Raw genomic sequence first — 113,657 nt, 5'->3', positions numbered from 1 at the left:
ATGGCCGAGAAGAAGTCGAAATTGGCGCAAGGTGGATCGCCCCGCGACGATTCGTCCCTCGATACGCTCAGCCGTACCCTGGAAGAACTAGAACTCCGTTTGACCCAGATGAGTTCCGCCAAGGCGGCGCAGCGACCTGTCGCCGACGTCGCGGCGGAGCCCGCGGCCGCTCCGCGGACCGCAACCCGCCTGAAATCCGTCGCCAAGTCCGCCGACGGCCAGCGGCCGAACCGGCCGACACTCTCCGAAGCTGTGTCGCAGATCGTCATGCGCCAGCAGATGCTCGACCGCGAAAATGGCGACGTGCGTGACGGTGCGGCGGCGGCCGCGCCGGCTCCCCGTCGCCAGACCCGCGACGCGGCACCGGGCTCCGACATCTCCCGCGACCTCGAGCGCCTGCGCACCGAACTGCGCGACGACATGGACCGCAGCCTGAAGTCGCGATTCGACGACATGCGGCACGCCTTCGACGACCTGCGCACCATGATCGCCGACCGCGCCAGCGCCGAGACGATCGACGCCGAGATCGCCCGGGTCGACGACGGGCTGTCGCGGATGGCCGATGGCGGCGCCGATCGCGAAGCCGTGCAGTCGCTGCGCAAGGAGCTGGAAGCCATGCGCTCGCTCGTCGGCGAGATGGCCCGCGAGGAGACCGTCAAGGATCTTGGCCGGCGCTGGGATGCGGTCGGCACCGAATTCAGCGACCGGGCCGAAGAGGACACCCGGGCCCGCCGCGACCTGAAGGACGAGCTGGAGCGCATCCGCGTCTCGCTCGGCTCCCTGGCCAGCGAGGATCACGTCAAGTCGGTCGAGCGCCGGCTGGACGAGTTCGAGGCTCGCCACACGGCGGTGTTTCAGGAATTTGCCGAGGGCGGCATTTCCGACATGCTCAAGACCGAGATCAACGGTCTGCGCGGCAAGCTGGAGACGCTGGCGTCCGAAAAGTCGATGCGGGCCGTCGAGGAGCGCTGGGACGCGCTGGAGGACAAGTTCGCCTCGCGCGAGATCGAAGGCAAGATCGAGGCGATGTCGGGCCGCATGGAGCAGCTCGAGGCCGCACTTGCCAAGCTGCCCGAGACGCTGGCCATCGCCCCGCTGGAGCAGCGGGTGCATGCGCTGGCCGTCGGCATCGAGGCGATCGCCAAGCAGCAGCAGGACGAATTCGAACTCGACCATTTCGCCCAGCTCGAGGAGCGTCTCGACGAGATCTCCCGCGCCATCGTCGCGGCGGCAAGCCGCGCGCCGGCGATCGACATGAGCCCGGTCGAGCGGATCGAGGCCCGGCTGCAGAGCCTCACCGCCCGCGTCGACCACCTCGCCGAAGAGGGCGATACCCAGGTGCTGTCCGGCCGCATCGGCGAATTGTCCGACCGGATCGAATCGCTCGCCGACGGAACCGCCGCCGCCGATCTCGCCGAACGGATCGAGCGCTTCTCGACGCGGCTGGAACATCTCCTCAATGCCAGCGAGGGCTCGTCCCTCGAAGCGGTCGCCATCGAGAACCGGCTGCAGACGCTGGCCGAGCAGATCGAAACCACCTCCGCCTCGCGCGTCAATGACGAGATGGTGCGCTCGCTGGGCGCCCAGATCGCCCGCCTGTCGGACCAGATCGGCGAGGGCAGCATGTCCGGCGCCATGATCGATCCCGAACTCGACGAGCGCCTCGCCGACATCGAGCGCCGGCTGGACGAGAACCGCGACGCCATCGTCGTTTCCGCCCGGGCCGCCGCCGACGAGGCGATCCGGCAGATGATGGAATCCGGCGATCTGCGCCAGGGCCAGCATGTGGCGCAGCTCTCCGAAGACCTGCGTTCGCTGGAAGCCCTGTCCCGGCAGACCGGCGAGCAGTCGCAGGAATTCTACAAGACGGTTCACGCGACGCTGATCCGGCTGGTCGAGCGGATCGACACGATCGACAACGAGATGCAGCGCAGGGATCGCGGCGAGGACGGCGCGGGCGCCGCCGGCGAGGCGCGCTTCGTCCAGCCCGAGCCGAAGGTCGCCGCTGCCGCGGAACCGCAGGCGCCGCGTGGCCTTCGCGGACTTCTCGGCCGCAAGCTCGGCGCCGGCAGGGCGGCGGTCGGCGCCGATGCCGTCACCGGACGTGCCGACGCGGCACGGCAGGCGGACGACCCGGAGGTCATGGTCGCCGAGTTGCCGGGGAACCATGACGTGTCGTCGAGCCCGGTGCCGCCGGTCGAGGCCCCGTCGCTGGACGCTGCCGACATTTTCGAATCCGACGAGGCCAACCGGCCGCTCGCCATCGGCTCCGGCACGCCGGACATCGCCGCGCTGCTGCAGCGGGTGCGGGCCCAGCAGGCTGGCCAGACCGGCGAGGCGGACGAGGGCGGCCGCGCCGACTTCATCGCCGCCGCACGGCGCGCCGCCATGGCCGCCGCCTCCGAAGCCGAGGGCCTGCGCTCCGGCGAGGCCGATGACAGCGACGAGCGTGGCGGGGGCGTCACCGATTTCATCGCGCGCCGGCGCAAGCCGATCCTGATGGCGATCGGCGCGGTGCTCCTGGCACTGATGGCGCTGCCGCTCGGCCAGGCGCTGAACGCGCCCTCCGATGGCGACGAACTGGTCGCCGACACCAGCCAGCCCGAGATTCTCGCCGAACAGGCGACCACGACACCGCTCGTCGCGGACAGCACCCCCGAGGCGGCCGCACCTGCGGCTGCCGACAGGACCGATGGTACGGCGCCTGCTAGCGCCGGGTCGGACGACACGCGCACCGCCGAAAGCGGCGCCGGTGGCAGCGATCCCCTGATGTCGCCCGCGGCGCTGTCGCCAACGCCGGGCGGACCGCGTGCGATCGACGACGAGGTTGCGACGGCGACGCCGGCCAAGGCCGCCGACACGCTGATCAGCCGTTCCCTTTCGGGCACGCCGGGCGCTGCCGGCTTCACCCCCACCAGCGGCGCCGACGTCGCCAATGCCGGGGCCGCTGCGGCCATGAGCTCGGTCGGTCCGGTTCCGCCGATCCCGGACGGTATCGGCAACGCGGCGCTGACCGATGCGGCCGAAGCCGGCGACCCCAAGGCAATCTTCGAGATCGGCCTGCGGCTGATGGAAGGACGCGACTCGGAGCCGAAGCCGGCGGTCGCGGCGGAATGGTTCGCCAGCTCCGCCGAGCGCGGCTTCGCGCCGGCCCAGTACAGCCTCGGCACGCTCTACGAGAAGGGCAACGGGGTCGAGCGCGACACGATCGCGGCGCGGGACTGGTATCTGAAGGCCGCCGAGCAGGGCAACGTGCGCGCCATGCACAATCTGGCGGTGCTTTTCGCCACCGGCGTCGACGGCAAGTCGGAGCCGAAGCTGGCGGCGCAGTGGTTCGAGAAGGCCGCCGAATACGGCATGACCGACAGCCAGTACAATCTCGGCATTCTCTATGCCCGCGGGGCCGGCGTCGACCAGGACCTGACGGAATCCTTCAAATGGTTCTCGATCGTCGCCACGGCCGGCGACGAGGATGCCGGTCGCAAGCGCGACGAGGTTGCCAAGTCGCTGACGCCGGAACGGCTGAAGTCGGCGGAGGAGAAGGTGGCGGGCTTCACGCCGAAGCCGCGCGACGAGGCGGTGAACACCGTGGACGTTCCGGCCGACTGGGCCGACAGCACCGCACCGATGCAGACCTCGTCCATCGACATGAAGCGGGCGATCCGCAACATCCAGGCCATCCTGATCAAGCTCGGCTACGAGCCGGGGGAGCCGGACGGCGTGGTCGGCCAGCAGACCACGGCCGCCATCAAGGCCTTCCAGAAGGAAGCCGGGCTGACCGCGGACGGCAGCATCGACGAGACGCTGATCCGGGCCCTGCTGGCGCGCAAGGACGGCTGAGACGCCATGCTGCGGGGCGCTTCGGCGGCATCGCGGATTTGACAGGCAAGGGGGTTCGGGCCAAGACGGTTCGGCCCCCTTTTCCTTGGCTCCATCAACCCCTTGAGCCGGACCGCACGTGAACCTCTATCTCCCGATCGCGGAACTTTCGGTCAATCTGGTCGTCCTGTTCGGGATGGGCGCCGCCGTGGGATTCCTGTCGGGCCTGTTCGGGGTCGGGGGCGGCTTTCTGATCACCCCGCTGCTGATCTTCTACAACATCCCCCCGGCCGTGGCCGTGGCCACCGGCGCCAACCAGGTGATCGCGTCGTCCTTCTCCGGGGCGCTCGCCCATTACAAGCGCGGCACGGTCGACCTGAAGCTCGGGACAGTGCTGCTGATCGGCGGCACGGCGGGCTCGGCGGCAGGCGTCGCCCTGTTCACGCTGCTCAGGCGGATCGGCCAGCTCGATCTGGTCGTGTCACTTCTCTACGTGGTGTTCCTGGGCGGCGTCGGCGGGCTGATGCTGGTCGAGAGCATCCAGTCGCTGCGGCGTTCGAGCGGCGGGTCGGGCGAAATCCGCCGCTCCGGCAAGCACAACTGGATCCACGGCCTGCCGCTGAAGATGCGCTTCCAGCGCTCCAAGCTGTTCGTCTCGGTCATTCCGGTGCTGGGCATCGGCTTCCTGATCGGCACGCTCGCCGGCATCATGGGCGTCGGCGGCGGCTTCATCATGGTGCCCGCGCTGATCTATCTCCTGCGGGTGCCGACCAACGTCGTCATCGGCACGTCACTGTTCCAGATCATCTTCACCGCGGCCGTGACCACCGTGCTGCAGGCCTCGACCAATCACACGATCGACGTGGTGCTGGCCTTCTTCCTGATGCTCGGCGGCGTGATTGGCGCGCAGTTCGGGGCCGAGGCCGGCCGCAAGCTGCGCGGCGACCAGTTGCGGGCATTGCTCGCGCTGCTCGTCCTAGCGGTCGCCCTGCGCCTTGGTTTCGAGCTGGTGTCGACGCCGACCGAGCCCTATTCCACCAGCATGCCGAGCGGAGAGATCGGATGAGGGCGGCGGTCTCCTCCCTTCTCGACCGCTGCCGCCGGTTTGCGGGCCGACGCTCGACGGGCCTCGTCGCGGCATGCGCCCTGATGGTGGCCGTGCCCGGTCCCGTGGCGGGGCAGGCGCTGGAAACCTTCGAGATCGGGCTCTCCACCGACCGGATCGGCATCACCTCCGACTTTTCCGGCACCCGGTTGGTCATCTTCGGCGCGCTCGACAATGCCGATGCCCGGATCCTGCGCCAGCAGCGCTACGACATCGTCGTCTCGCTGGTCGGCCCGCGCCAGCCGGTGGTGGTGCGCAAGAAGGAACGCACGCTCGGCCTGTGGATCAATCGCGGCTCGGAGACCTTCGACATCGCGCCGGCCTCCTACGCGCTGGCCTCGACGCGCCCGCTCAGCGACATCACCCGCGAAAGCTTCCGGGTCAGCCTCTCCATGGGCATCGACGATCTGCGGCTGAGCACCAGCGAGGGCGGCCGCTCGCACGTGTTCCCGGAGCCGGAAAGCCTGGTGATCTCGGCGCCGACCGACGATGCTCCGGCGCTGGTGCCCAACCGCGACGAATATGCGACCGCACTGCGCCGGATCCGGCGCGAGCGCGGCCTCTACAACCAGACGATCGGCAGCGTCGAATTCGTCAGTGCCACCCTGTTCCGCGCCGATCTGCAATTGCCGGCCGATCTGCCGGTGGGCAATCACACGGTCCGCGCCTTCCTGTTTCGCAACGGCGTCTTCATCCGCCAGAGCAGCGAGCCGCTGCTGGTCATCAAGACCGGTTTCGAGGCGGTGGTCGACGATTTCGCCCGCAATTACGCGTTCCTCTACGGGCTGTTCGCCGTCGCGCTGGCGATCTTCATGGGCTGGTTCGGCCGCGTCGTGTTCAAGCGCGACTGATACGCGGCCAGCGCTTTACGCTTTTCCCCTTCCTGACCTAGTTGGATCGGCATGACGGATCTCGATCGACACGGCGACGCGCCGACCCCCGACACGTCGCTGGCGGCAACGGACATTCCCCACAAGACCGCGTGGATTCTCGGTCTGGCGGGGCTGATCCCCTTCGTGGCGATGACCGCCGCGCTTGCCTATGCGGGCCGCGCCTTCATTGCCTATCCGCAGCTGGTCCTCGCGCTGTCGGGCTATTCGGCGACGATCCTCGCCTTTCTCGGCGGCATTCGCTGGGGCGCGGCGCTGTGGCGCGACGAGGGCCAGCGCCACGTTCTCGTCCTGTCCGTGCTGGCGTCGCTGGTCGGCTGGGCGCTGCTGTTCGTCCCGACGCCGTGGATGTTCGCCGGCTTCGCCGTGGCCTTCGCGCTGGTCGGGGTCTGGGACGTGCTGGCGGCGCGCCATCGGGCGCTGCCGGACTGGTTCGGCCGGCTGCGGCTGGTGCTGACCATCGTCGTGGTGCTCTGCCAGCTCGTCGCCTTCGCCTCGACCTTCTGAGCCCTATCCGGGGCTGAGCGAGCGAAAGCCGATCGGGTAGATGCGGGTCAGGCCGATCACATAGGCCTTGGCCGTCGCCAGATCGAACAGGCCGTGAAAGGCCCGGTCGAGGACGTTGAGGCCGCCGGTCGTCACACCGAAGGACGGCATGATCATGCGCGATCCGTCGCTGGCAAAGCATGTGCCGCGGGTCGAGCGCGCGCCATTGGCGACGCGGGCGACCGGATGCAGGTGGCCGGCGACCTCGCCGGCGCGATAGGCGGCGCTCGGCTCGTGCCGGAAGGTCCAGGGCCCGACCGCGATCTCCTCGCGGGTCTCGCCGCCGACGAAGGCCGGCGGTTCGGGGTCGTGATTGCCGGAAATCCAGATCCAGTCGCGGCCTGTCATCAGCCGGCGCAGCGTCTCGCGGGAGGCCTCCGGCATCAGCGCCGCGCCGGTCCGGTCGTGGAAGGAATCGCCGAGGCTGATGACCCGCTGCGGGGCGTAGCGCGTCAGGGCCGCCTCCAGCAGCGTCAGGGTCGCGGCGGTGTCGTAGGGCGGCAGCATCATGCCGCGCCGGGCAAAGGCGGCGCCCTTTTCCAGATGCAGGTCGGAGACGATCAGCAGGCGTTCGTCCGGGGCATAGAGGACGCCGGACGGATCGCACACGATCCGCGCGCCGGCGAGGGACATCTCCACGCCGTCGCACTCCGTCTGCCGCAGCCGCCGCGCCAGCGCATTCATCCGCAAGGTCCCGTTTTGCCGTTTGATTCGCGTTTCGTTCTATCGAGCCGAGCATTCCGGCAAAGGCAAGGCGGATTTTGTCGCGGGTTGATTTGCCCGCCGCAATCGGCGATGTTTGCGCCGCAACATGGACCTGCCCTGGCAGGTGGCTATGCCGGGCGCCTATCCCTCGGCCAATCACATTTCGTGCAGATCACGCATGGCCGGCACCGCCGAAGCCACCGCAGCCGCACGACGTGCAGATGTTCCTGGAGCCGATGTTCTCGACTCGCACCCTTTCCGCCGACTGGCTTGGCAATATCCGCGGCGACCTGTTGTCCGGTCTCGTCGTGGCGCTCGCCCTGATCCCCGAGGCCATTGCCTTCTCGATCATCGCCGGCGTCGACCCGAAGGTCGGCCTCTACGCCTCCTTCTCGATTGCCGTCCTCACCTCGATCTTCGGCGGCCGACCGGGCATGATCTCGGCGGCGACGGCGGCCACGGCCGTCCTGATGATCACGCTGGTCGCCGATCACGGCCTGCAATATCTCTTTGCCGCGACCATTCTCGCCGGACTGCTGCAGCTGCTGGCGGGCGTCCTGAAGCTCGGCAACGCCATGCGTTTCGTCTCGCGCTCGGTGATGACCGGCTTCGTCAACGCCCTGGCGATCCTGATCTTCATGGCGCAGATCCCCGAACTCGTCGGGGTGCCGTCGATCACCTACGCCATGGTCGCGCTGGGTCTGGCCATCATCTACCTGCTGCCGCGCATCACCACGGCGGTGCCGTCGCCGCTGGTGACGATCGTCGTCCTGACCGCCCTGTCGCTGACCTTCGGCCTCGACCTGCGGGTCGTCGGCGACATGGGTGACCTGCCGTCCTCGCTGCCGACCTTCTTCATCCCGGACGTGCCGTTCACGCTCGAGACGCTGCAGATCATCCTGCCCTATTCGGCGGGCATCGCGGTGGTCGGCCTGCTGGAGTCGCTGATGACGGCCCAGGTGGTGGACGATCTGACCGACACCGGTTCGAACAAGAACCAGGAATGCTACGGCCAGGGCATCGCCAACACCGTCACCGGCTTCTTCGGAGGCATGGCAGGCTGCGCGATGATCGGCCAGTCGGTGATCAACGTGAAGTCGGGCGGCCGTGGCCGGCTGTCCTGCTTCTTCGCCGGCGTGACGCTTCTGTTCCTGATCGTCGTTCTCGGCGACTGGGTGGCGGTGATCCCGATGGCGGCGCTGGTCGCCATCATGATCATGGTGTCGATCGGTACCTTCTCCTGGGAATCCATCGTCAATCTGAAGACCCATCCCCGGCGCTCGTCGATCGTCATGCTGGCGACCGTCATCACGGTCGTGTGGACGCACAATCTCGCCATCGGCGTCATTGTCGGCGTGATGCTCTCGGGCATCTTCTTCGCCTCCAAGGTGGCGCAGATCTTCTCGGTCACCTCGACCCTTTCGGGCGATGGACGCGAGCGGACCTACCGCGTGATCGGCCAGGTGTTCTTCGCCTCGGCGGAGGATTTCGCCGCCGCCTTCGACTTCAAGGAAGCCCTGGACAAGGTGATCATCGATGTTTCGCGGGCCCATATCTGGGACCTGTCGGGGGTCGGCGCGCTCGACCGCGCGGTGATCAAGTTCCGCCGCGAGGGCACCGAGGTCGAGGTGCTGGGCATGAACCAGGCCAGCACGACCCTGGTCGACCGGCTCGGCGTCGCCGACAAGCCGGGCGCGCTGGACACGGCCCCGGGCCACTAATACCGATGGAAGCGGGCGAACCCGGCCGGTTCCCGTCACTGTGACGGGGGCCGCCCTGCGGGTCGCGTCGGAAGGACAGGCGAGAACACTCGCCGCGCAAGGGAGGACCCAGATGACCAAGATCCTGGCACTCGTCGACGGTTCGCAATATTCGCAGAGCGTCTGCGACAACGCTGCCTGGGTGGCGGAACGGCTGTCGGCCGAGGTCGATCTCCTGCACGTCATCGGGCGGCGCGACACGGCGTCGGCGCCGGCGGACTATTCCGGCAGCCTCGATCTCGGCGAGCGCGAGCAGCTTCTGAAGGAACTGGCCGAGTTCGACGAGCAGAAGGGCAGGCTGGCCCGCAAGCGCGGCCGGCTGGTGCTTTCGGAAGGCGCCGCGCGGCTGCGCGACCGCGGTGTCGAAACCGTCTCGGAACGGCTCCTGTCGGGCGATCTGGTGGATACGGTCCGCGAGCAGGAGAGCGGCGCGGAGCTGCTGGTCATCGGCAAGCGTGGCGAGGCGGCCGATTTCGCCAAGCTGCATCTCGGCTCCAACCTGGAACGCGTCCTGCGCGGCGCGACGCGCCCGGTGCTGGTCAGCGCCCGGGCGTTCCGGCCGGTCAAGCGCTTCCTCGTCGCCTTCGACGGCGGTCCGAGCGTTGCCAAGGCACTGGACCATCTGGTCGCCAGCCCGCTTCTGAAGGGCGCGGCCTGCGAACTCCTGATGGTCTCCGACAAGACCAGCGATCCGCGGCTCGACCGGGCCGTGGAGACGCTGAACGCCGCCGGCTACGACGCCACCGGCATCTTGGAAAAGGGCGAGCCCGACGCCGTCATCGCCGCTCATGTCGAGCGCGACGAGATCGATCTGATCGTCATGGGCGCCTACGGCCATTCGCGTATCCGCAGCTATCTCATCGGCTCGACCACCAGCGAGATCGTCCGCTCGTGCCTGCGCCCGGTGCTGATGTTCCGCTAGGCGGAGCTGGCTGCCCGCCGCAATAACGATGCCTCGCCAAACCCGGGGCGAGCGCCTAGGGTTTGAAGAGGCTGGCCGAGCCCGCGCCGGAGGCGCCGGGTCCGGCGTCCGGCTGCATGGCAGTGCGGCTTGCAACAGCTGAAGACCGTTGTCGCCGTGGCCGGGCGGAACGGGGTGGGCATGGCTCGGGAAAAGGGGCGCGCATGCGCATTCGACTGGGCTGCGAACTGAACTACCAGTTCCCGATGCCGACGCCGATGATCATTAATCTCAACGTCCATTATTCGCGCGCCGGGTCGCTCGAACGGCCGGACCATCTGGTCACGACGCCCTCGGTGAACATCGAGAACTACCGCGACAGTTTCGGCAATTGGTGCAACCGTCTGGTCGCGCCCGCCGGCGCGTTCACGCTGGGCACGGACGGGATCATCCACGACGACGGCCTGTCCGATCCGGTCGGCCTCGATGCCGTGCAGCACGCCGTCGAGGATTTGCCGGCCGATACGCTGCTGTTTCTCCTCGGCAGCCGCTACTGCGAGACCGATCTCCTGTCGGAGGAAGCGTGGCGGCTGTTCGGCAACACGCCGCTCGGCTGGCCGCGGGTGCAGGCGATCTGCGACTTCGTCCACAATCATGTGCGCTTCGGCTACGAATATTCCCGCCCCACGCGCACGGCGGCCGAAACCTATTCGGAGCGGGTGGGGGTGTGCCGCGACTACACCCATCTCGCCGTCTCCATGTGCCGGGCGATGAACATCCCGACCCGCTACTGCACCGGCTACATCAGCGACATCGGGCTGGCACCGCCCCATGGCGAGATGGATTTCGCCGCCTGGATGGAGGTCTATCTCGGCGGCCGCTGGTGGACCTTCGATCCGCGCAACAACGCGCCGCGCTGGGGACGCGTCCTGATCGCGCAGGGCCGCGACGCCTCCGACGTGCCGCTGACCCATACTTTCGGGCCGAACACGCTGACCGGCTTCAAGGTCTGGACCGACGAGATCCGGACCTAGCCGAAATCGCCAGCGCCGCGGCTCAATTGAGGGCGGCGCGGACCAGTTCCTCTTCCGCCGCCTCGGCCAGAAGGTCGTCGCGCGCCTCGCCCATGACGCTCTCGCGGCCGATCTGCAGCATGATCGGCACGGCCAGCGGCGAGACCCGGTCGAGGTCCTTGTGGACGATGTGGTGCTTGATCCGGCCGAGGAGGTCCGACACCCGCGAAACGTCCAGAAGGCCCGTGGCGGCATCGGCCCAGGTGGCGCGCATCAGGATGTGATCCGGCTCGTGGGCGCGCAGCACGTCATAGACCAGGTCGGCCGAGACGGTGACCTGGCGGCCGGTCTTTTCCTGGCCCGGATGACGCTTCTCGATCAGGCCCGAGATCACCGCGCATTGCCGGAAGGTCCGCTTGAGCAGCCAGGAATCGGCCATCCAGGCTTCCAGATCGTCGCCCAGCATGTCCTCGTCGAACAGTGCATCGAGGGACAGGCGGCCGTCGGCGATCATCGCGCCCATGTCGCCGCGGCCCCAGATCGAGATGGCATAGTCGGTGGCGACGAAGCCGAGCGGCTTGGCCCGGGCCCGCTCCAGCCGGCGGGTCAGCAGCATGCCGAGGGTCTGGTGCGCCAGCCGCCCCTCGAAGGGATAGGCGACGAGAAAGAAGCGCTTGCCGTTCGGAAAGGTCTCGATCAGCAGCTCGTCGGGCCCGGGTATCAGCGACTTGCGCTGCTGGATGGCCAGCCAGTCCGATACCTGCTCGGGCAGTTCGCCCCAACGCGCAGGGTCGGCCAGCATGGCCCGGACCTGCGCCGCCAGAAAGATTGTCAGCGGGAACTTGCCGCCGGCATAGGTCGGGATCTTGGAATCCTCCGACACCGCCTTGGTGACGAGGCACTGGTTCTCGTGGATCGTCTCAAAGCGCAGCACCTGCCCGGAGAAGGAGAAGGTGTCGCCCGGCGCCAGCGCCTCGACGAAGCCTTCCTCGATCTTGCCGAGGATCGGTCCGCCGCGGGCAATGGCGCTCTTGGTGCGACGCCGGATCAGCCGCACCTGCAGCGACGGCGCGTCGAGGATCGTGCCGGCATTCATGCGGTATTGCTGGGCGATCCGTGGATGGCTGACCCGCCAGGTTCCGTCCTCGGTGAGGACGATCTTGGCGTAGCGCTCATAGACCCGTAGCGCGTAGCCGCCGGTGGCGACGAAGTCGACCACCCGGTCGAAGGTCTCGCGATCGAGGCTCGCATAGGGCGCGGCGGTGGTGACCTCGGCATAGAGGTCGTCGGCGCGGAACGGCTCGGCCACCGCCATGCCGAGGACATGCTGGGCGAGGACGTCGAGCGCCCCGTCGCGCATGGCGGGGGTGTCCTGGGCGCCGAGATAGTTGGCGTCGAGCGCGGCCTGGCACTCGAGCACCTCGAAGCGGTTGGCCGGCACGAGGATCGCCTTGGACGGCTCGTCCATGCGGTGGTTGGAGCGGCCGATCCGCTGGGCGAGGCGCGAGGCGCCCTTCGGCGCGCCGACATGGACGACGAGGTCGACATCGCCCCAGTCGATGCCGAGATCGAGCGTCGAGGTGGCTACGACGGCGCGCAGCTGGTTGGCGGCCATGGCGGCCTCGACCTTGCGGCGCTGCCCGACATCCAGCGAGCCGTGATGCAGCGCGATCGGCAGCGTCTCGTCGTTGATCCGCCACAGCTCTTGGAACAGCATTTCGGCCTGGAAGCGGGTGTTGACGAAGAGCAGCGTCGTCTTGTGGGCCTTTATCGCCTCGTAGATCTCCCGCATGGCGTAGCGCGACGTGTGCCCCTGCCAGGGCACACGCTCGGAGGACTTCAGGATGGTGATCTCCGGCTTGGCGCCACCAGCGACGGTGATCAGCTCCGACAGGCGAGGATCGGCGTCCGGGGCGATGTCCGGCAGCACGCCGTCCGCGTCCGCGATCTCCTCCACGCCGCCGCCGCCGGGCGCCTGCGAGACCAGCCAGCGGCGCAGATCGTCGGGCTCGGACACGGTCGCCGACAGGCCTATGGTCTGGATGTCCGGGCGCAGCGTGCGCAGGCGCGCGAGGCCGAGCGACAGAAGGTGCCCGCGCTTGGAGGTGACCAGCGAATGCAGCTCGTCGAAGATGACGTAGCGCAGGTCCGAAAAGAAGCCGCGCGCATCCTTGCCGGCGATCAGCAGGGCGAGTTGCTCGGGCGTCGTCAGGAGGATGTCCGGCGGCTTCAGTTTCTGGCGCTGGCGGCGGACCTGCGAGGTGTCGCCGGTGCGGGTCTCCAGGGTCACTTTCAGGCCGATCTCGGCGACGGGCTTTTCGAGGTTGCGGGCGATGTCGGTGGCCAGCGCCTTCAGCGGCGAGATGTAGAGCGTGTGGACGCCATAGGGCCGCGTGCCGGGCTTCGGTCGGCCGCGGCGGTGCAGATCGACCAGCGAGGGCAGGAAGCCGGCCAGCGTCTTGCCGGCCCCTGTCGGCGCGATCAGCAGCGATGACGCGCCGGATTCGGCGCGGGCCAAGAGGTCGAGCTGGTGCGGACGCGGGCTCCAGCCATTGCGCGCGAACCATTCCAGGAATGGCGCGGGCAGGGGGAACGGCGCGGAGCCGGGCAGGAAGGGGTCGGGTCTAACGGTCACAGCGCTTCAGATAGTGTCGCGCCCCGCCGATGTCCCGTCTCAGCGTCGGCGTGTTGAAAGCGCGAAGGCGATGCCGCCGAGAACGAGACCGGCCGCGATGACGAAGCGCAGGCCGAGGTCCTCGGAGAGGAACAGCACGCCGCCCAGGGCGGCGATGATCGGCACGGACAATTGCACGATGGCAGCCGACAGTGCCGTCTGGCCCTTCAGCGCCCGGTACCACAGGACATAGCCGAGACCGGAGGTGAGGGCGCCCGAGACGATGGCGAGGAGGACGCCGGCGCCGCCGATGCTCGCCTGGAATAGCGAGAGGGCAACGAGGGGTAGTGCCAGCGGAACGGTGCGGATGAAATTGCCGGCGGTGGCGCGGGTCGCGTCGGCCGCACCCCGGCCGCGCAGCGAATAGACGCCCCAGGCAATGCCTGAGACGATCATCAGCGCGGTGCCCAGCGGATCGGGCCGGGTGAGGCCCGGGACCAGCCACCAGACAAAGGCCCCGGCCGCCACGACGAGGCCCAGCGCTTCGCGGATACCGGGTCGCTCGCCCCGGATGAGGCCCCATCCGATCATCGAGGCCTGCACCGCGGCGAAGAGGATCAGCGCACCGACGGCGGCGCCGAGCTTCAGATAGGCAAGGGAAAAGGCGAGGGCGTAGACGAAGAGCGCCAGCGCGGATGCCCAGCTTCCCTCCAGGGTGCGCCAGCGCACCGGTGTGTGGCCCCGCGCCTTCAGGAGGATGAACGCCAGGACCAGCGCGCCGGAGAGAAGCCGCAGGCCGGTGAAGCCCGCCGCGTCGATGGCGCCGTCGGCGAGAGCGAGGCGCGCCAGCAGCGAGTTGCCGGCAAAGGCGATCATTGCCGCAACGGTCAGCCAGATGGTCGCTGTCATGAAATTGCGCCGCCTTGTCTTGTGGGCCGCGTGCGTCCGCGTACCGGTTTCGCGGACAGGCTCCGGCGTGCCGGATCGCCGTTGCTGCAATTGCTAAGCTAGGCGAAGGGGCCCGGCTGCCTAGATAGGCAGACTTCTCGACCACGAACCTTCATTCCGGGCCCGCCGATGCGCTTGCTTGCCGTTTTCCTCATCCTTCTCGCGACGCTGACCGGTGCCGCCGCGCAGGACAGTGCGCCGACCCGTTACTACGAGATCGACACGCTGAACAGCGGGCTGCCCCCGGCCGAGGCGTATATCGGTCACGAGACTCCGCAGGGGATGATGGAGAGCTTCGTCGCCGCCGCCAATGCCCGGAACTGGGAGATGGCGGCCCATATGCTGGACCTTTCCGACATCGACCCGGCGCTGCAGGCCGAGATGGGACCGGTGCTGGCGAAGCGGATGTTCGACATCGCCGAAAACGGCATGTGGCTCGACTGGGGCGATCTGTCGGACCGGCCGGACGCGATGGCGACCAACGTCGCGGCTGAGAACCCGATGGCCGGAGAGCCCCGGCGCAACATCAGGCTGGCGATCCTCGAACTGCCGGACCGGCCGGTCTCGGTGCGGATCGCGCGGGTCAAGCCTGCGGATGGCGAGCCGGTCTGGCTGTTTTCCCGGCAGACCGTCGGCAACATTCTGGCCCTCCATGAAATCTACGGTCCGACCCGGTTCGAGCAGTCGCTGCCGGGCTTCATGCGGGAACGCGCCTTCTGGACGCTGGCCTGGTGGGAGGTGGTGGCGCTGCCGCTGGTTCTCCTGATCGCCATCGGCGCCGCTTTACTGGTCCATGCCTGGATCGGCCGGGTGAAGTGGCGGCAGCCGTCGCGCATCGCCCGGCGGATCCTCGATTCCATTCAGATGCCCGTCGCGCTGATGGCCTGCGTCGGCACCTTTTCGCTGGTGAACACGCTGCTCTTCACCTTCTCCGGGGCGGTGAACCGGTTTCTGACGCCGTTGCAGTCGACCCTGTTCGTCATCGCGCTGGCCATGATCGGCGTGCGCATCGTCGATGCCGTCCTCGACCGTGTGGTGCAACGCAACGTCGAGGCGCTCGGCGATTCCGAAGCGGCCGAGCAGCGCGATCTCTACACCAACATCTCGGCGGCCCGGCGCGTCGCCATCGTGCTGGCGCTGGGCGCCGGCGTGTCGCTCGTCCTGATCCAGACCAATGCGTTCGAATCCCTCGGCTTCTCGCTGCTGGCCTCGGCCGGCGTGATCGGCTTGGTGCTCGCCTTCGCCGCCCGCTCGGTGCTGGCCAACATCATGGCGAGCCTGCAGATCGCGCTGGCCAAGACCGCCCGCATCGGCGACGCGGTGCTCTATGACGACCAGTGGTGCTACGTGGAGAAGATCAACTTCACTTACATTCAGCTGCAGACCTGGGACAACCGGCGGCTGATCGTGCCGGTCAACGAGCTGGTCTCCCACACCTTCGAGAACTGGACCAAGCAGGATTCCAGCATCACCAAGATCGTGGCGCTGCGGCTCGACCACCGGGCCGATGTCGACCGGCTGCGCGAGGCCTTCCAGGAGTTCGTCCAGAACGACGAGGACGTCATCAACCGGGAGACGGCCGACGTCTATGTGGTCGACCAGGACCGTTCCGGCATGCTGGTCTGGTTCCTCGCGGCGGCCTCCGATCCCTCCACCGGCTGGACGATGCAGTGCCGCCTGCGCGAGACGATGCTGAAGGCCGTGGTCCGGCTGGAGGCGGAGAATGGCGGGCCTGTCGCGGACCGCGCCGTCTACCTGCCGCGCGAGCGTGAGGAGCTGGTGGCCGCCGTCGACCCGCGCGACGGCGAGGGTTCGCGTCAGGCGGCGATGTAGCGGTCTGGCCGGTGATTAACGGCGAGCCACAGGTTCAGCACCAAGGCGCCGATGATCGAATAGACGATGGCGACCGGGTCGGCGACGGCGAAGGACAGGACCAGGATCACCAGATCCACGGCGAGCTGCGTCAGTCCCGCCTTCCAGCCCAGCCGGTCCTGCAGGTAGATCGCCAGGATGCCGACGCCGCCAAGGCTGGCCCGGTGACGGTAGAGGGCGAGAAGCCCGTAGCCGATCAGGACGCCGCCCAGCACCGCACCGACCAGCGGGTTCACCGCGCCGAGCGTGAAATATTCCGGCTGCAACGCCGTCAGTACGGACAGGCAGGCGACGGCGAGGAAGGTCTTGATGGTGAAGGCCCAGCCGAGGCGGGTGATCGCCAGGCCGTAGAAGGGCAGATTGATCAGGAAGAACACGATACCGACATTCCAGCCGGTGGCGTAGGAGACGATCAGCGCCAGGCCGGCCGTGCCGCCGGTGACGAAGCCGAGATGGGCCAGGATCGACAGGCCGATCGTGACCATGAGGGCGCCGGTGAGGATGCCCTGCGCATCCTCGAGCGGCGAATGGTGGGTGGCCGTTGCCGACCAGCGTCCGAAACCCGAGGTCATGGCTCAGAAGGTCGCCGCGGGGTTGCCGTTCTTCACCCAGAGACGGGCGATGTCATCGTCCGCAAGGGCAAAGGCCTTGATGTCGACCATGGGCAAGGCGAGATCCTGCAGCCCGACCAGCGAGCGCACCCAGCTCTTGTCGGTCACCACCGCGACACGGCGGAAGCGCGACAGGTCGCGGAAGCGACCGAGGGAATATTGCAGGTCGCGGGCGATCGCCGCCGGGGTGAACATGCCGACCTCGCGCACGATGACGAGGATCGACAGCGCGCCGGGCCGTTCGGCGAGCTTGGTGTCGACGACGGCGATGACGCGTTCGACGTCGTCCTTGTCGATGCGCCCGTCGATCTCGAAGGCGATGACGGCGTCGGATTCGGGAATGATGGTCAGCATCGGTCGGACTCGAATGGTGGCGGATCGCTGCTTCCAGCATAATCTGTTGCGCTGCGAAAGGAACCACGATGCACGCCCGGCGATTTGGCTTTGCCGGCGCAGCCGACCCCGCAGCATCGCCACGAGGAATTTCGCATGCGTCCCGACGAATTGCTGCGACCGACGCCGGAAGGGCTCTACTGTCCGCCAGGCGATTTCTTCATCGATCCGGTTCGCCCGGTCGAGCGGGCCCTGATCACCCATGGCCATGCCGACCATGCCCGCTCCGGCCACACCAAGGTCATGGCGACCCGCCAGACCCTGGCGATCATGGCCGTGCGTTACGGCGAGGAGTTCTGCGTCGAACGGCAGGAGGCGGCGATCGGCGAGACGGTCCGCATCCGCGATGTCGACGTGACGTTTCACCCGGCCGGTCATGTGCTGGGTTCGGCGCAGATCGCAGTGTCCCACAAGGGGCTGACCATCGTGGCGTCCGGCGACTACAAGCGGCGGGCCGATCCGACCTGCGCCGGCTTCGAGCCGGTGCCCTGCGACGTCTTCATCACCGAGGCGACCTTCGCCTTGCCGGTGTTTCGGCATCCGGACACGGCGGGGGAGGTGGACAAGCTGCTGACCTCCGTGGCGCAGTTTCCCGAGCGCGCGCATCTGGTCGGCGCCTATGCGCTGGGCAAGGCGCAGCGGGTGATCAAACATCTGCGCGATGCGGGCTATGACGCCCCGATCTACATTCACGGCGCGCTGAAGAAGCTCTGCGACTTCTACCAGAGCGAGGGCATCGATCTCGGTGAATTGCGCCCCGCCACCGTCGACGCCAAGGCGGGCACGGCGAAGGCGGCCTTTGCCGGGACGGTGGTGGTGGGGCCGCCCTCGGCCTTCGCGGACAAATGGGCCCGGCGGTTTCCCGATCCGGTCTCGTGCTTTGCGTCGGGCTGGATGCGGGTGCGCCAGCGCGCCCGGCAGCGCGGCGTGGAACTGCCGCTGATCATCTCGGACCATTGCGACTGGGACGAGTTGACCGAGACGATCGACGAAATCAGACCGCAGGAGGTCTGGGTGACCCATGGCCGCGAGGAGGCGTTGGTGCGCTGGTGCGAACTGCGCCAGACGCGGGCCCGGCCGCTGCACCTCGTCGGCTACGAGGACGAGGCCGAATAGGGCGGTCTTGCGCGGGGAGACCGGGCTGGGACCTGAAGAAAAAGGGCGCTCCGGTCAGTGCCGGGCGCCCCCATGCCGTTCAGTTCGTCCGACCGCCTCAGGCCCGCGGGCCGCGGCCGTAGATCCAGTAATGCGCGCCCTCCTCGGCGATGTAGCGGGCGTTGGGGATCTCCATCACCAGCCTGACGAGGCCCTCCTCCTCCAACTCCCTGCTGACGGCGGCGTAGTCGGACGCGTCGAGATAGCTGTTGCGGGTCGAGATCACCATCAGGCCGTCGGCCTTGAGATAACGGGCCATCCGGGTCAGGGCTCGGGGTTCGACATGGCCGAGGGTGAAGACGCCGGCGCAGACGATGATGTCGTATTGCTGCTCGAACGGGTTCTCGTGATCCTCGTTGAGGTCGATGCCGCCGGCGAGCTTGCCGTAGACGCCGGTCTTCGCCGCGATGTCGACCATCTCGTTGGACAGGTCGAAGCCATCGACGTGGCGAAAGCCGCGCTTGCGCAGTTCCTCGCCGGCAAGGCCGGTCCCGCAGCCGGCGTCGAGAACCGACACCTCGCCGGGTGCCTTGTTGAGATAGGCCTCGGCCACCAGCAAGGCAGTCGAGGCGACGACGCGCGGACAACCATAGTCCTGGTCGCCGACATCCTTGTCGTAGCGGCCGGCCCAGTCGGCGTAATAATCGTTCAGCTTGTCCGGATCGCCATCAAGGGCGTGCGAGGCATGAATCGTGCTGACGGAATCGTGCAAATGTCGTCTCCTGTCGATTGCGGTGCCATGACGCACTGCACATACCACGGGACGCAAATGGTTATAACCGCTGTGGCGCGAAACGATGTCCGTTCAGCGAGTAATATCCGGCCCGCGTCATCGATAAGCGATTGATCGCGAACCATTCATCGGCTTCCCGCAAATTTATCCGCGATCGCAATCTTCGCAGATGCATCCGGGGCTCCGCAGCGCTCTGAAAATTTGCTGATGCGATATCACCTTGTCCACGCGCCGCGATATTCGTATCTTTTCGATGACTATCGGACCGGGCGCGATAGAGGTTCCATATCATCGACTTAGCGTCCGTGTTCTCGCCCTGACCGGCGCGGGGTCATCCGCTTGTCTTCGACGAGGTCCGGTGCTGCTCGGGCTGCACTTCGTGCCAGCGCTTCCGGGGCGGCGCGTCCGTCAGGATGCCGTCATGTCCGGCAGGCCACCGGGTTGTAGATCGCGGCCGGTGCGGTCACACTCGCTCCGTCCTGCCATTGGGGTGGGGAGGACAAGACGGCATGTGGTCCTTTCGAACGGTTTTGACGTCGACGCTCGTCGCGCTGCAGGTCGTTGCCCTGCTGGCGATCCTGGCGCTGACTTATTTCGCGTCGCAGAACGTACTCCTGTCCTATGCCGAACAGCTGACGCAGCGGGTCGCGGACGACACCACCACCTTCACGCAGAACTTCCTCAATCCGGCGGACGATGCCGCGGCACTGTCGCAGCGTCTGGCCGAAAGCCCGGTGCTGGGCACGGCGGACCGCCCGGCGCTGGAGCGCTATTTCTACGAAATCCTGCGATCGCGTATCGATTTCGCCGGCATCTTCTACGGCGCCGCCGATGGCTCGTTCATCTATGTCAGCCGCGACACCACCGTGGAGGGCGCCCAGTACCGGGTGAAGCGAATCGCGACGCAGCCCACCCGGACCGTGGAGCTGGTCTATCTGACGGAGGATCTGCGGCCGGTATCTCGGCGTCGCGACGATGCCGATACCTACGATCCGCGCACGCGGCCCTGGTACGTGAAGGCGTCGATGAGTCGGGAGGTGGTCTGGACGGATCCCTACATCTTCTTCTCGTCGCAGCGGCCGGGGATCACGGTCGCAACGCCGGTGCGGGCGGACGATCGGCTGGGCATGCGCGGCGCGGTCGGCATCGACATCGAGATCCATGCGCTGTCGAAATTCCTGGACGGGCTGAGGATCGGCGAGCGCGGGTCGGCTGCAATCGTCTCGCAGTCGGGCGAAGTGATCGCCCACCGCGACTCGTCCTTCCTGCTGGCCGAGGACGTCTCCGGCGGGCAGCGCTTCGCCCGGGTCTGGGAAATCGACGATCCGGCACTGGCCCAGGCGGTCAGCACCCTGCCAGGCGGGCTCGCCAGCGTGAAACCGGGCGAGACGCGGCTGACCCGCTTCGAGGCCAACGGGGAGAACTGGCGTGGCGCGGTCAAACGGCTGGCCGGGTCGCGGACCCCCTGGGCGGTCGTCACCTACCTGCCGGAGAGCGACATTCTCGGACCGATCCACAGCGTCCGCAACATCGGAATTGCGGTGGTCGCGGGCGTGGCGGCGCTGACCGCGCTGCTTGGCGTGCTCCTGGCACGGGCCCTGACGCGGCCGCTCGGCGCCCTGGCGTCCCAGGCGGAGCGCATCTCGGAGGGTGATTTCGGGGATATTCCGCTGCCGTCCATGTGGACCAAGGAACTGGCCGGCACCCGACAGGCGATGCGCCGGGCGACGAGCTGGCTACGGGACTATCGGCGCGAAAACGAGACGCTGACCGAACAGCTGCGCGAGGCGGGCCGTGTGCTGGAGCGGCGGGTCGAGGAGCGCACCGAGGAACTGGAAGTGGCCAATCGCGGGCTCGAAAAGGCCCATGGCAATGCCGAGATGCTGACCCACGAGCTCGATCACCGGGTGAAGAACCTCTTCGCCATCACCGCCTCGCTGGTCACGCTGGCGGCCAAGCATGCCACGACGCCCATGGAGGCGGCGGACGAGGCGCGCGGGCGGATCAACGCGCTGGCCCGGGCCCATGCCGACACGCAGAGCGCCCGCGAAACGCAGCTCGCCGGGATCGTGACGAGCGTTCTGAAGCCCTATGCGGGGATCGACGAGGTGAAGCTGACCATCGAGGGCGACCCGGTGACGGTTTCCTCGTCCTCCGTCACCCCGCTTGGCCTGATCCTCTACGAACTGGCGACCAATGCGGCGAAATACGGTGCGCTGCGCGGGAGCGGCGGCGTCCTGGAGGTTCGCTGGTCGGCGGCCGGCGATGGCGCGGTGCGGATGGTGTGGGCGGAAACGCCGACCGAGCCCCCGACGGGCGACGATGTCGATCAGGCGCAGCATACCGGCTTCGGCTCGGTCATGCTCGACGCCATGGCCAGCCGCCTGAATGCAGGTATCCAGCGACAGATCAGCCCGGAAGGCCTGCGGGTGATCCTGACCATGGAGAAGCTGGAAGAGCATGCCGGGCCGCGACCCGCGAACGTCGATGCCTGAGGGCAGGACCGGTCGCGCAGGGCAGCGCGCGCCCTCTTGACGGCGGGATCGGCCGTTCAGTCCGACGCGGTCTCGGATGAACCGGAGCTCCACGCGGCCGCATCGCCGACGACATAGGTCACCAGATGGTTGGCCACATAGGCGTAGCCCTCGATCGAGGCATGGAAGCCGTCGCGCGAGAAGCCGGCGGGTTCGACGCGGGGCAGGGTGGTGGCCGAGATGGCGCCGCGCTCGGCGCAGAGCCGCGCGCCCATGCGGCGCACGATGCGGGCGCGCAGTTCCAGCACCGTGGCAAGGCCGCGTGGCAGCGCCGGGACCCTCTCGAAATCGACGGGCGGCGACCAGACGATCCGAGCGTCCGGCCATTTGGCCTTGAGGGCGTAGAGCAGCGTGCCGAACGCCTTCTTGAAGCGCAGGGCGCCGTGGAAGTTCTTGGCATCGTTGGTGCCGATCATCAGGACGATATGGGTGAAGGGCTCATCCAGATGCGGCACCACGTGATCGCGGACGTCCGCCGAGACGGCGGAATTGGAGCCGGCGGCGCGCCAGAAGACATCCCGGCCGGACAGGGCGTAGAGCCGTTCGGCAAGTTTCGGCGCAAGGCTGTCCTCGATCACGTCCACACCCACACCGGCGGCCGAGCTGTCGCCGATGACCAGCAGGCGCATCGGGGCGTCTGTCCCGGAGGACGTTCCGCAGAGACCGCTGTGGCGGCCGGCCGGCGGCACCATGCGCTCGACGCGCCGGCGCACGCCGAGGCCCTGCCAGACATAGACGGGAAACAGGAGCCAGGAGAGGAAGGCGTCGCCAATGGCCATGCGGCGGCTCCGTCGTGTTGTGAAATCGATAACGGGGTGGGGATCGGTCCGAGACGGACCCGCCGCAACGGCTTACCGCCGCGGCGAGGTTCGGATCAGGCCTTCAGCACCTCGACGCCGGGCAGGGGCTTGCCTTCCATCCATTCCAGGAAGGCGCCGCCGGCGGTCGAGACATAGGTGAAATCGTCGGCGACACCGGCCTGGTTGAGCGCCGCGACAGTATCGCCGCCGCCGGCGACGGAGACGAGGTCGCCGGCCTTCGTGCGACGGGCGGCATGGCGGGCAGCGGCCATGGTGGCGGCGTCGAAAGGCTCGATCTCGAAGGCGCCGAGCGGGCCGTTCCAGACCAGCGTCTTCGCCTTGTCGAGCCAGCCGGAGACCAGTTCGACGGTCTTCGGCCCGGCATCGAGGATCATCGCATCGGCGGGAACGGCATCGACGGCGACGGTCTCGTTGGCGGCGCCGGCCTTGAACTCGCGGGCGACGACCGCATCCACCGGCAGGACGATCTCGCAGCCGGCGGTCTTCGCCGCGTCCAGGATCGACCGGGCGGTGTCGGCCAGATCATGCTCGCAGAGCGATTTGCCGACATCGATCCCCTGCGCTGCGAGGAAGGTGTTGGCCATGCCGCCCCCGATGACCAGCGCATCGACACGCGTCACGAGATTGCTCAGGAGGTCGATCTTGGTCGAGACCTTGGCGCCGCCGACCACGGCCACCACCGGACGCTCGGGATTGCCGAGGCCCTTTTCCAGCGCTTCCAGCTCGACCTGCATGGTGCGGCCGGCATAGGATGGCAGATGGCGGGCCAGGCCCTCGGTCGAGGCATGGGCGCGATGGGCGGCGGAGAAGGCGTCGTTGACGAAGATGTCGCCGAGCGAGGCGAGCTGGCTGGCGAATTCCTCGTCGTTCTTCTCCTCGCCCGCATGGAAGCGGGTGTTCTCGAGGAGAACGACATTGCCGTCCTTCAAGGCCGCGACGATGCCGGCAGCGACGGGGCCGACGCAATCATCGGCAAAGCCGACCGGCATCCCGAGCATCTGCGACAGGACGGGTGCCAGCGGCTCCAGCGACATCTCCGGGTTCGGCTGTCCCTTGGGGCGACCGAAATGGGCGAGAAGGATGACGCGGCCACCCTTGTCGGCGATCTCGCGGATGGTCGGCAGGATTCGCTCGATGCGGGTGCGGTCGCCGACCTCGCCATCCTTGATCGGCACGTTCAGGTCGACCCGCAGCAATACGCGCTTGCCGGTGACGTCGGCATCGTCGAGCGTCTTGAACTGCGTCATGGTGGTTCTCCTCATGGAAACACGCCGAGGGGCGCCGGATCAGGCCAGAAGGACGCCGGCGATCCTGGCGGACCGTCCGCGTCCCGTCGATAAGCGGGTGCCCCGTCGAAAGCGCCCGGGCGGAGCCGCAGGCGCCGAAGGCGATGTAGCGCGGGAGGCCGAGCGAGGGCAACGGCGTTGGCGCGCTGGCGGCCGGTTTTCGCCCCTAAGCCTCAGTCCGCCTTGCGTCGGCCCAGCACCTTGTGCGCCAGTGCCAAGAGATCGCGGAGATTGAGGAAGAGCGGGATCTGGCCGCCGCGTCCGCCCTCCGGCTCCAGCGACAGCCCGGCACTGACGACGTTGCCGTCGACGCCGACCTCCCGGACGATCAGTTCCACCGGCCGCACCGTGACCCGGTCGCCATATTCGGCGCGGCCCCCGAGGCGCGCGATCATCATCTGCGAGATCGACAGATCCGCCTCGGCGTCCGACACGCGGGCACCATAGGCGACGGCAAGGCCGCTGGCCGGCGAGGCGGGATCGACGGTGAACTCGCCGAAGAACTCGGCATCGTCCGGGCTCACCCGCGCGGGGCTGGCGAAGAGCCGGTCGAGCAGCGGCGGATAGCGCTGGGAGATGAAGAGATAGACGTAGTCGCCGGCCCGCAGCCGCCCGGCATATTGATAGCGCATGGACTGGCCGTCGCGAATGACCAGCGAGGGGCGGGCCCAGCGCGGAATGCGCTCGCCGCGGGCCACCGGGCTGTCGGGGACCACCCGGTAGGAGAGGAGCTCATGATTGGCGGTGCCGGGCAGTTCGAGCTCGACCTTCTCGATCGGCCCGATCCGCGGCGGCACGACGAGGCCGAGGCGGCGGGCGACGAGGCCCAGCGTCCAGCCCTGCACGAGCAGCGAGGCGAGGACGATGATGAAGGCGGTGTTGAAGAACAGCCGCGCCTCGTCGAGGCCGCCGATCAGCGGCACGATGGCGAGCAGGATCGAGACCGCGCCCCGCAGGCCGACCCAGGAGATGAAGGCGCCTTCGCGGCGCTGGAAATCGAAGGGCAGGAGACACAGCCAGACCGCGAAGGGCCGGGCGACGAAGATCAGGAAGGCCGCCAGCGCGATGGCCGGCAGGAGGATGGCGCCGAACTCCGACGGCGTCGCCAGCAGGCCGAGGATCAGGAACATGACGATCTGCGCAAGCCAGGTCAGCCCGTCCTGGAAGCGCTTGAGGCTGGGGGCGCTGCGCAGGCCGCTATTGGCCGCATAGAGACCGGCGATATAGACGGCCAGGAAGCCCGAGCCGTCGACGGCGCCCGTGGCGGCGAAGACCAGCATGGCGAGGGCGAGGGTGAAGATCGGCAGGAGACCGCGATCGATCGCCAGCTTCGAGACCAGCGTGCGGATCAGCCAGCCACCGGCAAAGCCGAAGGCCACGCCGAGGCCCATCTGGCGCACGAAGCCGAGAAAGACGTCTGCGCCGAGTTCGTCCAGTCCCGTGCCCGACGACAGCAGCTCGACGAGCGCGATGGTCAGGAAGATCGCCATCGGATCGTTGGTGCCGGATTCGATCTCCAGCAGCGAGCGGACGCGCTCGCGGATGGTGATGCCACCGACGCGCAGCAGGAAGAACACGGCCGCCGCGTCGGTCGAGCCGACGATGGCACCGAGCAGCATGCCTTCGAGGATCGGGAGACCCAGCAGCCAAGATGCCGCGAAACCGAACAGGATCGCGGTGATGAGGACGCCGACCGTCGCCAGCATGACCGCCGGCACCGCAGCCTGGCGGAAGGATTGCAGGGACGTGCCGAAACCGGAATCGAACAGGATGATCGCCAGCGCCAGCGTGCCAACGAAATAGGCGAGGTCGGCATTGTCGAAGTCGATGCCCAGCCCGTCGACGCCGGTCAGAAGACCGATCGACAGGAACAGGAGTAGGAGGGGCGCGCCGAAGCGGAAGGCGAGGAGGCTGGAAAACGCGGCCAGCAGGATGAGGACGGTGCCGACGAGGATGACGAGGTAGAGCGATTCGAGCATCGGCGGGATCGGCAGTCCTTCTCACGAGGCTGAGCCCGCGCGCCGCCTCCGGGCTGAACGCCGCGCCGTCGGCGGCCGAAGGGCCACGAGACCCAGCATATAGCCGGCCCGCCGCCGGTATCCACTCGGACGCGCCCCGTGGCGCCGAAAATCTGCGGCAGCGTGCCGGATGGGCGCCGGGTTCGGCGAACATGGTTGCCGTCACATGAAAAAGGCCGGCCCGCCAAGATGGCGGACCGGCCTCGATGCCTTGCAGGCCTGTGCTGTGGTCTAGCGCCCGGTGATGCCCGGGAACATGATCAGCACGGCAAGCGCCAGGATCTGCAGCGCGATGAACGGCAGCAGGGCCTTGAAGATGTCGCCGAGCGAGATCTCCGGCGGCGCGACGCTCTTCAGATAGAAGGCGGCCGGGCCGAAGGGCGGCGACAGGAACGACACCTGCATGTTCATGCAGAACAGGACACCGAACCAGATCGGATCGTAGCCCAGCTCGACGATGATCGGCACGAAGATCGGCAGGGTCAGCAGCGCGATGCCGACCCAATCGAGGAACATGCCGAGCACGAACAGGATCAGCATCATGAACAGGAGCACGTAGAGCGGCTCGTCCGAGATGCCGATGATCAGCGACGACACGAAGTCGATGCCGCCCATCAGATTGAACACGCCGACGATGGCGCTGGCGCCGATGCCGATCCAGACGATCATGCCGACGGTGGCCAGCGTCTGCATGGCCGCGCCGCGCAGCAGTTCGAAGGTGAACTCGCCGCGCACGATAGTGGCCAGAAGCACGCCGCCGACGCCGATGGCCGAAGCTTCGGTGACCGAGGCGATGCCGCCATAGATCGAGCCGAGCACGAAGGTGACGACCAGAAGCGGCAGGATCAGGCCCTTGAGCAGCGAGATCTTCTGCGACAGCGGGATGATCTCCGGATCGGGATCCGGCACCGCGCCCGTGGTGAAATACGCCCGGAACAGGATGTACAGCACGTAGAAGCTGGCCAGCATCACGCCCGGCAGGAAGGACGCGGTGAACAGCGCGCCGATCGAGACGTTGGCCGCAAGGCCGTAGACGATCAGGACGATCGACGGCGGGATCATCGTCCCGAGCGCGCCGCCGGCGCAGACGACACCGATCGACAGGCTGCGGTCGTAGCCCAGGCGCAACATCTGCGGCAGAGCCAGAAGACCCAGCAGCACGATCTCGCCGCCGATGATGCCGCTCATCGCCGCCAGGATGACGGCCACGAAGATGGTCTGGATCGCCACGCCGCCGCGAATGCGGTTGGAGATCAGCTTCATGGCGTCGAACAGGTCGCGCGCAATGCCGGATCGATCGAGGATCGCCGCCATCAGCACGAACATCGGCACCGAGACGAAGATGAAGGACGAGACGAAGCTGAACACCCGGCTGGTGATCAGCGGCACCGCCATCGGACCGAACCAGCCGAGAGCGAAGATCAGCGCCACGAGAAGCGTGACGAAGGCGAGCGGCATGCCGGTCAGGAGCAACCCGAACAGCATGAGGAACATCACCAGGGTGCCGTAGCCGATGCCAAGCGCCTTGAGATTGATGCCGAGGTCGAGAATTTCGGCCATTTATGCGTCCTGCTTGGAACCGCGCCGTGCGCGACGAGCATGATTGACGGCCAGCACCACGAACTGGACGGCCAGAATGATCATGACGATGAACAGAAAGCCCTTCAGAAGGGCGGGGGTCGGCGGGTTCCAGGCGGACCCGGTGCCTTCCATGTGGAAAGCGCCGCTCGGGGTCCAGAACGAACCCTTGACCATGAGCCAGGAGGCCCAGGCGAAGAAGGCCGCCGAGATCGCGCTGATGACGTAGATGATCACGTCGAAGATGGTGCGCAGGCGGGGGCCGAGCGCGTCATAGATCAGCACGACACGGATGTGGCTGTCGCGGGCGGCGCAGAACAGGCCGCCGTAGATGAAGGCGATGGCGCACAGGAAGATGCTCAGCTCGTGCACCCAGTTGGTGGGGCTGTCGAGCGCGTAGCGCATGAAGATTTCGAACAGCAGAATGGCCGCCGCAAGGACGATGGCTGCGGCAAAGATAATGCCGACTCGCTCGACGCTGCGCCCGAGAAAGCCCGCCTCGGGCGTGGTGTCTCCGGTGCCTTCGCTGGTGGCGCTGAGGTCCGGATCGCGTCCGTCCACGGCAATGGGGTCACGAGTCATGCTCGGATCGTCCTTGGTGAGGAAAAAAAGGCGGACGGGGCGCGCTGCCCCGTCCGCCGGTCATACTCGGTCTGCTTACTGTGCGGCGAGAAGGCCTTCCTTCTCGAGATACGTCGTCAGGGTGTCGTACACCTTCTGCGCGTTCTCGGACTGGCTGGCCTGCTTCTCCCACTCGCCGATGGCGATCTTGCGGAACTTGGCACGCTCCTCGTCGGACCAGTCGTGGATCGTGGCGCCCTGCGCCTTGGCTTCCTCGACAGCCTTGCTGTTCTTGTCAGCCAGCGCGGCGTTCTGGCGCTGTGCCAGCTCGACGACCGATTCCTCGAGGGTCTTCTGGACGTCCTCGGACAGCGCATCCCACTTCTGCTTGTTCATCGAGAACTCGATGAGCGGCATGGAGTGGAAGCCCGGGAAGACCGGGTGCTTGGCGATCTCGTTGAGGCCCTGCGCCTGGTTGACGTGGAAGACGCTGTAGTCGGCCGCGTCGACGACGCCCTTGTCGAGGGCGGTGAAGACTTCCGAGGTCGGCAGGTTCACCGGCGAGGCGCCAGCGGCCGCGAAGATGTTCTGGACGAGACCGGCCGGAGCGCGCAGCTTCAGACCCTTCAGGTCATCGACGCCCTCGAGCGGGACCGACGAGACGAAGGCTTCCAGGCCCGGGGTGGTGCCGCCGAAGAAGTGCGTGCCATAGGGCTCGACCAGCTCGTTCATCAGCTCCTTGCCGCCGCCCTCGTTGAGGAACTTCAGCATCTGCTGCGGGTCCGACCATGCGCCGACCGGGTTGGCGATCAGGCCGAAGGCCGCGTCCTTGCCAGCGAAATAGGAGGTGTCGGTGATGTGGCCGTCGAGGATGCCGGCGCCGACCGCGTCGAGGGTTTCCTGGAAGTCGACGACTGCGCCGACCGGCAGGAGCTCGATGGAGACCTTGCCACCCGTCTCCTCGCTGACGCCGTCAGCCCATTCCTTGTAGAGCTGGTAGTTCGCATCGCCGGCCGGATCGCTCGACTGGAACTTCAGCGCGACTTCCTGCGCCATGGCGCCCGTGGACAGAACGGCAAATGCCGCGCCGGTCAGAAGGGCCTTAATAGTTGTATTGAGCAAGTTGCTTCTCCCTGAGCGTCTTGTGTCGTCTACGAAACCCACTTTCGCGAGCAATGACATCCGGTGCGCAACCTCCGCGCCGATCCGGAATTCCGTAGCTGGCCGCGCACCATACGGCGGTCGGCTGTGGCGTCAACGGAAAACTTGGTTTCCCACATCCGTGGTTAAGTCGCCCGCCCTGAATAGTATAAATCCGCGCCATTGCTGCTTAATTGCGCAGATGCGCGCAGAAACATGCAAGCAAGAGTAATATATCCGCCGCGAATCCGTCCCGTTCGCGCTGCTCCGGCTGCCTGTACGACACCGGACGGGCCAAGCCGGGACGTGAAGCGGGGCCGCCCGTCAGGACAGCCCCGCACACTCATCGTCGGTCGCGACCCGCCTCGCTCAGCCCGCGTTGGCGAGCGCGATGGCGGTGTCGGACATGCGGTTGGAGAAGCCCCATTCATTGTCGTACCAGGACAGGATGCGCACGAAGGTGCCGTCCATGACCTTGGTCTGGTCCATGTGGAAGACCGAGGAATGCGGGTCGTGGTTGAAGTCGCACGACACGTTCGGGGCGTCGGTGTAGCCGAGGATGTTCTTCAGCGGGCCGTCGGCGGCGGTGCGGATGGCGTTCTGCACTTCCTCGACGGTGGTCTCGCGCTTGGCGATGAAGTTGAAGTCGACGACCGAGACGTTGGGGGTCGGGACGCGGATGGCGACGCCGTCGAGGCGACCCTTGAGCTCGGGCATCACCAGCGCGACGGCCTTGGCGGCACCGGTCGAGGTCGGGATCATCGACAGGGCGGCGGCGCGGCCCCGGTAGAGATCCTTGTGCATGGTGTCGAGCGTCGGCTGGTCGCCGGTATAGGAATGGATCGTCGTCATGAAGCCCTTGTCGATGCCGATGGCGTCGTTGAGGACCTTGGCGACCGGGGCCAGGCAGTTGGTCGTGCAGGAGGCGTTGGAGACGATCGTGTCGTCGGCGGTCAGCGTGTCGTGGTTGACGCCATAGACGATGGTCTTCTCGGCGCCGGCCGTGCCGGAGAGAGGCCCGGAGATCAGCACCTTCTTCGCGCCGGCCTCCAGATGGGCCGAGGCCTTGGCCGGATCGGTGAAGATGCCGGTGCACTCGAGGGCGATGTCGACGCCGAGTTCCTTCCAGGGCAGGTTCTTCGGGTCGCGCTCGGCGGTCACGCGGATCGGACCGCGGCCGACGTCGATGGTGTTGCCGTCGACCGTGACGGTACCCGGGAAGCGGCCATGGACGCTGTCGAAGCGGATCAGATGCGCATTGGTCTCGACCGGGCCGAGATCGTTGATGCCGACGACCTCGATGTCGGTGCGGCCGGATTCGATGATGGCACGCAGCACATTGCGGCCGATGCGGCCGAAGCCATTGATTGCAACGCGAACTGTCATGATCCGTCTCCTGTGGTGGCGCGCGGCCGTACCCGCCGGGCATCTCGTTCGCCATGGCCTCTACAGAAGCGGGCGGCCGGGATCAATATTGCCGGCGGTCAGCAATTCTTATGGTCCGGATGACTTTCCGTGATGACGGAAAGCGTCAGCTTTCCTCGGGCTCCGGGGCCAGGCGCGCCCGCACGGCCGCGACCACCGCCTCGGTGGTGATGCCGAAATGCTCGTAGAGCTCGGACGCGGGGCCCGAGGCGCCGAAGCCGTCCATGCCGATGAAGATGCCGTTGCGGCCGACGAAATGATCCCAGCCCTGCCGCACGCCGGCCTCGATGGCGACCTTCAGGCCGCCATTGTCGAGGATGGCGCTGCGATATTCCGGGCTCTGCCTGTCGAACAGCTCGAAGCAGGGGACGGAGACGACGCGGGTGGGGATGCCGTCTGCTTCCAGGATGGTGCTGGCGGCCAGCGCGATCTGGACCTCCGAGCCGGTGGCATAGATCGTGACCTCGGCATCGCCCGAGGTGGAGCTGATCTCGTAGGCGCCGCGGGCGCTCTTGTTCTCGTCGTGCTGGTCGAGCCGGAGGGTCGGCAGGTTCTGGCGGCTGAGGGCGAGCACCGACGGCGCATCGCGCGATTCCAGCGCCAGCTGCCAGCATTCCAGCGTTTCCACCGCGTCAGCCGGGCGGAAGACCTGCATGTTCGGCATGGCGCGCAGCGAGGCCAAATGCTCGACCGGCTGATGGGTCGGACCGTCCTCGCCAAGACCGATGGAATCATGGGTCAGCACATAGACGACCCGCAGGCCCATCAGCGCCGACAGGCGCATGGCGCCGCGGGCATAGTCGGAGAAGACGAGGAAGGTGCCGCCATAGGGGATGATGCCGCCATGCAGGGCGAGGCCGTTCATCGCGGCGGCCATGCCGTGTTCGCGGATGCCGTAATGGACGTAGCGGCCGGCATAGTCGCCGGGCACGATCGCATCGGTCTGGCTGGTGCGGGTGTTGTTGGACCCGGTGAGGTCGGCCGAGCCGCCGATGGTCTCGACGACGACGGCGTTGAGGACCTCAAGCGCCAGCTCCGAGGCCTTGCGGGTGGCGATCTCCGGCCGCTCCTCGTTGAAGCGTCGCTTGCAGCGCTGCAGCGCCTGGGTGAAGCCGCTGGGCAGGTCGCCGCGGACCCGGCGCTCGAACTCGCCACGGGTCTCGGCGTCGATCTCGGCGAAGCGACGCTCCCATTCCTTGCGGTGGGTCGACGAGCGCAGGCCGGCGAGGCGCCAGCGATCGAGGATCGCGGCGGGAATCTCGAACGGCGCGTGCTCCCAGCCGAGCGCCTCGCGCATCTGGGCGATCTCGTCGGCGCCGAGCGGCGCGCCATGGGCCTTGGCGCTGCCGGCCTTGGTCGGCGCACCGTGGCCGATGGTGGTCTTGCAGGCGATCAGGGTCGGGCGGTCGCTGCCTTGCGCGGCGGTGATCGCCTCGGCAATGGCCTCCGGGTCGTGGCCGTCGCAGCGCAGGGTGTTCCAGTTGCAGGCGGCAAAGCGGGCCATCTGGTCGGTGGAATCCGACAGGGCGACCTCGCCATCGATGGTGATGCCGTTGTCGTCCCATAAGACGATCAGCTTCGACAGGCGCAGATGGCCAGCGAGCGCGATGGATTCCTGACTTAGGCCCTCCATCAGGCAGCCGTCGCCGGCGAGCACATAGGTGCGGTGGTCGACGATCGCATCGCCGAAGCGGGCGTTCATGATCCGCTCGGCAAGCGCCATGCCGACAGCGTTGCCGAGGCCCTGGCCAAGCGGACCGGTGGTCGTCTCGATGCCCTCGCAATGCCTGTATTCGGGATGGCCGGCGGTCTTCGAGCCGAGCTGGCGGAAGGCCTTGAGATCGTCGATGCCGACGCCGTCATAGCCGAGCAGATAGAGCAGGCTGTAAAGCAGCATCGAGCCGTGGCCGGCCGAGAAGACGAAGCGGTCGCGGTCGGCCCAGTGGGGGGCGCGGGGATCGAAGGTCAGGAATCGCGAGAACAGGACGGTGGCGATGTCGGCCGCGCCCATGGGCAGGCCGGGATGGCCGGAATTCGCCGCTTCCACGGCGTCGGCCGACAGGAAGCGGATGGCATTCGCCATGTCGCGGTGCGTGTCGGGTGACGTCATGTTCTGCTCCGGTAGCGCTTGGAAGCTGGGCGTTCCGGCGGTGCCGAGACCGGCGGCAAACATCATACGGGCATCGTGCTGTCAACAAAGGCAAAGTCGCAGATCGCGCCGCAGCCGCGCCGGCCGGGTGATGCCATTCGCCAGGCGGGACGCTGCGGAAGCGCGGGACGAAGAGATTGCACCGCCCGAAAATCGCCTGCACTTTTGGCGGCAATGGTTTAGTGCTCCACATGGACATTCGCCGGCAAGGGACGGCGGAACATGATGGAAATGCGTTTGGGGACCGGCCGGGGCCGGTCGCGAGGGAGATGGAGCCATGTCGGCCGTTGAGGGTTTCGAGGCGGCGCAACAGCGCCTTCGAACCGCGATCCAACGTCTGGACGATCTGGTCGAGCTGCGCCGTGAGCGGGAGGCCGCCGTGCGCGACGCCGAGGTCGAGATCCAGCGCATGACCGCCGACCGGGGCCGGCTGGCGAAGGAGCTTGATACGGCGCTGGCGCGCGGCGAACGGCTGGACCGCGCCAATCGGGACGTCTCGCGGCGTCTGGTCGATGCGATGGAGCGCGTGCGCTCCGTCCTCGACCGGCACAAATCGGCTTAAGCGGGAGAGCGTCGCATGCCCCAGGTGGTCGTGACCATCGACGACAAGACCTATCGCATGGCCTGCGGTGATGGCGAGGAAGCCCATCTGACCGAGCTTGCGAAGGAAGTGGACCGCAAGATTGCCGGACTGCGCGACAGTTTCGGACAGATCGGCGATCTGCGGCTGACCGTCATGGCCGCGATCATGGCGACGGACGAGCTGGCGGAAGCAAGGCGGCGGATTGCCGAGCTGGAATCAGGCATCGCCGCGAACGCGGCGCAGTCGGGCGAGAACGAGGACAGCCTGAAGGCCGAACGGGCGCGTTTCGTGGAAACGCTGAACGAAGCCGCAGCCTCGCTGGAGCGGATCGGCACCCATCTTGCCGAGAATTAAGGAAGTTCAATCAATTCAACCCGATGGCAGGATTGCTGCGGTCGGGCGCGGCGCTACATCACGGCGTCATGAGAGATGACCTGTTCCTTCGCGTATTGCCGTCTCGCTGGCCGCGGCGCGCCGCAATTCTTCTGTCGCTTGCGGTCGGGCTGGCCCTGTCGGGGTGTGCGGCCGTTCTCAACGCGGCGACCAGCGGCGACGGCTACGGCGTCGTCAGCAACATTCCCTATGGCAGCGGCGAGCGCGGCCGCTACGACCTCTACATTCCCGCGGCCGTCACCGAGACGACGCCCCTGGTCGTCTTTTTCTATGGCGGCAGCTGGGATTCGGGGGACAAGGAAACCTATCTCTTCGTCGGCCAGTCGCTGGCCAGCGCCGGCATCATCGTCGCCGTCCCCGACTACCGGCTTTATCCCGATGTCCGATTTCCCGGCTTCGTCGAGGACGCCGCCGAGGCCACGGCGCGGGCGATTGCCACGGTGCGCGGCGGGGCCTACGGCATGCCGGGCGGGGCCCACCCGGTCTTCCTGATGGGGCATTCGGCGGGAGCGGAGATTGCCGGCCTCTTGGCGACCAATGGCGACTGGCTGGCACGCGAAGGCGCGGCGATCGAGACGCTCGCCGGCTTCATCGGCCTGGCCGGACCCTACGACTTCCTGCCCCTGACCGAGGACCGCTACAAGCAGATCTTCCCGCAGGAGACCCGCTCGGCCAGCCAGCCGGTGAACTTCGTCGATGGGGACGAGCCGCCGATGCTGCTGATCGCCGGCGAGGACGACACCACCGTCGATCCGCAGAACACCCGCTCGCTGGCTGCGAAGATGCGGGCACAGGGTGGGGAAGCCACGGAGATCATCTATCCGGGCGTCGATCATATCGGGGCGATCACGTCCTTTGCCACGGCCCTGCCGCTGAACGACGAGACGATCCGCGACCGCACGCTGCTGTTCATCCGCGAGCGCAGCCATCAGGAGACCGTCCGGTGAGCGATCTTTCAGGCTACGGGAGCCGGGCGGCGCCCGGAACGACGCCGCTGGTCGGGCGATCGGTGACGGTCGAGCCGGTCACCGACGACCGTCGTTTCGGCGAACTCTTTGCCGCCTATGGCCAGCCGGGCAACGAAACCCTCTACGACTACCTGCCCTACGGGCCCTTCACGGACGCGGCGGCATTCTCGGAATGGGCAAACCGCACCTATCTGTCCGGTGAGATGCTGTTCCATGCGCTGGTGCCGGCGACGAGCGGGAGGGCCGAGGGCGTCGCCGCCCTGATGCGGATGGACCGGCCGAACGGCGTGATCGAGATCGGCCATATCTGCCTGGCGCCGTCGTTGAAGCGCACGGTTGCCGCGACAGAGGCGTTCTTCCTTTTGATGGGCCGGGTTTTCGACGACCTCGGCTACCGGCGCTTCGAGTGGAAATGCGACGATGGCAACGCGCCGTCCAAGCGCGCCGCGCTGCGGCTCGGCTTCACCCATGAGGGGCTTTTTCGCCAGCACATGATCGTCAAGGGACGCAACCGCGATACGGCGTGGTTCTCGATCCTCGACGGCGAATGGCCGGCGCTGCGGGCCGGTTTCGAGGCGTGGCTGGCACCGGAGAATCTCGACGCTGCGGGACGGCAACGGCGCAGTCTCCAAGACATGCGCCGCGCCGTCGTGGCAGATCGCTGATCAGGCCGAACGGGTCAAGAAGAACCGCAGCATTTCGCGGCTGGCATCGGGGCCGTTCGGGTCGGTGTAGGTTCCAGCCGGACTGCCGCCGGACCAGGCATGGCCCGCGCCCCTGATCGTCCAGTTTTCCAGCACTACGCGACCGTCGGCGTCGGTATGCACCGTGCGCTGCCAGGCGACATCGCCTGCGGCCCGGCCGTCCTCGTTCGTGAGGGTGAAGCGGTGTCCGGCGCTGGCCTGCGCGATGACACTCTCGGCATTGGCGGGATGCACGGTCTTGTCGCCATCGCCATGGAAGACGATGGTGGGGACCACCTGCCCGGAGACCGGAACCGTCGCGACATTCGCGCCCTGCATGGCGGCGAAGGCCGAGGCCATGTCGCGCGCCGCACCGCGTGGCAGCCCCGAATGGACGCCGACGGCCGCGTAGAGCTCGGGATAGACCGCGCCCATGATCGCCGCGGCAGCGCCGCCGGCGGAGAGGCCGGCCACGTAGACCCGGTCCGGATCCACCGCATGCTCGGCGATGATCTCCCGGGTGATGCCGGCGATGAGCGAGGGTTCGCCCTGTTCGCGCATCTGGTCGGCGGCGGAGAACCAGTTCCAGCATTTCTTGACGTTCGCCGCCTTGGACTGGGCCGGATAGGCGACGAGGAAGCCCTGTTCTTCCGCCAGTTCGTTCATGCGGGTCCCGGCGGCGAAATCGTCTGGCGACTGGGTGCAGCCATGCAGCATCACGACCAGCGGCACCGGGCCCGTGGGAAGGCTGGTAGGAACATAGAGCTTGTAGTCGCGCCTGCCGGCGACGGCGCTGTAGCGGCGCGTGCGGAAGCGCGGATCGTCCTGGGCAGGCTTGGCCCTGGCCCTGCGGAAACGCGACTGTGCCGGTGCGGCCGCAGGCGACGCCGCGGCGTCCGGCGCGTTGCCGAACATTGCGCCCATCATGGATCGGGCGACATCGCCGGGATCGGGAATGGTGGTGTCGCTATCGGCAGCTTGCGGCGCCCGGGCGGTGTCGGCTGCACCCATCTGGCCGTTGCGCAGCAGCGCCATCGCCTCGCGCAGGCGGCCGCTGCGGGTCAGGCGCGTGACTTCCGCCATGTCGGACGGGGAGGGAATATGCATGGGCTCGATCCTTTGCTGCCGCGCCGCGTCACCAACGAGACCTCAGGTCTCAGACATGGTTGCATGGCTTCGTGGAGGGACGAGGCGGACGATCCTTCGATCGTCACGCGCGCGCCGGTCTCCTGCGGCCAATGGATCGTGCTTCACATCACCATTCGCCAGTGCGGTAAATGGAAGGGTGGTCAGGCCGGTTCAATGGCCGGATGCTGCATTGCAGCAAAAACTGTCGCCGGGCGTTCTCTGGCGCGTGTGCGTCTGCGTGTGCCCGGCCAGTCGGGGCGAGCTAAGCAGGGAGCGAAATGGACGGAAATGCGCAAAAGGCGCGTTCTGGTCAGCCGCGCGAACGGACGATCGTCACCATGGCTTCGGATGGATATATGGATTCGTAGAGAACGCCATCGCCGGGCATGAAGCGGAGGATCGTCTGGCCATCGCTGTCGGCCAGTTCCAGCGAGCCGTCGCTGCTGGAGCGCCAGAGGGCGACATTCTGCAGATCGGGCGAGCCGGCGCAGTCGGGGCCGATGGGGGCTGGAGCGAAGTGTCGCGCCGCGCTCTCGGGCGTTGCCATCTTGCAGGTCACGCCGCTGCGCAGGTCGATCAGCCGGATCGCGGCCGGACGCGACGTGTCGCTGGCGGCAGGCGCAATGGAGGCCGTGGTCATGGGATCGAGCCGCGCATCGATGACGGTCGCGCCGGTGAAGGCGTCGGACGCAGGCGTCAGGGCACCCTGCATGTGCGCGATGACTAGTGCGGCGGCAATTCCGGCGCCAAGAGCGGTTGCGGCGAAGTTCATGGAGGGCCCTTTTCTTCGTCAGGACCCATTATGATGCGAACAACCTTAAGCGAAGGTTGATGACCACCCGCGAATTTAGGAATGTGTTCAGGTCTGGTTCGGCACCGCACCCTTCGACGGGTGCGGTGCCGCATGGCTCAGCCCTTGCGGGCGATGCCGGCCTCGACCGATTCGGAGACCGGGGTTACCGGCGCGCGGCCGGAGAACCATTCGACCAGATTGCCGACGACCAGCTTGCCCATCTCGGCGCGGGTGTGGCGCGAGGCCGAGCCGACATGCGGCAGGAGCACGGTGTTCGGCAGCGCCTTCAGCCGCTCGGGGACATGCGGCTCCTTCTCGAAGACGTCGAGGCCGGCGGCGCGGATCGTGCCGTTCTCCAGCGCCTCGATCAGCGCCGGCTCGTCCACGGTGGTGCCGCGGCCGATATTGACCAGGATACCGTCGGAGCCGAGCGCCTTAAGGACCTCGGCGTTGACTGCCTTTTCGGTGGACGCGCCGCCGGGGGCCGCCACGATCAGCGTGTCGACGGACTCCGCCAGGCTCAGGAGGTCGGCGTGATAGGGATAGGCCACGTCGTCGCGCTTCGACCGGTTGTGGTATTCGATCTTGACGTCGAAGCCTTCGAGGCGGCGGGCAATGGCAAGGCCGATGCGGCCGAGGCCCATGATGCCGGCGGTGCGCCCGCGCAGGGTCGTCTGGGTCAGCGGGTACGGGCCCTCGCTCTCCCACTTGCCCTCGCGCAGGTGACGCTCGGCGGCGCCGAGTTCGCGCGTCGTCATCAGGACGAGGGCGAGGGTGATGTCGGCCACCTCCTCGGTGAGGACCTCCGGCGTGTTGGTGACGACGACGCCCTTCTTCGTGGCATGGGCCGTATCGACGCCGTCATAGCCGACGCCGAAATTGGCGATCAGCTCGAGATTCGGAAGCGCGTCGATCATCGCGGCCGGCACCTGGCCCATCTGGGCGATGCCGCGGATCGCCTGGCGGCGCTCCTCCGACAGATCCTCCAGCTTGCGGCCGGCGAGATGCTCCACGTCGAACGTCGCCTTCAGGGTATCCAGCGTATCGGGGTTCATCTTGCCGGGGACCAGGATGGTAACGGCGGACAGGTCTGACATGTAGGCTTCCTCTTCTGCTTGTTGTCGTTCGAGTGGTGAAACCCGGACAGGCTCAGTCGGGCCAGCTGTAGTCGCTGGACTGGCGGACACGGAGCTCGGGGGTAATGAGGATGGTCTCGTCGGCGGCGGGCTGGCCGGCCAGACGGGCCAGCAGCGCTTCGGCGGCGCGGCGGCCGACCTCGCTCTGGCCATTCGACACGGTGCACAAAGGCGGGGTGGCGATCGCCGCCTCGTCGATGTCGTCATAGCCGGTGACCGCGATATCGACGCCGGGACGCAGCCCGGCCCGCGACAGGCCGTACATGAAGCCGAGGGCGACGAGGTCGGAGAAACAGGCCGCGGCCGTCGGGCGGTTCTCGATCTGAAGGAAGGTCGCGGCGGCGTCGAAGCCGGAATGACGGTTGCGCGGCCCCTCGATCCGCCATTCGGGGCGGAATTCGATACCGGCGCGCTCCAGCGCGGCCAGATATCCGGCCTCGCGATCGCGGCCGGTGGAGGTCAGCGCCGTGCCGCCGATCATGGCGATGCGCCGATGGCCGAGGGCGACCAGATGATCGACCGCCAGCCCCATGCCGTAGGAATCGTCGCCGCGAAAGCCGAGGACGCCCGAGCCCTCGACCGTGCGGGCGATCAGCGTGACCGGCAGGTCGTTCTCCTCGGGAAGGCGAATGTCGCTGGCCGGCGTGCCGATCGCCGGCGACAGGATCAGCCCGTCGGCGCCCAGCTGCAGCAGCGTGTCGACGAATGAGCGCTGCTTGGCGAGGTCGTCATGGTGATTGCACAGGATGAAGGTCTGGCGCTGGCGATCCAGCTCGTTCTCGACGGATTTCAGGATCTCGCCGAAGAACGGGTTCATGATGTCGTGGACGCAGACACCGACGATGCCCGAGCGCGAGGTGCGCAGCGAGGCGGCGCGGCGATTGTAGATGTAGCCGAGTTCGCGGGCCGCGTATTTGATCCGCTCGCGGGTGACCTCGGCCACCAGCGGACTGTCGCGCAGCGCCAGCGAGACTGTCGCCGTCGACAGGCCCAGCGAATCGGCAATCGTCGAAAGTTTGACCTTTTGCGCCACTTACGCGGGCTCCTCCCGACGCCCAGTCGATCTATGGCCCAGACTGGCCGCCACGCAAAGCCCGCAGATGTCGTTGCAGGACGGAATGGTTGCGTCAGTCATCGTCCTCGGCGGCGGAGCTGGAGCCGGCGGGCGCCGCGGCGGCATTGCCGAGATTGGCGGTGACGCGTTCGAGGAGCTTGCGCAGGGTCTTGCGCTCCTTGTTGGAAAATCCCTTCAGCGCATCGCGCTCGACCCGCTTGCGGGACTTGCCCACTGCGTCGACGAGCGCCGCCCCGCGTTCGGTCAGGTGGGCGTGATTCTGCCGTCCGTCGCTGTTGGAGAGGCGCTTTTCGACGAGGCCCTGCGCCGCCAGCCGGGTCACGGTCTTGGTGATGGTGGGCGGGCGTACGGACAGGCGTTCGGCCAGATCGCGCAGGGAATCCCGTCTTCCTCGCCGATCGCCAGCAGGACCGCATCCTGGCCGGGATAGACGTCGAGCAGCGCCAGGCGCTGGGACAGGGCCGTGCGGGCGCCGCGCGCCGCCAGGCTCAACTGCGTCGTCACGGAGCGCTTCCCGGTTTTCTTGCTGGCCATGGAACCCCGATCCGATTTCACGGGGGCAAAAATGACGAAGCCCCGCTATGTTGTCCACCTTGTTGGCCGCTGCGCGGTGGCTTGTCGACCCTTGCGGAGGAATGATGCGGCGTCGCTACGAGGAGATGACAACGACGGAGATGAGCGCCGACGGCGTCGGTCTGGCCGATGCCGTCGCCGTGGTCCCGATCGCGGCCATCGAGCAGCACGGACCGCACCTGCCGCTCGGAACAGACGCGATGCTGGCCGATGCGATGGTCGAGGCGGTCATCGCGCGTCTGCCGGCAGACCGGCCGGTGACCTTCCTGCCGACCTTGCGGATCGGCAAGTCCTGCGAACATGCGGCCTTTCCCGGCACGCTCAGCCATGAGTGGCAGACCGCGACGTCGGCGCTGATCGAGGTCGGGGCGAGCCTCGCCGCTGCGGGGTTCCGGCGGCTGGTGATCGTCAACGCCCATGGCGGCAACACGCCGGTGATGGACACGGCCGCCCTCGAACTGCGGCGCCGCCACGGGCTTCTGGTCGCGACCTGCTCCTGGCTGCGCTTCGGCTACCCCGACGGCCTGCTGCCCCCGCAAGAGATCGCCTCGGGCATCCATGGCGGTGCGGTCGAGACCGCGCTGATGCTGCATCTGCGCCCCGACATGGTCCGGCGGGAGGCGATCGCGGCCTTCGATTCGCTGCAGGACGAGCTCGGCGGCTCGGCGACCCATCTGAGGGCCCATGGCCGGATCGGCTTCGGCTGGATGGCCCAGGACCTCAACCCGGCCGGCATCGTCGGCGATGCCCGGCTGGCGACAGCCGAGATCGGCGCCGCAATCGCCGCGCATCAGGCCGACGCCTTCACCGCGTTTCTCGACGATGTCCTCGCCTTCGACTTGGCGCGGCTCGCCTGATTTCCGCCGCCGGCGGCGAGTTGCCTTCGGGCGCTGACCACCCCCGTGCATTCTCGCCGCGTGGCGCCTATATCGTGCCCGACCCAAGACGGAGAGCTTCCATGTCCGATACGCCCAGCGTGACGCCCGACCAGATTCCCGTGACCGTCCTCACCGGCTATCTCGGCTCCGGCAAGACGACGCTCCTCAACCGCATCCTCTCGGAAGACCACGGCAAACGCTATGCCGTCATCGTCAACGAATTCGGCGAGATCGGCATCGACAACGATCTGATCGTGGAATCCGACGAGGAAATCTACGAGATGAACAATGGCTGCGTGTGCTGCACGGTGCGCGGCGATCTCGTGCGGGTGGTGGAAGGGCTGACCCGGCGCAAGGGCCGCTTCGACGCGATCATCGTCGAGACCACGGGCCTCGCCGACCCGGTGCCGGTGGCGCAGACCTTCTTCATGGACGAGGACGTGCGCTCCAAGACCCAGCTCGATGCGGTGATTGCGCTGGTCGATGCCAAGCACCTGCCGCTGCGGCTGAAGGATTCGCGCGAGGCCGAGGACCAGATCGCCTTCGCCGACGTGGTGCTGCTCAACAAGACCGATCTCGTGACGCCGGACGAACTGGCTGCCGTCGAGGCGACCGTACGGGCGATCAACCCCTACGCCGTCATCCACCGCACCGAGCGGGCCGGCATCGACCTGAAGCGCGTCCTCGGGCAGGGGGCATTCGATCTGAAGCGCGTGCTCGACGCCGATCCGGAGTTCCTGACGGAAGCGGAGCACGTCCACGACGAGACCTGCGGCCCGGATTGCGGCCATGATCACGATCACGGACACCACCATCACCACGGCGACGGGCACGATCATTCCGGTCACGACCATGCGGGCCACGATCACGGCCATCATCACCATGGCAAGGTCGCCGAGCTGCACGATGTAACCGTGACCTCGGTGTCGCTGCGCGGCGCAACGCTCGATCCGAAGAAATTCTTCCCCTGGATCCAGGCGCTCACCCAGGAGCAGGGTCCGAACATTCTGCGGCTCAAGGGCATCATTGCCTTCGAGGACGATCCGGAGCGCTATGTCGTGCAGGGCGTCCACATGATCGTCGAGGGCGACCACCAGCGCCCCTGGCGCGACGACGAGAAGCGCGAGAGCCGGCTGGTGTTCATCGGTCGCAATCTCGACGCCGACGAATTGTCGGCGGAGTTCGAAGCCTGTTCCGCCCGCCAGCGGGCCGATGCCTGATGCCGTCCATTGCGTCCTATGATTTCGGCGACTTCGTCGAGACCGCGGTCTTTCTGAAGGACCAGGCGGTCTTCGCCGTCGCCGACGGTACGGTCCGGTTTCCGGCCGGCGGCGACCGGACGGTGGAAGCCCATGCCGGCGGCCTTCTGACCGCGCGGCTCGACCGCTATGCGCCGCGTCTTCTGACCGGCGGCGAGGATGGGCGGGTCCTCGCCATTGCCGCCGACGGCGCGGTCGAGGAACTTGCCTCCATCGGTCGCAAATGGGTCGACGCGGTGGCCGGCGGACCGAAGAACACGGTCGGCTTCGCCTCCGGCAAGACCGCCTATGTGCGGCTCGGCGCCGGGGAGCTGAAGGAAATCCGCCACGAGCGCACCGTCGAGGACATCGCCTTCGCCCCCAAGGGGGTGCGCGCGGCGACCGCCCATTACGACGGCGCCTCGATGTTCTTTCCCGCCACCGGTGCGGCACCGGCAACGCTGGAATGGAAGGGCGCCCATCTGGGCGTCGACTTCTCGCCGGACGGACGCTTCCTCGTCACCACCATGCAGGAGAATGCCCTGCATGGCTGGCGGATCGAGGACGGCAAGCACATGCGGATGACCGGCTATCCTTCCAAGGTGAAGGACTGGTCCTGGTCGGCCAAGGGCAAGTTCCTGGCGACGTCCGGCGCACCGGCGGCGATCCTGTGGCCGTTCTCCGGCAAGGACGGGCCGATGGGCAAGGCGCCGTTGGAACTAGGCACCCGCGGCGACACGATGGTCACGGCCGTCGCCTGTCACCCGGCCGAGGACATGATGGCGATCGGCTATGGCGACGGCATGGTGCTGGCGGTGCGTTTTGCCGACGCCAAGGAGGCGCTGCTGCGCCGCGGTGGCGCCAGCCCGGTGCGGACCCTCGCATGGGACGCAAAGGGCGAGCGGCTGGCCTTCGGCAGCGAGGGCGGCGAGGTCGGGATCATCGACATCGCCGGCTGATCCCGGACGCAGTTCACCTATCAGCAGAAGCGGCGGCGCGGCCTTGCGTCCGCCGCCCTTCGTCAGATGACGTTGGGGCTGTCGGCCTCGGCCATGTCGCTGCTGATGTCGGCAGAGATGGTGCAGACGAGACCGTCAGGCTTGTAGTCGATGGTCACCTCGCCGCCGAACTCGGCGGCCATGGCCTGCTCGATCAGGCGCGAACCGAAGCCCCGGGTCGCCGGCTTTTCGACGACAGGACCGTCCATTTCGCGCCAGACGAAGCTGAGATGCTTCTGCCCGGCCTGGTGCGCCAGCTCCCATTCGATCGCCACACGCCCGGTATCGTTGGACAGCGAGCCGTATTTGATCGCATTGGTCGCCAGCTCGTGCAGACCCAGCGCCAGGGCAAGGCTCTGGCGTGCGGTCAGCCGAAGATCGGGGCCGGACGCGACGATGCGGGTGTTGTCGTCGGCCGAATGGGTCTTCAGCGAATTGTCGACGATGGCCGCGATCGGGGCCGAGGTCCAGCTGGTCTGGGTCAGGATGTCGTGGGCATGGCCGAGGGCAATGAGCCGCGCCGAGAAGGCGGCCAGCCCGTCCTGAACGTTCGCCGCCCGGCGCAGGGTCTGGTTGGCCAGCGCATTGACCATGGCGAGGGTGTTCTTGACCCGGTGCTGCAATTCCCGGGTCAAAAGGAGCTGGCGCTCCTCGGCTTCCTTCTCGTCGGTGACGTCGCGCACGGCGCCGACGAAGCGCGTGGTCGCTCCGTTCTCGACGATGGTCTGGCCGTTCGCCTTGACGTGACGGACGACGCCGTCCTCGTGGCCGATCGTGCGGTAGAGGACGTCGAAGATCCCGTTCGAGGCCGGGTCGAGGACCCGTTCGACCGTGGCCGCAATGCGCGCGCGATCCTCGGGATGCAGCCCCTCTAGGAAGCTGGTCTCGTAGGTCACCGGCACGTCGGGCGACAGGCCGAAGATCGCCCGGCACCGATTGTCCCAGACCAGCGCGCCGGTGCGGGCGTCGAAGTCGAAGGTGCCGATCTGCGCCGCTTCCTGTGCAAGCCGCAGCCGCGTCTCGGTCTCGATCAGCGTCTGCTCGGCGCGCCGGCGCTGGCTGAAGGCCCAGGCCCGGTTGAGAACCTCCCGGATGAAGGCGATCTCTTCCTCGACCCAGCGGCGCGGCGTGCCGGAGTGCAGATAGAGCAGAACCTTGACCGTCTGGTTCTCGATGACGGCGATGTTGACCAGCGACCGCACCTGGATGGCGGCCCAGGCCGCCGCCTGTTCCGGGATCGGCGAATAGTCGGCGGTGTCCTCGATGACGACGATGCCGGAATGCAGCTCGTCGAGGAATTGCTGGCCGTAATGGGCCAGCGGATAGCGCCCGGACAGGGGCGGCGTGCGCCGGTCCGTCCACTCGCCGAGAATGCGGGCGGACATGTCCTGCGGGTCGACCGTGGCATAGCCGACCCGGCACGCGCCGAGCGTCTCGCCAAGGATCTGCAAGGCCTTGAGCGTGGCGCTGCTGGCGCCCTCGCTGCGGGCGAGTTCGTCGCTCAGCCGCAGGAGCGCGGCCTGGCGGATTTCGCGTGTGCGCTCGACGGTGCGGTCGACGATCGCTCCGGGCAGGCGGACCGCGCGGCCCTGCGCGTCGGTGAAGCAACGGCCCCGGGCGAAAATCCAGTGGCTGTCGCCGTTCAGATCGACGGTCCGGTATTCCTGCGCGAAGCTGCCGCATTCCTCGACCGCGACGGTGATCGCCGCCGCGACCCGGTCGCGGTCCTCGGGATGGATGCCGGCGATGAAGTCCTGGAGCTGCAGCCCTCTTTCGCCCTGTTCGGGGTCGAGGCCGAACAGCCGCGTGAAGCGCGCATCGGCATAGACGACGTCGCCGGGGATGTCCCAATCCCAGGTGCCGACGAGATCCGAGGCTTCCAGCGCCAGCCGCAGCCGTTCGCGGCTGGCTTCCAACTCCTCGCGTTCGGCGACTTCGCGGGTCTTGTCGCGCAGGATCTTGAGGAAGCCGGCCGGCGCGTCGTCATCGCCCAGTAGCGGCATCATTTCGCCGCTGGCGAAGAAGCGTCCTCCGTCCGAGCGCAGATGCCAGCGATTGTCCTGCGCCTTTCCGCGCTCCAGCGACAGCCGCATCTCCTTGGCGGGGATGCCGGCCTCGACGTCTTCCGGCGTGAAGATTCTGGCGATCGGCTGGCCGATCATGTCGGCCTCGGTCCAGCCGAGGACCCGCTGTGCCGCGTCGTTCCAGGTGGAGATCACGCCATCGAGGTCGGCGACGATGATGGCGTGATCGACGGCGCTCTCGACGATCAGGCGGTAGCGGGATTCGGTGCCATGCAGGGTGCGCTTGAGCGCGGCGATCTCGTCGCGGGCGCTATCGAGCTCCGGCTGGACGCCGGACTCGCGCTCATCGAGCCTGCGACGCAGCTCTTCGTTCTCGGCCAGGAGGGCGGCCACCCGGTCTTCATCTGCGAACGCCATGCCGCCCAATCTGCGCACCGGAAACCGGCGCGAGGGAAGGTGCCCCTCCGAAACGCCATCTGTTTCGCTTACGTTCTGTCGTATCGCATTTCCGCAATAGTCGGACAAGCAACTAGTGAACGCAAAGGCCTAATTTCAAACGACAATTCGCTCAGGCGACGGCTGACCGCGCGGCTTCAGGCCACGTCGGCGAGAGGCGTCCGGCCTATCGCATGCGCCGGCAGCGCCGGGCGACCCGACGGCGCGATGATGCCGGACGCACCATGCAGATGCCGCGGCGCGAGTTCGAGCGCCAGAAGGCGGCGCGGCTCGAAGGGGCCGGGCATGGCCAGCGTCGCGGTGGCGTCGGCGCAAAAGCCGAAACGCGCGTAATATTCCGGATCGCCGACCAACAGGATCGCGGCGTGGCCGAGCCTTGCGGCCTCGGCGATCGCGTGGCGCATCAGCGCCGCCCCGATGCCGGTTCCGGCCATCTGGGGATCGACCGCCAGCGGCCCGAGCAGGAGCGCCGGAACGGGACTGCCGTCGCGGGCACCGGCCTCGATGTTCCACAGGCGCACCGTGCCCATCAGCGAGCCGTCCACGGCGGTGGCGCTGAAGGCGAGACCTTCGGCCGGCAGGCGACCCTGACGGATCGTTTCCGAGGATTTGCGCGTGCGACCCGGGCCCATGGCCCGATCGAGAAGCGCCTCGCGCGCGTCGATCTCGTGGGGCTGTTCGGCGCCGATGGCGAACAGCCGGGCGGCATTCTCGAAGGCAGCGGCGTGCGGAAAAGCGGACATGAAGACCCCCACGACATGGAAGGAGGCGAACAGGAGCGGAGCCGGAGATCGGGCGACGCGGGTTGAAACCCCGGCGCCGCAGCGCCGGGTCAGCTTCGGAGTTCCAGGCTCCGTCGTCGGGTCGAGAGCATCATCGCGGCGCTCAGATCACGTAGGACCGCAACGGCTCGAAGCCGTTGAAGGCCACCGAGGCGTAGGTCGTCGTGTAGGCGCCGGTGCCCTCGATCAGCACCTCGTCCCCGACCGTCAGAGCGAGCGGCAGCGGGTAGGGGGTCTTCTCGTAGAGGACGTCGGCCGAATCGCAGGTCGGGCCGGCGATCACGCAGGGCTCCGTCGCGCCGCCATCATGCCGGGTGACGATCGGGTAGCGGATCGCCTCGTCCATGGTCTCGGCGAGACCGCCGAACTTGCCGATGTCGAGATAGACCCAGCGATTGGCGTCTGTGTCGGACTTCTTCGACACCAGCACGACCTCGGCCTTCACCACGCCGGCGTCGCCGACCATGCCGCGACCCGGCTCGATGATCGTCTCGGGCAGGCGGTTGCCGAAATGCTTGCGCAGGCTGGCGAAGATCGCGCGGCCGTATTCGGCGGCTGCCGGGACGTCCTTGAGATAGCGGGTCGGGAAGCCGCCGCCCATGTTGACCAGGGTCAGGACGATGCCCTTCTCGGCCAGCGCCTCGAAGACGAAGCGCGCGTCGGCGATCGCCGCATCCCAGGCACCGGTGTCGGTCTGCTGCGAGCCGACATGGAAGGAGACGCCTGTGGCGACGAGGCCGAGGGCGTTGGCATGGACGAGCACGTCGATCGCCATGGCCGGGACGCAGCCGAATTTGCGCGACAGCGGCCATTCGGCGCCCTCGCCATCGGTCAGGACGCGGCAGAAGACCCGTGCGCCGGGCGCCGCACGGGCGACCTTCTCGACTTCCTCGACGCAATCGACGGCGAAGAGCGACACACCGAGCTGATGGGCGCGGGCGATGTCGCGCTCCTTCTTGATGGTGTTGCCGTAGGAGATCCGGCGCGGCGTGGCGCCGGCGTTGAGCGCCATCTCGACCTCGGCGACCGACGCGCAGTCGAAGTTCGAGCCGAGACCGGCGAGCAGCTTCAGCACTTCGGGAGCCGGGTTCGCCTTGACGGCGTAGAAGATCGCGGAGTCCGGCAGCGCCTTGCGGAAGGCGTTGAAATTGTCCTCGACGATGTCGAGGTCGACGATGAGGCAGGGGCCATCGGGACGTCGGGTGGCGAGGAAGTCGAGGATGCGCTGCGTGGCCATTGGGTCTCTCCCATGGTCCCGGCCGTCACGGACCGGGCAATCGATGGTGTGCGCACGCACAGGCCCGCAATGGCCGCCGATAGGCTGCCGCAGCGGTCCCTTGCGAGACGCGACGATGACCGGCTGCAAGCGCTACGCGCCGTTGCCGGGTAAAGTCTGCCATGGATTGGAGGGCTTGGACCCGCCGCACTTCAGGCAATGATGGTGTGCCTCTTCAGTTTTCCCGGCGGTGGAGACCAGGAGAGACCAGAAAGGCCCGGACCGTCGTTGCTTCAAGGCGTCCACGATTTCGCCAGCAGCGAAACCGACTGGATCGTCAGATCCAGGTACCGTCCCGGCAACCCTCGCATTCGAGGACCGGGGGACGCCCACAGGCACGTGCGACTTGGGGCAAGGCGAGACCTATGCCCGGGATTCGTCATATGCAAGTGGAAAAAGTTCCCGGAGTTGATTTTTGGTCCGGTCCGATCAAGGAAGGGGGCCGGCCGCCGATCGGCAGCAGCGACGCCAAGCCTTCAGAAGGTGCACCATGGATACTCTGACGCGGATGCGCGCCTTCATCTCGGTCGTGGAGAACGAGGGGTTCTCGGCGGCGGCCCGCAAGACCGGGCGATCCAAGGCGCTGCTGTCGAAATATGTCCGCGAGCTGGAGGACGAACTCGGCGCGCTCCTGATCAACCGCACCACGCGGCAGATCGCGCTGACCGCCGCCGGCGAAGTCTATCTGTCGCGCGCCTCGGCGATCCTCTCGGATCTGGAAAGCCTCAACGAGGAGGCCCGCGAGGCGACGGGCGAGGCCAAGGGGACGATCCGGGTCTCTGCGGCCCGCACCTTCGGCGACGCCGAGCTCGGCCTCAGCCTCGTCGACTTCGCCAAGGATCATCCCGATATCGGGCTCGACATCCATCTGGACGACAGCTTCGTCAATCTGGTGGAGGAAGGGTTCGACGTCGCCATCCGCATGACGCGCCTGGCCGATTCCGCGATGATCGCCCGCCGCCTGGCCTCGCTCGACTTCGCCATCGTGGCGAGCCCGGAACTGCTGCAGCGTCTCGGACGGCCGAATCACCCCTCGCAGATCGCCGGCTATCCGGCGGTCATCGATTCCAATTCGCGGATGTTCTCCAACTGGGTGTTCCGCGATCCGCAGACCAAGGAAACCATCCCGGTGACGGTGTCGGGCCAGTTCACCGCGAACAGCCCGGTGACCGTGCGGGCCGCGGCGATCGCCGGGCTCGGCCTGGCGCTCAGCCCGACCTTCGTCGTCCGGCGCGATCTGGAAAGTGGCCGGCTGGTCACGGTGCTCGACGACTACATGCCGAGCGAGGCCGGCATCTATGCCGTGTTCCCGCATCGCCGGCACCTGCCGGCCCGCGTCCGCCTGTTCGTCGACTATCTCGCCAACTGGTTCAAGAAGTGCGATTCCCGGCGCCTGCAGGGCCTGAGCTGCGATGACCGCACCTGACGCCGGCCCGTCGAGAGGCCAATCCGGAGCAGGCTTCGGCACCGCGGCCTTTACCGAAGATTCAGCGATGTCGGCCTAGTCTGGCGGCATGCAAAACCGCGCCCTTCTCGCGGCCTTCGCGGCCGTCGTCCTCACCACCGCGTCGTCGCCCGCCTACAGCCTTGCAGGCGGCGCGGCACGCGAGATCAGTTTCGCGGCCGAGCACGATTCCGGCACGATCATCGTCAAGACCGGGGAGCGGAAGCTCTACCTGGTGACCGGCGGCGGCCGGGCGCTGGTCTACGACATCGCCGTCGGCAAGCCGAGCGAGCAATGGTTCGGCAAGAGCTGGGTGTCGAAGAAGCGCGAGCATCCGACCTGGACGCCGACGCCCTCGATGCGTGCGCGCAACCCGCGCCTGCCCCAGTCGATCGGGCCCGGTCCGAAAAACCCGCTGGGCGAGCGCGCGATCAATCTGGGCTGGGGTGCCTACCGCATCCATGGCACCAATTCGCCGAACTCCATCGGCAGCGCCGCCTCGTCCGGCTGCTTCCGGATGCGCAATGCCGACGTGAAGGATTTGTTCGAACGGGTGCATGTCGGCGCCCAGGTCCTCGTCCTGCGCTAACGGCTTCGGCTTCGCGAAAGCCTCCCGGTTCAAATTTCGGCCATGCTTGTCCTGTTCTGGTTGGCGGGACTTCACGAGGGATGGCGATGATCGACCGAGGTTTGGCTGCTGCGCTGGCAGTGATGGCGGTGTCACTGACGCCGACGATTGCTGCTGCCCATCCGCATGTCTTCGCCGAGGCCAATGTCGAGATCGTCGGCACGCCGGACGGACACCTTGGGGCGATCCGCAACATCTGGCGCATGGACGAGCTCTTCTCGTCGTCGGTGCTGGTCGATTTCGACAGCAACGCCAATGGCCAGCTCGAGGATGGCGAGCTCGTCGCGGTGGGCGACACCGTGAAGGAATCCATCGCGGAGTGGAATTTCTACACCTTCGTCGAGGCCGGCGGAAAGAAGGTGGCGATGTCGCCGCCGGACGAGATCCGCACCCTCTGGGAGAACGGTCAGCTGCTGATGTTCTTCGAGATGCCGGCCGCCGAGGCCGTCGATCTCTCCAAGTCGAAGCTGACCGTGTCGAATTTCGACGAGACCTTCTTCGTCGCCTTCGATTTCACCAGCGCCGACGACTTCCTGATGATCGACATGCCGAAGAGCTGCGCCAAGCAGCTGGTCGTGCCGGACCAGGATGCCGCCGCCAAGGAATGGATGGAATCGGTCGCAAGCCTCGGGCCCGACGAGAGCATTCCCGACGACGGCATCAATTACTCGCAGGCGCTGGCGACCCGGGTGGAGGTGTCGTGCGCGGCCGCCAGCTGATCGTCCTCTGCGCCGTGCTCCTCGCCGCGATGGCGGTGGAGCCGGCGCTGGCCAAATCGTCGCTCGGCATCGGCAGCGCCGAAGTGACGGCGCAGCCATCCGGCGGTTTCTTCGGCGCGATCTTCACCGAGATCGCCGTGTATCAGCGCCAGTTCTTCACCTCGCTGCGCCATGCGCTGGTGGCGCTGAAGACCGATGGCGCAGCGCTGCCGTTCCTCGTCGGGCTGTCCTTCGTCTACGGCGTTTTCCATGCCGCGGGGCCGGGCCACGGCAAGGCGGTGATCTCGGCCTACATGCTGGCCAACGAGGTGCAGCTGCGCCGCGGGATCGTCCTCTCCTTCGCCTCTTCGCTGGTGCAGGCGCTCTCGGCGATCGTCGTCGTGGGCGCCGGCTGGTTCCTGCTGCGCGGCACCGCGGTGTCGATGACCGACGCCACCAATCTCCTGGAGATCGCCTCCTACGCCCTGATCGCCGGCTTCGGCGCGTGGCTTCTGATCCGCAAGCTCGTCGGGCTGGCGCGGCGGATGCGGCCGACGGGCGGCGCGATTGCATTTGCATCGCCGGGTGGTTTCACCGCCTCGCGAAGCGGCGGGGCGGTCGGAGGCCTTGCCTTCGCGGCCCCCGAGCGGACCCGCTCGGCGCCGCTGATGCAGCCGGCCTCGTCGGGATTTGCCGCGGAGATCTGTACCGACGATGCGGAACTCTGCGGGTGCGGGCGGTCCCACATGCCCGATCCGAAGGCACTGAACGACCGGATGACGCTCGGCTCGGCCCTGTCCGCGGTGATCGCCGTGGGGCTGCGGCCCTGTTCGGGTGCCATCGTCGTTCTGACCTTCGGGCTGGTCAACGGCCTGTATCTCGGCGGCATTCTCTCGGTCTTCGCCATGGCCCTGGGCACGGCGATCACCGTCTCCGCCATCGCCTCCCTCGCCGTTTTCGCGAAGGGCACGGCGCTGCGCTTCGGCGGCGACGGAGCCCGCGGACGCTGGATCGGGGCCGGCCTGGAGATCGCCGGCGCGCTGTTCCTGATGCTGGTCGGCCTGCTCCTGCTCGGCGGTGCGCTGCAGACCGTGTGATCCCGCACGGTTCTCTGGCGAGGCATTGTGCAGCAGACCTGATGGCACGGCTTCTTTGACTTTTGCCTCGTTCTAGAGACGGGCGGAACTGTCCGCGCGCCGGGCCATCCCTTGCAGGCGCGGTCTGATCCGCAGGAACTGCCGGTAGGCGCGTTCGAGCACCCAGAGGACAGCGCCGTTACGGGCGGCAAGGCCCAAGGGCCGCAGGCGCGGGATGGCGCGCCACATGGCCGCAAAGGCGGCGGCGCCCGACAGAAGCGTGCCGTCCTCGCGGGCATGGAACCTGGCCAGCAGGTCGCCGCGGTCGATCGGGCAATCGGCGCTCGCATCGTCGACATCGATGAAGTCGATCGCCTGCGCGGTGTCGAGCCGCCGCATCATCGCGATCTCGCGGCGGCAGAGCGGGCAGCCGCCATCGTACCAGACGGTCAGCTCGCTCATCGGGGCGCGTCGGCGCGTCGCGCCGCATGGGCGCGGCAGGCATCGCCGAAGGCCTTGAAGATCGCTGTGGAGGCAGCGTCCGTCTCCGCCCAGTATTCGGGGTGCCACTGGACACCGAGGGCGAAGGCCTTCGCGCCCTCGACCGAGACGGCCTCGACGGTGCCGTCCGGGGCGCTCGCCTCGACGGCGAGGCCGTCGGCCAAGCGGTCGATCGCCTGCCGATGCAGCGAGTTCACGCGGATCTCGTCATTGCCGACGATCCCGGCGAGCAGGCCGCCCGGCGTCACCGCCACGGGATGGCGCGTGGCATAGCGCTCGCGCTGATCCTTGTTGGGCGTTGCCCGATGATCCATGCGGCCATCCAGCTCCTGGATCTCGGTCGCCAGCGTTCCGCCCAGGGCGACGTTGAGTTCCTGGTGCCCGCGGCAGACGCACAGCATCGGCACGCCGGCCGCCAAAGCCCCCCGGATCATCGCCTCGGTCAACCGGTCGCGGGCCGGGTCGAAAGGTTCGTGGGCCCGGCTCGGCGGGACGCCGTAGCGATCGGGGTGCACGTTGGAGGCCGAGCCGGTCATCAGCAGCCCGTCGACCCGTGTGAGAAGGGCGTCGACGTCGAATTCGCCGGACAGCGCCGGCACGATTACCGGGGTGGCGCCGGCAACCCGCGTCAGTGCCTTCAGATAGGTGTCGGGCGTGGCGTGCCAGTCATAGTTCTCGAAGCTGCGAACGTCGGCGGGCACGGCGACAAGGATGGGGGAGGCGGTCATGGAGGGGCCTTCGGCGACTGGGTTTCCCGGCAGATAAGGTGACGGCCGCCGAATGTCGAATGCCGTGCTGCCGCAGGCGGTGACGCTACGAAGGCCGGGCCGGAATGAGCTCTCCTGCGTGGTGCTTTCGCTGATCTCCGCAGTAAGCTAATCAGTAAATGTCGGGGGTGATCGGGAGGAATGATCGCCGTGACTTCCGATCGGCAGAATTGTTCTGCGATGTGAACAATAAGTGGAGGGTATGATATGGATCGTCGTTCTTTCATCAAGAAGGCGGGCGGTGCCGGCCTTGGCGCGGCCGCGGCCTCGACGCTCGCGGCGCCGGCCATTGCGCAGGAAAGCCCGCAGCTGACCTGGCGGTGTACCTCGTCCTTCCCCAAGTCGCTCGACACGATCTATGGCGCCGCCGAGACAATGGCCGCCTTCATCAAGGGCGCATCGGACGGCAAGTTCGACGTGCAGGTCTTCGCCTCGGGCGAGATCGTGCCGGGGCTGCAGGCCGCCGATGCCGCCGCCTCCGGCACCACCGAAATGTGCCACACGGCGTCCTATTATTACTGGGGCAAGAACCCGGTCTATGCGCTCGCTACCGCGGTGCCCTTCGGCCTCAACGCGCGCCAGACCAACGCCTGGCTCTATTACGGCGACGGCACGCGGCTGATGAACGAGTTCTTCGAGACCGAGGGGCTCTATGGCCTGCCCTGCGGCAATACCGGCGTCCAGATGGGCGGCTGGTACCGCAAGGAGATCAACACGCTCGACGATCTCAAGGGCATGAAGATGCGGATCGGCGGCATGGGCGGCAAGATCATCGAGAAGCTCGGCGTGGTGCCGCAGCAGATCGCCGCCGGGGACATCTATCCGTCGCTGGAGAAGGGTGTCATCGACGCCGCGGAATGGATCGGGCCCTATGACGACGAGAAGCTCGGCTTCGTGAAGGTCGCCCCGTTCTATTATTATCCGGGCTGGTGGGAAGGCGGCCCGGCGCTGCACACCATGATCAATCTGGAGAAGTGGAACGGCCTGCCGAAGCACTATCAGGAGATCGTGCGCGCTGCCTGCCAGGCGGCCAATTGCGACATGATGGCGTCCTACGACCACAAGAATCCGGCGGCGATCAAGAGCCTGGTGCAGCAAGGTGCGCAGCTGCGGCCGTTCAGCCAGGAGATCCTGCAGGCGGCCTATGACGCAGCCAAGGAGACCTATGCCGAGATCTCAGCCGATAATCCGAAGTTCAAGGAGATCTACGAGAACCAGCTGGCCTTCAAGAAGGACGCCTTCCTCTGGGCGCAGCTCAGCGAATACACCTTCGACACCTTCATGATGATCCAGCAGCGCAACGGCACGATGTAGCAGACGCGGTAATCATGGCCGGGCCCGGCATGTGCCGGCGCCCGGCAATGCCATGAAGGATGGCCGACATCATCTGTGCCCGGCCACGCGATGTCTGGAAATCGGGCCGGGCGGACGCCATGTCGGGGGCAGGGCGCGCGCATGATCCTGACGACATCGCGCCGCCATCTTGTGACCGGCGCAGGCGCCGCGTGCTGCAACGAGACTGCAGCCGCCGCCGGACGCCGTGATCGCCCAGACCACGGAGCGGCCCCGTGAACGCCCAGATCCCCTTCGACAACAGTTACGCCCGTCTGCCGGCCGACTTCTACGCGCAGGTTGCGCCGGCCGTCGTGGACGCGCCGCAGCTGATCAAGGTCAACCGCGCTCTGGCCGCCGAACTCGGCATCGATGCCGACATGCTGGAAACGCCCGAGGGCGTCGATTTGCTCGCCGGCAAGCGGCTGCCCGAGGGCGCCGAGCCGATCGCCATGGCCTATGCCGGACATCAGTTCGGGCATTTCGTGCCGCAGCTCGGCGACGGCCGGGCTATCCTCCTGGGCGAGGTGGTCGACACGGCCGGTCGGCGGCGCGATCTGCAGCTGAAGGGCGCGGGGCGCACGCCGTTTTCGCGCGGCGGCGACGGGCGCGCGGCGCTCGGTCCGGTGATGCGGGAATATATCGTAAGCGAGGCGATGGCGGCGCTGGGCGTTCCCACGACGCGGGCGCTCGCCGCCGTGACCACGGGCGAGAGTGTGTTTCGCGAAACGCTGCTGCCCGGCGCGGTCCTGACGCGGGTGGCGTCGAGCCACATAAGGGTCGGCACCTTCCAGTATTTCGCCGCCCGCGGCGACGATGCGGCGCTGCGGGCATTGAGCGCCCATGCGATTGCCCGCCACTACCCGGAAGCGGCGGAGGCCGGGGACCCGTATCTGGCGCTGATCGAAGCCGTGGCCGGCCGGCAGGCCGAACTGGTGGCGCGCTGGCTCAATCTCGGCTTCATCCACGGCGTGATGAACACCGACAACATGGCGATCTCCGGCGAGACCATCGATTACGGCCCCTGCGCCTTCCTCGACGCCTATCATCCCGGCACGGTCTTCAGCGCCATCGACCGGCAGGGCCGCTATGCCTATGCCAACCAGCCGAGCATCGCGCTGTGGAACCTGACGCGGCTCGCCGAGACGCTGCTGCCGCTGATCGACACGGACGAGGAGGCGGCGATCGCCAAGGCGCGCGACGCGCTGTCCGGCTTCTCGGACCGCTTCAACGCCGCCTATGTCGGCGGGCTCCAGGCGAAGCTCGGTCTCGGCGAGGCGCGCGAGGGCGATCTGGAACTGGCGCAGGACCTCTTGGAGCGCATGGCCGCGAACACGGCCGACTACACGCTGACCTTCCGCGGCCTCTGCGACGCCGCGGACAGCGAGGACGCGGATGCCGGCGTTCGGGCGCTCTTCGACGATCCGGCGGCCTATGACGAATGGGCGACGCGCTGGCGTGCGCGACTGGCTGAAGAGGCCCGGCCGGCCGGTGAGCGGGCCGCTGCCATGCGGCGGGTCAATCCGGCCTTCATCCCGCGCAATCATCGCGTCGAGGCGGCGATCGTCGCGGCCGTGGAGCGTCAGGACTACGCGCCCTTCGAGGAATTGCTGGGAGTGCTGGCCAACCCCTATGAGGACCAGCCCGAGCATGCGGCCTATGCCGAGGCGCCGCGGGCCGAGGAACGGGTCACGCAGACCTTCTGCGGCACCTGATCGGCCTTCGCCAAACCGGCTGGGCTGTGCTAGCGCGCATGCACGAACAGCCCTTTGACCGCCCGAACGATGAGTGACGCATGATCCCCTGGGAACGTCTCGATACGGCCGAGGTGCCGGGTGGCGGCCAGCTGAAGCTGTCGCGCCGCGGCACCGAATATTCGATCATGGTCGGCACGATCGAATTGATGAACAGCCGTCTCAGCGGGTCGGAGGAGGCGCTGGCGACGCTGACACAGGAGCGGATCGCGGACCGTGACGAGGCGCATGTGCTGATCGGCGGGCTCGGCATGGGGTTTACCCTGCGCGCCGCGCTCGCCGTCGCCGGGCCGAAGGTCCGCCTGACCGTCTCCGAACTCGTTCCGGCGATCGTGACCTGGGCACGGGGGCCGATGGCCGAGCTGTTCGACGGTTGCCTCGACGATCCGCGTGTGTCGATCTCGCAGGGCGATATCGGCGAACTGATCGCCGCGAAGAGCGAAGCCTTCGACGCCATTCTCCTGGATGTCGACAACGGCCCCGAAGGGCTGACGCGCCGCGAGAACGACAGGCTCTACGACACCAAGGGCCTGGCACGGACTTATGCGGCGCTGCGGCCAGGCGGCGTCCTTGCCGTGTGGTCGTCGGGGCCCGACAGCAGCTTCACCACCCGGCTGCAGCGTACCGGCTTTGCGGTCGAGGAGGTCAAGGTGCGGGCCCGGCAGAAGAAGCGCGGCGCCCGCCATGTCATCTGGTTCGCCACCCGGCCATGACGCCGGGTTTCCGGGTGGCCTTGCTGCGGCAACCGTGCTGGCAATGGGGCGTTGGCGAAGGCTAGACTTGCCCCGCCGCCGCTTCGCCTGCCGAGAGACTACACGCCCCATGCCGCCTGCCTCCCGAACGCCCGTTTCCCTGAGCAAGGCCGAAGCCCGGCGGATCTGGCTGCGTGCCCAGCGGCTGGACGTCGCCGCGCCGTTCGGCGACGGGCCGGAAGCGACCCGCGCGGCTGTCGAGCATCTCGGCTACGTCCAGATCGACACGATCAACGTCATCGAACGCTGCCACCACCATATCCTGTGGAGCCGCATTCCCGGTTATCGCCGGGCGGATCTGCACCGGGCCCAGAGCCTCGACAAGAGCGTCTTCGAATACTGGACGCACGCCCTGTCCTATGTGCCGACCCGCGACATCCGCTTCTTCCTGCCGGAGATGAAACGGCACCGGGAGGCGCCGTCGCGCTGGTTCGAGCGCGTCAGCCCTGCCGACCTGAAGAAGGTGCTGACGCTCATCCGCAAGGAAGGGCCGTTGTCGATCCGCGATATCGAGGACGACGTGCTGGTCGAGAAGGATCATGCCTGGGCCAGCCGCAAGCCCTCGAAGCGGGCGTTGCAGATGGCGTTCTACACCGGCGCGCTGACGGTCAGCGAACGCACCGGCATGCTGAAGACCTACGAGCTGATGGACCGGCATTTCGGCTGGGAGCGGCGGCCGCGCCCGGCGAGCGAGCGCCAGGTCACTGCCTATATGCTGGATCGGGCGCTGCGGGCGCAGGGGCTCGTCAGCCTCGATTCCGTCTGCCATCTTTCCGCGGCCCGAAAGCCGGCGATCCGCGAGCTGATCGCGGCGCGGGTGCGCAGCCGGCGGCTGGTCCCGGTGGCGGTCGAGGACGCCGGCAAGGTCGAGCACTGGGCCGAGCCGGAGACGCTGGCGACGATCCCCGAGGCCACCGCGCCGGTGGTCCATGTCCTGTCGCCCTTCGACCCGCTGATCATCCAGCGCCGGCGCCTTTCCCTGTTCTTCGACTACGAGCATCGCTTCGAGGCCTATGTTCCGAAGGAGAAGCGGGTTCTGGGCTATTTTGCCCTGCCGGTTCTCGTCGGCGAACGGATCGTCGCGGCCATCGACCTGAAGACCGACCGCGCCGAAGGCAGGCTGCTGACGCAGCAATGGAGCTGGGTGGGGGAGGGCGAGCCGTCTCGCCACAAGCAGCCGATCGAGGAGGCGCTGCACCGTTTCGAGGCGTTTCAGCTCCAGGGGTGAGGCGCGGGGCGGGAGCTTCGTACCGGCGGCCTTCGCGGCCGGGCACCCGAGCATCGCGATGCGCGCTTGCCTTTTGATCCTCGATGCTTACGATCCCGCGCGACGGCTGGCGGGAGGACCCGGCCAGCATGGATTCACGCCGCCGACGAGGCGGCGCCTTGCATTCGGGGAGGCATCTCATGGACAGACGCAAATTCATCGGTGGTGCGGCCAAGGGCGCGATCGGCGCCGGCGTGGCCGGCCTTGGCGCCTCGAGCCTCGCGGCTCCCGCCATCGCGCAGGAGCGCCCGCAGATCCAGTGGCGCCTGACCTCGTCCTTCCCGAAGTCGCTGGACACGCTGTACGGGACGGCCGAAGCGCTCGCCAACCATGTGCGCGAGATCAGCGACGGCCAGTTCGACATCCAGCTCTTCGCCGCCGGCGAGATCGTGCCGGGCGGCCAGGTGCTCGACGCGGTGCAGGGCGGCACGGTTGAACTCGGCCACACCGCGTCCTATTATTACGTCGGCAAGAACCCGGCCTTCGCCTTCGGCACGGCTGTGCCGTTCGGCCTGAATGCGCGCCAGCAGAACGCCTGGTTCTACGAGGGCGGCGGCAATGAACTGCTCAACGAATTCTACGCCAAGAGCGGCGTCCATGCGATGCCGGCCGGCAATACCGGCGCGCAGATGGGCGGCTGGTACCGCAAGGAAATCAACAGCGTCGAGGATCTGAAGGGTCTGAAGCTGCGGATCGCCGGTCTCGCCGGCCGCGTGGTGGAAAAGCTCGGCGTCGTGCCGCAGCAGATCGCGGCGGGCGACATCTATGCCGCGCTGGAGCGGGGCACGCTGGACGCCGTCGAGTTCGTCGGTCCGTATGACGACGAGAAGCTCGGCTTCTACCGGGTGGCGCCTTACTACTACTACCCGGCCTGGTGGGAAGGCGGCGCCGCGCTGCACCTGATGGTCAATGCCGACAAGTGGAACAGCCTGCCGGACAGCTACAAGGCGATGCTGAATGCCGCGAGCCGGGCGGTGAACTGCTCGATGATGGCCAGCTACGACTATCGCAATCCGCTGGCCCTGAAGCGGCTGGCAGAGGGTGGCGCGCAGCTGCGTCCGTTCAGCCAGGAGATCATGCAGGCGAGCTTCGCGGCCGCGCAGGAACTCCACGAGGAGATCGCCTCCGAGAACGAGGATTACCGCAAGCTTCTGGAGAGCCAGAACGCCTTCAAGCGGGACGCCTATCTGTGGAGCCAGATCTCCGAATACACCTTCGACACCTTCATGATGGTCAAGCAGCGCGAAGGCGCGCTCTGATCGAAAGGTCGCGTGCCGCCCGAGGCGGCGCCGATCGATGGTTCCGGGCAACGGCCCGCCATGGCACCCGCCGTGGCGGGCCGTTGTCCGACCGTAATGCCCGTCGGCACCCGCCGGCGGGATTGTCGTGCTGGCATGGACGGCCGCTCGTACCGGCCCGAGGCCAGACGTTCGCTCCCCAGCGCCGGACCCCCGTGTCCCCTGGCGCAGTCTAAGGTCTTGTTCGATATGGATCGTCGTAAGTTCATCAGGAATTCCACCGTCGGCGCCCTGGGCGTTGCCGGCGCCGGCTCGCTCGCAGCTCCGGCCATTGCGCAGTCGACGCCGAAGGTGCAGTGGCGCTGCACCTCGTCCTTCCCGAAATCGCTCGACACCATCTATGGCGGCGCCGAGGACATGGCGAAGTTCGTGCGCGAGGCGACCGACGGCAATTTCGACATCCAGGTCTTCGCGGCCGGCGAGATCGTGCCGGGCCTGCAGGCCGCCGACGCGGTCAGCGACGGCACCGTCCAGATGTGCCACACCGCATCCTATTACTATGTCGGCAAGGACCCGACCCACGCGCTGGGCGCCACCGTGCCGTTCACGCTGAACGCCCGCGGCCTGCACGCCTGGCTCTATTACGGCGGCGGCCTCGGTCTCCTGAACGAGTTCTTCAACACCGAGGGCCTGCAATATCTGCCGGGCGGCAACACCGGCACGCAGATGGGCGGCTGGTTCCGCAAGGAAATCAATACGGTCCAGGACCTCGACGGCCTGAAGATGCGCATTGCGGGTCTTGCCGGCCAGGCGCTGCAGAAGCTCGGCGTGGTGCCGCAGCAGATCGCCGGCGGCGACATCTACCCGTCGCTGGAGAAGGGCGTCATCGACGCCGCCGAGTGGATCGGACCCTATGACGACGAGAAGCTCGGCTTCTACAAGGTCGCGCCGTTCTACTATTATCCCGGCTGGTGGGAAGGCAGCCTGGCGCTGTGCTTCTTCTCCAACAAGGCCGAGTACGACAAGCTGCCCGAGGCCTACAAGAGCCTCCTGGCCACCGCTTCGCGCGCTGTCACGCTCGAGATGCTGTCGGAATACGACTACAAGAATCCGACGGCGCTGAAGACGCTGGTCCAGAGCGGCGCGCAGCTGCGCCCGTTCAGCCAGGAGATCATGCAGGCGAGCTTCGACGCCACGCAGGAGGTCTATGCCGAGATCAACGGCAGCAATCCGGCCTTCAAGAAGATCTACGATTCGATGGTTGCGTATCGCAACGATACCTATCTGTGGCAGCAGGTGGCCGAATACACCTTCGACACCTTCATGATGATCAAGCAGCGCGAAGGTGCGCTGGTGCCGCAGGGCAACTGATCGCCTAACGATCCGATCCGAGACCGAAGGCCCGGTGCGACAGCGCGCCGGGCCTTTTCCTTGCCGAATGATTAAGCCGCGGCCGGCCCGTTAACCGGCTGTTAACCATGTCGGGACAATGATCGCTTCGCGTTCCGCTACGAGGCTTTCCCATGATCCCTGTCATTTCCGTCGGCTCCCTGAAGACCTCCGGCACGTCCACCCTGGCCATGACGCTCGCGGGCGTCGCTGCGGCCGCCGAGATCCCGGTCATCGTCATTGACGCCGCGCGCGACGGCGATCTGGCCGCCTGGGCACAGGCCGGCCTGCCTGCGAAGGTCACGGTGGAGCGGACCAATGATCCGCTGGTCATCGAGCAGCTGGTTCGCGCGGCACGCCGCCGCGGCGACGCGGCCATCATCGACGCGGGTGACGAGGGCGAGATGATCCGGCTTTGCGCGCGTCTTGCCGATCATGCGCTGATCCCGGTGCGGTTCTCGCCGCTGTCGGCCTATTCGGCGCTCCTCACCGACCAGCTTCTGGCGGCCGATGCCGGAACCGGCCGCAAGGGCCGCGACCGCTGCTTCGTCGCCAGCGCCGTGACGGCGATCCCGAGCCGCGTGGCCCGCAGCGTCGAGGCGATCATCGGCACCAGCGAGACCCGCCGCCTGCCGATCGGCCTCGTTCAGCGCGCCGCCTACGAAGCGCCGTTCCTGCATGGCGGCACGATCTTCACCCTGCCCGACGAGGTGGCGCCGGGCCTCGACCGCGCCCGCGCAGAAGCAGCCTCGCTCGCCTACGAGCTCGGCATTCTGGGCCGGGTCGCCGAGACGCCGGCCGCACCGGTCGCACCAGCCGCCGAAGCCCGTCTGCGCACCGCCGCCTGACCATCGGCAGACATCGTCGTGAAACGGCCCCGGCGTCGGCGACGCGCGGGGCCGTCTTGCGTCTGCGCTCGACGAGACTCAGCGGCCGGTGGGGATCAGGATCAGGACGTGCAGGTCTTCCGTCGGCGTGTAGTCACGCTTGCGGACCTCGAAGCGGGTCGGCGCGATCTTGGTGACGCCTGTCGCGCAGAAGCTGACGAGGTTTTCCGGCGCGCCTTTGTCGATGACCATGCTGAAGTCGCCGATCGGCTCGGCCCAGTTGCCGCCCGTCGTCAGGATGTAGTCGATCCAGCGCTCCTGGAAGGGCATGGCATCGGGACCGGCCGCCCGTGTCCGTCGCTCGACGGTTGCCATGAAATCGTCGTCGATGCAGTAGCGCTCCCGCTGGGCGGCGACATCGTCGGGACCAGCCCATGGCTGGCCCAGCATGGCGCCGACGCTGCCCCCGACCGACGGGACGTAGTCATGCTCGACGATCGTTCTGCCCGGGGCGAAGGTCTGCTCCCAGTGATAGGTGGCGCGCAGCGTCCAGTCGGGCGCCAGATGCGTCTCCATTCCCTGGCCGATATCGTAGGTTTCCTCGATCGCGATGCCGAGGTCGAGCACGATGGCGCGGTCGGCGGGCGGCAGTGCGTCGAGTGCGTCGCGCGCCGAACTTGCCTGCGGGGCGAGGGGCAGGCGCAGTTGGCGCATCATCGCCGTCACGTCGCGTTCGTCCACGAAGACCTTCTGCTCGAGCCGCATGGCGACCGGCTCGCCGTCGACGCGGGTCGAGAAGGCCAGCGGATTGTCCGGATCGCCCGACGGGATGGAGACGTTGCCGCCATAGGGATCGATGCGGATATCAGGCATGGGGAAGGCGACGGTCGTCGTCACCGGCTCGGCCCCGGCGTTCACGAACTCGTAGCGCACCGAAATGCGCTCCTCGGAGATGAACAGCTCCTCGCGCTGCATCGCGATGGCGTCGGTGGTGGTGAAGACCAGCCCGCCCGCCGCCAGATTGGCCGTCGTGTCGTTGGCCTGCGCGCTGCCGGTGAGGGCGAGGATGGCGACGGCGGCAAGGGCCGTCGCCCGGTCTGGCGTGATCGTCATGCGCGTGTCTCCGGCCGGTTCGGCCGAGACTAGCCTGCGGCGCGAGCGGCCGGAAGCGTCATTCCGCCAGCGCCGGGGATGACGCCCCGACGGCTACTGGATGACCGGTGGCTGCGACAGGTCGACCGGAGCGGGCTCGCCGCTCGGGGCGGCCGGCTCTGCCGGTTCGGCTGCGGGCGCTGCCGGTGCGGTGCCCGTCGCCGGAGACTGGCCGCCGCCAAGGCCGGAATTGAAGTCCAGCGGCGGCAGGCCGAAGGCCGGCTGGGCGGGAGTGGTGGTGCCGGGCTGTGCCGGGGCCGACGCGCCGCCCGCCGGAGTGCCGGGTTCGCCGATCGGGGGCAGGCCCAGGGGCGGCAGGCCGAGCGGGTTGTTCTGCTGATTTCCGCCGGTTCCCGATGCGCCACCCAAGGGCGGCAGGCCGAGGCCGCCGTCGAAGGACGGCATCTGCAGCCGGATCTCGGACGGGTCCATCTGCGGGACCTCGGTCTTGTAGCGCATGACCATCTGCGGGAACATGATGGTCAGGGCGACCATGATGATCTGGATGCAGACGAAGGGCACCGCGCCCCAGTAGATCTGGCCCGTGGTGATCGGCTCCATGCGCTTGCCGGTGATGCGGTCGAGATAGGGCACGCGGGCCGCGACCGAGCGCAGGTAGAACAGCGCGAAGCCGAAGGGCGGATGCATGAACGAGGTCTGCATGTTCAGCCCGAGCAGCACACCGAACCAGATCAGGTCGATGCCCAGCTTGTCCGCCGCCGGCGCCAGCAGCGGCACGATGATGAAGGCGAGCTCGAAGAAGTCGAGGAAGAACGCCAGGAAGAAGACCAGGATGTTGACGACGATCAGGAAGCCGGTCTCGCCGCCTGGCACGGAGGTCAGCAGTTCCTCGACCCAGATATGGCCGTTGACGCCGTAGAAGGTCAGCGAGAAGACGCGCGCGCCGATCAGGATGAACAGGACGAAGGCCGACAGCTTGGTCGTCGATTCCATCGCCTGGGTCATCAGGGAAAGGTTCAGCTTGCGCTTGCCGAAGGCGAGGATGAGCGCGCCGACCGCGCCCATGGCACCGCCTTCCGTCGGCGTGGCGACGCCGAGGAAGATCGTGCCCAGGACCAGGAAGATCAGCGCCAGCGGCGGGATCAGGACGATGATCACCTGCTGGGTCAGATAGGACATCAGCGGCAGCTTGAGCGCCTTGTTGGCGACCGCCACGACGTAGACGGCGAGAACCGCGACCGTTGCGCCCCAGATGCCGGCGCCCTGTGCGACCTTGCCGTCGAGATAGACCGTCATCCCATAGGCGATGACGACGGCCGCCGCCGCAGCGATGGCGAGGGAGGTGACGCCGCGGCCGAGCGTTCGGGCCTCGGGCGGCAGGGCAGGCGCCACATTGGTCCGCAGCATGGTCAGGATGAAGACGTAGCCGACATAGAGCGACGTGAGCACCAGCGCCGGCACCAGCGCGCCGGAATACATGTCGCCGACCGAGCGGCCGAGCTGGTCGGCGAGGACGATCAGGACCAGCGACGGCGGGATGATCTGCGCCAGCGTGCCGGAGGCGACGATCACGCCGCTGGCCAGCCGGCGGTCGTAACCGTAGCGCAGCATGATCGGCAGCGAGATCAGGCCCATGGCGATGACCGAGGCCGCGACGACGCCGGTGGTGGCTGCCAGCAGAGCGCCAACGAAGATCACCGCATAGGCGAGGCCGCCCCGCAGCGGGCCGAAGAGCTGGCCGATCGTGTCGAGCAGATCCTCGGCCATGCCGGAACGCTCGAGGATCAGCCCCATGAAGGTGAAGAACGGGATCGCCAGCAGCGTCTCGTTGGCCATGACGCCGCCGAAGAAGCGGTCGGGCAGCGCGCCGAGCAGCGGCCAGAACAGGTTGATGTCGGGCGACAGCGGCGCCAGCTCGACGCCGATGATGAAGAACAACAGGCCGTTGGCGGCCAGCGAGAACGCCACCGGGTAGCCGAGCAGCAGGAAGATCACCAGCGAGCCGAACATGATCGGCGCCAGATTGTGGGCGACGAACTCGATCATCGGATGGCTCCCGAACCGCCGTTGCGGGCGTCGTCATCAAGGGGTGGAGGTTCGGTGCCGCCTTCCGGGCGCTCGGGGGCGAGCGCCGCCAGCTCGACCGGCTCGGCATGGCTGGAGGCCATGGGGGTGGTGTCCTCCATCCCGCCGAACAGGATCGCGCCGCGCTTGATCAGCTCGGACAACCCTTGCAGGAACAGGAGAATGAAGCCCGCCAGCAGCAGCGCCTTGGCCGGCCACAGGATCAGGCCGCCGGCATTCGGCGAATATTCGCCGCGATTGAACGACTGCGAGACGTAAGGGGTCAGCAGCCAGATCATCAGGCCGGTGAAGGGCAGCAATGCGAGGATGTGGCCGAGAAAGTCGATCCAGTCGCGGGTCCGCTTCGACAGGATGTTCGAGACGATGTCGACGCGGATGTGTTCGTTCTTCAGCAGTGTCCAGGCCGCGGCGAGCATGAAGATCGCGCCGAACAGGTACCATTGCAGCTCGAGCCAGGCATTGGACGAGATGTCGAAGAGCTTGCGGATCACCGCATTGCCGGCGCTGACCAGCACCACCAGCAGGACGAGCCAGGAGACGCCCCGACCGACGAAGGTGGTGACGCGATCGACGCCGCGCGAAAACGATAGAAGAGCTGACATCCGGCCGGATCTCCCCATGGTGCCCTGGCGCGCCGTGAAGTGAGCTTCGGCCCGGTTCGCCCCCGTTTTGTCCCCGCGACGCGTTCGACGGGCGAAGCCGCTCGAAAGCGCTGCGCCGACAGTCTGCCCGAAGCCTGGGAATTCGCCCGTCGTTAAGGAAAATCCCGAAGCAGCGCAAGAGCCGCGCCCGGTGATACCATGTCGGACGATGAGGCTTTTCGCCGGCTGGCGGGCAGCCCCGCCGGGTCCCTTGCGGGATGATCCCGAAAGGCTTTGACGGAGACGGCGCCGGGCTGCAAAACAGTAAGCAAGGCAGAATGCTTGGAGCCTGTCGGCGATCCTTCGCCGGCATGTCGGCCAGGGGAGGACATCGCGCCATGACCACACGCACCGTTTCGCTCGACGACAAGTACGATCTCGACGTCTGCGACGTCTTCCTGTCGGGGAGCCAGGCGATCGTCCGACTGGCCCTGATGCAGGCGGCGCGGGACCGCCGGGCCGGGCTCGACACGGCCGGCTACGTCACCGGCTATCGCGGTTCGCCGCTGGGAGGTCTCGACCAGCAGTTCGCCCGGGCCAAGCCGGTGCTGTCGAAGAGCGGCATCATCTTCGAGCCGGCGCTGAACGAGGATCTGGCGGCGACGGCCCTGTGGGGCGCGCAGCAGGCGGAGATCCGCGGCGAGGGGCGCCACGATGGCGTCTTCGGCATCTGGTACGGCAAGGGGCCGGGCGTCGACCGCTCCGGCGACGCCTTCCGCCACGCCAATCTGTCGGGCACCTCGCGCAATGGCGGCGTGCTGGCGCTGATGGGCGACGATCACACCTGCGAATCCTCGACGACGGCGCATCAGTCGGAATTCGCCTTCGTCGACGCGATGATCCCGATCTTCAATCCGGCCGGCGTGCAGGAGATCCTCGACTACGGCCTGGCGGGTTTCGCCCTGTCGCGCTTCTCCGGGCTGTGGACGGCCATGAAGTGCGTCAAGGACAACATCGAATCGACCGCCACGATCCACTGTGACCCGTCCGGCCTGCGGTTCGAATATCCCGAGATCGACATGCCGCCGGGCGGGCTCAACATCCGCCGCGCCGCCCATCCGCTGGAGCAGGAGGCGATGCTGCACGATTTCCGCCTGCCGGCGGCGCGGGCGTTCATCGCGGCGAACCGGCTGGACCGGATCGTGCATTCCGGCGGGCGCGGGGCAAAGACCGGCATCCTGTCGCTCGGCAAGTCCTGGCTGGACGTCGAGCAGGCGCTGGCGAGCCTCGGCATCGACGAAGTGGCGGCTGCCGATCTCGGCGTCCGGCTCGGCAAGGTTGCGCTGCCCTGGCCGCTCGATCCGGACTTCGTGCGGCGCTTCGCGGACGGCCTCGACCGGATCATCGTGGTGGAGGAAAAGCGCGGGCTCGTCGAAGGGCAGGTCAAGGAGATCCTCTACCGCACGGCCAATGCGCCGCTGGTGATCGGCAAGACGGACGAAGCGGGCGGGACGCTGTTCACCCCGAAGGCCTCGCTCGACGCCAACGACATCGCCGTGGCGATCGGCCGGCGCCTCGTCGAGCGCAGCCCGAGCGAAGCGCTGGCGGGACATCTGGCAAGCCTCGAAGCCTTGTGCGGCCACACCGCGGCGACCTCCGAGATCGCGCTGCGCACGCCGTATTTCTGCGCAGGCTGCCCGCACAGCTCGTCGACGCATGTGCCGGAAGGGGCGCGTGCCTATGCCGGCATCGGCTGCCACTTCATGGCGCAGGCCATGGACCGGTCGACCGAGGGCTACACCCAGATGGGCGGCGAGGGCGCCAACTGGATCGGCGAGCATCATTTCTCGTCGCGTCGCCACGTCTTCCAGAATCTCGGCGACGGCACCTACAACCATTCGGGCGCGCTGGCGCTGCGGGCGGCGGCTGCCTCGGGCGCCAACGTCACCTACAAGATCCTCTACAACGACGCCGTCGCCATGACCGGCGGTCAGGCGCATGAGGGCGGGCTGACGGTGCCGGCGATCGCCGCGCAGGTGGCGGGCGAGGGGGCGAAGCGGATCGCCATCGTCTCCGACGAGCCGGACAAGCACCGCGGCAATGCGGGTCTGCCGGCGGGGATCACCATCCACCACCGCTCCGAGCTCGACGCCGTGCAGCGTGATCTCGCCGAGGTCGAGGGGCTGACGGTGCTGATCTACGACCAGACCTGTGCGGCCGAGAAGCGGCGTCGGCGCAAGCGCGGCAGGTTTCCCGATCCGGACAAGCGCGTCGTCATCAACGAGCGGGTCTGCGAGGGCTGCGGCGATTGCGGCGTCCAGTCAAACTGCGTGGCCGTCACCGCCGTCGAGACCGAGTTCGGCCGCAAGCGCCAGATCGACCAGTCGGCCTGCAACAAGGATTTCTCCTGCCTCGAAGGCTTCTGCCCCTCCTTCGTCACCGTCCATGGCGGGGCGCTGAAGAAGGGCGCGCGCAGGAGCGTCGAGGCTCCTGAGGTGCCGGAGCCGGCGGCCCGCGACCTCGATCAGCCGGTGGGCATCGTCATCACCGGCGTCGGCGGCACCGGCGTCGTGACGATCGGCGCGATCATCGGCATGGCGGCGCATCTCGACGGACGCGGCGCCGGGATCATCGACATGGCCGGACTTGCCCAGAAGGGCGGCGCGGTGATGAGCCATGTGCGGATCGCGCGCACGCCGGCGGAGCTGAAGTCCATCCGCATCGCGGCCGGCGACGCCGGGCTGGTGATCGGCTGCGACATGGTCACCGCCGCCTCGGCCAAGGTGCGCGCCACCATCGCGGCGGGGCGGACCGAGGTCGTCGTCAACAGCCACGAGACCCTGTCGGGCGAATTCACCCGCAATGTGGACTTCTCCTTCCCGACGCGGCGACTGATCTCGGCGCTGGGCGAGGCGGCCGGCGACGACCATCTGCATGTCGTCGACGCCGAGCAGCTTGCCGTGGCGCTGTTCGGCGATGCGATCTTCGCCAACATGCTGATGCTGGGCATGGCGTATCAGACCGGCGCGCTGCCGGTGTCGCGCGCAGCGATCCGCAAGGCGCTGGAGATGAACGGCGTGGCGGTGGCGGCCAATCTCTCGGCCTTCGAATGGGGGCGGGCCATCGCCCATGATCGGGCCAACATGCCGGTCGCGCAGGACAGCGGCGATCAGCGGCTGGAACATCGCCGCGTCTCCGAGACCCTGGACGAGGCGATTGCACGGCGCGTGGCCGATCTGACCGCCTATCAGGATGCGGCCTTCGCCGAGCGCTACCGCCGGCGCGTCGATGCGGTTCGCGCCGCCGAGCAGCGGCTGGCGCCCGGCCGGAGCGACCTGACCGACGCCGTCGCGCGCCAGCTCTACCGGCTGATGGCGGTGAAGGACGAATACGAGGTCGCGCGGCTCTACACGGACGGCAGCTTCGCGGCGCAGCTCTCCGACCGCTTCGACGGCTACGACCGGCTGGAATTCCATCTCGCGCCGCCGATCATGGGCGAGACCGGGCCGAAGGGGCGCGCGAAGAAACGCGCCTTCGGGCCGTGGATGATGACCGGCTTCAAGGTGCTGGCGGCCATGAAGGGCCTGCGCGGCACGTTCTTCGATCCCTTCGCGCGCACCGCCGAGCGGCGGGCCGAGCGCGAGGAACGGGCGCAATACGAGGCGACGCTCAATCGCATTCTGGCCGAGCTTTCGCCGGGCAATCACGCCGCCGCGGTGGCGCTGGCCCGCTGGCCGGAGACGCTGAAGGGCTACGGGCCGGTGCGTCGGCGTTTCGCCGCGGAGGCCGCGACCAGGCGCGAGACGGCGCTGTCGGCCTTCGAGCATGCGGGACGGATGGCGGAAGCGGCCGAATAGAGCGAGAAGCAGGCGAGCGGCGGCGTTGCGGCCGCCGCTCGCCAGGGGCTAGAAGGCCCGATGACCTCGAAACGGGCCGACACTGCCGGCGATACGCCCAAGCCGCCCCGGCCGATCACGCGCGAATGGCTGTTCCGCGCCGCGGCACATTACCTGGAACGCTATTCCTCCTCGACCGCCAATTTGCGCCGGGTGCTGGAGCGCAAGGTGATGCGCCGCGCCCATGCGCGCGGCGAGGATGCGGGCGCGTTTTCGGGCGAGATCGACGAAACGGTCGCCAAGTTCGTCGAGCTGAAGCTCGTCGATGACCGGGCCTATGGCGAGGCGCGGGTGCTCAGCCTGCGGCGGCGCGGCACCTCGCAGCGCATGGTCGCGGCCAAGCTGTCGGAAAAGGGCGTCGAGCGGGATCTGGTGGAGGAACTCCTCGCCGCCGACGAGACCAGCGACCGGCAGGCGGCGTTTGCCTATGCACGGCGCCGGCGGCTGGGTCCGCACCGGCTGTGCAACCGCGCCGAGCGCCGTGATCGCGACGTCGCCGCCATGGTGCGGGCGGGCTTTGGCTTTGGCGATGCGGTGGCGGCGATCGACGATCTGCCGGATCCGGAGTGAGCCGGCAGGCGACGCTCCGGCCCCTCAGCCGAAATCGCCGCCGAAGAGCGCCGCGAGCAGCTTGCCGTTAAACCACAGGATATCGACGAACCAGTCCCAGCCATAGACGACGTTCACGCCCGGCGTCAGGGCGAGGACGAGTTCGCCGACGGCCGGAAGGCTGATGTCGTTGCGGATGGTGAACCATTTGGCCAGTGCGGCGATGTAGCCCTGCGCGAACAGCCAGACCGGAGCCAGGGACAGTATCGTGCGCGCCGTCCGCGGCACGGCCGTCGGCCGGCGCCGGACTTCGAGGATATTCACGAAGCATACGGCGACGAAGGCGAAGCTGACCCACAGCGACGCGAGGCCCGCGACGATCTGCAGAACCAGCGAGAGATCCGAGAAACGCAAAGGCCGGTCCCCTGGCATTGGCGAGATCGGGACGGTCGCCGAATCCGCTAGCGGCTGCCCCTCCTCGCACAGCTTATCGCGGGAACATCGCCGCACGCCAAGACGTGTTCGCTGATCTTCAACGCACCGGACACGTTCAGGATCGATGAGTAGCGGAACTTGGCGCCCCAGGCCCCGTTTGATGGGGGAACGTCACATCTCGCCGAGCCGGTCCGCAGCCTTCCCTCAAGGATGGCGTGTCGGCGCTCGGCTGAACGAAAGGGACACGACCATGCCAAGCATCAAGGAATCCAAGATCGCCATTCTGGCCACCGACGGCTTCGAGCAGGTGGAACTGACCGAACCGCTGGCCAAGCTGAAGGAAGCCGGCGCAGAGGTGCATGTGATCTCGCCGAAATCCGGCACCATCAAGGGCTGGGACCAGGATCACTGGGACAAGGAGATCACGGTCGACAAGACGCTCTCGGAAGTGCGCGTGACCGACTATGACGCACTGGTCCTGCCGGGCGGCCAGATCAACCCGGACGCCCTGCGCGCCGACCCGAAGGTGGTCAGCTTCGTGCGCGAGTTCTTCAACTCCAAGAAGCCGCTCGCCGCGATCTGCCATGCACCGTGGCTGCTGATCGAGGCGGACGTCGTGCGCGGCCGCGACATCACCTCCTACAACTCGATCAAGACCGACGTGAAGAACGCCGGCGGCAACTGGCTTGACCAGGAGGTCGTCGTCCACGAGGCGCTGATTACCTCGCGCAACCCGGGCGACATCCCGGCCTTCGTCGCCAAGATCATCGAGGAAGTGGAAGAGGGACGTCACGAGGACCGCAAGGTCGCCTGATCTCTCTCAGCGGATTGCAACAGCGATCGTCATGGCCGGCGTCTTCGGGCGCCGGCCATTTTTGTATGCCAGTCGCTTGGTTACGGAGCCCGTCGCAGGTGGAAGGGGTCGCTTTCGCATCGGTGGATGATCATGCTGCATTGCGGTTGCCATTGCCACATTGTGGCGGGATCGTGTATGTGCCGAGCGACTGACGATCAGGAGAAATTCGAATGGCAGGCCTGCCGACCTACGACACCGATCATCCGGCCGAGATGGATTATCCCGAGCACGAGCGGACCTATGAGGGCTTCCTCGTCGCGACCAAGTGGGGCTCGATCGCCGTCATCGCGATCATGCTTGGTATGCTCGTCGGCCTGCTCGCCGGCGGTGGCTTCATCGGCGGTTTCGGCACCTTCATCGCCCTCATGGTGATCGCCTACTTCGTCGCCTGACACGATCGTCGCGACTTCGGGCAGCCAGCGGTGCGATCCACGCGCCGGCTGCCCCATGACTGAATACAATTCCGGGAGGCCTACGCGTTGAAACTGTTCGTGCCAAAGGAGCGCGAGGCGGGCGAGCCCCGTGTCGCTGCCTCGCCCGACACGGTGAAGAAACTCACCGGTCTGGGCGCCACGGTCGTCGTGGAAACCGGCGCGGGCGCCGATTCGCGTATTACCGACGCGGCCTTCGAGGCCGCCGGCGCCACCATCGGTTCGACCGCTGATGCCGGCGACGCCGATGTCGTGCTGAAGGTCCGCCGTCCGTCCGCCGACGAGCTGAAGTCCTACAAGTCGGGCGCGCTGGTCATTGCCGCGATGGACCCCTATGGCCGCGACGACGAGGTCAAGGCCATGGCCGAGGCCGGCGTTCTCGCCTTCGCCATGGAGTTCATGCCGCGCATCACACGCGCCCAGTCCATGGATATCCTGTCGTCGCAGGCCAATCTCGCCGGCTACCAGGCGGTGATCGATGCGGCGGCCGAGTTCGACCGGGCCTTCCCGATGATGATGACCGCGGCGGGCACGGTTCCGGCTGCGCGCGTCTTCGTCATGGGCGCCGGTGTTGCCGGCCTGCAGGCCATCGCGACCGCCAAGCGCCTCGGCGCCATCGTCACGGCCACCGACGTGCGGCCGGCGGCGAAGGAGCAGGTCGAGTCCCTGGGCGGCAAGTTCATCGCCGTCGAGGACGACGAGTTCAAGGCGGCCGAGACTGCCGGCGGCTACGCCAAGGAAATGTCGAAGGAGTATCAGGCCAAGCAGGCCGAGCTCGTCGCGTCGCACATCTCCAAGCAGGACGTGGTGATCACCACGGCACTCATCCCGGGCCGTCCGGCACCGCGCCTCGTGACCCGTGCGATGGTGGAATCGATGAAGCCGGGATCGCTGCTCGTCGATCTGGCCGTCGAGCGCGGCGGCAATATCGAGGGTGCCGAAGCCGGCACCGTCACGCAGGTCGGACCGGCCAAGATCATCGGCCATCTCAACGTTCCGGGTCGCATCGCGGCGAGCGCCTCGCTGCTCTACGCCAAGAACCTCGCGACCTTCCTCGAGACGATGATCGACAAGGAAACCAAGGCGCTGAAGATCGACTTCGACGATCAGCTGGTACAGGCGACGCTGCTGACCCGCGACGGCAAGGTCGTGCATCCGAACTTCGCCGCCGCCGAGGCGCCGGCCGTACCTGCCACGCCGGCAAGTGACGCGGCACAGAAGACCGAAGGGGGAGAGGCGTAATGGCCGAGGAAACCGCTCAGGCGACGCTGCAGCGTCTGAACGATGCCAGTGTTGCCATCCGCGACGCGCGCACCGGTGTCGAGCGCATGCTCGGCGAAGGCTATGGCGAAGCGGCAGGCGCCGTCGGCCATGCCGTGTTCGGCGTCGATCCCTTCGTGTTTCACCTGGCGATCTTCGTCCTGGCGATCTTCGTCGGCTACTACGTGGTCTGGTCGGTGACCCCGGCGCTGCACACGCCGCTGATGTCGGTCACCAACGCCATCTCCTCGGTGATCATCGTCGGCGCGATCCTCGCCGTCGGCATCTCCGCCTCGGGCATCGCGACGACCTTCGGCTTCATCGCGCTGATCCTGGCGTCGGTGAACATCTTCGGCGGCTTCCTCGTCACCCAGCGCATGCTGGCGATGTACAAGAAAAAAGAAAAGTGAGGCGGTAGCGACCGATGACAGAGAATTTCGCCGCCTTCCTGTACCTCGTCTCGGGGGTGCTCTTCATCCTCGCGCTGCGGGGCCTTTCCCACCCGACGACCAGTCGTCAGGGCAACATGTTCGGCATGTTCGGCATGGCCATCGCCATCGTCACCACGCTGCTTCTGGCCGGTCCGTCTTTCGGTAGCCTGGTGCTGATCGTGCTGGGTATCGCCATCGGCGGTGCCGGCGGCGCGATCGTCGCCAAGCGGATTCCGATGACGGCGATGCCGCAGCTCGTCGCCGCCTTCCACTCGCTGGTCGGCCTGGCCGCCGTCATGGTCGCCGCCGCGGCGCTCTACGCGCCGGAGGCCATCGGTATCGGTACGGTCGGTGCCATTCACGGCCAGGCGCTGGTCGAGATGTCGATCGGCGTGGCGATCGGTGCGATCACCTTCACGGGCTCCATCATCGCCTTTCTGAAGCTCGACGGCCGGATGAGCGGCAAGCCGATCATGCTGCCGTCGCGCCATCTCATCAACATCGCGCTCGGCGTGGTCATGGTGGCGCTGGTCATCGGCTTTGCTGTGACCGAAAGCCACGTGATGTTCTGGCTGATCGTCCTGGTGGCGCTGGCGCTCGGCGTGCTGCTGATCGTGCCGATCGGCGGCGCCGACATGCCGGTGGTCGTCTCGATGCTCAACTCCTATTCGGGTTGGGCCGCCGCCGGCATCGGCTTCACGCTGCAGAACCTGGCGCTGATCATCACCGGCGCGCTGGTCGGCTCATCCGGCGCCATCCTGTCCTACATCATGTGCAAAGGCATGAACCGGTCGTTCATCTCGGTCATTCTCGGCGGCTTCGGCGGCGAGAGCGGCCCGGCCGGGGCCGACGATCTGGGCGACCGCACGGTCAAGCAGGGCTCGGCCGAGGACGCTGCCTATCTGATGAAGAATGCCGGCCGGGTCATCATCGTCCCGGGCTACGGCATGGCGGTGGCACAGGCCCAGCACGCGCTGCGCGAAATGGCCGACAAGCTGAAGGAAGAGGGCGTCGAGGTGAAATACGCCATCCATCCGGTGGCGGGCCGCATGCCGGGGCACATGAACGTGCTCCTGGCAGAAGCCAACGTGCCCTATGACGACGTGTTCGAGCTGGAGGACATCAACTCCGAGTTCGCCCAGACCGACGTCGCCTTCGTCATCGGCGCCAACGACGTGACCAACCCGGCGGCGCGCGACGACAAGGCCTCGCCGATCTACGGCATGCCGATCCTGAACGTCGACCAGGCGCAGACCTGCCTGTTCATCAAGCGCTCGCTCGGCTCCGGCTATGCCGGCATCGACAACACGCTGTTCTACAAGGACAACACGATGATGCTGTTCTCGGACGCCAAGAAGATGGTCGAGGACATCGTCAAGTCGCTGAACGACTAGGCGTTAGCGACCCTTCGCTCTGCCCATGTGAAAAGGCCCTGCCGGCGATGCCGGCAGGGCCTTTTCCGTTTCTGGACCGTGGGTCGGCCGGCTTACTTCGGGCGGACTTCGCCCGGGCCTGCCGGAACGGCCGGAACCGCGACCGTGGCCGGCTCGGTGACGACGGGCTCAGCCGGCGTCAGGGTGAACTTCGACACGCCGATGGCGGCGTTGATGCCTTCCTGCGCCTGGACGCTGACCGGCTGCAGCGAGTAGCTGTCCTGCGCGCCGCCGACCAGCACGTTGGCACCCCCGCCCACGATAGCCGAGGCATCTGCCGTCGCGCCGACATAGGTGCCCTGGAGGCCGTTCGGCTGGTAGGTGTAGCCGTCGGCCGTGACGACGGCCCAGGTCATGACCGTGCGGCCGGTGACGCCGACATCGAGGCCGAAGGTGTCGAGGGTCGCGGCATAGAGCTCGACCGGGCCGTCACCGGCCGGCGTGAACTCGCAGACCAGGTCCTCGGAGGATCCGACGATGAAGCCCGTCGCGCCGTCGCTGTGGCAGCCGAGCACGCCGGCCTTCACTTCTGCCGCCTGAGCGGAGGTAGCGGCGAACGGTGCCGCGGCGAGCGTGGCTGCGATGGCGAGGCTCGAAATTCTGGAAATCATAAGGGCATTCCTTGCATTGTTCTGTCCCGTTCGCCGGGGAGAACCGCGCAGAAGCCTTCCTGTTCCGTGACGGATGATGTCATTTTGAAATGGCCGTGATCGCGGAGGTCACGGACGCTCTCCCGATCGCCGGGGAGAGCCGGCCCGACCGCTTGCGCGACCGGGCTCAGCAATGATCAGGCGGCGTTGCCGCCGCGCGTGCGGGCCATGCCGTCCTTGGCCGGAACGTATTTCGGGTCGATCTGCGCGCCGCGCGCATAGGACTGGAAGGCGCGCTTGGTCTCGCCGCGACGCTCATAGACCAGCGCCTGGTTGGTCCAGTACTCGGCCTTGGTGTCGTCGAGCTTCAGGGCGGTGTTGAAGTCGGTGAAGGCGTTCTCCTCGTCGCCGAGAGCGAGATAGGAGACGCCGCGTCCCGAATAGGGCTCCGAGGCGTTGGCCTGCAGCGAGATCGCCGTCGAGAAGTCCTCGATCGCCTGCTTGTGCTGGCCGTCCTTCTGATAGAGCAGGCCGCGATTGTGATAGGCGCGCGGGTCTGTGGTGTTTAGGTCGATGGCGCGCTGGAAGTCGGCCAGCGCCTCGCGGTTGCGACCGGCCACGCGGTAGACGTTGCCGCGGCCGATATAGGCGGAATCGTAGTTCGGATTGATCCGCAGGGCGGCGTTGTAGTCCTCGACGGCCTTCAGCGGCTCGTTGGTCTGGCGGTAGACCAGCGCGCGGTTGGCATAGGCCTGATGGAAATTCGGGTCGAGCTGCAACGCCATGGTGAAATCGGCGATCGCGGCCTTGTAGTTGCCGGCGCGGCCATAGGCGGTGCCGCGCACATTGTAGGCTTCGGGGTCGCGCGGATTGGCGTCCACCGTCTGGCTGAGCGAGGCGAGGTTCTGCTCGAGTCCCTGGTTCTGGTCGAGCGCGATCGCGGTCACGGCGGGGCCGTCGGCGGTCTGGCAGGCGGAAAGAATCGCGATCAGCCCGAGCGCCGCGGTGGCCCGCAGAAGTCCAGCCGCGCGACCGGCAGGTTCATGCGGCGCGCAATGGTCGGCCGGGTGAAGGGCGATCGGGTGGGAAAGCTGCGGCATCGACGGACTGTTCCTCAAGAGACGGTTCGACGTTCGGATCGCCTGGGGCGCTCGCCCGCGCGACGGCAAACCGAATTGTCCTATGCCATGCATGCGGTTGCGCCGCAAACGACGAAAGGCGGCGGCCGGAGGCCGGCCGCCGCACTTGAATCGCCAAAACGGTCGAAATTACGGCTGCTTAGTGAACGCGGCCGCCGGCCAGCAGGCCTTCGCGCTGTGCCTGCTTGCGGGCCAGCTTGCGGCTGCGGCGGACCGCCTCGGCCTTCTCCCGAGCCCGCCTCTCGGAGGGCTTCTCGAACGCGCCGCGCATCTTCATTTCGCGGAAGATTCCTTCGCGCTGCATCTTCTTCTTGAGCGCGCGAAGCGCTTGGTCGACGTTGTTGTCGCGTACAACTACCTGCACAGGGGTGTTCCGTTTCTGAAGTGTGGACGGGCCGTATAGGGACGAGAAAAGCTGTGCCGCGGAGCCTGTTGCTTCGAAGCGCGCTGGCCGATAGCAGAAGATCGCCTTCTTGTCGAGGTCGTCCGGCCACACTGGCCGTGCCGAATGGCGTCAGCGGTTCGCAGCGCTGGCGGGGCCGGGCCCGGCGGCATCGAAGTCGGCCTGAGAGACATTCGTCACCACGAAGTCGGCGACCCTGACGAAGGCCTCGTCGGTGTCACCGCGAAACGAGAGGACGCGGCTGAAGACGTCCCTGCGATCCGCGATGTCGATGATGTCGACGCGGCCCATGCCGACGAGCGTCGAGACCTTCTGGACGGCGCCGAGCAGGAGATAGTCCACCTCGAGCGCCGCGGCGGCCTCGACCGCCTTTTCGACACTGAGCGTGCCGACGCTGCATTCGGGCTGGCCGCAGGTCAGCGCGACGACCTCGTAGGCAGCGCGGTCGGCGAGGCCCTCGCCGAGTTTCGACTCGAACAGGGCGATCCGGGCGGCATGTTCCGCCGCCCTGTCGCCCGGCTCGCCGGACGTATCGAGATAGTAGATGTTGGCGAGCGCGATACGGGGCGTATCGCTGTTCGCTGCGGCAGGTCCCGTGGCCGATGCGGCGATGAGGCCGGCGGCGACGCCGATGGCGAGCTTGCGTGGAAATCCGGTCATTCCTGGTTCCTCCGTCCGTTCGCCCACCCGCCGGTGTCCCGGCCATGTTGTATCGGTCTCGCCATGTCCGCCCCCAGCACAGGGGCCCACAGGCAATCGCGATTTCACGATGGATATCGTATCCACCAAGAGTATATGCGCCCGCGCAGCCTTCGCTGCTTCAAGTGCAGTGCAAAATTGCCTAGGGTCGCGAAACTGACCCTAGGCCACCTGAGCGGGACACAACATAACATGAGTGACATTCGACGCGAGCGAACAATGGCTTCGGCCTCTGCACAGGCCTTGCCGCGCATCTCCTGGGGGGCGATCGTCGCCGGTTCGCTGCTGGCGATGGCGCTGCAATTCATGCTCGGCCTCCTGGGGCTGGGCATCGGCCTGTCCAGCATCGAGGCTGCCGCTGCCGGGGATGCCGGTGCGCTCCTGTCCGCCGGGGGGCTGTGGACCATCGCGGTCGTCCTGATCGGCCTGTTCGTCGGCGCCTATGCCGCCGGTCGCCTGTCGGGCAGCGTCTCTCGAACCGATGCGGTTCTGCACGGCGTCATCACCTGGGCGACCTCTACGCTGGTGGTGGTGTTTCTCCTGACCAGCGGTGCCTCGGCCGTGGTGGGCGGCGCCTTCGGTGCGATCGGCAGTTCGATCCAGGGCTTGACCCAGGCGGCCGCCACGGCAGCACCGCAATCGGATTCGGGCCTGCCCGATCCGATCCGCCGCGAAGTTGCGCAGCTTCTCGATCGCGCCTCGGCCGCCCCGGCCCCGCAGCCGACAGCTGACGCCGCAGGGCCTGACGGCGAAGACGGCGTGGCGGGCGACGGCGAGGCGAATGATGCGAGTTCCGCTGCGCAGGCCGGGTCCGCCGATCTTGCGGGCGCGGTGACGACGATCGCCGCCGGACTTGCCGAAGATGCGACGTCCGACGAGCGCACGGCCGCCGTGCAGGCCATCGCCGACGGAGCGGGCATCCCGACGGCGCAGGCGCGCCAGCGGCTGCAGGCGTTCCAGCAGCGCTTCGACGAGGCGCAGCGCGATGCCCGGCGTGCGGCGGCCGAGGCGGCGCAGGTGGTGTCCTCCGCCTCCTTCGGTGCCTTCGTCGCATTGCTGCTGGGCCTGCTGGTCGGCGCGGCCGGTGGTTTTGTCGGCCGGTCCCGCCGACCGGTGATGTAAGAGCGCAAGGGCCGGCGGCGATCGCGGACCCCGCGCCGTCGCCGCCGGCATTTCGTCGCTGCGTCACTGCCCGTCGCAATCTGAGCATGGTGCGGCGCGATCCCCGCTAGACATGGGGAGCGCGGCCATTGCTCCAGCGGGCAGGGCGGCGCTACACCTGACGGGCGGGCGGTGTCCTCGATCGTGCGCCATTCGGATGCGGGGCGAATTATGCGACGATTTTCGGCCTTTGCGCTGGCACGCGAAGCGATGCGCGGCCATTCCGGCTGGACCGAACAATGGGCCTCGCCCGAACCGCGCAAGACCTACGACGTGGTCATCGTCGGCGCCGGCGGCCATGGGCTGGCCACGGCCTATTATCTCGCCAAGGAGCACGGCATCACCGATATAGCGGTGATCGAGAAGGGCTGGCTCGGCGGCGGCAACACCGGCCGCAACACCACGATCATCCGCTCCAACTATCTCTATGACGAATCCGCCGCGCTCTACGACCACGCGGTGAATCTGTGGGAGGGCCTTTCCCAGGACCTCAACTACAACGTCATGTTCTCGCCGCGCGGCGTCCTGATGCTGTCGCACAACGAGCACGACCGGCAGGGCGCCCAGCGCCACATTCACGCCAACCGGCTGAACGGCGTCGACAACGAATGGCTGACGCCGGACGAGTGCAAGGCCTATTGCCCGCCGCTGAACATCTCGGCGAACACGCGCTATCCGGTGATCGGCGGCGCGCTGCAGCGGCGCGGCGGCACCGCCCGGCATGACGCCGTCGCCTGGGGCTATGCCCGCGCGGCCTCGGCCCGCGGCGTGCATGTCCTCCAGAACACCACGGTGACCGGCATCCGGCGCAGCGCCGACGGCCGTGTGGCGGGCGTCGAGACCTCGCGCGGTTTCATCGGCGCCCGCAAGGTCGGCGTCGTGGCGGCGGGCAACACCTCCGTCGTCATGGAGATGGCCGGCGTGCGCATGCCGATCGAGAGCTTCCCGCTGCAGGCGGTGGTCTCCGAGCCGGTGAAGCCGTGCTTTCCCTGCGTGGTGATGTCCAACACCGTCCACGCCTATGTCTCCCAGTCGGACAAGGGCGAACTGGTGATCGGGGCGGGCACCGACCAGTATCCGTCCTATTCGCAGACCGGCAGCCTCTCGATCTTCAACCACACGCTCGACGCGATCGCCGAGATGTTCCCGATCTTCCGGCGCATGCGGATGCTGCGGACCTGGGGCGGCATCGTCGACGTGACGCCGGACCGCTCGCCGATCCTGTCGAAGACGCCCGTCCCGGGGCTTTACGTCAATTGCGGCTGGGGCACCGGCGGCTTCAAGGCGACGCCGGGCTCGGGTCATGTCTTCGCCCACACGATCGCCCGCGACGAGCCGCGTCCCATCAATGCCGCCTTCAGCCTCGACCGCTTCGAGACAGGGCGCTTCATCGACGAGGCGGCCGCGGCCGCCGTCGCCCACTAGCGCGGAAAGGCGGACGATGCTGCTGATCCACTGCCCCTATTGCGAGGACGACCGGCCGGAACCGGAGTTCCGCCATGCCGGCGAGGCGCATATCGCGCGGCCCTCTGCGGAGCTCGACGCCGGACGGGCGGTCGCGGAATCCCTTTATCTGCGCACCAACACGCGCGGCGTGGTGTTCGAGCGCTGGCGGCATGTGCATGGCTGCGGCCGCTTCTTCAACGCCGCCCGGCATTCCGTGTCCGACCGGTTTCTTGCATTCTACAAGGCCGGCGAGCCGAAGCCGGACATTGCCGCCGAGGATGGCCTTGCGCTCGACCCGCTTGGCGCGGGCGCCACGCCGGCGACTGTCGGGGCCGACGGTCTCAATGTCGATGGCGGGGAGGCGGGCCGATGACGTCGCGGCGACTTCCCGAGGCCAGCCGTCTCGGCAATGCCCGGCGCATTGCCTTCAGCTTCGACGGCCAGCGCTATGCGGGCCGCGAAGGCGATACGCTCGCCTCGGCGCTGCTGGCGAACGGCATCCATCTGACCGGCCGCTCGTTCAAATATCACCGGCCGCGCGGCATCGTCGGTTCGGGGCCGGAAGAGCCCAATGCGCTGGTCGAGATCCGCCGCGACGCGGCGCGGCGCACGCCCAATATCCGCGCCACCATGCAGCCGCTCCATGACGGGCTGGAAGCCGTCAGCCAGAATCGCTGGCCGTCGCTCGATTTCGATGTCGGCGCCGTCAACGGGCTGTTCTCGCGCTTCCTGACGGCGGGCTTCTACTACAAGACCTTCATGTGGCCGAAGACCTTCTGGCACCGGGTCTACGAGCCCTATATCCGGGCCGCTGCTGGGCTTGGCCGGGCGCCGGATGCGCCCGATACCGACACCTACGCCAATCGCTTCGCGCATGTGGATGTGCTTGTCGCGGGCGGGGGCGTGGCGGGTCTTGCCGCGGCGCTCGAGGCGGGCGCGAGCGGGGCAAGCGTCCTGATCTGCGACGAGAATGCCGGTTTCGGCGGCTGGCTGCGGGCCGAAAGCGGCACGACGATCGACGGCGTGCCGGCAATGGACTGGGTCGCCGATGCGGTGGCCCGGCTCGGCGCGATGCCGAATGTGCGGGTGATGCCCCGCACCACCGCCTTCGGCTACTACAATCACAACATGGTCGCGCTCTGCGAACAGGTGACCGAGCATCTGGCGCAGCCGGACCCCGCCCTGCCGCGCGAGCGGCTGTGGCAGGTGCGGGCGAAACAGGTGGTGTTGGCGACCGGTTCGTTCGAGCGGCCGCTGGTGTTTCCGGACAACGACCGACCGGGGATCATGCTGGCGGGTGCGGCGCGGCTCTATCTCAACCATTACGGCGTCGCGGTGGGCCAGCGAATCTGCGTCTTCACCGCCCATGATGCCGCCTATGCCACGGCGCTGGATCTGAAACGCGCCGGTGTGGACGTGCCGGCCATCGTCGATCTGCGCGACGAACCGGGGCCGGGTCTCGTGGGCGCAGCGCGGGCTGCGGGCATCGAGGTGCTCTGCGGCTATGGCGTGAAGAGCGTGCGCGGCCGGCGCAGGATCCGCGGGATCACCATCGAGGAACTGCGCTCGGGGCACGACAATCGCAGCTTCGACTGCGATGCGCTGCTGATGTCGGGCGGCTTCACACCGTCGGTGCATCTGTTCTCGCAATCGCGTGGCAAGCTCGCCTTCGACGCCGACCTGCAGGCCTATGTGCCCTCCGAGCCGGTCCAAGCCTGCGTCAGCGTCGGCGCGGCTGCCGGCCAGTTCGATCTCGCCGAAACCATTGCGAGCGCGCGGGGCGCGGGGCGCGCCGCTGCTGGCGGTGATGATGCTGCGGCGGAGCCGGTGACGGTCGACGGTGCCGCCGGATTCGGTGGCGGCATGGCCGGGGCGACGCCGGCGGCCGGACCCGGCAAGGCCGTGAAGGCCTTCGTCGACTTCCAGAACGACGTGACGGCCCGCGACATCCGTCTTGCGGTCGCCGAGGGTTTCCGGTCGGTCGAGCATATCAAGCGCTTCACCACTACCGGTATGGCGACCGACCAGGGCAAGACGTCGAACATCCACGGCCTGGGCGTTGCGGCGGAGGCACTCAGCCGGCCAATGCCCGAGGTGGGGCTGACCACCTTTCGCGCGCCCTTCACGCCGGTGTCTTTCGGCACCATTGCGGGCTTCGCGCAGGGGGCGCTGTTCGATCCGACCCGGCAGACGCCGATCCACGAGAGCGCGGCGGCAGACGGCGCGGTGTTCGAGGATGTCGGCATGTGGAAGCGCGCCTGGTACTTCCCGCGCGGGGCCGACAAGCACGCGGCGGTGGACCGCGAATGCCGCGCGGTGCGCGAGGCCGCGGGGCTCTTCGATGCCTCGACGCTCGGCAAGATCGAGCTGGTCGGTCCCGATGCGGGAGCATTCCTCGATCTGATGTATGCGACGCCGCTGTCGCGGCTCGCCGTGGGCAAGTGCCGCTATGCGCTGATGCTGAACGAGGCCGGCTTCATGATCGACGACGGCATCGTTGCGAAGATCGCCGAGGACCGTTTCCACGTGACCACGACGACGGGCGGTGCGCCGCGCGTGCTCAACCTCATGGAGGATTACCGCCAGACCGAATTCCCCGAGATGGCGGTCTGGACCAGCTCGGTCAGCGAGCAATGGGCGGTGATCGCCGTGCAGGGGCCGCGGGCGCGGGACCTGATCGCGCCATTCGTCGAGGGACTGGACGTCGGGTCGGACGCCTTCACGCATATGTCAGTCGCCGAATGCCGCTTCATGGGGCTGCCCTGCCGGCTGTTCCGCGTGTCCTTCACCGGCGAACTCGGCTTCGAGATCAACGTGCCATCGGATTACGGTCGCAGCGTCTGGGATGCGCTGCGCGAACGAGGACGCAGCCTGGGCGTCGAGCCCTACGGCACCGAGGCCATGCATGTGCTGCGGGCCGAGAAAGGCTACATCATCGTCGGCCAGGAGACGGATGGGACAGTGACGCCGGCCGATGCCGGCATGGCATGGGCGGTGTCGCGCAAGAAGGCGGATTTCGTCGGCAAGCGCGGGCTGGAGCGGCCGGATTTGTCGGCACCGGGCCGCAAGCAGCTCGTCGGGCTGAAGACCGCCAATCCGCTTACGGTTCTGGAAGAGGGGGCGCAACTCGTTGCCGACCCAAACCAGCGCGTGCCGATGACCATGCTCGGGCATGTGACCTCGGCCTATCGCTCGCAGACGCTGGGGCGGTCCATCGCGCTGGCGATGGTCAAGGACGGGCGCAGGCTGGTGGGCCAGACCCTCTACGTGCCCATGCCGACGGAGACGATCGCGGTGGAAGTGACGGAGCCGGTGTTCTTCGATCCGGACGGGGAGCGGCTGCATGGTTGATGCGCAGGCGAACGGACCGAAGGGGGCAACGCCGGCGCATGGGGCCGGCAGGACCGGCGACATGCCACGGCGGCTCTCGCCGCTCGACGGTCGCCAGGCCAGCGGGCCCGGCGTGACGCTGGTTCCGGCCGCGCCACGCCGCCGTCTGATCCTGCGGGCAAGGAGCGATGCCGTCGGCGTCGCCGGTACCGCGCTCGGCCTGGAACTGCCCGTGCGGCCGAAGACGAGCGCCCCCCAGGGCGGCGTATCGGCGCTCTGGCTCGGACCGGACGAATGGCTGATCCTCGACGAGAGCGAGGCGGCGGAATCCCTCGCCGCGTCGGATGGGCCCCTGGCGGAGGCGCTCGTCACCGTCTCCGGCATTGCCGTGGTCGATATTTCCCATCGCAATGTCGCGATCGTGGTCGACGGGCCGGCCGCCGAAGCGGTCGTTGCCGCCGGCTGTCCGCAGGATATCCGGCCGGTCAGCTTTCCCGTCGGGGCCTGCAGCCGCACGGTGCTGTCGAAGGCGGAGATCGTTCTGTGGCGGACCGGCGAACAGCGCTTCGAGATCGAGTGCTGGCGTTCCTTCGCCGATTATGTCTGGACGTTCCTCGCCGAAGCGAGCCGGGCTCCGGCGGTATGAGACGGGTCAGAGGGGGCGCATCGACCGCCGGAAGGCGTCGCGGTCGATGACGCGCTCGACATAGGCCTGGATGGGCGTGCTGTCGCCGATGCGGGGTGCGCCGATCATGCCCGCCCAGTTCAATTGCGCGCCGATATAGAGATCGGCGGCGGTGAAATGCTCACCCATGAGGTAGGGGCCGCGCGACAAAGCGGCCTCCAGCGTGTCGATCACGTCGTTGTAGCAGCCCCACCCGACGGTGGATTTCGACAGGGGTACGGCGTCCTTGCGCATCATCGTCTCGGTCAGGGCCGGTTCGAAGCAGCTTCCGCCGAAGAACAGCCAGCGATAATAGCTGCCGCGCTCGGGGCGGTCCTGGCGGGGCGCGAGGCCGGCGGCGGGATAGGCATCGGCGAGCCAGGCGATGATGGCAGGCGTCTCGGTGATCACCGTGCCGTCGTCCAGCACCAGCGCAGGGATCTTGCCCATGGGATTGATTGTCAGGAAGTCCGGGCGGCGATTGTCGCCCGCCTCGAAATCGATCGGCACGATCTCGTGCTCGGCGCCGACTTCCTCAAGCATCCAGCGCACCATCGCGGCCCGGCTGCGTGGATTGTGGTAGAATGTCAGCCGACCCGGCATCGTGCGTCTCCCGACCATGGCCCTGCATCCGGGGCGATCATGGCAGAGTGCGATGACGAGGGGAAGTTACCGCCAGCCTGGCTCAGGACGGGGTGCCGTCGGCGTCGCGCTTGGCCTTCAGCGCCGTGGCGTACCATTCGAATTCGTCGAGCCATTTCGCCGCCGAGCGGTCGATCCAGTCCTCCGTGGCGGCGCCGTCCTCGCCCAGCGACTTGCCGATCGAGGGAATGGCGAGGATCGACGGCAGGCTGGGCATGCCCATTTCCGCGAGGATCGGGCGCAACGCGATCGCCGCCCTGACACCGCCGAACCGGCCGGCGGAATAGGAGACGATCGTCGAAGGGCGCCAGAAATACTCCTCGAGAAAATAGTCGAGCGTGTTCTTCAGCGCCGGCGGGACCGACTGGTTGTATTCGGCGCTGACGACCACGAAGCCATCGGCCCGCCGATAGAGGTCGGCCAGCCGCTCCAGCTTCTCAGGTGCCTCGCCGCGCGGATATTCCTTGTACATCCTGTCGAGGAGCGGCAGGTCGAGTTCCATCGGGTCGACCAGCACCGGTTCATGCCCGCGTTCGCGCAGCTTCGCGATGACGAATTTCGCCGCCTTGATGCCCTGCCGCTCGGTGCGAACCGAGCCGAGAATGACGGGAACGAGCAGGGACATGGACGGACCTCCTTGAGTGCGGAGGGTGATCGTCCGCCGGGTCAGCCCACCGCGTCAAGCGCCAGGATGTGGTTGTCCCATTCGAGGTCAGCCCGGGTCGGGCTGTCGTCGTCTTCGAGCCGGACGATGTCGCCGGCGCCGCTGGTCGCCATGAAGCCTAAACCGTCCGGGGCGAGGCCGCAGCCGTCGCGCAGGGCATGGCGGGAGAGGATGTCGCCCGTGGCGGCCTCGAGGATCAGCATCGTATTGCCGACCGGCGAGGAGACCGCAACGCGGGCGCCGTCGCGGCTGGTGGCGACCGAGCCGATATAATTGCCGAGGCCGGCGAGATCGGTCTCCGGCATGGCGGTGAGGGCCAGCGGCCGGCCGGCCTCGGCAATGCCCACCAGCGGCGGCGCGTCGCCGGACGCGCCCTGGTACTGGCCGCCGAACCACACCCGGTTTCGCGCATCGACGGCGATGTGATGCAGCGACAGCTTGTGCAGATGCGAAGGCAACAACTGCTTGTCGAGAAGGTCGCCGCTTTGCCGGTCGATGAAGGCGATGGACGGCTCCATGGTGGCGATGTTCAGCATCTGCCGGCCGTAATCGGGATGGGTCTCGATGCCGCCATTGGCGACGACGATGGTCTCGCCGTCGGGCATCAGCAGCGCCTCGTGGGTGTCCATGCCGTGGGAATCGAACTCGCCGATACGCCGGTAGCCGGCTGCGACGTCGTAGACGCCGATCACGCCGTGGGCGGCGTCGTAGTCGTTTTCGGTGGCGTACATCAGCGCGCCGTCGGGCGAGAAGAAGCCGTGGCCGAAGAAATGCCGGCGGTCGACCGAGGTCAGGGTCTGGAGTGTCTCTCCGCTGACGGGATCGAAGACGATGGCGAAGGTGCGCGGGCGGCGGGCGAAGACCACCGCGCGGCGACGGACGGGATCATAGGCCACGTCGTGGCCGCGGTCCGGCAGGGAGACCGTCGAGACGATCTCGCCGCGCTCGGAAAAGATCGCGCAGCCATAGCTGCCGTCCGGCCGCCGGCAGGAGGCGCCGAACAGGGCGTCGGCTCGCTCAAGCGCTGCCGCGGAATGGGCGGACAGGCCCCCGACGAAGGCGGCTCCGGCACCTGCGAGAAAGCGCCGGCGGTCGAGAAGGATGCCGCGGCTGGCGGGATGCGGACGAAAGGACATCGGACAATTCCCGGCGCCTGCCCATGGGCCGCGCCTGCGTTGGTTCGGGGCGGCCGCCTCTCAGTCGCCGTCGAGGGCCGAGAAGCCGGCCGACAGGCCGAGAATGGGCGAGACCTGTTCGGCAAACTGGCTCTGCAGGCTGTCGATGACGATCAGGAGATAGGTCAGCCCCTGGCGCTTGTCGGGTTCGCGCGCGACCTGCGTCAGCGGCGGCGCGAGTTCGGACAGGGTGCGGTCGGCGTTGGCGAATTCGAACAGGATCGAATCCTCCAGATAGGCCTGCGGATCGGGCAGGAGGCCAGCGAGCTTCGATGCGGCGAAGAGGTCGTTCATGCCGGCGAAATTGGCGCGCAGGGACGCCAGCGCGAGTTCGGAGCGACGGAACAGGAAGAGATTGGGCTTCGCTGCCTCGGCGCTTTCGCCCATTGCCGGGCGCAGCCGCAGGTCGCGGATCGCCTCGAGGCCATGGATGAAGATGCCGACGATCTCCTGCAGCGAATCCTCGGCGCTGCGCCAGGCCGGATCGGCGGCGTCCGGCGCCGTCAGGCGGGCGGCGATGCCGGCATCCTCGGACCAGGCGGCATCGAGTTCGTCGGCGATGGAGGCGAGGTTGCGGGCGATGGCGCGGCCGTAGACGCAGCGAAAGCCGCCCCGATCCGTGGCGAGCGTCTCGGCATCCGTCCCGTGCAGGACGAATTCCAGCGCGCCCAGCCCCTGAACGGCGACCGACTTGCCGGCGAGGCGCGCCTGCGTGGTCGCTGTCTCGTCCTCGCTGCCGAGAATGCCCTGGATCTGGCGGAGGGCGATGCCGCGGCGGTCGGGGAAGAACAGGATTTTCTCCAGCCGGTTGTCGTCCATTGCCGGGCCGAAGCGGACGAACTCAATGCGCGACCAGCTCGTCGCGAGATCGGTGAAGCGGTCGCGCGCGTCCTGCAGCGCGGTGTCGCCCGGTTCGCTGCAGAGACTATCCAAGGCGTTCGCAGCTGCCGTGGCGTGATCGTGGAACTGCGCATAGCCGGGCCGGATGAAGCCGTCGATGGCACTGGCGACGACCGCCAGTTTCTCGGCCTCCGTCGCGCGGGACGGCTCGGCCGTGCCGTCCTCCTGGCCGTGCGAGGCCGTGCCAGCGGCAAGCAGGAGCGCAAGGCCGACAAGCGCGCGACGGGAGAGAGAGGCGATCATAGGGACTCCAGGAAAGCGTGCAGCGCGTCGCGGTCGGCCTTGTCCATCGCAGCATAGGCATCGCGCGCGGCCTGGCCTTCGCCGCCATGCCACAGGATCGCTTCGGTCAGATTGCGGGCGCGGCCGTCGTGCAGAAACATCGTGTGGCCGTTGACGGTCTCGGTCAGCCCAATGCCCCACAAGGGTGGGGTGCGCCATTCGTTGCCGTTCGCGTCGCCCACCGGGCGGCCGTCAGCGAGGCCTTCGCCCATGTCGTGCAGCAGGAAGTCGGAATAGGGCCAGATCAGTTGGAAGCGCAGCGCCTTGTCCTCGGCATTGCGCGAGGTGACGAATTTCGGGGTGTGACAGGCGGCGCAGCCGGCATCGTAGAAGAGCTTCTTGCCCTTCAGGACCTCCGGCGCATCGACGTCGCGCCGGGCCGGGACGGCAAGATTCTGCGAATAGAAGGTAACGAGCCCGAGGATCGGATCGGGCGCCTCCACCTCGCCGAGGCGGGGCTGGACGCCGGAGGGCGCGTCTCGGCAGACGGTCTGGGCAATCGAGCATTCGCCGAAGGCATCGGTGACCAGCGGTGTCGAGATCCCGATGTCGCCGGAAAAGGCTTCGGCCGTCTGGGTCTCTATGGTTGGGATGGTCGCCTTCCAGCCGAAGCGGGCGAGGACCGGCTCGCCGGTCTTCGGGTCACGCGCCATGGACGGCTTGCCGGAAATGCCATCGCCATCGGCGTCGTTCGGGTCGGCGCGGGCGAGGATGTCGGCGGGCTCGATCTGCTCGACGAGGCCGAGGCCGATCATCGGCGGGGCAACCCGCGGCGACATCAGGACATTCCCGGCCATCGGCCCATAAGCGAGATCGGCGACGGAATAGGTCGGGTGGCGCAGCGAGACGTTGGTGCCGTCGGCAAGGGTGACGTCGCGCTCGTCATAGTCGATCACGACGCGGCCCTCGGGCTTCAGGCCCGGCGTGGCGAAGGTCTGGAACTGGCCGCCATAGGTTGGCTCGGGAATGCGGCTGAGTTCGTGCGTGGCGAGCTTGCGGCGCTCTTCTTCCGTCGAGGGCGGAACGGACAGGCGCAGGAACATGGAGACTGCGTCTTCGCCGGGCCGGGGCGGGCGGCCGCGACCGTCCTTGATATGGCAGCTCTGGCAGGAGCGGGCATTGAACAGCGGCCCGAGACCGTCGGATGCTTCGGTCGAGGAGGGCGAGGACACCCAGAGCTTGCGGAAAAGGGCGTTGCCCAGCTTGAAGCGGTCTTCGCCGGCGAAGGTCTGGTTGGCCGAGACCTGGCTGAAGGAATCGCGATTGACGAGCTTGGTCGAGGTCGCGCCACCTCCGGGCATCGCCTCGAAATCTTCCGGTCTGGTGAAGTCGGTGGTCGGGGCCGTGACGGCCCGGACACGGGCCAGATTCTTCGGCGTCAGGTCATCGCGGACCGGCCGGTCCAGCCCGATGGCGGCGCCGATCGGAAGCGCCAGCGGCACGGTCAGCGCCGCCGCGAAGATTGCCATGCCTGCGGCGAAGCGCATTCGCCTCTCCCGATATCGACGCGGCGAACCCGCCGCGCCCCGGTATTGTCGATTATCGCGCCGGCCGCACTGTGGCGAAGGGTCTCGTCGGCGCGGTCAAGGCCACCTCCGACGGACCCTGGGGCCGCCGGAGGTGGCGCTGGAGCTTACTGGAAGACGGCGTTGACGTTGTCCAGACTGTCGGAGCCCTCGATGCTGACATTGCCCAGATCGAGCGCTGCGACGGCGCGCTCGATGGCGCGGGTCTGGTCGACCAGGCCGTCGATCGCGGCCTGGACGCGGGCGTTGCCCTCGTCGTTGCCTTCACCGATCTGCTGATCGTAGGCCTCGCCGTCCTCGGCCGCCTTGGCCATCGTCTCCATCGCGGACACGGTCGCGTCGAGCTTGGCGCGCAGTTCCTGATCGATCTCCGGCGCGCTGGCGGCAACGAGGTCGGAGACGGACGGGCCCTCGACAATCGTTCCGTCCGTGCGCTCGTAGCGGCCGGTATAGACGTTGCGAATGCCGATGGCGTCGTGGAGGTGCGAGATGTGGGTGTTGTCGGAGAAGCAGTCATGCTCCTCCTCCGGATCGTGCAGCAGCAGGCCGAGCTTCATGCGTTCGCCGGCCAGTTCGCCGTAGGAGAGGGACCCCATGCCGGTGAGGATCGCGGAAATGCCGTTCTCCGGGGAATCGAGCAGAGCCTTGCGGGCCGCGCCGTCTTCTTCCCAATTGCCGACCATCTCTTCCAGGTCGGTGACCAGCAGGTCGGTGGCCGCGTCGAGATACTGGCCGCGCCGGTCGCAATTGCCGCCCGTGCAGTCGTCGCCGCTGGCAAAATCGGTGTGCGGGCGCTCGCCGGCGCCGGCATCCGTGCCGTTCAGGTCCTGGCCCCAGAGCAGGAACTCGACCGCATGGTAGCCGGTGGCGACATTCGCCTCGACGCCGCCGGCTTCCTGTAGCTTGTCCTGAAGGAGTTCGGGGGTGATGGTCGAGGCGTCGATGGTCTCGCCGCCAATGGTGATCGACGGGTTGGCGATGACGTTGGCGGTGTAGAGATTGTTCGCGTCGGACTCGGTGCCGTAGGTGCCGGCGACGTAGTCGATCAGCCCCTCGTCCAGCGGCCAGGCATTCACGCGGCCTTCCCAGTCGTCGACGATCGGATTGCCGAAGCGGAAGGCCTCGGTCTCCTGATAGCTCGGCCGGGCAGCCCGCCATGCGTCACGGGCGGCCTTCAGGGTCGCCTCGCTGGGGTCGGCGATCAGGGCGTCGGTCGCCTCGTCGAGCGTCTTCGCCGCAGCCAGCGCATCCTGGTAGCCGGCGAGCGCGATGTCGGAATAGTTCGCGAGAACCGCGGCCTTGTCCGGTGCGCCGTCGGCGGCGAGGGCCGACGGGGCGGCCGCCAGCAGGAAGACGCCGGAAAGGGCGGCGAGGCCGGTTCGGGCCATCGGGCGGAGAGAGGTCATGGTCGTGCTCCAGTTCTGGCCGAACGCCTGTCCGGCTTCTGCCAAATTGCCAGGGGCGAGCCGTCAGCCCGTGACTGTCGTTTCGGGCTAGAACTTGGGGCGGTGTAAAGTCAACTCTTAAAGTCCAGTTTAGAGTCGTTCAAAGAATCCGATCTGCTTGGTTTTGCTTGCGCCCCGGTAGATCATTTGTCGGCTGAGGGCGCATGGAGCCCGGCATCTGCGAGCGCGCCGCCCGCCGATGCCGGTTGCCGGTGAAGCTAGCCCTTGGAGACGCCGCGCAGGAGCATGAGGAAGCTCGGCTCCAGGTCGAAATTCTCGATCGCCGTCGTGGCGACGGCGTTCTGCTTCCAGTTGGCGATGAAGGCCCAGGGCGCATCGTCGTGGATGATCGCCTGCACCTGGTTGTAGAGGGCCCCGCGAGCTGCGGGATCTGTCGTCCGGCGGGCTTCGGCGAGCAGGCGATCGACTTCGGCGTTGGCGTAATAACCCGCATTGAACCCGCCCGTCTCCGGCATGGCATCGCTGCGCAGCGCCAGGAAGGGCAAGGTGTCGGGGTCGTTGGTCATCCACGCCATTTCGGTCATGTCGGCCTTGCCCGCGAGACCCGGATTGACGTTGGAAAGAAAGGTATTCCACTCATAGGTCTCGATCCGGGCATTGAGCCCGACCGCCTTCAGATCGGCCTGGATGGCTTCGGCCATCGCCACGGGATCGAGCATTCCGGACCCGCCCTCGGCAACGTAGAAGGTGAGGGAAGCGCCCTCGACGCCGGCCTGCCGGATCAGCTCGCGCGCCTTCTCCGGATCGTGCGGGTAGGGCTGGACGGAACCGTCATTGGCCCAGTCGAAGGCGGGCGGAATGGGGCCTGCCGCGATGTCCGCGGTGCCCTGCAGGACGTCGTCGATCAGGCTCTCCTTGTCGATGGCGTAGTTGACCGCCTGGCGAACGCGCTTGTCGGAGAAGGGGCCTTCCCTGGTGTTGAGGATCAGGAACCAGAGATGCGGGCCGGTTTCCTCGTGGACGACGAAATTGGGGTTGTCGCGGAAGGCGGCGAGGCTCGCGGGCGGCACCTCGGCCATGATGTCGATACCTCCCGACAGCATGTCGGAAGCACGAGCGGCGGCGTCCGGGATCGGTCGGAAGACGACCGACTCCATCGATGGCGCGCCATCCCAGTAATCGGGGTTGCGGGCAAGGGTGACAGCCTCGTCCGGTGTCCATTCGGCGAAGCGGAACGCTCCCGTTCCGACGGGCGCACGGGCAAAGCCCTGGCCGCTTTCTGCAACGGCCGACGGGGAGACGATCAGGCCGGTCGGGTAGGCCAGATTGGACAGGAATGGCGCGAACGGCTCCTTCAGCTGGAACGTCACGGTCATCCGATCGGGGGTCTCGACCGCCTCGACCATGGAAAAGAAGAAGGCGAGGGGAAAGGGCCCCGTGCCGTGCTGCGGATGGTCCGGGTCGAGCATCCGGTCGAAGGTGAACTTGACCGCCTCCGCATCGAACGGCGTGCCGTCGTGGAAGGTCACCCCCTCGCGCAGATCGAAGGTGTAGGTCAGCTGATCGTCGGACACGGTCCAGTCGGTCGCGAGCGCCGGTTCGACCTCGAGCGTGCCGCGCTTGAAGCGCACCAGCCCGTCAAAGACGTTCACGAGGATGCGGAAGTCGTTGGTCGCCGTCACGGTCTGCGGATCGAGCGATTTCGGCTCGGCGATCTGGCCGACGACGAGGGTCTCGTCGGACGTCTGCGCGGCGGTCGGTCCGGCGAACACAGTCAACAGGACTGCGAGGACGGTGACGAACCATCTCATGAAACTGCTCCGGTCAATCGGCTGAAAAAGCGATGTTGCTGATTCAGCCTTATGGATCAACCGGCGGGCCGAAATGAGACGCCGCGCGTGTCGTCAGCCCGATTGGGGCGTCTTTGTCCTTGAGCAGGTACCCGGGCATGGCCGGGCGGAATGCTCAGAGGAGAACGTCGAAGAAATATCCGGCCATGGCGAGGAGGGTTCCGACCACTGCCGTCGGGATCATGACGCTCGTCATCCGGTTGTCGGCGACGGCCGCGCCACTCGCCAGATCGTCGCGCTGCGAGCGGGCCAGGTAGAAGCCCCGGCGGCCAAGCCGGACCTGCTGCCGTGTCGGCTCGGCCTGCGCCCAGACCTGCGGTGTGTAATGTACCGGCTCTGCGACATGGGTGGGCTCGCGCACGACGTCCTCATGCGCGGCGGTCGTGATCGGGTCTGCCGCTGCGGATGGCGCCGTTTCAGTCGCGGGCACATCGGCGGAGACGGCATCCGTCCGCGCCGCGCTGCCGCCGCAGGCGAACATCATGTATTCATCGCTACCAAATCCAGGCGGGAACGCAGAAACACCGAGCATCACAGACCTCCGAACCGTTAACGCGCGAACGACCGTTTCGTTGCGCGGACAATACCCCGAAGTCACTGATCCGGTTTCTTTAGTCGGCTCGAAACGGGCGCGATCGGCCCTGCCGGCTATTCAACCGATTTTAATACCGGCGAGCATGCGCCCGGTACTGGACGTCACGCGTCCGGGTCATCAATAGGGATGACGAACCAACCGGTGGGCCAGGGTGGCCGCCGGCGCCACGAAGGGGAGAGACATGCTAAGAACGCAGACCGTCCGCGAGATCCTGTCCTGGTACGAGGGCGAGACGCCCGGCCTGAAAAGCAATCTCTCCCGCCTCTTGATGCACGGCAAGCTGGCCGGTACCGGCCGCGTCGTGATCCTGCCGGTCGACCAGGGCTTCGAGCATGGTCCGGCCCGCAGCTTCGCGCCGAACCCCGTCGGCTACGACCCGCACTATCTCTACCAGCTGGCCATCGACGCCGGTGTTTCCGGTTATGCCGCGCCGCTCGGTCTGCTCGAGCAGGGCGCCGACACCTTCGCGGGCGAGGTGCCGCTGATCCTGAAGCTGAACAGCGGCAATTCGCTGGTCGGCGGCGCCGACCAGGCGGTGACGGCGAAGGTCGAGGACGCCATGCGTCTCGGCTGCGTCGGCGTCGGCTTCACGATCTATCCGGGTGCCGACAATTCCTACGCCATGATCGAGGAACTGCGCGAGATCAGCTACGAGGCCAAGTCGCGCGGCCTGATGACGGTGGTGTGGTCGTATCCGCGCGGCGGCAAGGTGACGAAGGACGGCGAAACCGCGCTCGACATCATCGCCTATGCCGCCCACATGGCGGCGCTGATGGGTGCGACGATCATCAAGGTGAAGCTGCCGACCAGCCATCTCGATCTCGACGCGGCCAAGACGGTCTACGACAAGTACGAGATCCCCGGCGACACCGCCGCGGCGCGGGTGCGCCACATCATGCAGGCGGCCTTTGCCGGCAAGCGCCTCGTGGTCTTCTCCGGCGGCGCCGCGAAGAACACCGACGAGTTGCTCGACGAAGTGCGTGCCATCCGCGAAGGCGGCGGCAACGGCTCGATCATAGGCCGCAACTCCTTCCAGCGCCCGAAGGAAGAGGCGCTGGCGCTTCTCAACGAAGTCATGGACATCTACCGCTAGCCCAATACCGGCGGCGCCGGGACAGGCGCCGCCGGTATTGGAGTTGCCGGGCCCTCCGGGACCTGCGCGTTCGTGCTAGCGTGACGCCATGTCGGCGCTCTTCCTATCAAGCCGGGTCTTCGATGCTCTCGCGGCGGTCTGGCTGGCGGCGGTGCTGTTCGCTGCCGAGGGACAGGCGAATGCTGCCGAGCTCCTGATGTTCGAGCAGGCCGGCTGTCCGTTCTGCGAGGCTTTCGACGCCGAGATCGCACGGGGCTATCCCGCCAGCAACGCCGGGCGGGCCGCTCCGCTGCGCAGGGTCGACATCCATGACGATCGTCGCGGCGGCATCGATACGCTGGTACCAGCCGTGTTCACGCCCACCTTCGTGCTGGTGGACGACGAGGGCCGCGAAATCGGACGGCTCGAGGGCTATCCGGGACGTGAATGGTTCTATCCCGAAATCGACGCCCTGATTGACCGACTGCCAGCTGGCGAGCCGGCGGCGGAAACGGCTCCCGAATGAGGCGTCCGTTCGCAGGCCGTTGACGCCCGGCGGCGCCGAAACGACAGCGGCCGCCCGAGGGCGGCCGCGATCTGCGTTTCCGAAAAAGGGGCCTACTGGGCCGCAGCGGCAGCCAGGGCCTCGGCCGGATCGCGCGTCGCGCCGGCTTCGTCGAAGGAGGCGAGATAGGCGATGATGTCGACCATCTCCTGTTCCTTCTTGATGCCGGGGAAGACCATCTTGGTGCCCTTCACCACATCGCGCGGATTGGTGAGCCAGGCCGTCATCAGTTCCTCGTTCCAGGCCGCCTTGTCGGCCGCCCATTCCTGGAAGGCGGGCGAGAAGGAATAGCCTTCGACGGCGCCGGGCTTCTCGCCGATGACGCCGTTCAGCTCGGGGCCGATCTTGTTCTTGGCGCCTTCGCCGACGGCGTGGCAGGCCATGCATTTGCGGAAGACCTTCTTGCCGGCATCCGGATCTCCGGCGGTCTGGGCAAGAGCCCCGTTCGCCAGTGTCAGCGAGAGCAGGGCTCCCGCAGCGACGATCAACCTGTTCATATGTCCTCCAACCAATGACGGTGCCTTCGGAAGGATATGGAACGGTTCCAGAGAGGGCAATCAGCCGGACCGCGAATTCAGGTCGCAGGCGGCGTGGTCGCGCGAATGGAATGGCGGCGCGGCGCGGGCAGCAGGCTCTCACCGCCCTGGCGCGCCTGCTCGTCCGGCGTCGATCCTGCGAAGATGAAGTGTTTCCGGGCGGGGTACTTGGCAACGCGTCAGTCACTCGCAGCGCGAAGACGGGTTGGACCGCCGGGAGTTGATACGCGACGATCGGCGGATGTCCATGCGCAGGTGTCAGACAGACGATCCGCACTCTGATCTGGATTGATGCTCCATCGGTGAAAATCGGTGATTGAGCGTGGCGGGAATGGGGCGGCTTTCCGCTCGGTCGCCGCCGGATCAGCAATCCCCGCCGACCCCCTGCGATGCGGGGCACAGGCCTCGTCCGGGCCAGATCTGGACGTTGCTGCGTTGCGGTCTAGGAATAACTTCCGACACAACTTCGCCTCATTGATTAAGGCCGTCCGTGAACGGGCGGTTGACGTAAACCATCGTTTTTAAGGGAGAATAAAGGGTCTGGTGTTACGAAGGATTCACGACGCCGGGTCCTGCAGGTCCTCGTTGCGGATCGGCAACACGGCGAAGGAGAACGTATTCCTGCCATTTTCTGAGCACGGATACGAACCATAACCCTCCCGAACCCGACAAGACGGGTGCGGCATTCGGAGCCGACGGCAGCGTCGGTCCGGAGACAAGGTCGCGCAAGCGACATAATGGAGTACGACTATGAAACGCCTTGCACTGCTTCTCGCCACCACGGCTTTCGTGACCCCGGCCCTCGCCGCGGACGTCATCTATGAGGAGCCGCCGGCACCGGCGCCGATGGCCATCGAGCCTGTCGCCACCACCGCAACCTGGACCGGCCTCTACATCGGTGGCCAGGCTGGCGTCGCATTCGGCAACGACAGCGGTTCGATTGGGTTCGATCCGGGTAACAACGGTGCGTTCGGCAACGGCACGCTCGACAACGGCGACGATTCCGACGCCGGCTTCATCGGTGGCGCGCATATCGGTTACGACTACCAGATCAACGACTTCGTCGTGGGTGCCGTCGCCGACATCAACTACATCGATGCCGAGACCAAGCGCAGCTACACCACGCCGGGCGGTTCGACCTTCAGCGCCGACAGCGAGATCAACTATCTCGGCACGGTCCGGGCGCGCGTTGGTTACGCCATGGACAGCGTCCTGCTCTACGGTACGGGCGGTCTCGCCTATGCCGGCGTCGACAACAACATGTCGGCTCCGACGGGTACCGAGTTCAACGGCTACACCTTCGAGCAGGACGAAGACGACACCGACATCGGCTACGCCGTCGGTGGTGGCGTCGACGTGATGGCGACCAACAACATCTCGTTCGGCGTCGAGTACCTCTACACGAACCTCGGTTCGAACGATCAGACGGTCACCGGTACCAACGGCACCAACACCGTCAACTTCACCAGCGAGTCGAACGACGACGACCTGGACTTCCACACGATCTGGGCCAAGGCCTCGTATCGCTTCAACTAAGAACGGTTCCGGACGCCTCGCGCGTCCGGTTTCGCTTCAGAGCCCGGCGGATCCTCGCGATCCGTCGGGCTTTTTCGTTGGTGGATTTCCGAAACCGGCGGGAATGACATTGGTCAGGCCAGCGGCGGCAGCCCGAGATCGGCGCGGCGCGGCAGGTCGGCGCCGCGACGGGAACAGGTGACCGCGGCCGCCCCGACCGCGAAGCGAAGCAGCGATTCCACGCTGGCCTGGTCGGCCTGCTTCAGGGCGGCGCGTGACAATTGCCCGCGCTCCTCGAGCGCAGCCAGAAGTGCGGCCTGAAACGTGTCGCCGGCGCCGACCGTATCGGCGACGACGATCCGCTGCCCCGCGACCGTGGCGGCAACGCCGCCACCCGTCAGCGCCACGGCGCCGTTCTCGCCGCGCGTGATCACGGCCATCTCCGCTCCGGCGCCGACCCAGTCCGCCAGCACGGCTTCGGCGGCGCGTCCCGGATAGAGCTGTTCGAGATCTTCCTCGCTCGCCTTCACCAATCCGGCGAAGGGAACGAGCTCGGCGACTTTCGCGCGCCAGATGTCGATGTCCGGCTCGATCGCGGTGCGGATGTTCGGATCGTAGGAGATGAAGCGTCGACCGTATTCCTGGCGCACCAGCTTCATCAATGCGGATGCCGTCGGTTCGGTGACGGTCGAATAGGACGCGACATGGATCGCGGCGAGCGCGTCGGGAAATTCGACCGGGACGTCCGAGGGTTCGACCGAACGGTCGGCCGTGCCCTCAATGTAGAAATCGTAGGCCGCCGAGCCGTCGGCGGCGAGCGAGACCATGGCGAGCGTGGTGTTGCGATCCGTCGGGATCAGGAATTGCTGGTCGATCGCCTCGCGTTCCATGAAGCCGCGGATGCGGGTGCCGAAGATGTCGCGCGAGACCTTGGTGAAGAAGCCGGCGGGATGTCCGAGGCGCGCCAGGCCGAGCGCGACGTTCAGCGGCGAGCCGCCGACACGGCCGGCAAGCGCGATCTGCGCCACGTCGTCGCCGGTTTCGACGAAAAGATCGAACAGCGCATCGCCGCAACTGAGGAACATGGCAGGCCTCCCGCACCCCGGATCCACTCTGGTGCCTTTAGCGGCTAGCAGGTCTGGGCGAAACGGGGAAGGCGAGGGGCGTTCGGCACCGACGCCGCGACGGGCTTTCTTCCGCGGCCGCCACGCCTATGATCGGCGAACGGAGCAAGCAACAAGCAACAAGGATACCGCAGCAATGGCATTCGAACGGGTCAACGGCGTCGTTCTTCATCACAAGGTCGAGGGGAACGCTGCAGGGCCGACGCTGGTCTTCGCCAATTCGCTCGGGACCGATTTCCGCATCTGGGACGCCATGGTGGCCGATCTGGCGGCCGACTACCGGATCGTTCGCTATGACAAGCGTGGCCATGGCCTGTCCGAGGCGACGCCGTCACCCTATGCGATGGAAGACCACGTCGCCGACCTGAAGGCGCTGATCGATCTTCTGGGGCTTGTCGATCCGCTGGTCGTCGGCCTGTCGATCGGTGGCATGATCGCGCAGGGGCTCGCCTCGCAGCATCCGGGCGTCGCCAAGGGGCTGGTGCTGATGGATACGGCGCATCGCATCGGCTCGGACGGGCTGTGGAACCAGCGGATTACCGCGATCGAGGCGGACGGCATCGCGGCCATTTCCGACCAGATTCTGCAGCGCTGGTTCACGCCCGACTTCCGCGCGCCCGGCAAGCCCGACTTCGTCGGCTATTCCAACATGCTGCTGCGCACGCCGCTAGCCGGTTACCTGGGCAGTTGCTGCGCCCTGCGCGATGCCGATTATACGGAGGCGACACGAGCGCTGACGCTGCCGGTGCTGTGTGTCGTCGGCGACCATGACGGCTCGACGCCGCCCGATCTCGTGCGCTCGACCGCCGATCTCATTGCCGGCGCGCGCTTCGAGATCGTCGAGAATGCCGGGCATCTGCCGTGCATCGAGCAGCCGCAGGCGACGACGCGGCTGGTCGCGGACTTCGCGGCCGAGGTGTTCGGCGGCGCGGGCAACCAATGACGGCAGCCGTCTTCTCCAATCCGATCCTCGCCGGGCTTCTGGGGGACGAGGAGCTCTCCTCCTACTTCACCGCCGCATCCGACATCGAAGCCATGCTGGCCTTCGAGACGGCGCTGGCCGAGGCCGAGGCCGCGGAAGGGCTGATCGCCGCAGAAGCGGCCGCCGCGATCGCGGCGCGGACGTCGGGTTTCACCCCGGACATTGCCGGTCTGGCGGAGGGAACGGCCCGCGACGGGGTGGTGGTGCCGGACCTGCTGCGACAGCTCAGGGCCGATCTCCCCGACGATCATGCGGCGGCGCTGCACAAGGGCGCGACCAGCCAGGACGTGATCGACGCGTCCATGGCGATGCGCATGCAGGGGGTGTCGCTCGTCCTCGACCGGCGGCTGGCCGCACTGGTCGACGGGCTGGCAGAGTGGAGCATCGCGGCGGGCGATGCCGAGGTGATGGCCCATACCCGCATGCAGGCGGCCCGCCCGACCCGGTTCCAGCGCAAGCTGTCGGCGTGGTCGGACCCGCTGCTGCGGTGCCGGCTGCGGCGCGAAGAGATCGCCCCGCGGGCCTTCGCGCTGCGATTCGGTGGTGCCGTCGGGGACCGCACCGGTTTGGACGGCAAGGGGGGCGCGGTCGCAGGGCGCGTCGCCGAGACACTGGGGCTCTGGTCGGCGCCAGGCTCGCTGCATTCGGACCGCGACGGCATCGTCGAGTTCGGCACCTGGCTGTCGCTGATCACCGGCGCGCTCGGCAAGTTCGGGCAGGACGTCGCACTGTCGTTGCAGAACGAGGTCGGCGAACTGGCGCTGCAGGGGGGTGGTGGCTCCTCGGCCATGCCGCACAAGCAGAACCCCGTCGGGGCGGAGGTGCTGGTCACGCTGGCGCGCTTCAACGCGACGCTGGTCTCGGGTCTGCACCAGTCGCTGGTCCATGAGAACGAGCGGTCCGGTGCGGCCTGGACGCTGGAATGGATGGTCCTGCCGCAGATGGCGATGGCTGCCGGCGCGGCGACCCGCACGGCGCAGGATCTGCTGGGCCGGTTGTCGCTGGCGTAAGCGGCACGGAGCGGCTGACGCGATCGCGAGCGGCACGGAAACACCGCTCGCCGTTCCGGCCTTCTTCGAAGCGCGAACGCACTGCCTGGCTCAACGACCGGGCGATGCGCCTTCGTCTGGCTGCGGTTCAGGCGGCGCGGTCGAGGCGCGAGGGCGAAGCGGGTTGCTGCGAGCCACTTCGCTGATGGACGGCATCGTCGTCCAGGCGGAAGCGTTCGACCACATCGCCCAGATTGCGGGCGTCGGCCGCCAGCGCCTGCACGGCGGCGGTGGTCTCCTCGACCAGGGCGGCATTCTGCTGGGTCGCCCGGTCCATTTCGGCGGCGGCGCCGGAGACCTCGCGCAGGCTCGTCGCCTGTTCCGTCGCGGAGACCGCGATCCGGCCGATGACATCGGTCATAGCCGCGACTTCCTGGACGATCTCGTCGAGGCTGCGACCTGGCGCGGTGACGAGTTCGACGCCGTTCTTCACCTCCTCGCCCGAGGCCGAGATGAGCAACTTGATCTCCTTCGCCGCATCGGCGGAGCGCTGGGCGAGGCCACGCACTTCCTGCGCGACGACCGCAAAGCCCTTGCCCGCCTCGCCGGCTCGGGCCGCCTCGACGCCGGCATTCAGCGCCAGAAGATTGGTCTGGAAGGCGATCTCGTCGATCACCCCGATGATTTCGCCGATCTTGTGGGAGGAGGTCTCGATCCGGCTCATCGCGGCGACGGCGCGCGAGACGACCTCGCCGCCCTTTTCCGCCTTGTCGCGGGCGGCGGTCGCGACGGTCCGCGCCTGGCTGGAACTCTCGGCCGTTCGATTGACTGCCGCCGTCACCTCGCCGAGGGCTGCGACCGTCTGCTCCAGGGAGGCCGCCTGCTGCTCGGTGCGATGGGCCAGATCGGCAGAGGACTGGGCAATGCCGCCCGTCGCCTGCTCGACGCTGCCGACGGTGGATGCCACCTCGGCGAGCGCGTCGGCCAGAGCGCCGATGGCGCTGTCGAAATCGGTGCCGATCTTGCCGAAAGCGGCCGGCAGCTTCGTCGCGAGGCGGGCGCGCAGGTCGCCGCCGGCGATCTGGTTCAGCGCCGTCGCCAGCGTCTCTATGGCGCGGGTCTGCTCTTCCGCGGCTCGGGCTTCTGCAGCCTGCGCCTTCGCACCCTCCTCACGCATCTCGACCATCACCGTGAGGTCGACGAGGAAGGTGACATAGGCGGGCTTGCCGTTGATCTTCGTCGCCATGATGGTGACGAAGCCGGGGAAGGTGGTGTCGTCGAGGCGCTTGGTCGTCCATTCGAAGCGCGCCGCGCCGTTCTTCGTCGCCTCGGCGAGAATGTCGCGGAGCCGGGCGTCGCTGCGACTGCCGTCGGGCTGGTTGTCCGGGGAGATCGCCTTCGGGGTGAGGCCGACGATGCCCTCGCGCTTGCCCCTCAGCATCGCCTCGGTCGCGGGATTGCAATCACGGATCACGCCGTCCTGAAGAACGTAGTAGCCGTCGGGCGAGACTTCGATCACCGCGTCGGCGAACTGCTCGCGATAGCTTCTCTGTTTGCGCATAATCTGCAGCATGCCGGCGTCTCCCCCGCAACAATTCCGGGAAGCCTAGCAAGTCGTGGTGAACGAAAGGTTGCTGTTTCCGCGCGTCAAGCATCGGTGCCGGGCTGCATTGCATGTTGCGTTCGCGAACACGTCCGTCTTCTTGGCGTTCCGCTAGGTCCCGCGCAGGGCGTAGGTGCCGAAGGCCGGGACCTTGATCGCCAGGCGGCGGGGGTCGAGCCCGGCGACGAGGCCGAGGAAATTGACCTCGAAGCCCGAATCCCAGCCGACGACGAGGCCGGCATAGCCCCACAGCGACAGCCGGAACTCGGCCCGGTCGGGATCGAGCGCGACGAGGCGGCCCTCTGAAGGGTAGTCGCGGCCGATCGCGGCGGCCGGCAGGGTGGCGGCGATGCCGGGCACGGCGCGCATCACATGGGCGACGAAGGTGTTGGAGTTGGGCCCGGGAAAAATGTGGTAGCCGCCCGACGCTGCGAACGGGTAGGAGGCGATGGCTTCGAGGACCTGCGGGATCAGGCGTTCGGCGCGCTCGCCCGTGACGGCGACGACGATCTCGGGAACATTGGAGTACCACAGGCCATCGGCCGGCCGGTGGTTCTGCCGGATCGGCATGCCCCAGCCGACCTTGTCCCAGCGCTCGTAGGGGCTGGCGCCATCGCCCTTCAAGACGATCCAGGAATGCTGCGAGACGGCGCCCTTCATGCCGCCGGTGCGCGCGGCGAGAATGTAGAGGGCCGCCGGCGTGTCGTCGTCCGGCACCGGCAGAATCTGGGCCGAGCTCCAGTCCGCCTGGCGCCACGAGCCGGGATGTTCGCCGGTCCACCAGAGCAATGCGGACAGGGCCGCCGGCAGCACATAGACTCCGGCAATGAGAAGCAGCAGCAATTTCAAGGGACGCATCGGCTCGCGGGCAGGTGGCGGGGGGCGTGTCGGACTGATATTGAGGCGACGTTTCGAAACAGCAGCTTAAGGTCGAGGTGCCCAATGGCAAACCCGGTTCTCGTGGAAGTGACCCGCGGCGGTATCGTGGAGAGTTTCCATCGCGGCGGTTTCGCGCTCGTCGATGGTTCGGGCGAGATGATCGACCATCGCGGCGACATCCTGCGGCCGGTGTTCCCGCGCTCGGCGATCAAGGTGTTCCAGGGCATTCCTCTGATCGAGACCGGCGCCGCCGATGCCTACGGTTTCGGCGACCGCGAACTGGCGCTGGCCTGTGCCTCCCATTCGGGCGAGGACGGCCATGCGCGTCTGGCGGCGGAAATGCTGGCGAAAGCCGGGCTCGACGGCACGGTCCTCGAATGCGGCTGCCACTGGCCGTTCGACGCGTCGGTGTCGCGCGATCTGGCCCGGCGCGGCGAGAAGCCGACGGCGCTGCACAACAACTGTTCGGGCAAGCATGCCGGCTTCCTGTGCACGGCGGTGCACCAGGGCGAGGAGACCCGCGGCTATGTCGGGCTCGGTCATCCGGTGCAGCAGCGGGCCAAGGCAGTGATTGAGGATCTGACCGGCTTCGATCTGAATTCCGATGTCTGCGGTACCGACGGCTGCTCGATCCCGACCTTCGCCGCGCCGCTGAAGAGCTTTGCCCATGGCTTCGCCAAGCTGGTCAGCGGACATGGGATCGCCCCCGAGCGCGCAGCTGCCGGCCAGCGCCTCATCGACGCCTGCATGGCCCATCCCTGGGAGATGTCGGGCACCGGCCGCGCCTGCGAGGCGCTGATGCAGGCCGCACCCGGCCAGGTCTTCGCCAAGACCGGTGCCGAGGGCGTTTTCTGCGGGGCGTTGCCCGAGCTCGGCCTCGGCTTCGCGCTGAAGATCGACGACGGTGCGACGCGGGCCAGCGAGGTGCTGGCGGCAGCGGTCATCGCCGCGGCGCTGCGCAGCCACGATGCCGATCTCGCGGCCCGTTTCGATGCGCTGTCCGAGACGACCCTGCGCAACTGGGAGAAGACCGAGGTCGGCGCCGTCCGGGCGACGCTCGACTAGTCCGGCGTCAGCCGATCAGCTCCAGTCGCTCTTCGGCGCCGACCGCGTCCGCTCGCCGCTCTTGGCAGGGCTGCGGGTGGAGCGCCGGCGCGGCGCCGGTTTGGTCGTCGGCTTCAGCCGGATGTCGACGCTGCCGCCCTCCGGGTCGTCCACCTCGAACAGATCGGTCGAGCGCACGAGGTCCGACAACTTCTTGAAGCCATAGGTGCGGGGATCGAAGTCCGAGGACAGGTTGAGGAGCTGCTTGCCGAAGCTGCCGAGATTCACCCAGCCATCCTCGGTGTCCATCTGGTCGATGACCCGCTTGAGCAGCTCGGCGGCTTCCTGCGGCTTGGCGAGCGGCGCGCTGGTCGGCTTGCCGTCGTCCTTCTCCGGCGCGATGCGCTGGGGCAGCAGGTTCTCGGTGTAGATGAAGCGGCGGCAGGCCTGGCGGAAGCTCTCGGGGGTCTTCTGCTCGCCGAAGCCGTAGACGTCGACACCCTGCTCGCGGATCCGCGCCGCCAGCCGCGTGAAGTCGCTGTCCGACGACACCAGGCAGAAGCCGTCGAAGCGTCCGCTGTGGAGCAGATCCATCGCGTCGATGACGAGGGTGATGTCGGAGGCGTTCTTGCCGGTCGTGTAGGCGAATTGCTGCTGCGGGATGATGGCGTGGCGCGACAGAACGTCGGCCCAGCCCTTCGAGCGCGACGAGGAGAAGTCGCCGTAGATGCGGCGCACGCTGGCTTCGCCGATCTTGGCGATTTCCTCGAACAGGCCGTCGGCGATCCGCGATGAGGCGTTGTCGGCGTCAATCAGCACGGCTAGGCGCGCGGTGCGGTCGGGTCTCGTGTTGGACATGCAGAAATCCTTGGCTCTCGTGAGAGGCGATCTAAGGCGCGCGGCGCCGGTGCACAGGCATCGGCTGCGACACGCGCGAAATGGATGAGTGCGACGGCGGGCCGGCCGTCATCGGTTCCCGCCGGAGCGGGAAAGGCCCAGATGGTCGAGGATATCTTCGGCAACGGCCGAGGGCGCCCGTTCCCCGGTGCGCACGGCGTTTTCACCGGCGGCGATCTCGGCCGGCCAGTTCGGCCCGGACAGGACGCGCCGGCGGATCGCGGCGTCGAGGCTGGACCACAGCCAGCGCACGCGCTGGTCGGCCCGGCGCTCGTCCCAGGCGCCGTTGTCGCGATGCACCTGCCGAAAGCGTTCGATCTCGCTCCAGAGCGCGTCAAGCCCGGTACCGGTCATGCCGGAGACCGTGGCGACGGGAACGCGCCATGCGGCCGACCGCGGCGCCAGTATGTTGAGCGCCGAGCGGATCTCGGAGGCGGCGGTCTTCGCCGCGTCGACATTGCCGCCATCGGCCTTGTTCATGGCGATGATGTCGGCGACCTCGAGGATGCCCTTCTTGATCCCCTGCAGTTCGTCGCCGCCACCGGGGATCATCAGGAGAAGGACAAGATCGACCATCTCCGCCACCGCGACTTCGGCCTGGCCGACCCCCATGGTCTCGACGATCACCACGTCGAAGCCGGCCGCTTCGCAGAGGAGCATCGTCTCGCGGGTCTGGGCTGCGACGCCGCCGAGCGTGCCGGAGGACGGGGAAGGGCGGACATAGGCATTTCGATCGACGCTGAGCCGCGCCATGCGGGTCTTGTCGCCGAGAATCGAGCCGCCGCTGCGGACCGAGGACGGGTCGACCGCCAGCACCGCGACCCGGTGGCCCTTCGCCGTGAGCATGGAGCCGAAGGCGTCGAGCAGGGTCGACTTGCCGACGCCCGGAACGCCGCTGAGGCCGATGCGGATGGCGCGTCCGGTCTCCGGCGCAAGACGATCGAGCAGCGCGGCTGCCGTCGCGCGATGGTCCGCGCGGGTCGATTCGACCAGGGTGATCGCCCGCGAGAGCGCGGCGCGCGATCCTTCGAGCAAGGATGCTGCCAATGTGTCGGGATCGGTGAAATCGGCCATGGGAGCCTGCAATAGTAGGCCTCGGCGTGGCTGTCGACCATAGTGGCGCCGTATGGGAAACATTCCCGATAACGGCTCCCACCGGTCTTTGTGACCCCGCGTGGCTTTCGATGATGAAACGCTTTTGCTAGCTTTCCGTTGGTGGGTAAAGCGATCGACCTTCTGTCGGTCGCGGCACTTTGGGAGAATGACAATGGCCTGGAACAAGCCCGTTATCACGGAAGTCTGCGTCGCGATGGAAATCAACGGCTACATGCCGATCGAATTCTAATTGTCGACTGCACATGATAGCCGCGGGCGGGCACAGACCCGCCTGCGGCTTTTTGTATTGGGCTCCGCTGCCGGCGGCGGCTATCCCCAGTGGAACTGCCTCTGTGACGTGTGCCGCCTCTACTGGACCGGCGACACTCGGGTCAGCGCGCGCTCGCAATCCTCGATCGCCGCGACGGCGGATGGAGAGAACTGGCTTCTTCTGAACGCCTCTCCCGACCTGCGCGAGCAGATCATGCGATCCCCGCCGATCTCGCCGATGGCCGGGGCTGCCGATGCGACGCGGCGTGCGTCGCCAATCGGTGCGGTGCTTGTCACCAATGGCGACGTCGATCATGTCGCCGGCCTCCTGACATTGCGCGAGAAGCAGACTTTCCCGCTCTACGGAACAGCAGGCGTTCTCGACGTCATCCAGCAGAATCCGATCTTTTCCGTCCTCGACCCCGCTTGTGTCGAGCGCCGGCCGGTCGCGGTCGGGCAGGCGTTCGAGCCGGTGCCCGGACTGGAGGTCGAGATCTTCTCGGTTCCCGGCAAGGTCCCGCTCTACCTGGAAAAGGGTGAAGTCGACGTCGGCGAGGAAGGCGAGATGACCGTCGGCGTCCGGCTGACGGCGCATGGCCAGACCGCCTATTACATCCCCGGCTGCGCCGCAGTCACGGAACCACTGCGCGCGCGCGTGCGGGGCGCCGACGCGCTGCTCTTCGACGGGACCGTATTCGAGGACGACGAGATGGCGCAGGCCGGCGTCGGTCCGAAGACCGGCCGGCGCATGGGCCACATCCCGATCTCGGGCGAGGGCGGCAGCCTGAACGCCTTCGACGATCTGGGGATCGGTCACCGGACCTATATCCACATCAACAACACCAATCCGATCCTGATCGAGGGATCCGACCAGCGGCAGGCTGTCGAGGCGGCCGGCTGGCAGGTCGCGAAGGATGGCATGGAGATCGCACCATGACGGCCATGATGGATCGCGAGGCCTTCGAGGCCGCGCTGCGCCAGATCGGCGCCGAGCGTTACCACCATCTGCATCCGTTCCAGCAGATGCTGCAGAATGGCGAACTGAGCCGCGAGCAGGTGCAGGCTTGGGCCCTCAATCGCTACTACTACCAGTCGCAGATCCCGGTGAAGGATTCGCATATCCTGGCACGTCTGCAGACGACGGAGCTGCGGCGCGAATGGCGCCAGCGGATCATCGACCATGACGGACAGGAGGCGTCCGAGGGGCAGCCGGCGCAGCGCGGCGGTATCGAGAAATGGATTGCCCTGACCGATGGTGTCGGCCTCGATCGTGCCTATGTAGAGAGTGGTGCCGGTATCCTGCCCGGCACCCGTTTCGCGGTCGATGCCTATGTGCATTTCGTGCAGGAGAAGACGCTGCTGGAGGCCATAGCCTCGTCGCTGACCGAGCTGTTCTCGCCGAACGTGATCGGCACGCGCGTGCGCGGCATGCTCGAGCATTACGACTTCATCTCGCGCGAGACGCTGGCCTATTTCGACAAGCGTCCCGTGCAGGCCAAGCGTGATTCCGATTTCGCGCTGGAGTATTGTCTGGAGAACGCCCGCCGGCCGGAAGAGCAGGAGGCGGTGCTCAATGCCCTGCGCTTCAAGTGCCACGTGTTGTGGGCGCAGCTCGACGCCCTGTATTTTGCCTATGTCGCGCCGGGCCTGACCCCGCCCGATGCCTGGCAGCCCGGCACGGCAGAGAAAGAGAATCCGAGATCATGACCGAGATTGCCGACACCACGATTCCGAAGCTGCCGCACGGCGTGAAGTTTCGCGAAGACAAGGTCCGCGGCAATTTCATTCTGGTCGGCCCGGAGCGGATCTTCAACGCCGACGGCGTTGCCACCGAGATCCTGAAGCGGGTCGACGGCAAGTCCGATTTCGGCACGATCGTCCGCTCGCTGGCCGAGGTCTTCGCCGCTGACGAAGCCACCATCCGTCCCGATGTCGCGAGCTTCCTTGTCGATCTCAGCGACAAGCAAATGGTGACGTTATGAACGAAGCCGTCTTTCCCCAGCCGGTCGCACAGCCGACACCGGCGCCGCCGCTGGGCCTTCTGGCCGAACTCACCCACCGTTGTCCGCTGCGCTGTACCTATTGCTCGAACCCGCTGCAGCTCGACGGCCGATCCAGCGAGCTCGACACCGAGACCTGGAAGCGGGTGTTCAGCGAGGCCGCCGAACTCGGCGTCATCCATATCCATCTGTCCGGCGGCGAGCCGACGGCGCGCAAGGACATCGTCGAGCTGACCCGCCACGCCAGCGAGGTCGGCCTCTATACCAACCTGATCACCTCCGGCGTCGGCGTCAGCGACGACAAGCTGGACGCGCTGCTGGAGGCCGGCTGCGACCATATCCAGCTCTCGCTGCAGGGGGCGGATGCCCAGATCACCGAGCTCGTCGGCGGCTATCGCGGCGGCTTCGAGAAGAAGGAAGCCTTCGCCCGTTCGGTGGTGGAGCGGGGTTTCCCGCTGACGCTGAACGCGGTCATCCACCGGATGAACATTCATCAGGTGCCGCAGATGATCCAGAAGGCCGTCGATTTCGGCGCCAAGCGCCTGGAGATCGCCCATACGCAATATTACGGCTGGGCCCTCAAGAACCGGGCACAGCTGATGCCGGCGCGCGAGGACGTCGACCGGACGATCACCGAGGTCGAGGAAGCCCGCGAGCGGCTGAAAGGCACGCTGGTCATCGACGCGGTGTTTCCGGACTATTACGCCAAATATCCCAAGCTGTGTAACGGCGGCTGGGGCGCGCGGACGCTGAGCGTGACGCCGGCCGGGCGGGCGCTGCCCTGCCACGCCGCCGAGACGATCAAGCATCTGGAATTCTGGTCCGTGCAGGACCATTCGATCGCCGACATCTGGTCGTCGTCGCCGGCTTTCGAGGCCTATCGCGGCACGTCGTGGATGAAGGAGCCCTGCCGCTCCTGCGAGCGCCGGCATATCGATTTCGGTGGCTGTCGTTGCCAGGCGCTGGCGCTGACGGGCGATGCGGCCAATACCGATCCGGCCTGCATCAAGTCGGACATGCATCAGCGCCTCGGCGAGATCGCCACGACGGAATCCTCGGCGGTCGTCGACCCCGGCGCCGCCGTCTATCGGGGTTTTCGCGCCGGATAGCCGCCCGCGTCACCGGGCCCCGGGACGGGGCGCCGGCTGCGCCCCGAGTTTTCTCAGGCCGTCATGCCCGCCGTCTGTCCCGTCGCCTGCTGCCAGGAAAAGCGCCGCGCGGCATTGTCGTTGGCCGAGCCTGCCCAGCGCGCGCGGTCGACGAGGCTGGTGGACGGGCCGTACAATTCCGCCCGTTCGCCGGCCGTCGACTGGAACACCGGAAACTTCGGATGGAGTTCGCGGCGCAGCGTCTGCATGTCGTTGTAGCAGAGCGCGATCGGCTTCTTCAGTCCGGGATAATGCCGGGCCGGGGTCTGCGGGTGAAGAAGGCAGATCCGGTCGTAGAAGGGCACGTGTTCGGGCCGGACCGTCGCCAGCATGTATGTGGCGTCGAAATGGTCGGCGAGCATGGAGCCGAGCCTGAGGCCCGCGAAGGGGAGGAGCGTCGTCATCTTCCGGACGCTGTGGTCGACGACGAAGCGGGTCGGGTCGACGAAGCTCTCGCCCTTGTCGAGCAACGGCGTCAGTTCGGCACCGAAGACATCCATGGCCGGGCCGACGCGGCATTCCGGGGTAGTGATATGCAGGCGGATCGAGGCGACGAGGGCGTCATCGATCTCAATGCCCAGAACGAATGCGTTCACATCCTCGTCGTGACGATCTGAGAACATGCGGGACGGTGCTTCGCCGATCGCCCCTTCGGCAAGATACGCATCATAGCGCAGGCGATAGATCTTTTCGCGATCGGTATCGCTGGTGGCCTGGAAATAACGGACGCTTCTCATCACGCTGGATATCTGAGAGCGACCGGAGAGTTTGCCAGACTTGCTCGTGCCTCGGTCCATGCTTCGTCAGTCCCCCGCTGCATTTGACGACGATATCGTTCAAATTGTGCAGACAGGATTACGCATTTTTAAATATATGCAAAGCTGATATTGGAAAAGTAGTTAATTTCCGTTAATGAATCCTCTGTTGCGTTGATTCTGTTCACGAAATCCTAGCGCTACTTGTGGGGCGAGTGGGAAATCCAGCGCCGCTTACTGTCCGGCAATGGCGATCCGCGGACGGCTCTCGGCCATCTCGCGGCCGGCCGAACTGCTGGCCCTGAGTAGCGTCCCGATGGCCGTTTCGGGCAAGGGGCGTCCGAAGACGAAGCCCTGGATCTGCGTGACCTGCGGGTCCGAAGAGACGAACTCCAGGAGCTCGATCGTTTCGACACCCTCCACGACGATGCGAAGGTCCAGCGAGGCGACGAGGTGCACGAAGCCGCGCAGGAGCGATTGGCGTCGCTTGTCGGCGATGATGCCGGTGAGGAAGGACCGGTCGATCTTCACCTTCCCGATCGGCAGACGGGCGATGTAGCTGAAGTTCGAGAAGCCGGTGCCGAAATCGTCGAGCGCGATGGAGATACCCATGTCGCGCAGGGCTTCCAGCTTGGCAAGGACGGGCTGGTGCTCGCCGAGAAGCAGGTTCTCGGTGATCTCGATCTCCAGCCGTCGCGGATCGAAATTCGTCTCGCGCAACGCAGTGGAGATGACCTCGACCATGTCGGCGCGCAGCAACTGGCTCGGCGAGAGGTTCACCGCAACGGCGACGGAAGACGGCCAGTCGCTGGCGATCCGCATCGCCTCGTAAAGCGTCCAGTCCGTCAGCATCCCCATCAGGCCGGTTTCTTCGGCCACCGGCAGGAACTCTCCCGGCGAGATCATACGCCCGTCCGGCGCCATCCAGCGGATCAGCGCCTCGCAGGTGGAAATCCGCAGGGTGTTCGGCTCGACGAGCGGCTGGAAGAACAGGCGGAGCTGATTGTCCTCGAGCGCCAGACGCAGACCGGTCTCGATCCGCAGGCGATTGGTCTCGCGATCCAGCATGTCGGCGGCGAACATGCGGGCCGTACTGCGGCCGGCGCTCTTGGCCTGGTAAAGGGCGGTGTCGGCCTGACGGGTGAGAAGCTCGGCGTCCTCGCCATGCAGCGGGAAGAGGGCGGTGCCGATACTGCAGCCGGTCGCAGCCGGCGCACCCTGGATCATGAAGGGTTCGCGCATGGCCTCGACCAGCCGGTCGGCAAGGCCGGCGGCCGCTTCGGCATCCGCGCCATATTGCAGGATCAGGAACTCGTCGCCGGCAAAACGCGAGATGAAGCCGCTGGTCCCGACAACCTCGCGGAACCGCCGTGCCGTCTCGATCAGGACGGCGTCGCCGGCCTTGTGGCCGAGCGTGTCGTTGATCCGCTTGAACCGGTCGAGGTCGACGAAATGAACCGCGAAGGGCTCGTAGGTGTCGCGGGTCAGCTCGTCGAGGCGGCGGTTGGTGTAGGCCCGGTTGGGCAGATGCGTCAGCGTGTCGAAATGTGCCAGTTCCTCGTTCATTCGGGCCGCGCGCAGCGCCCCGAGGAAGGTCTCGCAGATCCGTCCATTGGTCCTGAGAATTCCGGCGAAGAACACCAGCAGGATGAAGGCGTAGCCGACATACCAGGCGGTGCCCTGGATGAGCAGGCCGGCGACCATCGGCACGGCTGCGGCTGCGGTCTGGACGCGGGCGATCAGCGGGCTCGGGAAATTGCGCGCCTGGATGCCGATCAGGTAGCCGATCGCCGTCGCGAAGGAGACGACCTGGGCGAAGGCGCCGCCGCCGACGAGGAAGACGATGGTGGTCCAGGCGCCGACGCTGGCGACATGGACGGTGCCGAGGACGAGATAGAGCCGTTCCCAGAAGACGACGTCGAAGTCCGCATTGTGGGAGCGCTGCCGGACCATCAGCATGGTCACCAGGCGGATCGCGGCAATCAGGGAGGTGAAGGCGACGACGCTCCACAGGGCGTTCTGCCCGGTCTGGATCGCGGTCATGGAGGCGCCGACAGCGACGGCCACCGAGGCGTAGGCGAAGGACAGCATATCGCCGTGCAGCGAGCGGACGATCTCGACGCGCTCGCTCGCTTCCCATCCGCCCAGCTGCAATTCTCGGGTCAGCAGCATACCGTCGGCCTCGCTTTCATCAGCGAAACTTGATCGAATTTCGTTAAGAGATCATTTAGCTACTTCTGCGCGATCATGTTCGGCCGATACACGCGGGGCCGAGATCGGCGACATGCAAAGCCGCGAAACGCGGTGCGTAGGCGCCTGCGCCCGGCTAGAGCCAGTTCTTGTAGCGGAACAGAATCATCGGGACGACGGCGGAGACCACCATGGCAACGAGCGCCAGAGGGTAGCCGAACGTCCAGCCGAGTTCGGGCATGTGCGCGAAGTTCATGCCGTAGATCGACGCGATGAGGGTTGGCGGCAGGAACGCCACCGCCGCCACCGAGAAGATCTTGATGATGGCGTTCTGCTCGATCGAGATCATGCCGACGGTCGTGTCGAGCAGGAAGGTCGTCTTGTTCGACAGGAACGAGACGAAGTCGTTGAGCGAGTGGACGTCGCGGGACATCGCCTTGACGCGGGGCCTGGTGTCCCGGCTCGACGGCTTGCGGCCGTCGAGGACGAGTTGCAGGAAGGGCAGCAGCCGGTCGAGGGTGGCAAGGCTTTCGCGGACCCGCGACGTGAGATCGCCGGCTGCCCCGATCCGCCGCAGCAGTGACTTGAAGTCCGCGGTGCCCGTCGGCTTCTTTCTCGCCGACGAGGAGAAGATGTCGTCGCCGATCCGGTCGAGATCGGCGGAGATGGATTCCAGGAGATCCGCGACCCGGTCGATGACGGTCTCCAGGAGGCCGATCAGGATGCTGTCGGCTGTCGGCGTTCCGGGGTGGCTTGCCGTCTTGGCGGTCTGCGTCGGCTGCGGGCTCTCCGGCGACATAGCGGCGGCGTTGGGTGTCTCGCGGCAGAGCTTGGCGGCATAGATCGCGAAGCTCTTTGGCTCGCTGTAGCGCAGGGTGATCAGCCGGTCGCCGGTCCGGATGAAGGTGACCGGTGCGAAGGACGGTTTGCCGCTGTCGAGGCCGAAGACCACCGAGGCGGTCATGAAGTCCGCGCCATCCTCGGAATAGAGCCGGCTCGAGACCTCGATCTCGTCCATTTCCTCGCGGGTGGGCACGTCGATGCCGCACAGCCGCTCGACGGCCGAGACGTCGTCCGCCGTCGGGTTGAGCAGGTCGAGCCAGACGGCCTCGCTCGGGATCGCGTCGCCCTGCACCGAACGGGGGCGCATGAACCGGCCCGCGGGCGTGTAGGCCTCGATCATGGGCGCCATCCGCCGAAGGCGCGGGAGCGGCGATTCCGGCCGCTCGATGGCGCAAGCGCACCGGTGCCGTGGGTCGTCACGAGCTCTACTCTGCCGCCAGCTTGCCGTGTCCGAGATGGGCGGCGAGGGACTGCAGGAGATCGGCCGCCGCTTCCGCGACGACGGTGCCCGGCATGAAGATCGCCGCGGCGCCGGCTTCCTTCAGCGCCGGGACGTCCTGGGGCGGGATGACCCCGCCGACGACGATCATGATGTTTTCGCCACCTTCCCGGGCGAGGGCGGCCTTCAGCTCCGGCACCAGCGTCAGGTGACCGGCGGCCAGCGACGAGGCGCCGACGATATGGACGTCGTTCTCGACGGCCTGGCGGGCCGCTTCCTCCGGCGTCTGGAAGAGCGGGCCGATATCGACGTCGAAGCCGAGATCGGCAAAGGCGGAGGCGATGACCTTCTGGCCGCGGTCGTGACCATCCTGGCCCATCTTGGCAACAAGGATGCGGGGACGGCGTCCCTCGGCTTCGGCAAAGGCCGCGCTCATCGCCTGAACCTGCGCAACACGATCCGCCATGGGACCCGCCTCCCGCTTGTAGACACCCGCCACGACCTGCGCCTTGGCGACATGGCGGCCGAACACCGTCTCCAGCGCATCGGCCATCTCGCCGACGGTCGCCTTGGCCCGGGCCGCCGCGATGGACAGTTCGAGGAGGTTGCCGTTGGCCTCGGCACCCGCGGTGAGTGCGGACAAGGCCGCCTTCGTTGCGGCATCGTCACGTTCGGCCCGCAACTGCTGCAGCTTCTCGATCTGCTGGCGCCGCACATCGGCATTGTCCACCCGCAGGACATCGACCTCGTCGTCGCTGGCATTGCGGAAGCGGTTGATGCCGACCACGGTCTGGGTGCCCGAGTCGATCCGCGCCTGGGTCTTGGCCGCGGCTTCCTCGATCCGCAGCTTCGGTAGTCCCTTTTCGATGGCCTTGGCCATGCCGCCCATCGCCTCGACCTCGGCGATATGCGCCAGTGCCTTTTCCGCGAGAAGA

General features: G+C 67.3%; 101 protein-coding genes and 1 other annotated feature (1 of these 102 running past the window's edge). Of the genes, 50 read left to right on the top strand and 51 right to left on the bottom strand.

The annotated features are described in order from the left end of the window. Positions 1–108 precede the first annotated feature (108 nt). The 4 genes from H9Q09_RS06565 to H9Q09_RS06550 all read left to right on the top strand — a co-directional run bounded on the left by H9Q09_RS06565 (position 109) and on the right by H9Q09_RS06550 (position 6,321). Positions 109–3,840 carry a peptidoglycan-binding protein gene (locus tag H9Q09_RS06565; RefSeq protein WP_246716041.1) on the top strand — a complete coding sequence of 1,244 codons (3,732 nt, stop codon included), beginning with the start codon at positions 109–111 and terminating at the stop codon, positions 3,838–3,840. A gap of 118 nt (positions 3,841–3,958) precedes the next feature. Then, entirely contained in the window at positions 3,959–4,885 is a 927-nt protein-coding gene (locus H9Q09_RS06560; protein ID WP_024349096.1) for a sulfite exporter TauE/SafE family protein, read from the top strand. Further along, positions 4,882–5,775, top strand: coding sequence for a TIGR02186 family protein (locus tag H9Q09_RS06555; protein ID WP_187390391.1), 894 nt, complete (start codon positions 4,882–4,884; stop codon positions 5,773–5,775). The genes H9Q09_RS06560 and H9Q09_RS06555 overlap by 4 nt, the downstream gene beginning before the upstream one ends. Before the next feature lie 51 nt (positions 5,776–5,826). Continuing rightward, the gene (locus H9Q09_RS06550; protein WP_187390390.1) at positions 5,827–6,321 is read left to right on the top strand and encodes a DUF3429 domain-containing protein; all 495 of its coding nucleotides are present in this window, start codon (positions 5,827–5,829) and stop codon (positions 6,319–6,321) included. Positions 6,322–6,324: 3 nt separating this feature from the next. Here the strand turns inward: H9Q09_RS06550 and pdeM are convergent, their stop codons facing one another. Then, entirely contained in the window at positions 6,325–7,044 is a 720-nt protein-coding gene (gene pdeM, locus H9Q09_RS06545) for a ligase-associated DNA damage response endonuclease PdeM (RefSeq protein WP_187390389.1), read from the bottom strand. 126 nt (positions 7,045–7,170) lie between these two features. Further along, positions 7,171–7,223 (top strand) — a sequence feature (sul1 is cis-regulatory element that is thought to sense ions involved in sulfur or methionine metabolism; They are found in Alphaproteobacteria). A 78-nt stretch (positions 7,224–7,301) separates the two neighbouring features. Between pdeM and H9Q09_RS06540 the strand changes: the two genes are divergently transcribed. The 3 genes from H9Q09_RS06540 (at position 7,302) to H9Q09_RS06530 (ending at position 10,760) form a co-directional block, all read left to right on the top strand. Continuing rightward, positions 7,302–8,786 carry a SulP family inorganic anion transporter gene (locus H9Q09_RS06540; protein WP_210315257.1) on the top strand — a complete coding sequence of 495 codons (1,485 nt, stop codon included), beginning with the start codon at positions 7,302–7,304 and terminating at the stop codon, positions 8,784–8,786. A 112-nt stretch (positions 8,787–8,898) separates the two neighbouring features. Further along, entirely contained in the window at positions 8,899–9,747 is an 849-nt protein-coding gene (locus H9Q09_RS06535) for a universal stress protein (protein ID WP_187390387.1), read from the top strand. 203 nt (positions 9,748–9,950) lie between these two features. Beyond that, a complete protein-coding gene (locus H9Q09_RS06530; RefSeq protein ID WP_187390386.1) occupies positions 9,951–10,760 on the top strand; it encodes a transglutaminase family protein in 810 nt (269 codons plus the stop codon). A gap of 22 nt (positions 10,761–10,782) precedes the next feature. Here the strand turns inward: H9Q09_RS06530 and H9Q09_RS06525 are convergent, their stop codons facing one another. After that, positions 10,783–13,374 carry a ligase-associated DNA damage response DEXH box helicase gene (locus tag H9Q09_RS06525; RefSeq protein WP_187390385.1) on the bottom strand — a complete coding sequence of 864 codons (2,592 nt, stop codon included), beginning with the start codon at positions 13,372–13,374 and terminating at the stop codon, positions 10,783–10,785. A gap of 39 nt (positions 13,375–13,413) precedes the next feature. Further along, entirely contained in the window at positions 13,414–14,262 is an 849-nt protein-coding gene (locus tag H9Q09_RS06520) for a DMT family transporter (protein WP_187390384.1), read from the bottom strand. Between the two features lie 168 nt (positions 14,263–14,430). Between H9Q09_RS06520 and H9Q09_RS06515 the strand changes: the two genes are divergently transcribed. Further along, the gene (locus tag H9Q09_RS06515) at positions 14,431–16,134 is read left to right on the top strand and encodes a mechanosensitive ion channel domain-containing protein (protein ID WP_187390383.1); all 1,704 of its coding nucleotides are present in this window, start codon (positions 14,431–14,433) and stop codon (positions 16,132–16,134) included. Here the strand turns inward: H9Q09_RS06515 and H9Q09_RS06510 are convergent. Together H9Q09_RS06510 and H9Q09_RS06505 are read right to left on the bottom strand one after the other, a co-directional pair. Then, entirely contained in the window at positions 16,119–16,745 is a 627-nt protein-coding gene (locus tag H9Q09_RS06510; RefSeq protein WP_024349086.1) for a YitT family protein, read from the bottom strand. The genes H9Q09_RS06515 and H9Q09_RS06510 overlap by 16 nt on opposite strands. 3 nt (positions 16,746–16,748) lie before the next feature. Further along, positions 16,749–17,138 (bottom strand): STAS/SEC14 domain-containing protein, encoded by a 390-nt coding sequence (locus H9Q09_RS06505; protein ID WP_187390382.1) that lies wholly within the window; start codon positions 17,136–17,138, stop codon positions 16,749–16,751. 135 nt (positions 17,139–17,273) lie between these two features. On the opposite strand from H9Q09_RS06505, the gene H9Q09_RS06500 reads away from it, so the two are divergent. Beyond that, a complete protein-coding gene (locus H9Q09_RS06500) occupies positions 17,274–18,293 on the top strand; it encodes a ligase-associated DNA damage response exonuclease (protein WP_187390381.1) in 1,020 nt (339 codons plus the stop codon). Between the two features lie 97 nt (positions 18,294–18,390). Here the strand turns inward: H9Q09_RS06500 and H9Q09_RS06495 are convergent, their stop codons facing one another. After that, positions 18,391–19,044: a class I SAM-dependent methyltransferase gene (locus H9Q09_RS06495; protein ID WP_246716029.1), complete on the bottom strand. Its 654-nt coding sequence runs from the start codon at positions 19,042–19,044 to the stop codon at positions 18,391–18,393. 530 nt (positions 19,045–19,574) lie between these two features. Between H9Q09_RS06495 and H9Q09_RS06490 the strand changes: the two genes are divergently transcribed. Continuing rightward, complete coding sequence (locus H9Q09_RS06490) at positions 19,575–21,560, top strand: cache domain-containing protein (RefSeq protein WP_187390379.1); 1,986 nt, start codon at positions 19,575–19,577, stop codon at positions 21,558–21,560. Positions 21,561–21,616: 56 nt separating this feature from the next. On the opposite strand, the gene H9Q09_RS06485 is transcribed toward H9Q09_RS06490, so the two are convergent. From H9Q09_RS06485 to tkt, 8 genes are all read right to left on the bottom strand, one after another. After that, positions 21,617–22,378, bottom strand: coding sequence for an SGNH/GDSL hydrolase family protein (locus H9Q09_RS06485; RefSeq protein ID WP_187390378.1), 762 nt, complete (start codon positions 22,376–22,378; stop codon positions 21,617–21,619). Positions 22,379–22,473: 95 nt separating this feature from the next. Continuing rightward, entirely contained in the window at positions 22,474–23,667 is a 1,194-nt protein-coding gene (locus H9Q09_RS06480; RefSeq protein WP_187390377.1) for a phosphoglycerate kinase, read from the bottom strand. Between the two features lie 212 nt (positions 23,668–23,879). Next, the gene (locus tag H9Q09_RS06475) at positions 23,880–25,685 is read right to left on the bottom strand and encodes a potassium/proton antiporter (RefSeq protein WP_187390376.1); all 1,806 of its coding nucleotides are present in this window, start codon (positions 25,683–25,685) and stop codon (positions 23,880–23,882) included. Between the two features lie 270 nt (positions 25,686–25,955). Beyond that, positions 25,956–27,284 carry a TRAP transporter large permease subunit gene (locus H9Q09_RS06470; protein ID WP_024349078.1) on the bottom strand — a complete coding sequence of 443 codons (1,329 nt, stop codon included), beginning with the start codon at positions 27,282–27,284 and terminating at the stop codon, positions 25,956–25,958. Continuing rightward, positions 27,285–27,884: a TRAP transporter small permease gene (locus tag H9Q09_RS06465; protein WP_187390375.1), complete on the bottom strand. Its 600-nt coding sequence runs from the start codon at positions 27,882–27,884 to the stop codon at positions 27,285–27,287. A gap of 75 nt (positions 27,885–27,959) precedes the next feature. After that, positions 27,960–28,985, bottom strand: a complete 1,026-nt coding sequence (locus H9Q09_RS06460; RefSeq protein ID WP_187390374.1) for a TRAP transporter substrate-binding protein — start codon at positions 28,983–28,985, stop codon at positions 27,960–27,962. Between the two features lie 387 nt (positions 28,986–29,372). Then, the gene (gene gap, locus H9Q09_RS06455; protein ID WP_024349075.1) at positions 29,373–30,389 is read right to left on the bottom strand and encodes a type I glyceraldehyde-3-phosphate dehydrogenase; all 1,017 of its coding nucleotides are present in this window, start codon (positions 30,387–30,389) and stop codon (positions 29,373–29,375) included. Positions 30,390–30,534: 145 nt separating this feature from the next. After that, the gene (gene tkt / locus H9Q09_RS06450; protein ID WP_187390373.1) at positions 30,535–32,538 is read right to left on the bottom strand and encodes a transketolase; all 2,004 of its coding nucleotides are present in this window, start codon (positions 32,536–32,538) and stop codon (positions 30,535–30,537) included. Between the two features lie 316 nt (positions 32,539–32,854). Between tkt and H9Q09_RS06445 the strand changes: the two genes are divergently transcribed. The 4 genes from H9Q09_RS06445 to H9Q09_RS06430 all read left to right on the top strand — a co-directional run bounded on the left by H9Q09_RS06445 (position 32,855) and on the right by H9Q09_RS06430 (position 35,186). After that, positions 32,855–33,139 (top strand): DUF4164 domain-containing protein, encoded by a 285-nt coding sequence (locus tag H9Q09_RS06445; protein ID WP_187390372.1) that lies wholly within the window; start codon positions 32,855–32,857, stop codon positions 33,137–33,139. A 15-nt stretch (positions 33,140–33,154) separates the two neighbouring features. Beyond that, entirely contained in the window at positions 33,155–33,514 is a 360-nt protein-coding gene (locus H9Q09_RS06440) for a cell division protein ZapA (protein WP_187390371.1), read from the top strand. A 68-nt stretch (positions 33,515–33,582) separates the two neighbouring features. After that, positions 33,583–34,500 (top strand): alpha/beta hydrolase, encoded by a 918-nt coding sequence (locus tag H9Q09_RS06435; RefSeq protein WP_246716028.1) that lies wholly within the window; start codon positions 33,583–33,585, stop codon positions 34,498–34,500. Further along, complete coding sequence (locus H9Q09_RS06430; RefSeq protein ID WP_187390369.1) at positions 34,497–35,186, top strand: GNAT family protein; 690 nt, start codon at positions 34,497–34,499, stop codon at positions 35,184–35,186. Before H9Q09_RS06435 ends, H9Q09_RS06430 begins: the two co-directional genes overlap by 4 nt. Here the strand turns inward: H9Q09_RS06430 and H9Q09_RS06425 are convergent, their stop codons facing one another. The 6 genes from H9Q09_RS06425 to H9Q09_RS22755 all read right to left on the bottom strand — a co-directional run bounded on the left by H9Q09_RS06425 (position 35,187) and on the right by H9Q09_RS22755 (position 39,870). Further along, positions 35,187–36,311: a PHB depolymerase family esterase gene (locus tag H9Q09_RS06425; protein WP_187390368.1), complete on the bottom strand. Its 1,125-nt coding sequence runs from the start codon at positions 36,309–36,311 to the stop codon at positions 35,187–35,189. Between the two features lie 331 nt (positions 36,312–36,642). Next, entirely contained in the window at positions 36,643–37,104 is a 462-nt protein-coding gene (locus H9Q09_RS06420; RefSeq protein ID WP_187390367.1) for a hypothetical protein, read from the bottom strand. 137 nt (positions 37,105–37,241) lie between these two features. Continuing rightward, complete coding sequence (locus tag H9Q09_RS06415) at positions 37,242–38,222, bottom strand: 2-hydroxyacid dehydrogenase (protein WP_187390366.1); 981 nt, start codon at positions 38,220–38,222, stop codon at positions 37,242–37,244. Between the two features lie 52 nt (positions 38,223–38,274). Further along, positions 38,275–39,294, bottom strand: coding sequence for a LacI family DNA-binding transcriptional regulator (locus tag H9Q09_RS06410; protein WP_187390365.1), 1,020 nt, complete (start codon positions 39,292–39,294; stop codon positions 38,275–38,277). Positions 39,295–39,388: 94 nt separating this feature from the next. Beyond that, entirely contained in the window at positions 39,389–39,691 is a 303-nt protein-coding gene (locus tag H9Q09_RS22760; protein ID WP_348646282.1) for a hypothetical protein, read from the bottom strand. After that, positions 39,655–39,870: a hypothetical protein gene (locus H9Q09_RS22755; RefSeq protein WP_348646283.1), complete on the bottom strand. Its 216-nt coding sequence runs from the start codon at positions 39,868–39,870 to the stop codon at positions 39,655–39,657. Before H9Q09_RS22755 ends, H9Q09_RS22760 begins: the two co-directional genes overlap by 37 nt. Before the next feature lie 125 nt (positions 39,871–39,995). Between H9Q09_RS22755 and H9Q09_RS06400 the strand changes: the two genes are divergently transcribed. From H9Q09_RS06400 to H9Q09_RS06390, 3 genes are all read left to right on the top strand, one after another. Beyond that, entirely contained in the window at positions 39,996–40,766 is a 771-nt protein-coding gene (locus H9Q09_RS06400; protein WP_348646279.1) for a creatininase family protein, read from the top strand. 101 nt (positions 40,767–40,867) lie between these two features. Continuing rightward, a complete protein-coding gene (locus H9Q09_RS06395) occupies positions 40,868–42,007 on the top strand; it encodes a GTP-binding protein (protein WP_024349063.1) in 1,140 nt (379 codons plus the stop codon). Then, positions 42,007–42,984 (top strand): WD40 repeat domain-containing protein, encoded by a 978-nt coding sequence (locus tag H9Q09_RS06390; protein ID WP_187390363.1) that lies wholly within the window; start codon positions 42,007–42,009, stop codon positions 42,982–42,984. Before H9Q09_RS06395 ends, H9Q09_RS06390 begins: the two co-directional genes overlap by 1 nt. 62 nt (positions 42,985–43,046) lie before the next feature. Here H9Q09_RS06390 and H9Q09_RS06385 read toward each other — a convergent pair whose 3' ends face one another. The 3 genes from H9Q09_RS06385 to H9Q09_RS06375 form a co-directional block, all read right to left on the bottom strand. Then, positions 43,047–45,464, bottom strand: a complete 2,418-nt coding sequence (locus H9Q09_RS06385) for a PAS domain S-box protein (protein WP_187390362.1) — start codon at positions 45,462–45,464, stop codon at positions 43,047–43,049. Positions 45,465–45,640: 176 nt separating this feature from the next. Next, complete coding sequence (locus H9Q09_RS06380; RefSeq protein ID WP_187390361.1) at positions 45,641–46,246, bottom strand: N-acetyltransferase; 606 nt, start codon at positions 46,244–46,246, stop codon at positions 45,641–45,643. 142 nt (positions 46,247–46,388) lie between these two features. Next, positions 46,389–47,522, bottom strand: a complete 1,134-nt coding sequence (locus H9Q09_RS06375; protein WP_187390360.1) for a type III PLP-dependent enzyme — start codon at positions 47,520–47,522, stop codon at positions 46,389–46,391. 529 nt (positions 47,523–48,051) lie between these two features. On the opposite strand from H9Q09_RS06375, the gene H9Q09_RS06370 reads away from it, so the two are divergent. From H9Q09_RS06370 to H9Q09_RS06355, 4 genes are all read left to right on the top strand, one after another. Then, positions 48,052–48,987 (top strand): LysR family transcriptional regulator, encoded by a 936-nt coding sequence (locus H9Q09_RS06370; protein ID WP_024349058.1) that lies wholly within the window; start codon positions 48,052–48,054, stop codon positions 48,985–48,987. Positions 48,988–49,075: 88 nt separating this feature from the next. Next, positions 49,076–49,594: a L,D-transpeptidase gene (locus H9Q09_RS06365; protein WP_024349057.1), complete on the top strand. Its 519-nt coding sequence runs from the start codon at positions 49,076–49,078 to the stop codon at positions 49,592–49,594. A gap of 86 nt (positions 49,595–49,680) precedes the next feature. Beyond that, complete coding sequence (locus H9Q09_RS06360; RefSeq protein ID WP_246716027.1) at positions 49,681–50,352, top strand: DUF1007 family protein; 672 nt, start codon at positions 49,681–49,683, stop codon at positions 50,350–50,352. Beyond that, the gene (locus tag H9Q09_RS06355) at positions 50,334–51,428 is read left to right on the top strand and encodes a nickel/cobalt transporter (protein ID WP_348646278.1); all 1,095 of its coding nucleotides are present in this window, start codon (positions 50,334–50,336) and stop codon (positions 51,426–51,428) included. Before H9Q09_RS06360 ends, H9Q09_RS06355 begins: the two co-directional genes overlap by 19 nt. A 72-nt stretch (positions 51,429–51,500) precedes the next feature. Here the strand turns inward: H9Q09_RS06355 and H9Q09_RS06350 are convergent, their stop codons facing one another. Together H9Q09_RS06350 and H9Q09_RS06345 are read right to left on the bottom strand one after the other, a co-directional pair. Continuing rightward, a complete protein-coding gene (locus tag H9Q09_RS06350; protein WP_187390357.1) occupies positions 51,501–51,869 on the bottom strand; it encodes a DUF393 domain-containing protein in 369 nt (122 codons plus the stop codon). Continuing rightward, positions 51,866–52,636: a gamma-glutamyl-gamma-aminobutyrate hydrolase family protein gene (locus H9Q09_RS06345; RefSeq protein WP_187390356.1), complete on the bottom strand. Its 771-nt coding sequence runs from the start codon at positions 52,634–52,636 to the stop codon at positions 51,866–51,868. The genes H9Q09_RS06350 and H9Q09_RS06345 overlap by 4 nt, the downstream gene beginning before the upstream one ends. Before the next feature lie 246 nt (positions 52,637–52,882). Between H9Q09_RS06345 and H9Q09_RS06340 the strand changes: the two genes are divergently transcribed. The 7 genes from H9Q09_RS06340 to H9Q09_RS06310 all read left to right on the top strand — a co-directional run bounded on the left by H9Q09_RS06340 (position 52,883) and on the right by H9Q09_RS06310 (position 61,255). Continuing rightward, positions 52,883–53,989: a TRAP transporter substrate-binding protein gene (locus H9Q09_RS06340; RefSeq protein WP_187390355.1), complete on the top strand. Its 1,107-nt coding sequence runs from the start codon at positions 52,883–52,885 to the stop codon at positions 53,987–53,989. A 254-nt stretch (positions 53,990–54,243) separates the two neighbouring features. Further along, positions 54,244–55,722, top strand: a complete 1,479-nt coding sequence (locus tag H9Q09_RS06335) for a protein adenylyltransferase SelO (protein WP_187390354.1) — start codon at positions 54,244–54,246, stop codon at positions 55,720–55,722. Positions 55,723–55,802: 80 nt separating this feature from the next. After that, on the top strand, positions 55,803–56,474 hold the full coding sequence (locus H9Q09_RS06330) for a spermidine synthase (protein WP_187390353.1): 672 nt from the start codon (positions 55,803–55,805) through the stop codon (positions 56,472–56,474). A gap of 109 nt (positions 56,475–56,583) precedes the next feature. Beyond that, positions 56,584–57,741 carry a crosslink repair DNA glycosylase YcaQ family protein gene (locus tag H9Q09_RS06325; RefSeq protein ID WP_187390352.1) on the top strand — a complete coding sequence of 386 codons (1,158 nt, stop codon included), beginning with the start codon at positions 56,584–56,586 and terminating at the stop codon, positions 57,739–57,741. Between the two features lie 179 nt (positions 57,742–57,920). Then, entirely contained in the window at positions 57,921–59,039 is a 1,119-nt protein-coding gene (locus tag H9Q09_RS06320) for a TRAP transporter substrate-binding protein (protein WP_187390351.1), read from the top strand. 228 nt (positions 59,040–59,267) lie between these two features. Continuing rightward, entirely contained in the window at positions 59,268–60,389 is a 1,122-nt protein-coding gene (locus H9Q09_RS06315) for a TRAP transporter substrate-binding protein (protein ID WP_187390350.1), read from the top strand. A 152-nt stretch (positions 60,390–60,541) separates the two neighbouring features. Next, positions 60,542–61,255 carry a chromosome partitioning protein ParA gene (locus tag H9Q09_RS06310; RefSeq protein ID WP_187390349.1) on the top strand — a complete coding sequence of 238 codons (714 nt, stop codon included), beginning with the start codon at positions 60,542–60,544 and terminating at the stop codon, positions 61,253–61,255. 78 nt (positions 61,256–61,333) lie between these two features. Here the strand turns inward: H9Q09_RS06310 and H9Q09_RS06305 are convergent, their stop codons facing one another. The 3 genes from H9Q09_RS06305 to H9Q09_RS06295 all read right to left on the bottom strand — a co-directional run bounded on the left by H9Q09_RS06305 (position 61,334) and on the right by H9Q09_RS06295 (position 65,034). After that, a complete protein-coding gene (locus tag H9Q09_RS06305; RefSeq protein ID WP_187390348.1) occupies positions 61,334–62,347 on the bottom strand; it encodes a DUF4424 domain-containing protein in 1,014 nt (337 codons plus the stop codon). 93 nt (positions 62,348–62,440) lie between these two features. After that, positions 62,441–64,393 carry a TRAP transporter large permease subunit gene (locus tag H9Q09_RS06300; protein WP_187390347.1) on the bottom strand — a complete coding sequence of 651 codons (1,953 nt, stop codon included), beginning with the start codon at positions 64,391–64,393 and terminating at the stop codon, positions 62,441–62,443. Next, positions 64,390–65,034, bottom strand: a complete 645-nt coding sequence (locus tag H9Q09_RS06295; protein ID WP_187390346.1) for a TRAP transporter small permease subunit — start codon at positions 65,032–65,034, stop codon at positions 64,390–64,392. Before H9Q09_RS06295 ends, H9Q09_RS06300 begins: the two co-directional genes overlap by 4 nt. Before the next feature lie 377 nt (positions 65,035–65,411). Here H9Q09_RS06295 and H9Q09_RS06290 point away from each other — a divergent pair, with 377 nt between their 5' ends. Together H9Q09_RS06290 and H9Q09_RS06285 are read left to right on the top strand one after the other, a co-directional pair. Continuing rightward, positions 65,412–68,870, top strand: a complete 3,459-nt coding sequence (locus H9Q09_RS06290; protein WP_210315238.1) for an indolepyruvate ferredoxin oxidoreductase family protein — start codon at positions 65,412–65,414, stop codon at positions 68,868–68,870. Positions 68,871–68,930: 60 nt separating this feature from the next. Continuing rightward, entirely contained in the window at positions 68,931–69,479 is a 549-nt protein-coding gene (locus H9Q09_RS06285) for a RecX family transcriptional regulator (RefSeq protein WP_187390344.1), read from the top strand. A gap of 24 nt (positions 69,480–69,503) precedes the next feature. Here H9Q09_RS06285 and H9Q09_RS06280 read toward each other — a convergent pair whose 3' ends face one another. After that, positions 69,504–69,872, bottom strand: a complete 369-nt coding sequence (locus H9Q09_RS06280; protein ID WP_187390343.1) for a hypothetical protein — start codon at positions 69,870–69,872, stop codon at positions 69,504–69,506. A gap of 271 nt (positions 69,873–70,143) precedes the next feature. Between H9Q09_RS06280 and H9Q09_RS06275 the strand changes: the two genes are divergently transcribed. The 5 genes from H9Q09_RS06275 (at position 70,144) to H9Q09_RS06255 (ending at position 74,265) form a co-directional block, all read left to right on the top strand. Then, a complete protein-coding gene (locus tag H9Q09_RS06275) occupies positions 70,144–70,707 on the top strand; it encodes a type 1 glutamine amidotransferase domain-containing protein (RefSeq protein WP_187390342.1) in 564 nt (187 codons plus the stop codon). A 212-nt stretch (positions 70,708–70,919) separates the two neighbouring features. After that, positions 70,920–71,141, top strand: coding sequence for an aa3-type cytochrome c oxidase subunit IV (locus H9Q09_RS06270; RefSeq protein ID WP_024349038.1), 222 nt, complete (start codon positions 70,920–70,922; stop codon positions 71,139–71,141). Positions 71,142–71,228: 87 nt separating this feature from the next. Beyond that, positions 71,229–72,422, top strand: a complete 1,194-nt coding sequence (locus H9Q09_RS06265) for a Re/Si-specific NAD(P)(+) transhydrogenase subunit alpha (RefSeq protein ID WP_187390341.1) — start codon at positions 71,229–71,231, stop codon at positions 72,420–72,422. Continuing rightward, positions 72,422–72,850, top strand: a complete 429-nt coding sequence (locus H9Q09_RS06260) for a proton-translocating transhydrogenase family protein (protein ID WP_187390340.1) — start codon at positions 72,422–72,424, stop codon at positions 72,848–72,850. The genes H9Q09_RS06265 and H9Q09_RS06260 overlap by 1 nt, the downstream gene beginning before the upstream one ends. A 14-nt stretch (positions 72,851–72,864) precedes the next feature. Beyond that, entirely contained in the window at positions 72,865–74,265 is a 1,401-nt protein-coding gene (locus H9Q09_RS06255; protein WP_187390339.1) for an NAD(P)(+) transhydrogenase (Re/Si-specific) subunit beta, read from the top strand. Positions 74,266–74,357: 92 nt separating this feature from the next. On the opposite strand, the gene H9Q09_RS06250 is transcribed toward H9Q09_RS06255, so the two are convergent. From H9Q09_RS06250 to H9Q09_RS06235, 4 genes are all read right to left on the bottom strand, one after another. Beyond that, positions 74,358–74,915, bottom strand: coding sequence for a DUF992 domain-containing protein (locus tag H9Q09_RS06250; RefSeq protein ID WP_187390338.1), 558 nt, complete (start codon positions 74,913–74,915; stop codon positions 74,358–74,360). 176 nt (positions 74,916–75,091) lie between these two features. Then, positions 75,092–75,994 (bottom strand): tetratricopeptide repeat protein, encoded by a 903-nt coding sequence (locus H9Q09_RS06245; protein WP_228238072.1) that lies wholly within the window; start codon positions 75,992–75,994, stop codon positions 75,092–75,094. Between the two features lie 178 nt (positions 75,995–76,172). Then, entirely contained in the window at positions 76,173–76,397 is a 225-nt protein-coding gene (gene rpsU, locus H9Q09_RS06240) for a 30S ribosomal protein S21 (RefSeq protein WP_029702632.1), read from the bottom strand. A 150-nt stretch (positions 76,398–76,547) separates the two neighbouring features. After that, positions 76,548–77,096: a DUF2380 domain-containing protein gene (locus tag H9Q09_RS06235; protein WP_187390337.1), complete on the bottom strand. Its 549-nt coding sequence runs from the start codon at positions 77,094–77,096 to the stop codon at positions 76,548–76,550. Positions 77,097–77,327: 231 nt separating this feature from the next. On the opposite strand from H9Q09_RS06235, the gene H9Q09_RS06230 reads away from it, so the two are divergent. The 5 genes from H9Q09_RS06230 (at position 77,328) to H9Q09_RS06210 (ending at position 83,718) form a co-directional block, all read left to right on the top strand. Beyond that, positions 77,328–78,257, top strand: a complete 930-nt coding sequence (locus H9Q09_RS06230) for a hypothetical protein (protein WP_187390336.1) — start codon at positions 77,328–77,330, stop codon at positions 78,255–78,257. A gap of 210 nt (positions 78,258–78,467) precedes the next feature. Continuing rightward, complete coding sequence (locus tag H9Q09_RS06225; protein ID WP_187390335.1) at positions 78,468–79,721, top strand: sarcosine oxidase subunit beta family protein; 1,254 nt, start codon at positions 78,468–78,470, stop codon at positions 79,719–79,721. 16 nt (positions 79,722–79,737) lie between these two features. Next, the gene (locus H9Q09_RS06220; RefSeq protein WP_187390334.1) at positions 79,738–80,115 is read left to right on the top strand and encodes a sarcosine oxidase subunit delta; all 378 of its coding nucleotides are present in this window, start codon (positions 79,738–79,740) and stop codon (positions 80,113–80,115) included. Next, on the top strand, positions 80,112–83,093 hold the full coding sequence (locus H9Q09_RS06215) for a sarcosine oxidase subunit alpha family protein (protein WP_187390333.1): 2,982 nt from the start codon (positions 80,112–80,114) through the stop codon (positions 83,091–83,093). Before H9Q09_RS06220 ends, H9Q09_RS06215 begins: the two co-directional genes overlap by 4 nt. A 61-nt stretch (positions 83,094–83,154) precedes the next feature. Continuing rightward, a complete protein-coding gene (locus H9Q09_RS06210; RefSeq protein WP_187390332.1) occupies positions 83,155–83,718 on the top strand; it encodes a sarcosine oxidase subunit gamma in 564 nt (187 codons plus the stop codon). Between the two features lie 6 nt (positions 83,719–83,724). Here H9Q09_RS06210 and H9Q09_RS06205 read toward each other — a convergent pair whose 3' ends face one another. From H9Q09_RS06205 to H9Q09_RS06170, 8 genes are all read right to left on the bottom strand, one after another. Continuing rightward, the gene (locus H9Q09_RS06205) at positions 83,725–84,357 is read right to left on the bottom strand and encodes a glutathione S-transferase family protein (RefSeq protein WP_187390331.1); all 633 of its coding nucleotides are present in this window, start codon (positions 84,355–84,357) and stop codon (positions 83,725–83,727) included. Between the two features lie 64 nt (positions 84,358–84,421). After that, the gene (locus tag H9Q09_RS06200; RefSeq protein WP_187390330.1) at positions 84,422–85,003 is read right to left on the bottom strand and encodes an NAD(P)H-dependent oxidoreductase; all 582 of its coding nucleotides are present in this window, start codon (positions 85,001–85,003) and stop codon (positions 84,422–84,424) included. Between the two features lie 41 nt (positions 85,004–85,044). Beyond that, positions 85,045–86,178 (bottom strand): DUF1513 domain-containing protein, encoded by a 1,134-nt coding sequence (locus H9Q09_RS06195; protein WP_187390329.1) that lies wholly within the window; start codon positions 86,176–86,178, stop codon positions 85,045–85,047. 60 nt (positions 86,179–86,238) lie between these two features. Then, positions 86,239–87,360, bottom strand: a complete 1,122-nt coding sequence (locus tag H9Q09_RS06190; RefSeq protein ID WP_187390328.1) for an imelysin family protein — start codon at positions 87,358–87,360, stop codon at positions 86,239–86,241. Further along, on the bottom strand, positions 87,357–88,886 hold the full coding sequence (locus H9Q09_RS06185; RefSeq protein WP_187390327.1) for a di-heme oxidoredictase family protein: 1,530 nt from the start codon (positions 88,884–88,886) through the stop codon (positions 87,357–87,359). The genes H9Q09_RS06190 and H9Q09_RS06185 overlap by 4 nt, the downstream gene beginning before the upstream one ends. A 146-nt stretch (positions 88,887–89,032) precedes the next feature. Beyond that, positions 89,033–90,331, bottom strand: a complete 1,299-nt coding sequence (locus H9Q09_RS06180; protein ID WP_210315237.1) for an imelysin family protein — start codon at positions 90,329–90,331, stop codon at positions 89,033–89,035. Between the two features lie 257 nt (positions 90,332–90,588). Continuing rightward, positions 90,589–92,142, bottom strand: coding sequence for an ABC transporter substrate-binding protein (locus H9Q09_RS06175; protein ID WP_187390325.1), 1,554 nt, complete (start codon positions 92,140–92,142; stop codon positions 90,589–90,591). Between the two features lie 154 nt (positions 92,143–92,296). Continuing rightward, entirely contained in the window at positions 92,297–92,716 is a 420-nt protein-coding gene (locus H9Q09_RS06170; protein ID WP_187390324.1) for a hypothetical protein, read from the bottom strand. A 241-nt stretch (positions 92,717–92,957) separates the two neighbouring features. Here H9Q09_RS06170 and H9Q09_RS06165 point away from each other — a divergent pair, with 241 nt between their 5' ends. After that, the gene (locus H9Q09_RS06165) at positions 92,958–93,869 is read left to right on the top strand and encodes a class I fructose-bisphosphate aldolase (RefSeq protein WP_024349019.1); all 912 of its coding nucleotides are present in this window, start codon (positions 92,958–92,960) and stop codon (positions 93,867–93,869) included. 88 nt (positions 93,870–93,957) lie between these two features. Next, positions 93,958–94,374, top strand: coding sequence for a thioredoxin family protein (locus H9Q09_RS06160; protein WP_187390323.1), 417 nt, complete (start codon positions 93,958–93,960; stop codon positions 94,372–94,374). Positions 94,375–94,466: 92 nt separating this feature from the next. Here the strand turns inward: H9Q09_RS06160 and H9Q09_RS06155 are convergent, their stop codons facing one another. Next, positions 94,467–94,910, bottom strand: a complete 444-nt coding sequence (locus H9Q09_RS06155; RefSeq protein ID WP_024349017.1) for a cytochrome c family protein — start codon at positions 94,908–94,910, stop codon at positions 94,467–94,469. A gap of 789 nt (positions 94,911–95,699) precedes the next feature. On the opposite strand from H9Q09_RS06155, the gene H9Q09_RS06150 reads away from it, so the two are divergent. Continuing rightward, entirely contained in the window at positions 95,700–96,485 is a 786-nt protein-coding gene (locus tag H9Q09_RS06150) for an outer membrane protein (protein WP_187390322.1), read from the top strand. Between the two features lie 113 nt (positions 96,486–96,598). On the opposite strand, the gene H9Q09_RS06145 is transcribed toward H9Q09_RS06150, so the two are convergent. Beyond that, positions 96,599–97,549, bottom strand: a complete 951-nt coding sequence (locus H9Q09_RS06145) for a carbohydrate kinase (RefSeq protein ID WP_187390321.1) — start codon at positions 97,547–97,549, stop codon at positions 96,599–96,601. A gap of 175 nt (positions 97,550–97,724) precedes the next feature. Here H9Q09_RS06145 and pcaD point away from each other — a divergent pair, with 175 nt between their 5' ends. Both pcaD and H9Q09_RS06135 read left to right on the top strand, forming a co-directional pair. Beyond that, positions 97,725–98,531: a 3-oxoadipate enol-lactonase gene (pcaD, locus tag H9Q09_RS06140; RefSeq protein ID WP_187390320.1), complete on the top strand. Its 807-nt coding sequence runs from the start codon at positions 97,725–97,727 to the stop codon at positions 98,529–98,531. Then, a complete protein-coding gene (locus tag H9Q09_RS06135; RefSeq protein ID WP_187390319.1) occupies positions 98,528–99,580 on the top strand; it encodes a 3-carboxy-cis,cis-muconate cycloisomerase in 1,053 nt (350 codons plus the stop codon). The genes pcaD and H9Q09_RS06135 overlap by 4 nt, the downstream gene beginning before the upstream one ends. A 127-nt stretch (positions 99,581–99,707) precedes the next feature. On the opposite strand, the gene H9Q09_RS06130 is transcribed toward H9Q09_RS06135, so the two are convergent. Together H9Q09_RS06130 and H9Q09_RS06125 are read right to left on the bottom strand one after the other, a co-directional pair. Then, positions 99,708–101,132 carry a methyl-accepting chemotaxis protein gene (locus tag H9Q09_RS06130; RefSeq protein WP_187390318.1) on the bottom strand — a complete coding sequence of 475 codons (1,425 nt, stop codon included), beginning with the start codon at positions 101,130–101,132 and terminating at the stop codon, positions 99,708–99,710. Between the two features lie 141 nt (positions 101,133–101,273). After that, positions 101,274–102,020 (bottom strand): DUF3750 domain-containing protein, encoded by a 747-nt coding sequence (locus tag H9Q09_RS06125; RefSeq protein WP_187390317.1) that lies wholly within the window; start codon positions 102,018–102,020, stop codon positions 101,274–101,276. 84 nt (positions 102,021–102,104) lie between these two features. Between H9Q09_RS06125 and H9Q09_RS06120 the strand changes: the two genes are divergently transcribed. Continuing rightward, positions 102,105–103,106 carry an asparaginase gene (locus H9Q09_RS06120; protein WP_187390316.1) on the top strand — a complete coding sequence of 334 codons (1,002 nt, stop codon included), beginning with the start codon at positions 102,105–102,107 and terminating at the stop codon, positions 103,104–103,106. 15 nt (positions 103,107–103,121) lie between these two features. Here H9Q09_RS06120 and H9Q09_RS06115 read toward each other — a convergent pair whose 3' ends face one another. Both H9Q09_RS06115 and meaB read right to left on the bottom strand, forming a co-directional pair. Beyond that, positions 103,122–103,943 carry an NYN domain-containing protein gene (locus tag H9Q09_RS06115; protein WP_187390315.1) on the bottom strand — a complete coding sequence of 274 codons (822 nt, stop codon included), beginning with the start codon at positions 103,941–103,943 and terminating at the stop codon, positions 103,122–103,124. Positions 103,944–104,051: 108 nt separating this feature from the next. Further along, entirely contained in the window at positions 104,052–105,056 is a 1,005-nt protein-coding gene (gene meaB / locus H9Q09_RS06110; protein ID WP_187390314.1) for a methylmalonyl Co-A mutase-associated GTPase MeaB, read from the bottom strand. Positions 105,057–105,369: 313 nt separating this feature from the next. Here meaB and pqqB point away from each other — a divergent pair, with 313 nt between their 5' ends. The 4 genes from pqqB to pqqE are packed head-to-tail and all read left to right on the top strand — an operon-like array spanning position 105,370 to position 108,456. After that, on the top strand, positions 105,370–106,284 hold the full coding sequence (pqqB, locus tag H9Q09_RS06100; protein WP_187390469.1) for a pyrroloquinoline quinone biosynthesis protein PqqB: 915 nt from the start codon (positions 105,370–105,372) through the stop codon (positions 106,282–106,284). Then, positions 106,281–107,054, top strand: a complete 774-nt coding sequence (pqqC, locus tag H9Q09_RS06095) for a pyrroloquinoline-quinone synthase PqqC (protein WP_187390313.1) — start codon at positions 106,281–106,283, stop codon at positions 107,052–107,054. Before pqqB ends, pqqC begins: the two co-directional genes overlap by 4 nt. After that, positions 107,051–107,329, top strand: coding sequence for a pyrroloquinoline quinone biosynthesis peptide chaperone PqqD (gene pqqD, locus H9Q09_RS06090; protein ID WP_024349005.1), 279 nt, complete (start codon positions 107,051–107,053; stop codon positions 107,327–107,329). Before pqqC ends, pqqD begins: the two co-directional genes overlap by 4 nt. Beyond that, a complete protein-coding gene (gene pqqE / locus H9Q09_RS06085; protein ID WP_187390312.1) occupies positions 107,326–108,456 on the top strand; it encodes a pyrroloquinoline quinone biosynthesis protein PqqE in 1,131 nt (376 codons plus the stop codon). Before pqqD ends, pqqE begins: the two co-directional genes overlap by 4 nt. Positions 108,457–108,509: 53 nt before the next feature. Here the strand turns inward: pqqE and H9Q09_RS06080 are convergent, their stop codons facing one another. From H9Q09_RS06080 to scpA, 4 genes are all read right to left on the bottom strand, one after another. Continuing rightward, entirely contained in the window at positions 108,510–109,232 is a 723-nt protein-coding gene (locus tag H9Q09_RS06080) for a hypothetical protein (protein ID WP_187390311.1), read from the bottom strand. Between the two features lie 252 nt (positions 109,233–109,484). Continuing rightward, complete coding sequence (locus tag H9Q09_RS06075; RefSeq protein WP_187390310.1) at positions 109,485–111,422, bottom strand: EAL domain-containing protein; 1,938 nt, start codon at positions 111,420–111,422, stop codon at positions 109,485–109,487. Positions 111,423–111,576: 154 nt separating this feature from the next. Continuing rightward, a complete protein-coding gene (locus tag H9Q09_RS06070) occupies positions 111,577–112,623 on the bottom strand; it encodes a magnesium transporter CorA family protein (RefSeq protein WP_187390309.1) in 1,047 nt (348 codons plus the stop codon). 85 nt (positions 112,624–112,708) lie between these two features. Beyond that, positions 112,709–113,657, bottom strand: the 3' portion of a protein-coding gene (scpA, locus tag H9Q09_RS06065; protein WP_187390308.1) for a methylmalonyl-CoA mutase. It continues 1,214 nt past the right edge of the window; the window shows 949 of its 2,163 coding nt (coding positions 1,215–2,163); the start codon falls outside the window, past its right edge — the gene reads right to left on this strand; its stop codon occupies positions 112,709–112,711.

The organism is Aurantimonas sp. DM33-3 (genome assembly GCF_014334315.1).
Classification (GTDB): Bacteria; Pseudomonadota; Alphaproteobacteria; order Rhizobiales; family Rhizobiaceae; genus Aurantimonas; species Aurantimonas coralicida.
The sequence above is the reverse complement of the archived record's forward strand: the minus strand, read 5'-3'. Positions and strand labels throughout refer to the sequence as shown.

Bases quoted from the DNA above. Each gene is read 5' to 3' on its own strand.
- H9Q09_RS06565 (WP_246716041.1), top strand. From the start codon at position 109: ATGAGTTCCGCCAAGGCGGCGCAGCGACCTGTCGCCGACGTCGCGGCG.
- H9Q09_RS06555 (WP_187390391.1), top strand. From the start codon at position 4,882: ATGAGGGCGGCGGTCTCCTCCCTTCTCGACCGCTGCCGCCGGTTTGCG.
- H9Q09_RS06550 (WP_187390390.1), top strand. From the start codon at position 5,827: ATGACGGATCTCGATCGACACGGCGACGCGCCGACCCCCGACACGTCG.
- pdeM (WP_187390389.1), bottom strand. From the start codon at position 7,044: ATGAATGCGCTGGCGCGGCGGCTGCGGCAGACGGAGTGCGACGGCGTG.
- H9Q09_RS06540 (WP_210315257.1), top strand. From the start codon at position 7,302: ATGTTCTCGACTCGCACCCTTTCCGCCGACTGGCTTGGCAATATCCGC.
- H9Q09_RS06535 (WP_187390387.1), top strand. From the start codon at position 8,899: ATGACCAAGATCCTGGCACTCGTCGACGGTTCGCAATATTCGCAGAGC.
- H9Q09_RS06530 (WP_187390386.1), top strand. From the start codon at position 9,951: ATGCGCATTCGACTGGGCTGCGAACTGAACTACCAGTTCCCGATGCCG.
- H9Q09_RS06520 (WP_187390384.1), bottom strand. From the start codon at position 14,262: ATGACAGCGACCATCTGGCTGACCGTTGCGGCAATGATCGCCTTTGCC.
- H9Q09_RS06515 (WP_187390383.1), top strand. From the start codon at position 14,431: ATGCGCTTGCTTGCCGTTTTCCTCATCCTTCTCGCGACGCTGACCGGT.
- H9Q09_RS06510 (WP_024349086.1), bottom strand. From the start codon at position 16,745: ATGACCTCGGGTTTCGGACGCTGGTCGGCAACGGCCACCCACCATTCG.
- H9Q09_RS06505 (WP_187390382.1), bottom strand. From the start codon at position 17,138: ATGCTGACCATCATTCCCGAATCCGACGCCGTCATCGCCTTCGAGATC.
- H9Q09_RS06500 (WP_187390381.1), top strand. From the start codon at position 17,274: ATGCGTCCCGACGAATTGCTGCGACCGACGCCGGAAGGGCTCTACTGT.
- H9Q09_RS06490 (WP_187390379.1), top strand. From the start codon at position 19,575: ATGTGGTCCTTTCGAACGGTTTTGACGTCGACGCTCGTCGCGCTGCAG.
- H9Q09_RS06485 (WP_187390378.1), bottom strand. From the start codon at position 22,378: ATGGCCATTGGCGACGCCTTCCTCTCCTGGCTCCTGTTTCCCGTCTAT.
- H9Q09_RS06480 (WP_187390377.1), bottom strand. From the start codon at position 23,667: ATGACGCAGTTCAAGACGCTCGACGATGCCGACGTCACCGGCAAGCGC.
- H9Q09_RS06475 (WP_187390376.1), bottom strand. From the start codon at position 25,685: ATGCTCGAATCGCTCTACCTCGTCATCCTCGTCGGCACCGTCCTCATC.
- H9Q09_RS06470 (WP_024349078.1), bottom strand. From the start codon at position 27,284: ATGGCCGAAATTCTCGACCTCGGCATCAATCTCAAGGCGCTTGGCATC.
- H9Q09_RS06465 (WP_187390375.1), bottom strand. From the start codon at position 27,884: ATGACTCGTGACCCCATTGCCGTGGACGGACGCGATCCGGACCTCAGC.
- gap (WP_024349075.1), bottom strand. From the start codon at position 30,389: ATGACAGTTCGCGTTGCAATCAATGGCTTCGGCCGCATCGGCCGCAAT.
- tkt (WP_187390373.1), bottom strand. From the start codon at position 32,538: ATGACGTCACCCGACACGCACCGCGACATGGCGAATGCCATCCGCTTC.
- H9Q09_RS06445 (WP_187390372.1), top strand. From the start codon at position 32,855: ATGTCGGCCGTTGAGGGTTTCGAGGCGGCGCAACAGCGCCTTCGAACC.
- H9Q09_RS06440 (WP_187390371.1), top strand. From the start codon at position 33,155: ATGCCCCAGGTGGTCGTGACCATCGACGACAAGACCTATCGCATGGCC.
- H9Q09_RS06435 (WP_246716028.1), top strand. From the start codon at position 33,583: ATGAGAGATGACCTGTTCCTTCGCGTATTGCCGTCTCGCTGGCCGCGG.
- H9Q09_RS06425 (WP_187390368.1), bottom strand. From the start codon at position 36,311: ATGCATATTCCCTCCCCGTCCGACATGGCGGAAGTCACGCGCCTGACC.
- H9Q09_RS06420 (WP_187390367.1), bottom strand. From the start codon at position 37,104: ATGAACTTCGCCGCAACCGCTCTTGGCGCCGGAATTGCCGCCGCACTA.
- H9Q09_RS06415 (WP_187390366.1), bottom strand. From the start codon at position 38,222: ATGTCAGACCTGTCCGCCGTTACCATCCTGGTCCCCGGCAAGATGAAC.
- H9Q09_RS22755 (WP_348646283.1), bottom strand. From the start codon at position 39,870: ATGGCCAGCAAGAAAACCGGGAAGCGCTCCGTGACGACGCAGTTGAGC.
- H9Q09_RS06400 (WP_348646279.1), top strand. From the start codon at position 39,996: ATGACAACGACGGAGATGAGCGCCGACGGCGTCGGTCTGGCCGATGCC.
- H9Q09_RS06395 (WP_024349063.1), top strand. From the start codon at position 40,868: ATGTCCGATACGCCCAGCGTGACGCCCGACCAGATTCCCGTGACCGTC.
- H9Q09_RS06390 (WP_187390363.1), top strand. From the start codon at position 42,007: ATGCCGTCCATTGCGTCCTATGATTTCGGCGACTTCGTCGAGACCGCG.
- H9Q09_RS06385 (WP_187390362.1), bottom strand. From the start codon at position 45,464: ATGGCGTTCGCAGATGAAGACCGGGTGGCCGCCCTCCTGGCCGAGAAC.
- H9Q09_RS06380 (WP_187390361.1), bottom strand. From the start codon at position 46,246: ATGTCCGCTTTTCCGCACGCCGCTGCCTTCGAGAATGCCGCCCGGCTG.
- H9Q09_RS06375 (WP_187390360.1), bottom strand. From the start codon at position 47,522: ATGGCCACGCAGCGCATCCTCGACTTCCTCGCCACCCGACGTCCCGAT.
- H9Q09_RS06370 (WP_024349058.1), top strand. From the start codon at position 48,052: ATGGATACTCTGACGCGGATGCGCGCCTTCATCTCGGTCGTGGAGAAC.
- H9Q09_RS06365 (WP_024349057.1), top strand. From the start codon at position 49,076: ATGCAAAACCGCGCCCTTCTCGCGGCCTTCGCGGCCGTCGTCCTCACC.
- H9Q09_RS06360 (WP_246716027.1), top strand. From the start codon at position 49,681: ATGATCGACCGAGGTTTGGCTGCTGCGCTGGCAGTGATGGCGGTGTCA.
- H9Q09_RS06350 (WP_187390357.1), bottom strand. From the start codon at position 51,869: ATGAGCGAGCTGACCGTCTGGTACGATGGCGGCTGCCCGCTCTGCCGC.
- H9Q09_RS06345 (WP_187390356.1), bottom strand. From the start codon at position 52,636: ATGACCGCCTCCCCCATCCTTGTCGCCGTGCCCGCCGACGTTCGCAGC.
- H9Q09_RS06340 (WP_187390355.1), top strand. From the start codon at position 52,883: ATGGATCGTCGTTCTTTCATCAAGAAGGCGGGCGGTGCCGGCCTTGGC.
- H9Q09_RS06330 (WP_187390353.1), top strand. From the start codon at position 55,803: ATGATCCCCTGGGAACGTCTCGATACGGCCGAGGTGCCGGGTGGCGGC.
- H9Q09_RS06325 (WP_187390352.1), top strand. From the start codon at position 56,584: ATGCCGCCTGCCTCCCGAACGCCCGTTTCCCTGAGCAAGGCCGAAGCC.
- H9Q09_RS06320 (WP_187390351.1), top strand. From the start codon at position 57,921: ATGGACAGACGCAAATTCATCGGTGGTGCGGCCAAGGGCGCGATCGGC.
- H9Q09_RS06315 (WP_187390350.1), top strand. From the start codon at position 59,268: ATGGATCGTCGTAAGTTCATCAGGAATTCCACCGTCGGCGCCCTGGGC.
- H9Q09_RS06310 (WP_187390349.1), top strand. From the start codon at position 60,542: ATGATCCCTGTCATTTCCGTCGGCTCCCTGAAGACCTCCGGCACGTCC.
- H9Q09_RS06305 (WP_187390348.1), bottom strand. From the start codon at position 62,347: ATGACGATCACGCCAGACCGGGCGACGGCCCTTGCCGCCGTCGCCATC.
- H9Q09_RS06300 (WP_187390347.1), bottom strand. From the start codon at position 64,393: ATGATCGAGTTCGTCGCCCACAATCTGGCGCCGATCATGTTCGGCTCG.
- H9Q09_RS06295 (WP_187390346.1), bottom strand. From the start codon at position 65,034: ATGTCAGCTCTTCTATCGTTTTCGCGCGGCGTCGATCGCGTCACCACC.
- H9Q09_RS06290 (WP_210315238.1), top strand. From the start codon at position 65,412: ATGACCACACGCACCGTTTCGCTCGACGACAAGTACGATCTCGACGTC.
- H9Q09_RS06285 (WP_187390344.1), top strand. From the start codon at position 68,931: ATGACCTCGAAACGGGCCGACACTGCCGGCGATACGCCCAAGCCGCCC.
- H9Q09_RS06275 (WP_187390342.1), top strand. From the start codon at position 70,144: ATGCCAAGCATCAAGGAATCCAAGATCGCCATTCTGGCCACCGACGGC.
- H9Q09_RS06270 (WP_024349038.1), top strand. From the start codon at position 70,920: ATGGCAGGCCTGCCGACCTACGACACCGATCATCCGGCCGAGATGGAT.
- H9Q09_RS06260 (WP_187390340.1), top strand. From the start codon at position 72,422: ATGGCCGAGGAAACCGCTCAGGCGACGCTGCAGCGTCTGAACGATGCC.
- H9Q09_RS06255 (WP_187390339.1), top strand. From the start codon at position 72,865: ATGACAGAGAATTTCGCCGCCTTCCTGTACCTCGTCTCGGGGGTGCTC.
- H9Q09_RS06250 (WP_187390338.1), bottom strand. From the start codon at position 74,915: ATGATTTCCAGAATTTCGAGCCTCGCCATCGCAGCCACGCTCGCCGCG.
- H9Q09_RS06245 (WP_228238072.1), bottom strand. From the start codon at position 75,994: ATGCCGCAGCTTTCCCACCCGATCGCCCTTCACCCGGCCGACCATTGC.
- H9Q09_RS06235 (WP_187390337.1), bottom strand. From the start codon at position 77,096: ATGACCGGATTTCCACGCAAGCTCGCCATCGGCGTCGCCGCCGGCCTC.
- H9Q09_RS06230 (WP_187390336.1), top strand. From the start codon at position 77,328: ATGAGTGACATTCGACGCGAGCGAACAATGGCTTCGGCCTCTGCACAG.
- H9Q09_RS06225 (WP_187390335.1), top strand. From the start codon at position 78,468: ATGCGACGATTTTCGGCCTTTGCGCTGGCACGCGAAGCGATGCGCGGC.
- H9Q09_RS06220 (WP_187390334.1), top strand. From the start codon at position 79,738: ATGCTGCTGATCCACTGCCCCTATTGCGAGGACGACCGGCCGGAACCG.
- H9Q09_RS06215 (WP_187390333.1), top strand. From the start codon at position 80,112: ATGACGTCGCGGCGACTTCCCGAGGCCAGCCGTCTCGGCAATGCCCGG.
- H9Q09_RS06210 (WP_187390332.1), top strand. From the start codon at position 83,155: ATGCCACGGCGGCTCTCGCCGCTCGACGGTCGCCAGGCCAGCGGGCCC.
- H9Q09_RS06205 (WP_187390331.1), bottom strand. From the start codon at position 84,357: ATGGTCGGGAGACGCACGATGCCGGGTCGGCTGACATTCTACCACAAT.
- H9Q09_RS06200 (WP_187390330.1), bottom strand. From the start codon at position 85,003: ATGTCCCTGCTCGTTCCCGTCATTCTCGGCTCGGTTCGCACCGAGCGG.
- H9Q09_RS06195 (WP_187390329.1), bottom strand. From the start codon at position 86,178: ATGTCCTTTCGTCCGCATCCCGCCAGCCGCGGCATCCTTCTCGACCGC.
- H9Q09_RS06190 (WP_187390328.1), bottom strand. From the start codon at position 87,360: ATGATCGCCTCTCTCTCCCGTCGCGCGCTTGTCGGCCTTGCGCTCCTG.
- H9Q09_RS06185 (WP_187390327.1), bottom strand. From the start codon at position 88,886: ATGCGCTTCGCCGCAGGCATGGCAATCTTCGCGGCGGCGCTGACCGTG.
- H9Q09_RS06180 (WP_210315237.1), bottom strand. From the start codon at position 90,331: ATGACCTCTCTCCGCCCGATGGCCCGAACCGGCCTCGCCGCCCTTTCC.
- H9Q09_RS06175 (WP_187390325.1), bottom strand. From the start codon at position 92,142: ATGAGATGGTTCGTCACCGTCCTCGCAGTCCTGTTGACTGTGTTCGCC.
- H9Q09_RS06165 (WP_024349019.1), top strand. From the start codon at position 92,958: ATGCTAAGAACGCAGACCGTCCGCGAGATCCTGTCCTGGTACGAGGGC.
- H9Q09_RS06160 (WP_187390323.1), top strand. From the start codon at position 93,958: ATGTCGGCGCTCTTCCTATCAAGCCGGGTCTTCGATGCTCTCGCGGCG.
- H9Q09_RS06155 (WP_024349017.1), bottom strand. From the start codon at position 94,910: ATGAACAGGTTGATCGTCGCTGCGGGAGCCCTGCTCTCGCTGACACTG.
- H9Q09_RS06150 (WP_187390322.1), top strand. From the start codon at position 95,700: ATGAAACGCCTTGCACTGCTTCTCGCCACCACGGCTTTCGTGACCCCG.
- H9Q09_RS06145 (WP_187390321.1), bottom strand. From the start codon at position 97,549: ATGTTCCTCAGTTGCGGCGATGCGCTGTTCGATCTTTTCGTCGAAACC.
- pcaD (WP_187390320.1), top strand. From the start codon at position 97,725: ATGGCATTCGAACGGGTCAACGGCGTCGTTCTTCATCACAAGGTCGAG.
- H9Q09_RS06135 (WP_187390319.1), top strand. From the start codon at position 98,528: ATGACGGCAGCCGTCTTCTCCAATCCGATCCTCGCCGGGCTTCTGGGG.
- H9Q09_RS06130 (WP_187390318.1), bottom strand. From the start codon at position 101,132: ATGCTGCAGATTATGCGCAAACAGAGAAGCTATCGCGAGCAGTTCGCC.
- H9Q09_RS06125 (WP_187390317.1), bottom strand. From the start codon at position 102,020: ATGCGTCCCTTGAAATTGCTGCTGCTTCTCATTGCCGGAGTCTATGTG.
- H9Q09_RS06120 (WP_187390316.1), top strand. From the start codon at position 102,105: ATGGCAAACCCGGTTCTCGTGGAAGTGACCCGCGGCGGTATCGTGGAG.
- H9Q09_RS06115 (WP_187390315.1), bottom strand. From the start codon at position 103,943: ATGTCCAACACGAGACCCGACCGCACCGCGCGCCTAGCCGTGCTGATT.
- meaB (WP_187390314.1), bottom strand. From the start codon at position 105,056: ATGGCCGATTTCACCGATCCCGACACATTGGCAGCATCCTTGCTCGAA.
- pqqC (WP_187390313.1), top strand. From the start codon at position 106,281: ATGACGGCCATGATGGATCGCGAGGCCTTCGAGGCCGCGCTGCGCCAG.
- pqqD (WP_024349005.1), top strand. From the start codon at position 107,051: ATGACCGAGATTGCCGACACCACGATTCCGAAGCTGCCGCACGGCGTG.
- pqqE (WP_187390312.1), top strand. From the start codon at position 107,326: ATGAACGAAGCCGTCTTTCCCCAGCCGGTCGCACAGCCGACACCGGCG.
- H9Q09_RS06080 (WP_187390311.1), bottom strand. From the start codon at position 109,232: ATGAGAAGCGTCCGTTATTTCCAGGCCACCAGCGATACCGATCGCGAA.
- H9Q09_RS06075 (WP_187390310.1), bottom strand. From the start codon at position 111,422: ATGCTGCTGACCCGAGAATTGCAGCTGGGCGGATGGGAAGCGAGCGAG.
- H9Q09_RS06070 (WP_187390309.1), bottom strand. From the start codon at position 112,623: ATGATCGAGGCCTACACGCCCGCGGGCCGGTTCATGCGCCCCCGTTCG.